General features: G+C 73.8%; 95 protein-coding genes, 1 tRNA gene, 4 pseudogenes and 1 riboswitch (1 of these 101 running past the window's edge). Of the genes and pseudogenes, 60 read left to right on the top strand and 40 right to left on the bottom strand.

Annotated elements, in window-relative coordinates:
- Positions 1-55, top strand: the final stretch of a protein-coding gene (locus ACIQUQ_RS23710) for a WhiB family transcriptional regulator (RefSeq protein ID WP_403979091.1). The gene continues 194 nt to the left of window position 1, outside the view; 55 of the gene's 249 nt are visible here — the last part of the coding sequence; the start codon falls outside the window, past its left edge; its stop codon occupies positions 53-55.
- Positions 56-117: 62 nt separating this feature from the next.
- Here ACIQUQ_RS23710 and ACIQUQ_RS23705 read toward each other — a convergent pair whose 3' ends face one another.
- From ACIQUQ_RS23705 to ACIQUQ_RS23690, 4 genes are all read right to left on the bottom strand, one after another.
- On the bottom strand, positions 118-1,092 hold the full coding sequence (locus tag ACIQUQ_RS23705; RefSeq protein ID WP_403979089.1) for an acyl-ACP desaturase: 975 nt from the start codon (positions 1,090-1,092) through the stop codon (positions 118-120).
- A 116-nt stretch (positions 1,093-1,208) separates the two neighbouring features.
- Positions 1,209-1,985 carry a dimethylargininase gene (ddaH, locus tag ACIQUQ_RS23700; RefSeq protein WP_403979086.1) on the bottom strand — a complete coding sequence of 259 codons (777 nt, stop codon included), beginning with the start codon at positions 1,983-1,985 and terminating at the stop codon, positions 1,209-1,211.
- Between the two features lie 106 nt (positions 1,986-2,091).
- A complete protein-coding gene (locus ACIQUQ_RS23695; RefSeq protein WP_403979083.1) occupies positions 2,092-2,289 on the bottom strand; it encodes a hypothetical protein in 198 nt (65 codons plus the stop codon).
- 78 nt (positions 2,290-2,367) lie between these two features.
- Positions 2,368-3,219: a helix-turn-helix domain-containing protein gene (locus ACIQUQ_RS23690; protein WP_403979080.1), complete on the bottom strand. Its 852-nt coding sequence runs from the start codon at positions 3,217-3,219 to the stop codon at positions 2,368-2,370.
- Positions 3,220-3,494: 275 nt separating this feature from the next.
- Between ACIQUQ_RS23690 and ACIQUQ_RS23685 the strand changes: the two genes are divergently transcribed.
- Positions 3,495-3,896 (top strand): ATP-binding protein, encoded by a 402-nt coding sequence (locus ACIQUQ_RS23685; protein ID WP_403979078.1) that lies wholly within the window; start codon positions 3,495-3,497, stop codon positions 3,894-3,896.
- Between the two features lie 17 nt (positions 3,897-3,913).
- On the opposite strand, the gene ACIQUQ_RS23680 is transcribed toward ACIQUQ_RS23685, so the two are convergent.
- Positions 3,914-4,330 (bottom strand): SsgA family sporulation/cell division regulator, encoded by a 417-nt coding sequence (locus tag ACIQUQ_RS23680; protein WP_403979075.1) that lies wholly within the window; start codon positions 4,328-4,330, stop codon positions 3,914-3,916.
- A 225-nt stretch (positions 4,331-4,555) separates the two neighbouring features.
- Here ACIQUQ_RS23680 and ACIQUQ_RS23675 point away from each other — a divergent pair, with 225 nt between their 5' ends.
- Positions 4,556-5,638: a WD40/YVTN/BNR-like repeat-containing protein gene (locus tag ACIQUQ_RS23675; RefSeq protein ID WP_403979073.1), complete on the top strand. Its 1,083-nt coding sequence runs from the start codon at positions 4,556-4,558 to the stop codon at positions 5,636-5,638.
- A gap of 62 nt (positions 5,639-5,700) precedes the next feature.
- Here ACIQUQ_RS23675 and ACIQUQ_RS23670 read toward each other — a convergent pair whose 3' ends face one another.
- Positions 5,701-6,000: a YciI family protein gene (locus ACIQUQ_RS23670; protein ID WP_403979070.1), complete on the bottom strand. Its 300-nt coding sequence runs from the start codon at positions 5,998-6,000 to the stop codon at positions 5,701-5,703.
- A gap of 25 nt (positions 6,001-6,025) precedes the next feature.
- Here ACIQUQ_RS23670 and ACIQUQ_RS23665 point away from each other — a divergent pair, with 25 nt between their 5' ends.
- Positions 6,026-6,712 (top strand): endonuclease V, encoded by a 687-nt coding sequence (locus ACIQUQ_RS23665; protein ID WP_403979067.1) that lies wholly within the window; start codon positions 6,026-6,028, stop codon positions 6,710-6,712.
- Positions 6,713-6,811: 99 nt separating this feature from the next.
- Entirely contained in the window at positions 6,812-6,958 is a 147-nt protein-coding gene (mmpA, locus tag ACIQUQ_RS23660; protein WP_403657372.1) for a morphogenic membrane protein MmpA, read from the top strand.
- A gap of 70 nt (positions 6,959-7,028) precedes the next feature.
- Here the strand turns inward: mmpA and ACIQUQ_RS23655 are convergent, their stop codons facing one another.
- Positions 7,029-8,228 carry a saccharopine dehydrogenase family protein gene (locus tag ACIQUQ_RS23655; RefSeq protein WP_403979064.1) on the bottom strand — a complete coding sequence of 400 codons (1,200 nt, stop codon included), beginning with the start codon at positions 8,226-8,228 and terminating at the stop codon, positions 7,029-7,031.
- Positions 8,229-8,306: 78 nt separating this feature from the next.
- On the opposite strand from ACIQUQ_RS23655, the gene ACIQUQ_RS23650 reads away from it, so the two are divergent.
- From ACIQUQ_RS23650 to ACIQUQ_RS23625, 6 genes are all read left to right on the top strand, one after another.
- Positions 8,307-8,687, top strand: a complete 381-nt coding sequence (locus ACIQUQ_RS23650) for an MmcQ/YjbR family DNA-binding protein (RefSeq protein ID WP_403979063.1) — start codon at positions 8,307-8,309, stop codon at positions 8,685-8,687.
- Positions 8,688-8,839: 152 nt separating this feature from the next.
- Positions 8,840-10,156 (top strand): CaiB/BaiF CoA transferase family protein, encoded by a 1,317-nt coding sequence (locus tag ACIQUQ_RS23645; RefSeq protein WP_403979061.1) that lies wholly within the window; start codon positions 8,840-8,842, stop codon positions 10,154-10,156.
- 10 nt (positions 10,157-10,166) lie between these two features.
- Positions 10,167-11,192 (top strand): LLM class F420-dependent oxidoreductase, encoded by a 1,026-nt coding sequence (locus ACIQUQ_RS23640; protein ID WP_403979058.1) that lies wholly within the window; start codon positions 10,167-10,169, stop codon positions 11,190-11,192.
- Positions 11,193-11,201: 9 nt separating this feature from the next.
- Entirely contained in the window at positions 11,202-12,344 is a 1,143-nt protein-coding gene (locus ACIQUQ_RS23635) for an acyl-CoA dehydrogenase family protein (protein WP_403979055.1), read from the top strand.
- Positions 12,345-12,462: 118 nt separating this feature from the next.
- Entirely contained in the window at positions 12,463-13,677 is a 1,215-nt protein-coding gene (locus ACIQUQ_RS23630) for an acetyl-CoA C-acetyltransferase (protein WP_403979051.1), read from the top strand.
- 51 nt (positions 13,678-13,728) lie between these two features.
- A complete protein-coding gene (locus ACIQUQ_RS23625) occupies positions 13,729-15,897 on the top strand; it encodes a 3-hydroxyacyl-CoA dehydrogenase NAD-binding domain-containing protein (RefSeq protein ID WP_403979049.1) in 2,169 nt (722 codons plus the stop codon).
- Between the two features lie 21 nt (positions 15,898-15,918).
- On the opposite strand, the gene ACIQUQ_RS23620 is transcribed toward ACIQUQ_RS23625, so the two are convergent.
- Positions 15,919-16,653, bottom strand: coding sequence for a MerR family transcriptional regulator (locus ACIQUQ_RS23620; RefSeq protein WP_403979047.1), 735 nt, complete (start codon positions 16,651-16,653; stop codon positions 15,919-15,921).
- A gap of 84 nt (positions 16,654-16,737) precedes the next feature.
- Here ACIQUQ_RS23620 and ACIQUQ_RS23615 point away from each other — a divergent pair, with 84 nt between their 5' ends.
- Positions 16,738-18,555: an AMP-dependent synthetase/ligase gene (locus ACIQUQ_RS23615; RefSeq protein ID WP_403979045.1), complete on the top strand. Its 1,818-nt coding sequence runs from the start codon at positions 16,738-16,740 to the stop codon at positions 18,553-18,555.
- Positions 18,556-18,656: 101 nt separating this feature from the next.
- On the opposite strand, the gene sph is transcribed toward ACIQUQ_RS23615, so the two are convergent.
- Positions 18,657-19,661, bottom strand: a complete 1,005-nt coding sequence (gene sph, locus ACIQUQ_RS23610; RefSeq protein WP_403979043.1) for a sphingomyelin phosphodiesterase — start codon at positions 19,659-19,661, stop codon at positions 18,657-18,659.
- A 130-nt stretch (positions 19,662-19,791) separates the two neighbouring features.
- On the opposite strand from sph, the gene ACIQUQ_RS23605 reads away from it, so the two are divergent.
- Positions 19,792-20,661: an oxygenase MpaB family protein gene (locus tag ACIQUQ_RS23605; protein ID WP_403979041.1), complete on the top strand. Its 870-nt coding sequence runs from the start codon at positions 19,792-19,794 to the stop codon at positions 20,659-20,661.
- A gap of 39 nt (positions 20,662-20,700) precedes the next feature.
- On the opposite strand, the gene ACIQUQ_RS23600 is transcribed toward ACIQUQ_RS23605, so the two are convergent.
- Together ACIQUQ_RS23600 and ACIQUQ_RS23595 are read right to left on the bottom strand one after the other, a co-directional pair.
- The gene (locus ACIQUQ_RS23600) at positions 20,701-22,509 is read right to left on the bottom strand and encodes a DUF262 domain-containing protein (RefSeq protein ID WP_403979039.1); all 1,809 of its coding nucleotides are present in this window, start codon (positions 22,507-22,509) and stop codon (positions 20,701-20,703) included.
- A gap of 155 nt (positions 22,510-22,664) precedes the next feature.
- Positions 22,665-24,203: a M1 family metallopeptidase gene (locus tag ACIQUQ_RS23595; RefSeq protein ID WP_403979036.1), complete on the bottom strand. Its 1,539-nt coding sequence runs from the start codon at positions 24,201-24,203 to the stop codon at positions 22,665-22,667.
- Positions 24,204-24,455: 252 nt separating this feature from the next.
- Here ACIQUQ_RS23595 and ACIQUQ_RS23590 point away from each other — a divergent pair, with 252 nt between their 5' ends.
- The gene (locus ACIQUQ_RS23590) at positions 24,456-26,093 is read left to right on the top strand and encodes an ABC-F family ATP-binding cassette domain-containing protein (protein WP_403979033.1); all 1,638 of its coding nucleotides are present in this window, start codon (positions 24,456-24,458) and stop codon (positions 26,091-26,093) included.
- 102 nt (positions 26,094-26,195) lie between these two features.
- On the opposite strand, the gene ACIQUQ_RS23585 is transcribed toward ACIQUQ_RS23590, so the two are convergent.
- From ACIQUQ_RS23585 to ACIQUQ_RS23565, 5 genes are all read right to left on the bottom strand, one after another.
- Positions 26,196-26,969, bottom strand: coding sequence for an SDR family NAD(P)-dependent oxidoreductase (locus ACIQUQ_RS23585; RefSeq protein WP_403979031.1), 774 nt, complete (start codon positions 26,967-26,969; stop codon positions 26,196-26,198).
- A complete protein-coding gene (locus tag ACIQUQ_RS23580) occupies positions 26,966-28,135 on the bottom strand; it encodes an MAB_1171c family putative transporter (protein WP_403979028.1) in 1,170 nt (389 codons plus the stop codon). Before ACIQUQ_RS23580 ends, ACIQUQ_RS23585 begins: the two co-directional genes overlap by 4 nt.
- On the bottom strand, positions 28,125-28,655 hold the full coding sequence (locus ACIQUQ_RS23575) for a hypothetical protein (RefSeq protein WP_403979026.1): 531 nt from the start codon (positions 28,653-28,655) through the stop codon (positions 28,125-28,127). Before ACIQUQ_RS23575 ends, ACIQUQ_RS23580 begins: the two co-directional genes overlap by 11 nt.
- A gap of 526 nt (positions 28,656-29,181) precedes the next feature.
- On the bottom strand, positions 29,182-31,647 hold the full coding sequence (locus tag ACIQUQ_RS23570; protein WP_403979023.1) for a Tex family protein: 2,466 nt from the start codon (positions 31,645-31,647) through the stop codon (positions 29,182-29,184).
- A gap of 244 nt (positions 31,648-31,891) precedes the next feature.
- Positions 31,892-32,767, bottom strand: coding sequence for a hypothetical protein (locus ACIQUQ_RS23565; RefSeq protein WP_403979020.1), 876 nt, complete (start codon positions 32,765-32,767; stop codon positions 31,892-31,894).
- An 873-nt stretch (positions 32,768-33,640) separates the two neighbouring features.
- On the opposite strand from ACIQUQ_RS23565, the gene ACIQUQ_RS23560 reads away from it, so the two are divergent.
- The 3 genes from ACIQUQ_RS23560 (at position 33,641) to ACIQUQ_RS23550 (ending at position 36,253) form a co-directional block, all read left to right on the top strand.
- The gene (locus ACIQUQ_RS23560) at positions 33,641-34,180 is read left to right on the top strand and encodes a DinB family protein (RefSeq protein WP_403979017.1); all 540 of its coding nucleotides are present in this window, start codon (positions 33,641-33,643) and stop codon (positions 34,178-34,180) included.
- Positions 34,181-34,566: 386 nt separating this feature from the next.
- The gene (locus tag ACIQUQ_RS23555; RefSeq protein WP_403979014.1) at positions 34,567-35,526 is read left to right on the top strand and encodes a GlxA family transcriptional regulator; all 960 of its coding nucleotides are present in this window, start codon (positions 34,567-34,569) and stop codon (positions 35,524-35,526) included.
- 91 nt (positions 35,527-35,617) lie between these two features.
- The gene (locus ACIQUQ_RS23550; protein ID WP_403979011.1) at positions 35,618-36,253 is read left to right on the top strand and encodes a DJ-1/PfpI family protein; all 636 of its coding nucleotides are present in this window, start codon (positions 35,618-35,620) and stop codon (positions 36,251-36,253) included.
- A 37-nt stretch (positions 36,254-36,290) separates the two neighbouring features.
- Here ACIQUQ_RS23550 and ACIQUQ_RS23545 read toward each other — a convergent pair whose 3' ends face one another.
- Complete coding sequence (locus tag ACIQUQ_RS23545; protein ID WP_403979009.1) at positions 36,291-37,130, bottom strand: enoyl-CoA hydratase/isomerase family protein; 840 nt, start codon at positions 37,128-37,130, stop codon at positions 36,291-36,293.
- Between the two features lie 75 nt (positions 37,131-37,205).
- On the opposite strand from ACIQUQ_RS23545, the gene ACIQUQ_RS23540 reads away from it, so the two are divergent.
- Positions 37,206-37,889, top strand: a complete 684-nt coding sequence (locus ACIQUQ_RS23540) for an HdeD family acid-resistance protein (RefSeq protein WP_403979006.1) — start codon at positions 37,206-37,208, stop codon at positions 37,887-37,889.
- A gap of 130 nt (positions 37,890-38,019) precedes the next feature.
- Positions 38,020-38,469 carry an ATP-binding protein gene (locus tag ACIQUQ_RS23535; RefSeq protein WP_403658013.1) on the top strand — a complete coding sequence of 150 codons (450 nt, stop codon included), beginning with the start codon at positions 38,020-38,022 and terminating at the stop codon, positions 38,467-38,469.
- 134 nt (positions 38,470-38,603) lie between these two features.
- On the opposite strand, the gene idi is transcribed toward ACIQUQ_RS23535, so the two are convergent.
- Entirely contained in the window at positions 38,604-39,200 is a 597-nt protein-coding gene (idi, locus tag ACIQUQ_RS23530; protein WP_403979004.1) for an isopentenyl-diphosphate Delta-isomerase, read from the bottom strand.
- A gap of 237 nt (positions 39,201-39,437) precedes the next feature.
- Complete coding sequence (locus ACIQUQ_RS23525; RefSeq protein ID WP_403979239.1) at positions 39,438-40,646, bottom strand: GNAT family N-acetyltransferase; 1,209 nt, start codon at positions 40,644-40,646, stop codon at positions 39,438-39,440.
- A gap of 522 nt (positions 40,647-41,168) precedes the next feature.
- Between ACIQUQ_RS23525 and ACIQUQ_RS23520 the strand changes: the two genes are divergently transcribed.
- The 16 genes and pseudogenes from ACIQUQ_RS23520 (at position 41,169) to ACIQUQ_RS23445 (ending at position 60,893) form a co-directional block, all read left to right on the top strand.
- Complete coding sequence (locus ACIQUQ_RS23520; protein WP_403979236.1) at positions 41,169-42,938, top strand: DUF5941 domain-containing protein; 1,770 nt, start codon at positions 41,169-41,171, stop codon at positions 42,936-42,938.
- On the top strand, positions 42,935-43,687 hold the full coding sequence (locus ACIQUQ_RS23515; protein WP_403979001.1) for a sugar phosphate nucleotidyltransferase: 753 nt from the start codon (positions 42,935-42,937) through the stop codon (positions 43,685-43,687). Before ACIQUQ_RS23520 ends, ACIQUQ_RS23515 begins: the two co-directional genes overlap by 4 nt.
- Positions 43,675-44,736, top strand: a complete 1,062-nt coding sequence (locus ACIQUQ_RS23510) for an iron-containing alcohol dehydrogenase family protein (protein WP_403978998.1) — start codon at positions 43,675-43,677, stop codon at positions 44,734-44,736. Before ACIQUQ_RS23515 ends, ACIQUQ_RS23510 begins: the two co-directional genes overlap by 13 nt.
- Positions 44,714-45,493 (top strand): CDP-alcohol phosphatidyltransferase family protein, encoded by a 780-nt coding sequence (locus ACIQUQ_RS23505; RefSeq protein ID WP_403978995.1) that lies wholly within the window; start codon positions 44,714-44,716, stop codon positions 45,491-45,493. The genes ACIQUQ_RS23510 and ACIQUQ_RS23505 overlap by 23 nt, the downstream gene beginning before the upstream one ends.
- Positions 45,494-45,528: 35 nt before the next feature.
- On the top strand, positions 45,529-46,377 hold the full coding sequence (locus ACIQUQ_RS23500; RefSeq protein ID WP_403979233.1) for a glycosyltransferase family 2 protein: 849 nt from the start codon (positions 45,529-45,531) through the stop codon (positions 46,375-46,377).
- Between the two features lie 99 nt (positions 46,378-46,476).
- Positions 46,477-47,406, top strand: coding sequence for an ABC transporter permease (locus ACIQUQ_RS23495; protein WP_403657294.1), 930 nt, complete (start codon positions 46,477-46,479; stop codon positions 47,404-47,406).
- Complete coding sequence (locus ACIQUQ_RS23490) at positions 47,399-48,184, top strand: ABC transporter ATP-binding protein (protein WP_403978992.1); 786 nt, start codon at positions 47,399-47,401, stop codon at positions 48,182-48,184. The genes ACIQUQ_RS23495 and ACIQUQ_RS23490 overlap by 8 nt, the downstream gene beginning before the upstream one ends.
- Before the next feature lie 339 nt (positions 48,185-48,523).
- Positions 48,524-49,444 carry a squalene synthase HpnC gene (gene hpnC, locus ACIQUQ_RS23485; RefSeq protein ID WP_403978989.1) on the top strand — a complete coding sequence of 307 codons (921 nt, stop codon included), beginning with the start codon at positions 48,524-48,526 and terminating at the stop codon, positions 49,442-49,444.
- Positions 49,441-50,391: a presqualene diphosphate synthase HpnD gene (hpnD, locus tag ACIQUQ_RS23480; protein ID WP_403978986.1), complete on the top strand. Its 951-nt coding sequence runs from the start codon at positions 49,441-49,443 to the stop codon at positions 50,389-50,391. Before hpnC ends, hpnD begins: the two co-directional genes overlap by 4 nt.
- A gap of 205 nt (positions 50,392-50,596) precedes the next feature.
- Positions 50,597-52,021 carry a hydroxysqualene dehydroxylase HpnE gene (hpnE, locus tag ACIQUQ_RS23475; protein ID WP_403978983.1) on the top strand — a complete coding sequence of 475 codons (1,425 nt, stop codon included), beginning with the start codon at positions 50,597-50,599 and terminating at the stop codon, positions 52,019-52,021.
- Positions 52,022-52,068: 47 nt separating this feature from the next.
- Positions 52,069-53,151 carry a polyprenyl synthetase family protein gene (locus tag ACIQUQ_RS23470; RefSeq protein WP_403978980.1) on the top strand — a complete coding sequence of 361 codons (1,083 nt, stop codon included), beginning with the start codon at positions 52,069-52,071 and terminating at the stop codon, positions 53,149-53,151.
- 112 nt (positions 53,152-53,263) lie between these two features.
- Positions 53,264-55,309, top strand: a pseudogene (shc, locus tag ACIQUQ_RS23465) (squalene--hopene cyclase); the annotation flags it as partial.
- Between the two features lie 425 nt (positions 55,310-55,734).
- On the top strand, positions 55,735-56,493 hold the full coding sequence (locus ACIQUQ_RS23460; protein WP_403978977.1) for a 1-hydroxy-2-methyl-2-butenyl 4-diphosphate reductase: 759 nt from the start codon (positions 55,735-55,737) through the stop codon (positions 56,491-56,493).
- Between the two features lie 5 nt (positions 56,494-56,498).
- Positions 56,499-57,521, top strand: coding sequence for an adenosyl-hopene transferase HpnH (gene hpnH, locus ACIQUQ_RS23455; protein ID WP_403978974.1), 1,023 nt, complete (start codon positions 56,499-56,501; stop codon positions 57,519-57,521).
- A 31-nt stretch (positions 57,522-57,552) separates the two neighbouring features.
- Positions 57,553-59,490: a 1-deoxy-D-xylulose-5-phosphate synthase gene (gene dxs / locus ACIQUQ_RS23450; protein WP_403978971.1), complete on the top strand. Its 1,938-nt coding sequence runs from the start codon at positions 57,553-57,555 to the stop codon at positions 59,488-59,490.
- A complete protein-coding gene (locus ACIQUQ_RS23445) occupies positions 59,487-60,893 on the top strand; it encodes an aspartate aminotransferase family protein (RefSeq protein WP_403978968.1) in 1,407 nt (468 codons plus the stop codon). Before dxs ends, ACIQUQ_RS23445 begins: the two co-directional genes overlap by 4 nt.
- A 52-nt stretch (positions 60,894-60,945) precedes the next feature.
- Here the strand turns inward: ACIQUQ_RS23445 and ACIQUQ_RS23440 are convergent, their stop codons facing one another.
- Positions 60,946-61,752 carry a tyrosine-protein phosphatase gene (locus tag ACIQUQ_RS23440; protein WP_403978965.1) on the bottom strand — a complete coding sequence of 269 codons (807 nt, stop codon included), beginning with the start codon at positions 61,750-61,752 and terminating at the stop codon, positions 60,946-60,948.
- Between the two features lie 312 nt (positions 61,753-62,064).
- A riboswitch (cyclic di-AMP (ydaO/yuaA leader) is annotated at positions 62,065-62,222 on the top strand.
- Positions 62,223-62,226: 4 nt separating this feature from the next.
- On the opposite strand from ACIQUQ_RS23440, the gene ACIQUQ_RS23435 reads away from it, so the two are divergent.
- The 3 genes from ACIQUQ_RS23435 (at position 62,227) to ACIQUQ_RS23425 (ending at position 65,716) form a co-directional block, all read left to right on the top strand.
- Positions 62,227-63,210, top strand: coding sequence for a peptidoglycan DD-metalloendopeptidase family protein (locus ACIQUQ_RS23435; protein ID WP_403978962.1), 984 nt, complete (start codon positions 62,227-62,229; stop codon positions 63,208-63,210).
- A 195-nt stretch (positions 63,211-63,405) separates the two neighbouring features.
- Positions 63,406-64,215 (top strand): SGNH/GDSL hydrolase family protein, encoded by an 810-nt coding sequence (locus ACIQUQ_RS23430; RefSeq protein ID WP_403978960.1) that lies wholly within the window; start codon positions 63,406-63,408, stop codon positions 64,213-64,215.
- A gap of 289 nt (positions 64,216-64,504) precedes the next feature.
- Entirely contained in the window at positions 64,505-65,716 is a 1,212-nt protein-coding gene (locus ACIQUQ_RS23425) for an MBL fold metallo-hydrolase (RefSeq protein WP_403978957.1), read from the top strand.
- 57 nt (positions 65,717-65,773) lie between these two features.
- On the opposite strand, the gene ACIQUQ_RS23420 is transcribed toward ACIQUQ_RS23425, so the two are convergent.
- From ACIQUQ_RS23420 to ACIQUQ_RS23410, 3 genes are all read right to left on the bottom strand, one after another.
- Positions 65,774-66,193 (bottom strand): VOC family protein, encoded by a 420-nt coding sequence (locus ACIQUQ_RS23420; protein ID WP_403657250.1) that lies wholly within the window; start codon positions 66,191-66,193, stop codon positions 65,774-65,776.
- A gap of 126 nt (positions 66,194-66,319) precedes the next feature.
- Positions 66,320-67,558, bottom strand: a complete 1,239-nt coding sequence (locus ACIQUQ_RS23415) for an RNA polymerase sigma factor (protein ID WP_403978955.1) — start codon at positions 67,556-67,558, stop codon at positions 66,320-66,322.
- Positions 67,555-67,989, bottom strand: coding sequence for a YciI family protein (locus ACIQUQ_RS23410; RefSeq protein WP_403978953.1), 435 nt, complete (start codon positions 67,987-67,989; stop codon positions 67,555-67,557). The genes ACIQUQ_RS23415 and ACIQUQ_RS23410 overlap by 4 nt, the downstream gene beginning before the upstream one ends.
- A gap of 394 nt (positions 67,990-68,383) precedes the next feature.
- On the opposite strand from ACIQUQ_RS23410, the gene ACIQUQ_RS23405 reads away from it, so the two are divergent.
- From ACIQUQ_RS23405 to ACIQUQ_RS23395, 3 genes are all read left to right on the top strand, one after another.
- Positions 68,384-70,315: an ABC-F family ATP-binding cassette domain-containing protein gene (locus ACIQUQ_RS23405; RefSeq protein WP_403978951.1), complete on the top strand. Its 1,932-nt coding sequence runs from the start codon at positions 68,384-68,386 to the stop codon at positions 70,313-70,315.
- A gap of 121 nt (positions 70,316-70,436) precedes the next feature.
- Positions 70,437-71,753, top strand: coding sequence for a flavin-containing monooxygenase (locus ACIQUQ_RS23400; RefSeq protein ID WP_403979230.1), 1,317 nt, complete (start codon positions 70,437-70,439; stop codon positions 71,751-71,753).
- 76 nt (positions 71,754-71,829) lie between these two features.
- Entirely contained in the window at positions 71,830-72,396 is a 567-nt protein-coding gene (locus ACIQUQ_RS23395; protein ID WP_403978948.1) for a DUF4291 domain-containing protein, read from the top strand.
- A gap of 19 nt (positions 72,397-72,415) precedes the next feature.
- On the opposite strand, the gene ACIQUQ_RS23390 is transcribed toward ACIQUQ_RS23395, so the two are convergent.
- From ACIQUQ_RS23390 to ACIQUQ_RS23365, 6 genes are all read right to left on the bottom strand, one after another.
- Complete coding sequence (locus tag ACIQUQ_RS23390) at positions 72,416-74,062, bottom strand: YrhB domain-containing protein (protein WP_403978946.1); 1,647 nt, start codon at positions 74,060-74,062, stop codon at positions 72,416-72,418.
- Positions 74,063-74,166: 104 nt separating this feature from the next.
- Complete coding sequence (locus tag ACIQUQ_RS23385) at positions 74,167-75,513, bottom strand: cytochrome P450 (RefSeq protein WP_403978944.1); 1,347 nt, start codon at positions 75,511-75,513, stop codon at positions 74,167-74,169.
- Between the two features lie 7 nt (positions 75,514-75,520).
- Positions 75,521-76,123 carry a GTP-binding protein gene (locus ACIQUQ_RS23380; RefSeq protein WP_399941390.1) on the bottom strand — a complete coding sequence of 201 codons (603 nt, stop codon included), beginning with the start codon at positions 76,121-76,123 and terminating at the stop codon, positions 75,521-75,523.
- On the bottom strand, positions 76,098-76,475 hold the full coding sequence (locus ACIQUQ_RS23375) for a DUF742 domain-containing protein (protein ID WP_399941392.1): 378 nt from the start codon (positions 76,473-76,475) through the stop codon (positions 76,098-76,100). Before ACIQUQ_RS23375 ends, ACIQUQ_RS23380 begins: the two co-directional genes overlap by 26 nt.
- Entirely contained in the window at positions 76,472-76,873 is a 402-nt protein-coding gene (locus ACIQUQ_RS23370; protein WP_399941395.1) for a roadblock/LC7 domain-containing protein, read from the bottom strand. Before ACIQUQ_RS23370 ends, ACIQUQ_RS23375 begins: the two co-directional genes overlap by 4 nt.
- Positions 76,870-78,039: an ATP-binding protein gene (locus tag ACIQUQ_RS23365; protein ID WP_403978941.1), complete on the bottom strand. Its 1,170-nt coding sequence runs from the start codon at positions 78,037-78,039 to the stop codon at positions 76,870-76,872. Before ACIQUQ_RS23365 ends, ACIQUQ_RS23370 begins: the two co-directional genes overlap by 4 nt.
- 488 nt (positions 78,040-78,527) lie before the next feature.
- Between ACIQUQ_RS23365 and ACIQUQ_RS23360 the strand changes: the two genes are divergently transcribed.
- The 5 genes and pseudogenes from ACIQUQ_RS23360 to ACIQUQ_RS23340 form a co-directional block, all read left to right on the top strand.
- Positions 78,528-82,301, top strand: a complete 3,774-nt coding sequence (locus ACIQUQ_RS23360) for an ATP-binding protein (RefSeq protein ID WP_403978938.1) — start codon at positions 78,528-78,530, stop codon at positions 82,299-82,301.
- Between the two features lie 146 nt (positions 82,302-82,447).
- The gene (locus ACIQUQ_RS23355; protein WP_403978935.1) at positions 82,448-82,888 is read left to right on the top strand and encodes a roadblock/LC7 domain-containing protein; all 441 of its coding nucleotides are present in this window, start codon (positions 82,448-82,450) and stop codon (positions 82,886-82,888) included.
- 32 nt (positions 82,889-82,920) lie between these two features.
- Positions 82,921-83,289: a DUF742 domain-containing protein gene (locus tag ACIQUQ_RS23350; protein ID WP_403978932.1), complete on the top strand. Its 369-nt coding sequence runs from the start codon at positions 82,921-82,923 to the stop codon at positions 83,287-83,289.
- Positions 83,267-83,869, top strand: a complete 603-nt coding sequence (locus tag ACIQUQ_RS23345) for a GTP-binding protein (protein WP_403978929.1) — start codon at positions 83,267-83,269, stop codon at positions 83,867-83,869. The genes ACIQUQ_RS23350 and ACIQUQ_RS23345 overlap by 23 nt, the downstream gene beginning before the upstream one ends.
- A pseudogene (locus ACIQUQ_RS23340) lies at positions 83,866-84,399 on the top strand (GAF domain-containing protein); the annotation flags it as partial. The gene ACIQUQ_RS23345 and the pseudogene ACIQUQ_RS23340, both read left to right, overlap by 4 nt.
- Positions 84,400-84,617: 218 nt before the next feature.
- Here the strand turns inward: ACIQUQ_RS23340 and ACIQUQ_RS23335 are convergent.
- The gene (locus ACIQUQ_RS23335; RefSeq protein ID WP_403978927.1) at positions 84,618-85,535 is read right to left on the bottom strand and encodes a transketolase family protein; all 918 of its coding nucleotides are present in this window, start codon (positions 85,533-85,535) and stop codon (positions 84,618-84,620) included.
- Between the two features lie 30 nt (positions 85,536-85,565).
- Entirely contained in the window at positions 85,566-86,267 is a 702-nt protein-coding gene (locus ACIQUQ_RS23330; protein ID WP_403978924.1) for a transketolase, read from the bottom strand.
- Positions 86,268-86,433: 166 nt separating this feature from the next.
- On the opposite strand from ACIQUQ_RS23330, the gene ACIQUQ_RS23325 reads away from it, so the two are divergent.
- A tRNA-Pro gene (locus ACIQUQ_RS23325) sits at positions 86,434-86,510 on the top strand.
- A gap of 166 nt (positions 86,511-86,676) precedes the next feature.
- The gene (locus ACIQUQ_RS23320) at positions 86,677-87,855 is read left to right on the top strand and encodes an NAD(P)/FAD-dependent oxidoreductase (protein WP_403978922.1); all 1,179 of its coding nucleotides are present in this window, start codon (positions 86,677-86,679) and stop codon (positions 87,853-87,855) included.
- Position 87,856: 1 nt separating this feature from the next.
- On the opposite strand, the gene ACIQUQ_RS23315 is transcribed toward ACIQUQ_RS23320, so the two are convergent.
- The 4 genes from ACIQUQ_RS23315 to ACIQUQ_RS23300 form a co-directional block, all read right to left on the bottom strand.
- Positions 87,857-88,636 (bottom strand): MBL fold metallo-hydrolase, encoded by a 780-nt coding sequence (locus ACIQUQ_RS23315; protein WP_403978920.1) that lies wholly within the window; start codon positions 88,634-88,636, stop codon positions 87,857-87,859.
- Between the two features lie 116 nt (positions 88,637-88,752).
- Positions 88,753-89,730: a GlxA family transcriptional regulator gene (locus tag ACIQUQ_RS23310; RefSeq protein ID WP_403978917.1), complete on the bottom strand. Its 978-nt coding sequence runs from the start codon at positions 89,728-89,730 to the stop codon at positions 88,753-88,755.
- Between the two features lie 122 nt (positions 89,731-89,852).
- Positions 89,853-92,399 (bottom strand): discoidin domain-containing protein, encoded by a 2,547-nt coding sequence (locus tag ACIQUQ_RS23305; RefSeq protein ID WP_403978914.1) that lies wholly within the window; start codon positions 92,397-92,399, stop codon positions 89,853-89,855.
- A gap of 132 nt (positions 92,400-92,531) precedes the next feature.
- Positions 92,532-93,470 (bottom strand): collagenase, encoded by a 939-nt coding sequence (locus ACIQUQ_RS23300; RefSeq protein ID WP_403978911.1) that lies wholly within the window; start codon positions 93,468-93,470, stop codon positions 92,532-92,534.
- Between the two features lie 234 nt (positions 93,471-93,704).
- On the opposite strand from ACIQUQ_RS23300, the gene ACIQUQ_RS23295 reads away from it, so the two are divergent.
- Entirely contained in the window at positions 93,705-94,907 is a 1,203-nt protein-coding gene (locus ACIQUQ_RS23295) for an NAD(P)/FAD-dependent oxidoreductase (protein ID WP_403978908.1), read from the top strand.
- A gap of 156 nt (positions 94,908-95,063) precedes the next feature.
- Positions 95,064-96,002 (top strand): sigma-70 family RNA polymerase sigma factor, encoded by a 939-nt coding sequence (locus tag ACIQUQ_RS23290; RefSeq protein WP_403979228.1) that lies wholly within the window; start codon positions 95,064-95,066, stop codon positions 96,000-96,002.
- Positions 96,003-96,141: 139 nt separating this feature from the next.
- On the opposite strand, the gene ACIQUQ_RS23285 is transcribed toward ACIQUQ_RS23290, so the two are convergent.
- The 5 genes from ACIQUQ_RS23285 to ACIQUQ_RS23265 form a co-directional block, all read right to left on the bottom strand.
- Complete coding sequence (locus tag ACIQUQ_RS23285) at positions 96,142-98,328, bottom strand: B12-binding domain-containing radical SAM protein (RefSeq protein WP_403978905.1); 2,187 nt, start codon at positions 98,326-98,328, stop codon at positions 96,142-96,144.
- Complete coding sequence (locus ACIQUQ_RS23280) at positions 98,325-99,716, bottom strand: MFS transporter (RefSeq protein ID WP_403978903.1); 1,392 nt, start codon at positions 99,714-99,716, stop codon at positions 98,325-98,327. Before ACIQUQ_RS23280 ends, ACIQUQ_RS23285 begins: the two co-directional genes overlap by 4 nt.
- 71 nt (positions 99,717-99,787) lie before the next feature.
- Positions 99,788-100,387 carry a flavoprotein gene (locus tag ACIQUQ_RS23275; RefSeq protein ID WP_403978900.1) on the bottom strand — a complete coding sequence of 200 codons (600 nt, stop codon included), beginning with the start codon at positions 100,385-100,387 and terminating at the stop codon, positions 99,788-99,790.
- The gene (locus ACIQUQ_RS23270; protein WP_403978898.1) at positions 100,384-101,748 is read right to left on the bottom strand and encodes a radical SAM protein; all 1,365 of its coding nucleotides are present in this window, start codon (positions 101,746-101,748) and stop codon (positions 100,384-100,386) included. Before ACIQUQ_RS23270 ends, ACIQUQ_RS23275 begins: the two co-directional genes overlap by 4 nt.
- A gap of 103 nt (positions 101,749-101,851) precedes the next feature.
- A complete protein-coding gene (locus ACIQUQ_RS23265; RefSeq protein ID WP_399941445.1) occupies positions 101,852-102,049 on the bottom strand; it encodes an aroma-sacti cluster domain-containing protein in 198 nt (65 codons plus the stop codon).
- A gap of 263 nt (positions 102,050-102,312) precedes the next feature.
- Between ACIQUQ_RS23265 and ACIQUQ_RS23260 the strand changes: the two are divergent.
- From ACIQUQ_RS23260 to ACIQUQ_RS23215, 10 genes and pseudogenes are all read left to right on the top strand, one after another.
- A pseudogene (locus tag ACIQUQ_RS23260) lies at positions 102,313-102,540 on the top strand (response regulator transcription factor); the annotation flags it as partial.
- 6 nt (positions 102,541-102,546) lie between these two features.
- A complete protein-coding gene (locus ACIQUQ_RS23255; RefSeq protein WP_403979226.1) occupies positions 102,547-102,924 on the top strand; it encodes an aroma-sacti cluster domain-containing protein in 378 nt (125 codons plus the stop codon).
- Positions 102,921-102,998 (top strand): annotated as a pseudogene (locus tag ACIQUQ_RS23250) (zinc-ribbon domain-containing protein); the annotation flags it as partial. The gene ACIQUQ_RS23255 and the pseudogene ACIQUQ_RS23250, both read left to right, overlap by 4 nt.
- A gap of 21 nt (positions 102,999-103,019) precedes the next feature.
- Positions 103,020-106,754 carry an AAA family ATPase gene (locus ACIQUQ_RS23245; protein WP_403979223.1) on the top strand — a complete coding sequence of 1,245 codons (3,735 nt, stop codon included), beginning with the start codon at positions 103,020-103,022 and terminating at the stop codon, positions 106,752-106,754.
- Complete coding sequence (locus ACIQUQ_RS23240) at positions 106,751-107,629, top strand: S8 family serine peptidase (RefSeq protein WP_403978895.1); 879 nt, start codon at positions 106,751-106,753, stop codon at positions 107,627-107,629. The genes ACIQUQ_RS23245 and ACIQUQ_RS23240 overlap by 4 nt, the downstream gene beginning before the upstream one ends.
- Positions 107,613-108,167 carry a GAF domain-containing protein gene (locus ACIQUQ_RS23235; protein ID WP_403978893.1) on the top strand — a complete coding sequence of 185 codons (555 nt, stop codon included), beginning with the start codon at positions 107,613-107,615 and terminating at the stop codon, positions 108,165-108,167. The genes ACIQUQ_RS23240 and ACIQUQ_RS23235 overlap by 17 nt, the downstream gene beginning before the upstream one ends.
- The gene (locus ACIQUQ_RS23230; RefSeq protein WP_403978891.1) at positions 108,160-109,323 is read left to right on the top strand and encodes a hypothetical protein; all 1,164 of its coding nucleotides are present in this window, start codon (positions 108,160-108,162) and stop codon (positions 109,321-109,323) included. Before ACIQUQ_RS23235 ends, ACIQUQ_RS23230 begins: the two co-directional genes overlap by 8 nt.
- A gap of 129 nt (positions 109,324-109,452) precedes the next feature.
- Positions 109,453-109,893: an Lrp/AsnC family transcriptional regulator gene (locus ACIQUQ_RS23225; protein WP_403978888.1), complete on the top strand. Its 441-nt coding sequence runs from the start codon at positions 109,453-109,455 to the stop codon at positions 109,891-109,893.
- Between the two features lie 84 nt (positions 109,894-109,977).
- Positions 109,978-112,989 carry an aminotransferase gene (locus ACIQUQ_RS23220; protein ID WP_403978885.1) on the top strand — a complete coding sequence of 1,004 codons (3,012 nt, stop codon included), beginning with the start codon at positions 109,978-109,980 and terminating at the stop codon, positions 112,987-112,989.
- A 200-nt stretch (positions 112,990-113,189) separates the two neighbouring features.
- Positions 113,190-114,377, top strand: a 1,188-nt coding sequence (locus tag ACIQUQ_RS23215) for a C40 family peptidase (RefSeq protein WP_403978882.1), incomplete at its 3' end; no start/stop codon positions are given.

The following is a 114,377-nucleotide window of genomic DNA, read 5'->3' as shown; positions in this document are numbered from 1 at the left end:
CGGGCTCTCCGAGCAGGAGCGCCTCGCCCTCCGCCGCAGCCGCTCCGGGGCCTGAGACCCCGGCCCGGTCCGGACGACGGGCCCGGCGGCCCGGCGGCCCGGCGGCCCGGAAGGTGCCTACGCCTTGCCGCGCGCGGCCATCCGCGCCGCGCGGGCGGCCAGGCGCTCGTCGAACTTCTTGGCCTCGGCGTCCAGGCCGTTCATGAACAGCCCGAGCTCGTCCTGCGCCTGCTGTCCCTCGGGGCCGAGGCCGGCGATCTCCATGACCTTGAGGAAGCGGAGCACCGGCGCCAGGACGTCGTCGTGGTGGATCCGCAGGTTGTAGACGCCGCCGATGGCCATCTGCGCGGCCATGCGCTCGAAGCCGGGCATGCCGTGTCCGGGCATCCGGAAGTTGACGACCACGTCCCGCACCGCCTGCATGGTCAGGTCCGGGGCCAGCTCGAAGGCCGCGGAGAGCAGGTTGCGGTAGAAGATCATGTGCAGGTTCTCGTCCTGCGCGATGCGCGCCAGCATCCGGTCGCAGACCGGGTCGCCGGACTGGTGGCCCGTGTTGCGGTGCGAGATGCGGGTGGCCAGCTCCTGGAAGGACACGTACGCCACGGAGTGCAGCATGGAGTGCCGGTTGTCGGACTCGAAGCCCTCCGACATGTGCTGCATGCGGAACGCCTCGAGCTTGTCCGGGTCCACGGCGCGCGAGGCCAGCAGGTAGTCGCGCATCACGATGCCGTGGCGGCCCTCCTCGGCCGTCCAGCGGTGCACCCAGGTGCCCCAGGCGCCGTTGCGGCCGAAGAGGGTCGCGATCTCGTGGTGGTAGCTGGGGAGGTTGTCCTCGGTCAGCAGGTTGACGACGAGCGCGATCTTGCCGATCTCCGTGACCTTGGACTGCTCCGGGTCCCACGCCTCGCCGTCCTCGAAGAAGGCCGGGAAGTTCCGCCCGTCGCCCCACGGCACGTACTCGTGGGGCATCCAGTCCTTCGTGACCTTCAGGTGGCGGTTGAGCTCCTTCTCGACCACCTCTTCCAGCGCGAACAGCAGCTTGGCGTCCGTCCACGCCGCAGAGCTGCCGAGGTGGGGAGAGGTGATGGTCACGGGTACTCCAGGGGGCAGGCCGAATACTTACGGCTTCGTAGGTTACGAAACCGTAGGTTAAAGCCGCCGTGAGGGGTCGCCAACCCCCACCTATTGAATTGTCCGGTTACGGTGCGTTATGAGTAGAGGTCGCGTAGGCGAACAGAGAGACAAGTCACGCAGCCTTCGAGCTTCTCGAACTCGCTGATGTCCACCTGAACCGGTTCATATCCAAGGTCCGCGAACAGCTCCGCGCTCCTCGGCGCGCTCGCCGCCATGAGCAGTTTCCGGCCACCGAGGAGCACCACGTGGGACCCCGCCTCCTCAGGTACCGGAAGGAACCGGCCGAACGCACTCGGGGTGTCCACCAGCGGCGGGTGGCCGATAACCGTCCCGTCGGGCAGCGCGGTGACCGCGGACTTCAGGTGCAGCACCTTCGAAACCGGTACGGCCACCACGCGCGCGCCGACCGGCTCGAAGGCCGCGCGCAGCTGCCGTACGCCCTCCGCGTTGGTCCGGCCGCCCCGGCCGACGTACACGGTGTCGCCGATCTTCAGTACGTCGCCGCCGTCCAGGGTGCCGGGCTCCCTGATCCGGTTCACCGAGCAGCCCAGGCGCGCGACCGCCTCCTCGACGGCCGCGATCTCCGGCCGACGGGAGTCCGCGCCGGGCCGCGTGACGAGGGCGACGTTGCGGAACATCACCACCGCGTCCTCGACGAACACCGCGTCCGGGCAGTCGTCCGCCGGGTCGACCTCCACCGTCTCCCAGCCGTGGGCGCGCAGGGCGTCGGCGTACGCGCCCCACTGCTCCAGGGCGAGGCCGGCGTCGACCGGCTCCCGCTCGATGTGGGTCACGAGCCCCTCGGTGAGGCGCGGTCCTGGGCGGCGGATGAGTGCTTTGCGGCTGGGCACCGTACGAGGCTCCTGGGTCCGGGAGTGGGCGGGGCGCCCATCATCGCCCGCCCGGCCCGCCGCCGTCAGCCCTCCTGGCCGGTTCGGCGAGCCGCCCCCGGCCGCATCAGGCCAGCAGGTGGTCCGCCGCGCCCGCCTTCACCGCGAAGATCAGCGCGCGGAGTGCCTCGATCGAGTCGGTGACGTACTCGCCGGTCTGGGTCGTGCCGATGTACGCCCGGCCGGACGCGTCCCGTCCGAAGCGGAAGCAGTTGGCGCCCTCACTGCAGAAGGCCTCGTCCCAGGCGATGTCGCTCGTGGTCATGTCGTCTCTCCTCAGGCGTGCGATCGCGGATCGGCTCGGTGCGCGCGGGTGCCGCCCCGTCCGGGGCACCCGCGGCCGTCACAGGTCCCGTGCGAGTGCGTGGATGAAGTCGGCAGAGGCCCGCTCGGGCAGCGCGAGCCCGCGCAGCCGGTCCAGCAGGCCCCGGTAGCGCCGCAGTTTCATGTCCGAGTCCAGGAGCATCGAGCCGTGCGAGGTGTCGAGCTGTACGGTGTCCAGCTGGCCGATCGGGGCGGCGGCGTACGTGAAGGACTGCCCCGCGCCCGGGAAGCCGCCCGCGGTGAAGGGGATGACGCGGACCGTGGTGTGGTCGCTCCCGGACTGCTCCAGGATGTGTTCGAGCTGGGCCCGTGCCACCTTCGGCCCGCCGAACTGCATGCGCAGCGCGGCCTCGTGGATCACGGCCTCGTACCGCGGGGGCCGGTCCCGCTCGAATATCCGGCGGCGGTTCATCCGCAGTTCGAGCCGGGCCCCCAGGTCCGGCTCGGGCAGCGGGGGGTCGGCGGTGTCGAAGACGGCCCTGGCGTGCTCCTCGGTCTGCAGCAGCCCGGGTATGTGGGTGGTCACCGCGGTGTGCAACGCGGCTGCGTGGTGCTCTAGTTCGGCGATGTCGAGCAGTCCCGGGGGCAGCATCCCGCGGTGCCGTTCCCACCATCCCCTGTCGCGCTCCCGGGCCATCGCGGCCAGCAGGTCGACCAGGGTCGTGTCGGGACAGTCGTAGTTGAAGGCGAGCGTGCGGACACGCTCGGCGGTGATGCCGATCCGGCCGGATTCGATGTTGGGGATCCGCGTCCGGTCGACCCCGAGGAGCGCGGCGGCCTGCTGGACCGTCATGCCCGACTGTTCACGGAGTTTGCGCAGCTCACTGCCCAGACGCTGCTGCCGTGCTGTCGGGGTGCTCCTGGGCGGCACGAATTCCCCCTCCTGTGCCGGACCGGGCGTGCGGGGCCCGGACCGGTTCCGAAATGGCATGAGAAAACACCACGTGGTCACACAAGTAGTAGCACTGTGCACCCCGTTGCGCTACGGTCGGTAGTGCAAGTCTCACACGGGGCGACCCCGTGCCCATGCATGACCACGCACCACGCACCACGCACCTCAGAACTGGGAGCAGCACGATGACGGGCACCCTCCGTGGCCTGCGGTCGATCCATGAGCCCGGGCCGTCCGGGTCGGGTACACCGGGTGTGGAGAAGCTGAGTTACTCCATAGGCCTGCCGGGTGGCGCGTACTGCGCGGGCAGCGCGCGGTCGGCCGTGCGGTCCCTGCTCACCCGGCACGGACTGGCCGACCTGTGCGACACGGCGGCGCTGGCCGCGTCCGAACTGGTCGCGGGCGCCTACCGGTTCACCCCGGACCAGGAGCTGGTGCTGAAGATCCGCTGGCAGTTCGGGGCGCTGCGGATCGTGGTGTACGACCAGCACCCCGCCCATGCCTCGCCGGCCGAGAGCGAGGAGTGCCGGCGCCGGCGCAGCCGGGGGATGTGGCTGCTGGCGGCGGTGGTGGAGTCCTGTGGCGGGGACTGGGGGCTCACGCCGGTGATGACACCCATGGGCGGCACCAAGTCCTGGGCCTTACTGCCCCGTTGACCGGGACGGCCGGAGCCCTACGGCACGTCGCGCAGCAGCTCCGCCAGGCTCCGGTCCATGTTCAGGTAGAGGTGTTCGAGGCCCAGGGGCACGACCGCGGCGGCGCGGTCCAGGAACCGGCGCAGCTCGTCCGTGCCGATGAGGACGATGGCGATGCCCTCGGGGGCGTGGAACTCGACGACCGTCCGGTCGGCGTCGTACGGGCGGACGCGCACGTCACCGAGACCGGTGGCCCGCTCGACGCCGGCCTCCAGCAGCTCCCGCGCGAAGGTCCACGAGACCTCGATGCCCTCCAGCGTCGCCGGGGCGGGGAATGCCATCCGGACGGCGAACGGGTCGGAGCGGTCGTAGCAGAGCGTGACGGGCACGGTCTCCACCTTCGGTGCGGTGGCGACCAGGCGGGCCTGTACGGCTTGCTCGATGACGGTGATCAAGGCCTGCTCCCTTGTGGCGGATCAGTGGCGGAACGATGGGTCGGTCCGGCACAGGGGTAGACGCTGGAACCGGCCATTCCGTGCATGCGCGGGGTGCGTGAGCTACGTCACCGAGCACGGCCGCCGGTGCTGTGTGATCGCACGGTGTGATCGAACGGGAGGCGCCCTGGACGGAGATCACCGGGTGCGTTAGCTTCCGGCGCCATGAGACTACTGGGACTTGGCATGTCTGCGGCAGCATTGGCCGCGGCCGTATCCGTCACCGTGTTACCCGCTTCGGAGGCCCCCGCACCGGAAGGGCCCGCGACCGCCGCCGCGCCGGGTACGGGCGCGCGCCCCGGCTGGGCGCTGAAGTCCACCGGCACCGACGCCCGCTTCCGGGGACTGGCCGCGGTCAGCCGTACCACCGCCTGGCTCGCCGGCTCGAAGGGCACCGTGCTGCGCACCGCCGACGGCGGGCGCACCTGGCGCGACGTGTCCCCGCCGGGAGCCGCGGCGGAGGCCCTGGAGTTCCGGGACGTCGAGGCCTTCGACGGCCGGCGCGCGGTGGTGCTGGCCATCGGAGAGGGCGAGGCCTCCCGCGTACTGCGCACCGAGGACGGCGGCGCGACCTGGACGGAGAGCTTCCGCAACACCGACGCGCGGGCCTTCTACGACTGCCTGACCTTCTTCGACCCCCGGCACGGCCTCGCGATGAGCGACCCCGTGGACGGTAAGTTCCGCATCCTCTCCACCGCAGACGGCGGTCGCAGCTGGCGGGTGCTCCCCGACACCGGGATGCCCGCGGCGCTCCCCGGCGAAGCGGGTTTTGCGGCCAGCGGCCAGTGTCTGGTGAGCGCCGGGCCGAAGGACGTGTGGCTGGCCACCGGCGGCGGCGCACAGGCGCGCGTGCTGCACTCCCGCGACCGGGGGCTGAACTGGGAGGTCGCCTCGACGACCATCCCGGCGGGGGAGGGAGCGAAGGGCGTCTTCGCGCTCGCCTTCCGCGACCGCGGGCAGGGCCTCGCGGTGGGCGGCGACTACCGCAAGGACCAGGCCTCGCCGCTGGCCTCGGCGGTCACCGGGGACGGGGGCCGCAGCTGGCGGGCCTCCGCCGTGCCGCCGGCCGCCTACCGGTCGGGGGTCGCCTGGCTGCCGTACACGCGCGCCGCCGCGCTCGCCGTGGGACCGACCGGCACCGACATCACCCACGACGCCGGCCGCACCTGGCAGCCGCTGGACGCCGGCTCCTTCGACACGGTGGACTGCTCGCGGTCCGGGGCCTGCTGGGCGGCGGGCGAGAAGGGCCGCGCCGCCCGCCTGGAGTAGCGGGTCCGGCCGGGCCGCCGCCGTGAGGGGCGACCCGGCCGGCGACCGCCGTGCCGCGGGACCTACGAAGGAAGGGTCTCGCGGACGGCGGCGAGGGACGGGGCGGTCTTCGTGGCGAGGAACTCGGTGATGCGGTACGCGCACACCCCCGCCAGCACGAAGGGGTCCCCGGCCGCTATGCGTTCCGCCTCCTCGCGGGAGACGCCGGTGGCCAGGATCACCCCGCCGTCGCGCGGGACCTTGCGGCCCGAGGCGAGGAACACGCCCTTCGCGTAGTGGGTGTCGAGCCACGCGAGGTGTGCGTCCATCTCCCGTTCGACGGCTTCGAGCGGGGCGGTATAGGTCAACTCCATGACGTACATGGTCGGAAGACTACGCTCGGACCCCATGACGAGCGTGAAGACCCCCGCGGACGAGGCCGAGGCCCGGGCGGTACAGGACGAACTGCGCGCCCGCGTGGTGCTGGACGAGACCGGGCCGGAGCCCGGCACCGGGCTGGTCGCCGGCGTGGACGTGGCCTACGACGACGAGCGGGACCTGGTGGCCGCGGCCGCGGTGGTGCTGGACGCCCGCACACTGGAGGTGGTCGAGGAGGCCACTGCAGTGGGACATGTGACATTTCCCTATGTCCCGGGGCTGCTCGCCTTCCGCGAACTGCCCACGGTCCTGGCCGCGCTCGACGCCCTCTCCGCCACCCCCGGCCTGGTCGTCTGCGACGGCTACGGGCTGGCCCACCCGCGCCGCTTCGGCCTGGCCTGCCACCTCGGCGTGGTCACCGGCCTGCCCACGATGGGCGTCGCGAAGAACCCGTTCACCTTCACCTACGAGGAGCCGGGCGACCGGCGCGGCGACGGCTCGCCCCTGTGCGCGGTCGACGGCACGGAAGTGGGCCGGGCCCTGCGCACCCGCGACGCGGTGAAGCCGGTCTTCGTCTCCGTCGGTCACCGGATCACCCTGGACACGGCCTGCGCCCACGCCCTGGCCCTCAGCCCCCGCTACCGCCTCCCGGAGACCACCCGCCACGCGGACTCCCTCTGCCGCCGGGTACTGGCCGGTCTCGCCCCCACGGCCTGACCGTCCGGCCCGGTCCGTGCGGGCAGCCGGCCCGGCTGAGTAGCCGGCTGAGTACCCGTACGGATGCCGGGCCCCGGCCGGCCGCGCGAGGCTGGGGGCATGACGACACGACACCGTGCACCGAAGCCCGAGGCGCTGCCCGCCGTCGAACGGACCGTGCTGGCCGGGCTGGTCGTGGCCGGACTCGCCGGGGCGGGCTGGCTCGGCTCGATGATCTACACCCTCGTCAGCTGGTCCACCGGCTGACGAGGGTGCCGCCCCGCCGGGGTGACACCTGACCCCGGCGAGGTGGGCGCCGCCTCCCCGTACGGCCGGCTCAGCGCCTCGCGACCACCCGGAAGCGGATGCCCGCCGCCGTGAGCCGGGACGTCAGCGCGTCGCCCATCGCCGCGGCCGTGGTCAACTGACCGGCGCGCGCCGGGAGTTCGTCGTACGCCAGACACAGTGCCGACTCCGCCAGCATCTTCGCGGTCTCCCCGTACCCGGGATCGCCGCCCGACACCTCCGTGAACACCCGGCGCCCGCCTCCCTCGCCCACGAACCGCACCGTGAACCAGCTGCGCGCACGCCGCTCCGCGTCCGGCCCGCGCCCCGGCTCCCAACGCCCCATCAGCCAGCGCCGCGCGGCGGGCACTTGGGCCAGCGCCACGGTCGCGCCCAGTGCCGCCGTACCGCCGAGCGCCACCGGCAGCCACTTGACCGACGCGTAGTGCCGGTACCGGAAGTCCGGCCCGTACCGGTCGAGTACGGCGGCCGACCGCGCCACGATCCGCGGGTCCAGCGTGGGCAGCGGCAGCGCCCAGGTGCCGGTCTCCCGGCTCAGCCGCGGCGCCCCCAGCGGAGCCCGGGCCCGCCGCCCCAGCAGCCGCGGTTCGTGCAGCCGCCGCTCCCGCGCGGCGCGCAGGGTCTCGGGGCCGCGCCCCATCGCCGTCAGCGCGGAGGCCAGGGTGCCGCCCGAGAACAGGGCGTTGGAGCGGACGTACCCGTCCACCGTCAGCGGCACGCCCTCGGGCAGCTGCCGCACGGTGAAGTACGCGCCGAGGTCGTGCGGCACCGAGTCGAAGCCGCAGGCGTGCACGATCCGGGCGCCCGTCTCGCGGGCCCGCGCGTCGTGCTCCACGAACATCCGGTCCACGAACTCCGGCTCGCCCGTGAGGTCGCAGTAGTCGGTGCCGGCCTCCGCACAGGCGGCGACGAGACCCTCGCCGTACCAGACGTACGGGCCGGCGGTCGTGGCCAGCACCCGGGTGGAGGCGGCCAGCTCGCGCAGCGCGGCCGGGTCGCCGGCGTCCGCCACGACGACCGGCAGCTCCGCGCAATCCGGCCGGAGCGCGGCCAGCCGCTCCCGCAGCCGCTCCAGCTTGGCCCGGTCCCGGCCGGCGAGGGCCCAGCGGCAGTCCGCCGGGGCGTGCGCGGCGAGGTACTCGGCGGTGAGGGCGCCCACGAACCCGGTGGCCCCGAAGAGCACCACGTCGTAGGCACGGTTCGCCCGCTCGGGCCCGTCCTGTCTGTTCATCCCCGCTCCTCCCGGCTGGTGTCGGTGGCGAAGGCTAGCGTGAGCCGGAACCGGCCGTGCGATCAGGGAGGTCCGCCGATGCGGAACGCGGTGCGCAAGTGGGAGAAAGTACGGGCATTCGCCCTCTCGCTGCCCGAGGCGGTGGAGGAGTTCCCCTGGGGGCCGGAGGACTGCGTGGTCAAGGTGAACAAGAAGATCTTCGTGTTCCTCGGCAACACCGACGGCCCCTCCGACCCCGGCCTGTCGGTCAAGCTCAAGGACGAGGCGCTGCACGGCCACGCCATGACCGCGCCCGGCGCCGAGCCCACCGGCTACGGCCTGGGCCGGGCCGGCTGGGTGTCCCTCCCGCTGGGGGAGGGATCGCCGGCGCCCGAGGTGCTGTGCGAGTGGGTCGAGGAGAGCTACCGCACGGTCGCCCTCAAGCGCCACATCAAGGAGCTGGACGAGCGGCACGCCTGACCGGCGGCACCGCCCGCCCCGGCTCCTTCCCCGGGCCGCCCCCCTGATTCACTAAGCGCTTGCTCGCCCGGGGCTTGTGCTGAGTGGAACACGTTCCTAGCATCGCTGGTGTTACATCAGTTGTGTCACATACCTGAGTACCTGGGGGCTCGATGGCGGTGGCAGGGCACGAAGCGGAGCACACGACACGGAACGGCCCGCTCGCGGGGGTACGCGTCGTCGAGCTGGCGGGCATCGGCCCCGGCCCGTTCGCCGCCATGCTCCTCGCCGACCTCGGCGCGGACGTGGTGCGCGTGGACCGCCCCGGCGGCGGGGGCCTGGCGATCAATCCCGCGTACGACATCACCAACCGCAACAAGCGCTCCGTGGTGATCGACCTCAAGGCCGAGGACGGCCCCGCCGCCGTGCTCGGCCTCGTCGAGCGCGCCGACGTCCTCATCGAGGGCTACCGCCCCGGCGTCGCCGAACGCCTCGGCGTCGGCCCCGACGCGTGCCACGCCCGCAACCCGCGCCTCGTCTACGGCCGGATGACCGGCTGGGGGCAGGACGGCCCCCTCGCCCAGCGCGCCGGCCACGACATCGCGTACATCGCGGTCACCGGCGCCCTCGGCATGATCGGCAACCCGGACGAGCCGCCCGCCGTCCCCGCCAACCTGGTCGGCGACTACGCCGGTGGCTCCCTCTACCTGGTCGTCGGCCTGCTCGCCGCCCTCCACCACGCCCGGGCCACCGGCACCGGCCAGGTCGTCGACGCCGCCATCGTGGACGGCACCTCCCACCTCACCGCGATGATCCACGGCATGGTCGCGGCCGGCGGCTGGCAGGACCGGCGCGGCGCGAACCTGCTCGACGGCGGCTGCCCCTTCTACGGCACGTACGAGACCGCGGACGGCGGGTACATGGCCGTCGGCGCGCTGGAGCAGCAGTTCTACGACGAGTTCACCGCGCTCCTCGGGATCGCGGACGAGGCCCCCGCCCGCAAGGACCTGGCCCGCTGGGGCGAGCTGCGCGAGGCCGTCGCCGCCCGCTTCCGCACCCGTACCCGGGCGGAGTGGACGCAGGTCTTCCAGGACAGCGACGCCTGCGTCGCCCCCGTGCTCTCCCTGCGCGAGGCCCCGCACCACCCCCACCTCGCCGCCCGCGCGACCTTCACCGAGTTCGGCGGCATCACCCAGCCCGCTCCCGCGCCCCGGTTCTCCGCCACGCCCGGCACCGTGCACAGCGGCCCCGCCATGCCCGGCGCCCACACGGCCGAGGTGGCCCGCGACTGGGACCTCCCGGGCCTGGCCACGGCGGTCGGCGGAGCGACGACGACCGACGGCGCCACGGCGACCGGTGGGTCGACGGCGACCGACGGCGCCACGGCGACCGGTGGCTCGACGGCGACAGGCGGCGCCACGGCGACCGCCGGAAGCAGTGCCCCCGACAGCCTCCCCACCCCCGCCCCGAAGCCCGCCCCCGAAGCCTGAGGACGACACCGTGGAACTGTCCATGCTGCTGGACTACGCCGGCGACCCCCGCCGCGCCGCGGACGAGGCCGCGGCCCTGGAGGCGGCCGGCCTGGACGCGGTCTGGGTCGCCGAGGCGTGGGGCTTCGACTCCCCGACGATCATGGGCTACCTCGCCGCCCGCACCGAGCGGATGAAGATCGGCTCGGCCATCGTCAACGTCTACTCCCGCACCCCCGCCCTCATCGCGCAGACCGCCGCCGGCCTCGACGCCCTCTCCGGCGGCCGGGCCATGCTGGGCCTGGGCGCCTCCGGCCCCCAGGTCGTCGAGGGCTGGCACGGCAAGCCGTACGACCGCCCGCTCGGCCGCACCCGCGAGACCGTCGAGCTGTGCCGCCGCATCTGGCGCCGCGAGACCATCGACCACCACGGCATCACCGACATGCCCCTGCCGCCCGAGAAGGGCGGCCGCCACGGCAAGCCGCTGAAGATCCTCACCCGCCCGGTCCGCCCGGACATCCCCGTCTACGTCGCCTCGCTGGGCCCCGCCAACGTCCGCCTCACCGCCGAGGTCGCCGACGGCTGGCTGCCCACCCTCTTCATCCCCGAGAAGGCCCGCCGGGTGTGGGGGACCGCCCTCGACGAGGGCACCGCCCGGCGCGACCCCGCCCTCGGGCCGCTCCAGACCGTGGCCGGCGGCCTGCTCGCCATCGGCGAGGACGCGGCCCGCGCCCGGGACCTCGCCCGCCCCCAGATCGCGCTCTACGTCGGCGGCATGGGCGCGCCGGGCAAGAACTTCTACAACGACCTCGCCGTGGCCTACGGCTACGAGGAGGAGGCCCGCCGCATCCAGGAGCTGTACCTCTCCGGCCGCAAGCGCGACGCGGCCGCCGCCGTGCCGGACGAGTTCTGCGAGCTGATGACCCTGTGCGGGCCCGAGGGGTACGTACGCGAGCGCATCGAGGCCTTCCGCGAGGCGGGCGTCACCATGCTCAACGTCACGCCCGTGGGCCCCGAACCGGCGCGGCTCATCGAAACCGTCAAGAACTGGCTCTAGGGGGAGCGGATGCAGCGACAGATCTACACCGAGGACCACGAGGCCTTCCGCGAGACGGTCCGCACCTTCCTCACCAAGGAGGTGCTGCCGCACTACGACCAGTGGGAGAAGGACGGCATCGTCTCCCGCGAGGCCTGGCTGGCCGCCGGCCGGCAGGGCCTGCTCGGCCTCGCCGTACCCGAGGAGTACGGGGGCGGCGGCAACCCCGACTTCCGCTACGCCGCCGTCCTGGCCGAGGAGTTCACCCGGGCCGGCGCGGCCGGACTGGCGATCGGCCTGCACAACGACATCATCGGCCCCTACCTGACCTCCCTGGCCACCGAGGAGCAGAAGCGCCGCTGGCTGCCCGGGTTCTGCAGCGGCGAGACGATCACCGCCATCGCGATGACCGAGCCCGGCGCCGGCTCCGACCTCCAGGGCATCAGGACCACCGCGGAGGACCGGGGCGACCACTGGCTGCTCAACGGCTCCAAGACCTTCATCTCCAACGGCATCCTGTCCGACCTGGTGATCGTGGTCGCCCGCACCACCCCCGAGGGCGGCGCGCACGGCCTGTCGCTGCTGGTCGTCGAGCGCGGCACGCCCGGCTTCGAACGCGGCCGCAACCTCGACAAGATCGGCCAGAAGTCCCAGGACACCGCCGAGCTGTTCTTCAACGACGTACGCGTCCCCAAGGACAACCTGCTCGGCGACCTCAACGGCGCCTTCGTGCACCTGATGACCAACCTTCCCCAGGAGCGGATGGCCATCGCCATGGCCGCGATCACCGCGGCCGAGCACCTGGTGGAGATCACCACCGCGTACGTCAAGGAGCGCGAGGCCTTCGGCCGGCCGCTCGCCAAGCTCCAGCACATCCGCTTCGAGATCGCCGAGATGGCCACCGAGTGCGCCGTCACCCGTGCCTTCCTCGACCGCTGCATCACCGAGCACGCCGCCGGCACCCTCGACGCCACCCACGCGTCCATGGCCAAGTGGTGGGCCACCGAACTCCAGAAGCGCGTGGCCGACCGCTGCCTCCAGCTCCACGGAGGCTACGGCTACATGACCGAGTACCGGGTGGCCCGCGCCTTCACCGACAGCCGCATCCAGACCATCTACGGCGGGACGACCGAGATCATGAAGGAGATCATCGGCCGCTCCCTGCTGGGCTGACAGGCCGACCGGCCGCCAGCCCCGCCGCGCCCCTCCACACCCCGTCCGGCGGCCGGACCTCCGTCCCGCCGCCGGACACCTCCCGCACCCCGCAGGACCCTCAGGAAAGGCTTGACCAGTGAGCAGCGAAGCTTACGTGTACGACGCGATCCGCACCCCGCGCGGGCGCGGGAAGGCCAACGGCGCTCTGCACGGCACCAAGCCCATCGACCTGGTCGTGGGCCTCATCGACGCCCTGCGCGAGCGCAACCCCGGACTCGACCCGGGCACCATCGACGACATCGTGCTCGGCGTCGTCGGCCCGGTCGGCGACCAGGGCTCCGACATCGCGCGGATCGCCGCCATCGCGGCCGGCCTGCCCGACACCGTCGCCGGCGTCCAGGAGAACCGCTTCTGCGCCTCCGGCCTGGAGGCCGTCAACATGGCCGCCGCCAAGGTCCGCTCCGGCTGGGAGGACCTGGTCCTCGCGGGCGGCGTCGAGTCGATGTCCCGCGTGCCGATGGCCTCGGACGGCGGCGCCTGGTTCGCCGACCCGATGACCAACTTCAACGTCAACTTCGTCCCCCAGGGCATCGGCGCCGACCTGATCGCCACCCTGGAGGGCTTCAGCCGCCGCGACGTGGACGAGTACGCCGCCCTCTCGCAGGAGCGCGCGGCCGCCGCCTGGAAGGAGGGCCGCTTCGCCAAGTCCGTCGTCCCGGTCCTCGACCGCAACGGCCTGACCGTGCTCGACCACGACGAGTTCATGCGCCCCGGCACCACCGCCGACTCCCTCGCGAAGCTCAAGCCGTCCTTCGCGGACATCGGCGAGCTCGGCGGCTTCGACGCCGTCGCCCTGCAGAAGTACCACTGGGTCGAGAAGATCGACCACGTGCACCACGCCGGCAACTCCTCCGGCATCGTCGACGGCGCCTCCCTCGTCGCCATCGGCTCCCGCGAGGCCGGCGAGCGCAACGGCCTGGCCCCCCGCGCCCGCATCGTCTCCGCCGCCGTCTCCGGCTCCGAGCCGACCATCATGCTCACCGGCCCGGCCCCGGCCACCCGCAAGGCCCTCGCCAAGGCCGGCCTGACCATCGACGACATCGACCTGATCGAGATCAACGAGGCCTTCGCCGGCGTCGTGCTGCGCTTCGTCAAGGACATGGGCACCACCCTGGACAAGGTCAACGTCAACGGCGGCGCCATCGCACTGGGCCACCCGCTGGGCGCCACCGGCGCGATGATCCTCGGCACCCTCGTCGACGAGCTGGAGCGCCAGGACAAGCGCTACGGCCTCGCGACCCTCTGCGTCGGCGGCGGCATGGGCATCGCCACCATCGTCGAACGCCTCTGAACCCGTCCTGTATCCCGCCCACGGCACGCCACCCACACGGAAGTTGAGAACATGAGCGAGTCCACCACGATCCGCTGGGAACAGGACGAGACCGGCGTCGTCACCCTGGTCCTCGACGACCCGAACCAGTCCGCCAACACGATGAACCAGGCCTTCAAGGACTCCATCGCGGCCGTCGCCGACCGCGCCGAGGCCGAGAAGGACTCCATCCGCGGCATCATCTACACCTCCGCGAAGAAGACCTTCTTCGCCGGCGGCGACCTCAAGGACATGATCCGGCTGCGCCCCGAGCACGCGCAGCTCGCCTTCGACACCGGCACCGAGATCAAGGCCTCCCTGCGCCGCATCGAGACCCTCGGCGTGCCCGTCGTCGCCGCGGTCAACGGCACCGCCCTCGGCGGCGGTTACGAGATCTGCCTGGCCTCCCACCACCGGGTGGCCCTGGACGCCCCCGGCTCCAAGATCGGCCTCCCCGAGGTCACCCTCGGCCTCCTCCCGGCCGGCGGCGGCGTCACCCGTACCGTGCGCCTCATGGGCATCGCCGACGCCCTCCTCAAGGTGCTGCTCCAGGGCACCCAGTACAACCCGCAGCGCGCGCTGGAGAACGGCCTGGTCCACGAACTGGCCGCCACCCCCGAGGAGATGCTGGCCAAGGCCCGCGCCTTCATCGACGCCAACCCCGAGTCGAAGCAGCCCTGGGACGTCCCCGGCTACCGGATCCCCGGCGGCACGCCGTCCAACCCGCGGTTCGCCGCGAACCTCCCGGCCTTCCCGGCCAGCCTCAAGAAGCAGCTCAACGGCGCCCCGTACCCGGCCCCGCGCAACATCCTGGCCTGCGCCGTCGAGGGCTCCCAGGTGGACTTCGAGACCGCGCTGACCATCGAGGCCCGCTACTTCACCGAGCTGGTCACCGGCCAGACGGCGAAGAACATGATCCAGGCCTTCTTCTTCGACCTCCAGGCCGTGAACTCCGGCCAGTCCCGCCCCAAGGGCGTCGAGCCCCGCAAGGTCACCAAGGTCGCCGTCCTCGGCGCCGGCATGATGGGCGCGGGCATCGCGTACTCCTGCGCCCGGGCCGGCATCGACGTCGTCCTCAAGGACGTCACCGCCGAGGCCGCCGCCAAGGGCAAGGCGTACTCCGAGAAGCTCCTCGACAAGGCCCTCTCGCGCGGCCGCACCACCGAGGCCAAGCGCGCCGAGCTGCTGGCCCGCATCACCCCGACCGCCGACCCGGCCGACCTCGCGGGCTGCGACGCCGTCATCGAGGCCGTCTTCGAGGACACCACGCTCAAGCACAAGGTGTTCCAGGAGATCCAGGACGTCGTCGCCCCCGACGCGCTGCTCTGCTCCAACACCTCGACGCTGCCCATCACCTCCCTCGCCGAGGGCGTCTCCCGCCCGGCCGACTTCATCGGCCTGCACTTCTTCTCGCCCGTCGACAAGATGCCGCTCGTCGAGATCATCAAGGGCGGGGCGACCGGCGACGAGGCGCTGGCCCGCGCCTTCGACCTGGTCCGCCAGATCAACAAGACCCCGATCGTGGTGAACGACTCGCGCGGCTTCTTCACCTCCCGCGTGATCGGCCAGTTCATCAACGAGGGCGTCGCCATGCTCGGCGAGGGCGTCGAGCCGGCCTCCATCGAGCAGGCCGCCGGCCAGGCCGGCTACCCGGCCAAGGTGCTCTCCCTGATGGACGAGCTGACCCTCACCCTCCCGCGCAAGATCCGCAACGAGACCCGCAAGGCCTTCGAGGCCGAGGGCCGCGCCTGGACCGCGCACCCCGCCGACCAGGTCATCGACCGCATGGTGGACGAGTTCGAGCGCCCCGGCCGCAGCGGCGGCGCGGGCTTCTACGAGTACGCCGACGGCAAGCGCACCCGGCTGTGGCCGGGCCTGCGGGAGCACTTCACCAAGGCCGGGTACGAGATCCCGTTCGAGGACATGAAGGAGCGGATGCTCTTCTCCGAGGCGCTGGACACCGTCCGCTGCATCGAGGAGGGCGTGCTGACCTCGGTGGCGGACGCCAACATCGGCTCCATCATGGGCATCGGCTTCCCGGCCTGGACCGGCGGCGCGATCCAGTACATCAACGGCTACGAGGGCGGCCTGCCCGGCTTCGTGGCGCGCGCCCGCGAGCTGGCCGAGCGGTACGGCGACCGGTTCACCCCGCCCGCCCTGCTGGTGGAGAAGGCCGAGCGCGGCGAGACGTTCGCCGACTAGCGGCCGAACGGGCGGCGTTCGTCAGGAGTCCTCCGGCTCCGGGACGAACGCCGCCCGCAGCTCCTCCTTGAGCGACCGCTGGAACGCGGTCACCAGCGCCTGCACCACCATCGGCTGCATGTGTGCCGACAGCGACTTCATCGCCTCCACCCGGTCCGGGTCGTCCTCGCCCTCCGTGAAGGGCCCCCACACCTCGTCCCGGAACAGCCGGGTCAGCTCGTGCGCCGCCGACCGGGTGTGCTCCAGCAGCACCTGCCGGGCGGCCAGGATCGTCCCGTGCGAGATCGGCACGTCGAGCAGCGCCACCCCGAGCCGCAGCAGCCCCAGGTCCACGCGGTAGCCCTCGCCCGCGGCCGACAGCACGTTCATCGCCGCCAGCCGCCGCACGTCGGCGTCCGCCAGCGACCGCCCCGCCCGCCGCTCCAGCTCCTCCCGCGAGATCTGCTCCGCCGAGTCCGGCGCCCAGGTGGCCACCAGGGCCCGGTGGATCGCCAGGTCGTGCGCGCTCAGGTCGTCCGGCAGCGCGTCCAGGTACCGCTCGATCGCCGACAGGGTCATGCCCTGCAGCTGCAGCTCCTCGATCAGCGCCAGCCGGTACAGGTGCTCGGGCCCGTAGTGGCCCACCCGACGGGGTCCGATCACGGGAGGGGGCAAAAGACCGCGCGTGCTGTAGAAACGTACGGTGCGGACGGTGACGCCCGCCCGGGCCGCCAGCTCGTCGACGGTGAGCGTGGACTCCGGGGCCTGGGTGTTCATCGTCTCCGCCTCGCTCTCTGCTCCACAGCTTGGGTTCAACAGTATTGCTGTCGCACCAACGATGTGAAACGGCCAGGAGCTGCCATGACCACGAATCTGCGACTGCCCGCCGACCCGCACGCGCTGACCATCCCCGCCCTGCTCGCCCGCAACGCCGAGGAACTCGGCGACCTCCCCGCCCTCTCCTGGCGGGACGGCCCCGGCTGGACGACCCTCAGCTGGGCCGACGTACGCCGCAAGGTGGCGGTGCTCGCCTCCGGCTACGCCGCGCTCGGCGTCGCCCGCGGCGAACACGTCCTGATCATGATGGGCAACCGGCCCGAGCACTGGCTCACCGACCTGGCCCTCGTCCACCTCGGGGCTGTGCCCGTCACCGTGTACGGCACCTCGGCCCCCGAACAGGTCGCGCACATCGCCCGCCACAGCCGGGCCCGCCTCGCCCTGGTCGAGGGCGCCCGCGAACTCGGCCGCTGGGAACCCCTCCTGGCCGACCCGGACACCCCCCTGGAGCGGCTGGTCGTCGCCGAGCCGGCCGAGGCCGCCGGCCACACCACGTACGGCGCCGTGCACGCCGCGGGCGCCCGCACCCACCGCGCCGACGCCTTCGAGAAGGGCTGGCGGGACATCCTCCCCGAGGACCCGCTCACCGTCGTCTACACCTCGGGCACCACCGGCGACCCCAAGGGCGTCCGCCTCACCCACCGCAACATCGCCCTCCAGTCCGTCCGCCTGGACCGGATGACCGAACTCCCCGAGCACGCCGAGCACATCTGCTACCTCCCCTTCGCCCACATCGCCGAGCGGATCCTCGGCATCTACCTGCCGCTGCTCCGCGCCGCCCACGTACGGCTCTGCGCCGACCCCACCGCCGTCGCCGCGGCCGTCCGGGAACTCCACCCCGTGCAGTTCTTCGGCGTCCCCCGGGTCTGGGAGAAGCTCGCCGCCTCCGTGCGCGCCGCCCTCGCCCAGCTGCCCGAGGACCGGCGGGCCGTCATCGAGGCCGCCACCGAGCTGGGCCGCGCCCACGCCGGGCACCGCGAGCGCGGCGAGGAGGTGCCGGCCGAGCTGGCCGCAGCGTACGAGAAGGCCCGTACGGAGATCCTCGTCCCGCTGCTCTCCCTGGCCGGCATGGACCGCCTGGTCTGGACGGCCAGCGCCACCGCGCCCATGCCGCTGGACGTGGTGCGCTTCTGGGCCGGCTTCGGCATCACGATCATGGACGCGTGGGGGCTCACCGAGACCTCCGGCGTCTGCACGGTCAACCGGGTGGACGACTTCCGGCTCGGCTCGGTGGGCCGCCCCATCGAGGGCCTGGAACTGCGGATCGCGGAGGACGGGGAGATCCTCACCCGCGCCGAGACCGTCTTCGGCGGCTACCTCCGGCCGGACGGCTTGCTGGAGAGCGCCTGCGACGCCGACGGCTGGTTCCCCACCGGGGACGTCGGCCGCATCGACGGGGACGGGTTCCTCTGGATCACCGACCGCAAGAAGGAACTCATCATCACCTCCAACGGCAAGAACGTCTCGCCCGCGCTGGTGGAGAACACCCTCAAGGAACACCCGCTGATCGGCCAGGCGTACGCCCACGGCGACGGCCGCTCCTACCTCGTCGCGCTGCTCGTCCTCGACCCCGACCTCGCCCCGGCCTGGGCCGCCGCCCGCGGAATCGAGGCCGCAGGTCCCGAGGAACTGGCCGCGCACCCCGCCGTACGCGAGGAGGTCGACCGCGCCGTCCGGGCCGCCAACGCCCGGCTCAACCGCACCGAGCAGATCAAGCGCCACCGCCTCCTCACCCGCGAATGGGGCCCCGACACCGGAGAGCTCACCCCCTCGCTGAAACTCCGCCGGCGCGTGGTGCGCGAGAAGTACGCGCAGGCCATCGACGGCCTGTACGAGGACTGACCGCACCCGGCACACGGCACTGCGCCCCGACGGGGGGATCCCGCCGGGGCGCAGTCGGCCGGTCCGCCCGGCGGCCGCCGGCCGGCCGCCGGGCGGACCGGCTAGCCGGCGGTCACCGGGTAGTGGTCCGAGAGGTTGTCGTACGTGTAGCTGGTGCCCCAGCTGCTCACGGTCCAGGGCGCGCTCTGCTCCTTGACCACGTTGTTGTTCCAGCCCGCCGGACGCACGTGGCCCGCACGGTGCAGGACGTAGTCCAGGTCCTCCCTCGGGTCGGACGGGTAGCGGTAGTTGGCGATCGAGTTCTCCGCCGTGTCGAACGAGTACGGGTGACCGGTGCGCGAGTCCGCGCCCACCAGGCCCGCGTCGGCGAGCATCGTCGCGTACTCCGGCGTGCGCGAGTCCACGTTGAAGTCGCCCGCCACGATGACCTGTTCGCCGGCCGGGATGGCCTTGGCGTCCAGGAAGGCGTCGATGTTGCGGAACTGCCGGCTGCGCATCTGCGCCGCCTCGCCCGCGCCGCAGCCCGGGTCGGTGGACTGCGCGTGGGTGCCCACCACGTGCACCTTGGTGCCGTTGACGTTCAGCACCGCGTACACGAAGCCCTTGTTGGACCACCAGTCGGCGCCGCAGGCGTCCTTGTAGACGTACTGCTCCTTGCGGACGATCGGCCACTTGCTCAGGATCGTCACGCCGCCGTCCTCGGGCGTGGTCGCGGAGTACGCGCCGCTCGTGGCGTCCCAGCCGGTCTTCGAACGGCCCATCACCGGCGTCTGGTACGGGTACTGCGCGGCGGCGTTGGACTTGAGCGCGTCCGACGAGGAGTTGTCGAAGGCCTCCTGGAGGACGACGACGTCCTTGCCCTGGAAGAAGGACGTCTTCGGTATCTCGGCGGCGCGGTGGTCCTGGCCCCAGTTCGGGTACAGGTTCTTGCTCATCAGGAACACGTTGTACGACAGCACGGACAGCCGGGGCACCGTGGTCGTGCCGCCCTCGGCGGCAGTGGCGGCCGAGGCGGCGGGGGTCGCGGTGGCCGTGAGGGCCGCGGCGGCCAGGACGGCGACGGCCGCGCCTGCGGCCCGGCTGCGGCGGATGCGAGAGAGCGCCATGGAGTCTCCTGATTCCCGGTGAACCGGTGGGGGAAAGATCGGCTCCGCCATCAAAGCAGCCGGAGTTACCCTCAGGTAACACCCATGCACCGGGAATCTTGACGGCCCGCGACGAGCGGATACTGGAGGCATGAGCCGGACCCCAGCACCCCAGCCGCCCCCGCCCGGCGGCATCCTCTGGACCGTCGCGGGCGACATCAGGGCCCTGCTCCTGCTGCCCGCCGCGTTCACCATGCAGGTGGCCCACCCGGTGGTCGCCGCGGGCGTCGACACGTACTCCGTCTTCCGCACCGACCCGTGGGGACGCGGCGAACGCTCCCTGCGCTCCGTCCAGCTGTGGGTGTACGGCGGCGAGGCCGCGGCCGAGGAGGGACGCCGGGTGCGCCGCCTGCACCGCGACATCAGCGGCACCGACGAGGACGGCCGCAGCTACCACGCCCTGGACCCCGCGTACTACACCTGGATCCACGCCACCGGCTTCCCCGTCTACCGCTACGGCCTCGCCTACGTCTTCCGCCCGCTGACCGGGGCGGAGGAGCGGCAGCTGTACGCGGAGTGGCTGATGGTCGGCCGGGTCCTCGGCATCCACGACCGGGACATGCCCGCCACCGTCGAGGAGTTCTGGCCCTACTACCGCACGATGCTGGCTGAGGAGATCCGCTCCACCGCCGTGGCCCGCGAACTCGTCGCCACCGACGTCGACCTGCCGGCCCCCACGGGCGGACCGCTGCCCGTCCGCCTCGCGGTCCGCGCCGCCTGGCCCGTACTCAGCCGGGCCTTCCTCCGCTTCCGCGCCTTCGTCACCGTCGGCCTGATGCCGCCCGACGCCCGCGCGGCCATCGGCCTCGACTGGACCCCGGCCCAGGAACGCCGCCTGCGCCTGCTCGGCCGCACGGTCCGCACCCTCGTCCCCCTCCTCCCGGAACGCCTCCGCTACCTCCCCATCGCGAGAGAGGCCCGCAGGACCCACCGCGCAACGCGCCGCGCCGCCCCCCGCTGAAGCGGACGGCGGCGCGGAACCGGACGTGTGCGGTGCGTGCTAGCCGATGAACCTCTGGAAGACGCGTATGTAGTCCTCAGGGTTCACGATCAGGGTCTCCGAGCCGGACCGCTCGGGCAGCTGTTTCTGGAAGAAGCACGGCTTCACCCCCGAGGTCACCTGGAGCAGGGCCACGACCAGGCCGCGGTAGTTGACGAGCTTCGAGTCGGCGGTGACCCGGCGCGCCAGATCGGGGTCCAGGTCGCTGTCCTTGATCTGCTGGCAGATCCACATCCAGTAGTCGTTGAGCGACTTCGACCGCAGCTTGGCCTCCCGCTCGATGCCGATGACCTGGAAGTTCCGGCACAGCTCGGGGGCGACTGCGTCGAGGGACTCCACGCGCCGTGCGTCGGCTTCGGTGTCCGCGATGCCGATCGCCACGTAGCCGGTGACGTTCGGACCGATGTTGGCGATGGCGGTGATCGTCCGGCAGATCTTCGCGAAGGACTGGGGATCGAACGCACGGGCCTCGTCGAGGCGCAGGAAGCCCTGCTTGCAGTCGAACGCCTGCTGCTCGACCAGGGCGTTCCCGAGGAGCTTCTCCAGCTGACTGGCCCAGCCGTACCGGCCCAGGTCCTGGCCCTTCGTCTCCGCCTTCTCGAACGCGTCCCGGAGGACGCCCTTGACGGCGTCGATCGTCTTGCGCTTCGAATCCCGCTGCCAGTCGCCGCCGCCGGACGGGACGGCCATGATGTTTGCCCCGATGCCGAGCAGGCGGCGCCAGGCGAGGTCGGCGTCCTGGAGCCGCATCCCGTCCTTGAAGATCAGCTCGTAGACGGCGAGGAAGACGCCGTGGAAGTAGCGCGGGGAACGCCCGCTGGTCCCGGCACTGACGAGGTTGGAGAACTTCTTGTCCCCTCGGGCGAGGATCGACCGGATGGTGTCGTAGACGTAGGTGAAGTGCTCCTCGATGGTGTCGGCGCCGTAGGACTCGATCGCGGAATTCAGCTGCCGGGAGGCCTTCGTGCCCTGGTCCTCGGAGGCGAGGTCGGTGTAGCTGTAGTACTCGTCTCGCAGGCGGGTGCCGGAGTTGGGGATCGGATCCGTCAGGCAGTCGATCAGGATGTCGAGGACGAGCTGCTCGTCGATGGACTCCCGGACGTCCTCCCGCCAGAGCACCCCCTCACGAACCCAGAAGATGTCGTCCACGAGGACTCCGTACTCGAGCCCCCGGTTCGTGATGCTCAGCTTCGGCATCGCCCGGAGGGGGACCACTTCGCTGGGCGACGTGTCCCCGCGGACCCCTGCGGAGATCACGCGGACGAGGTCGGCCAGAGGGGACAGCGTTCCCGCCTGCCGGAGGCTCTGACGGGAGAGCCTGCGGCCGCCGGAGTTGATCCGTCGGAACACCTCGTCCACGCTCGCGGGCGTGACCGGTCGGTACACCGACAATGCGACGTTGTAGTTCGCGAGGTGGACCGAGAGCTCACGGCTCATCACCGGGTGCTTCTGCTTCAGCTCGCCCTTGTCCACCCGGAGCTTCGTGTCCGCGAGCGCGTCCAGGTTGAAGTACTCGCCGCCGAACGGGAACTCGTTCTCGATGAAGGAGAAGACCGCGTTCATGCGTTGCATCCCGTCGATGAGCTCGAAGGAGACATCGCCGGGAGTGCCTATCTCGGCCACGAGGATGAGCGGGATGGGGAGGTCCTTGAGGAGCGAATCGATGAGCCGCTGCTTCTCTTCGACGCTCCAGACCAGCTTGCGCTGGTACCGGCGGTTGACCCGGAAGCGGTCGGCTATGTAGAAGGCGTAGAGCCGCTGGACGCTCTCGCTTCTGACAGTCAGTTCCCCGGCGGATGAGCTCGTCATGATCATGAAGGTACTGCAGCCGCGGACCACAGTTACGGGAATTTCGACCTTTGGGCCGGATCTGCTCGCATGGGCCGGCGGTGCTCCGCAGGGGCGGCACTCCGCCGCCCGGGAAGGCGGTCGGAGCACCGCCGGTCAAACCCTCCGTGCCGGTGTCAGTGGTCGTGGACCGTGTTCGTGGCGGCGATCTTCTTCCAGGACTTCGGGGCGGTGCGGTTCGGCGGGGTCAGGCGGTCGGCGGACGCGGTGTCCTTCGGGCCCTTGGCGTTCTTCGGGGCGCTGCCCAGGGCCTTGGCGGCCGTGCCGAAGGACGGCTTGCCCGGCGTGTACAGCCAGGTGTCGAAGAGCGCCGCGAGCGGCTTGCCCGACACCTTCTCCGCGTACTTCACGAAGTCGCCGACCTTGGCGTTGCCGTACGCGAACTCGGCCGGCCAGCCCTTCAGGATGGCGAAGAAGGTCTTGTCGCCCACCTGGTTGCGCAGCGCCTGGAGCGCGATCGCGCCCCGGTCGTACACGGCGCCGTGGAACTGGTTGTCCGGGCCCGGGTCACCCGGCTTGACCTGCCAGAACGGGTCCTCCGCGGGCCGTGAGTCGTACGCCCACTGCGCCAGCTCCTGCGCCGTGCCCTCGCCCTCCTTCTCCGACCACAGCCACTGGCTGTAGCGGGCGAAGCCCTCGTTGACCCAGATGTCCTTCCAGTTGTCCACGGAGACGGAGTCGCCGTACCACTGGTGCGCCAGCTCGTGGACGACCACCGAGACGTTCGCGCCGTTCGCGAACTGCCGCGGGCTGTAGAACGGGCGGGTCTGGGTCTCCAGGGCGTAGCCGCTGGTCACGTTCGGCACGTAGCCGCCGAGCGCGTTGAAGGGGTACGGGCCGAACACCTCGGACAGCCAGTCGGCGACCTCACCGGTCCGCTCGATGCTCGCGCGCGCCGCGCCCGCGTTGTCGCCCAGGTCCTTGCTGTACGCGTTGAGGACCGGCAGGCCGTTGGCCGTGGTGTCCTGCGTGATGTCGAACCTGCCGATCGCCAGGGTGGCCAGGTACGTCGCCTGCGGCTTGTTCGAGCGCCAGTTGTAGCGCGTCCAGCCCAGGCGCGAGCTCTGCGACTGGAGCACGCCGTTGCTGATCGCCTGCGTGCCGTCCGGGACGCTGACGGACACGTCGAAGGTGGCCTTGTCCAGCGGGTGGTCGTTCGAGGGGAACCACCAGATCGCCGAGTCGGGCTCCTGCGCGGCCACGCCGCCGTCCGGCGTGCGGTGCCAGGCCGTCCAGCCGTCGACCTTCAGCTCCGAGGGCTTGCCCGCGTACTTCACGACCACGGTGACGGACTTGCCCTTCGGCAGCGGGGCGGCCGGCGTGACCTCAAGCTCCTGCGTGCCCGACGTGGCGAACTTCGCCTTGGTGCCGTTCACGCGGACCTCGCTGACCTTGAGGCCGAAGTCGAGGTTGAAGCGGGACAGGTCCTGCTTGGTGGTGGCGAGGATGGTCGCGGTGCCCTCGAGGAGGTCGGTGACCGGCTGGTACTTCAGCCTCAAGTCGTAATGGGAGACGTCGTAGCCGCCGTTGCCGCTGGCCGGGTAGTAGGTGTCGCCGATGCCCGACGCGCCCGGGACGAAGCTCGCGGCCGACGCCGGGATCGCCAGCAGGACCGAGGCGGCGAGCACGCCGGGGACGATGACTTTGCGGTGCACGGATGCTCCAAAGGGGTGGTAGGGGCCGTGGGTTGCCCGTCGTGATCTTGCCGACCGGCCGTTCGAACGTATTCATCCCCGACGCCACAAGTCATGTCCACGCCCCCATCTGTCACACGATCGCCATTCGGCCGTCACGCTCGCCGAGGAACGCCCCGCCCCCGCCCGCCCCGACGTGATCAAGGCCCTGACCTGCCCGCTCGCAAAATCGAGAAAGTCCTGAAAGCACCGGGCGATAGAATCGGCCCCCTCATGACTGCAACCCTCGTCGCCAAAGACCTCGCCGCCGGGCACGGTGAGCGCTCCCTGTTCTCCGGGCTCGACCTCGTCGTCGCCCCCGGGGACGTCATCGGCCTCGTCGGCGTGAACGGCGCGGGCAAGTCCACCCTGCTCCGCCTCCTCGCCGGGCTCGACACCCCCGAGGACGGACAGCTCAGCCTCTCGCCGCCCACCGCCACCGTCGGCCACCTGCCCCAGGAGCCCGAACGCCGCCCCGGCGAGTCCGTACGCGCCTTCCTGGCCCGCCGCACCGGCGTCGCCGCCGCCCAGACCGCCCTCGACGCGGCCACCGAGGCCCTCGTCGAAGGCGCGCCGGGCGCCGACGACGCGTACGCCGAAGCCCTCGACCGGTGGCTGGGCCTCGGCGGCGCCGACCTCGACGAGCGCGCCGAGGAGGTGGCCGGCTCCCTCGGCCTCGCCATCAGCCTCGACCTGCCCATGACCGCCCTCTCCGGCGGCCAGGCCGCCCGCGCAGGCCTCGCCTCCCTCCTCCTCTCCCGCTACGACGTCTTCCTCCTCGACGAGCCAACCAACGACCTCGACCTCGACGGCCTGGAGCGGCTGGAGGCCTTCGTCACCGGGCTGCGCGCCGGCACGGTCGTGATCAGCCACGACCGCGAGTTCCTCGCCCGCACCGTCACCAAGGTGCTGGAGCTGGACCTCGCCCAGCAGCAGGTCAACCTCTACGGCGGCGGCTACGAGGCGTACCTGGAGGAGCGGGCCACCGCCCGCCGCCACGCCCGCGAGGAGTACGAGGAGTACGCCGACAAGCGCTCCGCCCTCGAAGGCCGCGCCCAGATGCAGCGCAACTGGATGGACAAGGGCGTCCGCAACGCCCGCCGCAAGGCCACCGACAACGACAAGATCGGCCGCAAGCACCGCGCCGAGTCCACCGAGAAGCAGGCCGCCAAGGCCCGCCAGACCCAGCGCGCCATCGAGCGCCTGGAGGTCGTGGACGAGCCCCGCAAGGAGTGGGAGCTGCGGATGGAGATCGCCGCCGCCCCGCGCTCCGGCTCCGTCGTCGCCGTCCTCCGCGAGGCCGAGGTGCGCCGCGGCGACTTCACCTTCGGACCGGTGAGCCTCCAGCTCGACTGGGCCGACCGCGTCGCGATCACCGGAGCCAACGGCGCCGGCAAGTCGACCCTCCTCGGCGCGCTCCTCGGCCGCCTGCCGCTCGACTCCGGCACGGCCACCCTCGGCTCCGGCGTGCTCGTCGGCGAGGTCGACCAGGCCCGCGGGCTCTTCCTCGGCGACGACTCGCTCCTGGACGCCTTCTGCGCGGCGGTGCCCGACATGGAGCCGGCCGACGTACGGACGCTGCTCGCCAAGTTCGGCCTGAAGGCGGTGCACGTCCTGCGCCCCGCCGCCACCCTGTCGCCCGGCGAGCGCACCCGCGCCGCCCTCGCCCTGCTCCAGGGGCGCGGCGTGAACCTGCTGGTGCTGGACGAGCCGACGAACCACCTCGACCTGCCGGCCATCGAGCAGCTGGAGTCCGCGCTGGAGGCGTACGAGGGCACGCTCCTGCTGGTCACCCACGACCGCCGGATGCTGGACGCCGTCCAGACCACCCGCCGCCTGGAGGTCGCGGACGGCAAGGTGACCGAGCTCTAGACCCGACCGGGCTCCAGCCCTCTCCCGGTTCCGGCCCCCCCGCGGGGCCCCCTCCCGCCCGGGCCGTCACAGGCCCGGGCGGAACAGAGAGGCGTCCGCCCCTCAGACCCCCGCCGGGGGCCTCCGCGTACGGGCCATCCGCCGCGCCACCAGGTTCCGCGGCAGATGCCGCACCGCCTGGGCGTACACCCGGTACCGCCAGCCCGTGATGCTCAGCGGCCGCCGCAGGGCCAGGTCGCGCAGCGCCCGGGCCACCACCGCGTCGGCCTCCAGCCACACCGCGTCCCGCAGCGCGCTCACGTCCATCCCGGCGCGCTCCTGGAACTCGGTCCGGGTGAAGCCCGGCACCACCGCCAGCACCCGCACCCCGTACGGCTCCAGGTCCACCCGCAGCGATTCGCTGAAGGCCGTCACCCAGGCCTTGGCCGCGCCGTACGTCCCCGTCGGCAGCAGCCCCGCCACCGAGGCCACGTTCAGCACCGCACCCCGGCCCCGCTCCCGCAGGCCCGGCACCACCGCGTGGGTCAGCCGCAGCGGCACCCGGACCAGCAGGTCCAGCATCCGTTCCTCGTCCTCGACCGGGCTGTACGGGAACGGCGCCGGCAGTCCGAAGCCCGCGTTGTTGACCAGCACGTCCACCGGCCGCCCGGCCTCCGCCAGCCGCACCTCGACGGCCTCCCGGGCCACCGGGTCCAGCAGGTCCGCCGGCAGCACCTCCACGGACACCCCGAAGGTGCCCCGCAGTTCCCCGGCCACGCTCTCGAGGCGCGCCTTGTCCCGGGCGACCAGCACCAGGTCACAGCCCTTGGCGGCGAAGCCGCGCGCGAAGGCCGCGCCGAGGCCGGCGCTGGCCCCGGTGATCAGAACGGTGGTCACGACACTTCCACTTCCGGTGCGAAGGACAGGGTGGCCGGGCCGGCGTAGGCATCGGCCACGTCGACGAGGAAACGTTTCTCGCTCTCGAGGTCGCTGCCGTCGATCGCCGCCGCGGTGAACGTGGACGCGCCAGGCTGCAGCCCCTCGGCCTTCGCCCGCCGCGCCTCCTTCATCACACAGGCCAGCACGGCCGCCTCGCAGCGCGGGTGCGGGACGCCGGCCGCGGCGACGTGCTCGCGGGCCAGCTCCGGGACGCCCGGAGCCACGTACTCGTTCAGCATCAGGATCGCGTCCCGCGTCTCGATCACCTTGCGGTAGACCAGCAGGTCGCGGGCGACCGGCGGCCACACCAGCTCCAGCAGCCGGGACGCGCGCGGCTTGTGCAGCGCCACGTGCGGCACCGCCTCCACCAGGTCCCGCCACAGCGGCCACAGCTGCCAGGCCGTGGACACGTCACCCGCGGTGCGGCGCAGCACGTACAGCGTCGGCACGAAGATGGCCGCGGCCCGCAGCAGGCCGTGCACGTTCATCAGCAGCGGCAGCGCCGGCAGCGCCCAGGTGGACCCCAGCGTGGCCTTCAGCAGGTAGACGAACCAGAACAGCCCCGCCAGCGCCGTGCCCAGCCCGAACAGCCGCAGCCCCGCCGCCAGCCCGGGGCTGTCGGTGCGCCGCCCGTACCGCCAGCACACGAACACGCAGACCGTGTTGGCCAGCAGGTGCGCGAACATCAGCGTCAGCCAGTACGCGAGCGAGGGAACCGGGTCCCCGCCGGGCGGCATGCCGTGCACCGTGTGCGGCGGGGCCAGCAGGTCCAGGGCCACCATCGCGCCCAGCAGCACCACCGTCATCACGCACGAGGCGAGCTGGAGGTTGCGCCCCCGGGTGGTCGTGGCCACGAAGTACAGCACCGCGCCCGCCGACAGGACACCCGTCAGGTTCCGCGTGAGGCCCACCGCGTGGGCGTAGTCCGGGTACTGGGCGGCCGCTTCGAGCACGGCCGGCAGGTTCAGCGTCATCGCGGCCGCCGCCGTGGCCACCGCCAGCCACAGGCCGCGCTGCAGCGGGTCGCGCACGGCCGAGGGGGCGCGCAGCAGCACGGCCGCCCACAGCACCACCACGCTGGGTACGGCGAGCCAGTCGCCGATCGCGGTCAGCTCATCCGCCATGGGACAGCCTCACCGCGACGGGGGAGAGCCGCATGCCGCTCTGGGGTGCCCGTACCCCCATCGCCGACTCCAGCTTCTCCAGCGTCCCCTGGGGCGCGGCGGCCGGGGCGAGGCCGGACTGGATGCGGATCATGCTCGCGAGCATCTCCGCCTCCTGCTCCTGCCGGGTCGTGTAGTTGGTCCGGCCCAGGATCACCGGCGCGTCGTCGGCGACGTCCTCGCCCTCCAGCGAGTTGTGGCCGAACAGGATGTGGCCCAGCTCGTGGAGCACGATGTGCTCCTGGTGCAGGCGCGAGGTCTGGGCCTCGTAGAAGACGTAGTCCACGGTGGCCGTTCCGACCCAGAGGCCACACACCCCTGACTCGGCCGCCTCCTTGGGCAGCGGGTGCAGCTTGATGGGACGGCCGCGGCTGTCCGCCACGCGGGCGCACAGGCCGTCGAGGGAGAACGGATGCGAGAGGTCGAGCTGACCGAGAATCGCCTCACATCGTTTGCGCAGTTTGAGTTGCCCGTATGGCATGTGTTCCCTCTTCGGACCCTTCCTCGGGCAGCGTCGATAGGCATGTGGGGAGAGTGTCATGACGTCCTGAGCCTTCAAGGCGGCCTCTGGGAGTGTGGTCCTCAGGGGAGTACGGGGTGCCGTCCCCCGACCATTGCGGACGGTCTCACCGTCATCCCTACAGATCTTGCTGCCCAGTTGGCAAGGCCGAGGCGGGGCCGACGGTCCCGATCCAGCCACCTGTTCCCGTGGGGGACGGATGTGCGGGTGCGAGGCGTTGCCCGGGAGGCAAAACGACGGGCCGGGGCACGGAACCCGCAGGTCCCGCGCCCCGGCCCGGTCAGGGGGCTGGTCGTCAGCCCGTATGCCGTCACGCGTCAGCCCGTACGCCGGCACGCGTCAGCCCGTACGCCGTCACGCGTCAGCCCGTACGCCGGCACGGAGGGCCCGGGCGCGCGCGGGCGGGGCCGGAGCCCGCCGTCGTACGCGCCCGGAGCCCCGCCTCCGTACGCGCCCGGAGCCCGCCCACGTGCCCGGCCCGGCCGGCTCAGCGCCGGCCGCGGCCCTCCTGGTCGCCCGTGAGGCCCGCGCGGCGGAGGGCGTCGGCCATCGCACTGTTCGCCGGCGCGGGAGCGGAGTCCCGGCGCGCACCGCCACGGCCGCCGGCCCCGCCGCCACCTCGCTGCTGCGGCGGACGGCCGCCCTGGCCGCCGCGGTCACCGCCGCGCCCGCCCCGGTCGCCACCCCGGTCACCGCCGCGGTCGCCGCCGCGCGCACCCCGGTCGCCCCGCTCGCCGCGGCCCGGGGCGCCGCCGGACTGGTCCGCGCCCACCTCGTCGTCCAGCCGGAGCGTCAGCGAGATGCGCTTGCGCGGGATGTCCACGTCCATGACCTTCACCCGCACGATGTCGCCCGGCTTCACCACGTCCAGCGGGTCCTTTACGAACGTCTTCGACATCGCCGAGACGTGCACCAGGCCGTCCTGGTGGACGCCGATGTCCACGAACGCGCCGAAGGCCGCCACGTTCGTCACCACGCCCTCCAGCACCATCCCCGCCGCCAGGTCGCCGATCTTCTCCACGCCCTCCTTGAAGGTGGCCGTCTTGAAGGCCGGACGCGGGTCGCGCCCCGGCTTCTCCAGCTCGCGCAGGATGTCCGTGACCGTCGGCAGACCGAAGGCCTCCGTCACGAACTCGTCCGGCCGCAGCGACCGCAGCACCGAGGTGTTCCCGATCAGCGCGGCCACTTCGCCGCCCGCCTTCTTCCCCATCGCCCGCACCACCGGGTACGCCTCCGGGTGCACGCTGGAGGCGTCCAGCGGGTCCTCGCCGTCGCGGATCCGCAGGAAGCCCGCGCACTGCTCGTACGCCTTCGGGCCCAGGCGCGCCACGTCCTTCAGGGACCTCCGGCTGCGGAACGGCCCGTTCGCGTCGCGGTGGGCCACGATGTTCTCCGCCAGGCCGCCGCTGATGCCCGACACCCGGGCGAGCAGAGGGGCGGAGGCGGTGTTCACGTCCACGCCCACGCCGTTCACACAGTCCTCGACCACCGCGTCGAGGGAGCGCGACAGCTTCACCTCGGACAGGTCGTGCTGGTACTGGCCGACACCGATCGACTTCGGGTCGATCTTGACCAGCTCGGCCAGGGGGTCCTGCAGGCGGCGGGCGATGGACACTGCGCCGCGCAGCGAGACGTCCAGACCGGGCAGCTCCTGCGAGGCGAACGCGGAGGCCGAGTACACCGACGCGCCCGCCTCCGAGACCATCACCTTCGTGAGCTTCAGCTCCGGGTGCCGGGTGATCAGGTCGGCGGCCAGCTTGTCGGTCTCCCGCGAGGCGGTGCCGTTGCCGATCGCGACCAGCTCGACCGCGTGCTCCTTCGCCAGCCGCGCCAGCTTCGCGAGGGACTCGTCCCACTTGTTGGCCGGGACGTGCGGGTAGACGGTGTCCGTCGCCACGACCTTGCCGGTGGCGTCGACCACGGCCACCTTCACGCCGGTGCGGTAGCCCGGGTCCAGGCCGAGCGTGGCGCGCGTGCCGGCCGGGGCGGCCAGCAGCAGGTCGCGCAGGTTCGCCGCGAACACCCGCACCGCCTCGTCCTCCGCCGCCTGCCGCAGCCGCAGCCGCAGGTCGATGCCCAGGTGCACCAGGATCTTGGTGCGCCAGGCCCACCGCACCGTGTCCGCCAGCCACTTGTCGCCGGGACGGCCCCGGTCCGCGATCCCGAAGCGGTGCGCGACCAGGCCCTCGTACGAGGAGGGGCCCGGGGTCTCGGACGGCTCCTCCGGCTCCAGCGTGAGGTCGAGGACCTCCTCCTTCTCGCCGCGCAGCATGGCGAGCACCCGGTGCGAGGGCAACGCCGTGAACGGCTCGGCGAAGTCGAAGTAGTCGGCGAACTTCGCGCCCGCCTCCTCCTTGCCGTCCCGCACCTTCGCCGAGAGCCGTCCGCGCGTCCACATCCGCTCGCGCAGCTCGCCGATCAGGTCGGCGTCCTCGCCGAAGCGCTCGGTGAGGATCGCCCGCGCCCCTTCCAGGGCGGCGGCCGGGTCGGCCACGCCCTTGTCCGCGTCCACGAACGCGGCCGCGGCGGCGGCCGGTTCCACCGACGGGTCGGCGAGCAGGCCCTCGGCCAGCGGCTCCAGGCCGGCCTCGCGCGCGATCTGCGCCTTGGTGCGCCGCTTGGGCTTGAAGGGCAGGTAGATGTCCTCCAGGCGGGCCTTGGTGTCGGCCGCCAGGATGCGGGCCTCCAGCTCGGCGTCGAGCTTGCCCTGCTCCCGCACCGAGTCGAGGATCGCCCTGCGCCGGTCCTCCAACTCCCGCAGGTACCGCAGCCGCTCCTCCAGCGTGCGCAGCTGGGCGTCGTCGAGCATCTCGGTCGCTTCCTTGCGGTAGCGAGCGATGAACGGCACCGTCGAGCCGCCGTCGAGCAGCTCGACGGCGGCCTTCACCTGCCGCTCCCGTACGCCGAGCTCCTCGGCGATCCGGCCTTCGATGGACTGGGTGGCTGCCGTCACGTTCCGTTACCGCCTTCTCGCTGAACTTGAGGTCAGCATTGTGGCAGGTGCGGTGCAGGGGAGGGGTAAGGCGGGCGGGGGGGCGAGGTCAGTCGTTGGCGGGGAGGCCGGGGGTGGGGTCGGCCTTGCCGGGGGGAGCCCGGTGGATGGGTCAGCCCTTGCCGGGGAGGCCGGTGGATGGGTCGGCCCGTGCTGGGGAGGCCGGTGGGTGAGGTCAGTCTCGGCGGGGAGGCCGGCGGGTGGGTCAGCCCTTGCCGAGGAGCCCGGCGGGGAACGCCCCGGCCGTCACCAGCCTGAGGACGAAGCCCTGGCCCAGCTCCGTGAGACGGGCCACGCCCTCGGCGCCGAGGTGCGCGTACGGGGCGAGGTCGAGCTCATCGGTACGGTCCTCCAGCTCCGCGCGCAGCCGGACGCCCGCCTCGGTCAACTCCCCTTCGGGGCCGAGCAGCCCGCGCCCGCGCAACCGCGCGGCGGCCGCGTCCAGGTCGTCCTGGCTCCAGCCGCGCGTGCTGAGCAGCCAGCGCGTCGACATGCCCTTGCCGGTCGCGGAGTGGCTGACCAGGGCCTCCACCGGGTCCAGACCCGCGGCGAGCAGGGCCGCGAGGTGCCCGTCGCCCCGGTGCTCGCGCAGCAGGGTCGCGGCGTGCCAGTACGCGAGGTGCGGCTCCTCGGGGACCGGGAGGTCGGCGTGCGCCGCGTACAGGGTGCGGGCGTGCCGGGTGCAGCCCTCGGCGGCGCGCAGCGCCAGCCCGGCGGCCTCGGCCAGCTCCGCCGAGGCGAGCACCTCGTCGCCGAGCAGCCGCCGCAACGAGGCGTCGGCGACCCGCAGCCGGGTGGCCAGCACCTCCTCGGGGGAGGCAACTGTCCAGGCGGCGGGCAGGTGCCGGCTGATCATGCCGTGGCTGAAGTTGTAGAAGGCCGCGGCCACGGCGCCCGCTCCCACGGCCCCCATCGCCGCGGCCCGGCCCACGAGGTAGGCCGCGTTGTGGTCCTCGAACCCGAGCGCCGCGAATTGCTCGGCGTAGTCGGGCGAGAAGTAGTGCGCCGAGTGGAACGGGTTGACGGCGGAGTGATGACACCGCCGCGCGTCGCGCGCGGTGAGGGTGGTGGGTGTGGTCATGGAGGCAGGTTACCGACTGGTTGGTATGTGGGGAAGGGGGTATGGGGTGGGTGTCGGGCGGTGGGGGGTGCGGGGCGGTGGTGGGTATGGGTGTGGGCCGGGTGCATCCCACACGCGCACGCGGCACGTTGCTGGCCGGGGGCACCCCACGCACGTGCGCGGCATGGTGTGGGCCGGGGGCGTCACACACGCGCACGCGGCACCTTGTGGGCCGGGGGCATCCGCAGTGGGCCGGTGTTGTGGGTGGGTCCTGGAGCCACCCGCCACTTGAGGGTGTTTCCGGGGCGGGGCGGGCCGTCAAGGGCGCTCCGCGTCGCCTTCGGCGATTCCACTTCGTTCCACCCTTGACCGCCCACCCCGCCCCGGGCGTACGACGAGTGGCGGGAGGCTCCAGGAGGGACGGTCAGGGGGCAAAGCCGACGGCCGGCCAGTAGCGATGGGGCGTGCCCGGTGGCTCCGCCACCCGGGCACCGGCCGGGAGCCCCGGTGTCGGCACCCGGTGCCCGGAGCCGGGGTGGGCCCCCGCCCCATGGGGCGGACGCGTCAGCGTCCGTAGGCCCTCCGCCCGTCTCAGCGACTTCCGGGCCGCCGGTGCCCCTTCATAAGCCGCCCACGATCGCTACGCGCTCCTGCCTCAGGGCGGCGGACGGCCGTCTGGGGCCGGACATAGGCCGCCGGCCGCCGAGACGTGCTTCTCACGTCTCGGCGGCCGGCGGGCCGTCGGCGGTGAGGGCTGCCGCCCGTGACCGGCACGCGCTGCTCTGGTCTTGGCGGCTGCGGATATCGGGGGGAAATGTGCGGTGATGGGATGGCAGAGTCGGGGATCGGCTCTCCGCGGAGTCGATTTGTGTGAACTGAGGGAAGGTGATGGGCGTGGCAGGTGGTTGGCAGGCATTGGCTCTGGGTCTCTTCCGGCGAGTTCGGATTGATCTGGCGCAGTCAGTCGAGGGCTTGGGGGAACGTGAACTCAACTGGCGGCCGTCGTCCGACAGCAACAGCACTGCGTGGCTCGTCTGGCACGTCGCGCGAGGTCAAGACCGCAACCTCTCCGAGGTCATCGGCCGGCCCCAACTCTGGTTGTCGGGTGGGTGGGCTGACCGGTTCGGCCGGCCTGCGGACCCGTCCGACACGGGATTCGGTCACTCGACGGACGAGATGAACGCCTTCCTCAGCCCCGGTGGCCCTCTCCTGCTCTCCTATCTCGATTCCGTGCACGAACTGGCAGAGAACTACTTGTCGTCGGCCCCCGCGGAAGATCTCCACCGCATTGCGCCCAGTCCCACACTCGGCACCGCCGACACCGTCGAGCTCCGCCTTCAGGGCCAGATCGCCGACTCCTTCGCCCACCTGGGCCAGATCGGCACCCTCCGCGGCCTGATGCCCGAGTTCCACGAGATGACCGACAGCCGCTGAGATCTCAGAAGCGCGTAGCGATCGCTGGCGACATCTGCCCGCCCAAGACGGCTGTCTGTCGCCGTGAGGCAGGAGCGCGTAGCGATCGTTGGCGGCTTATGAAGGGGCGCAGGCGGCCCGGAGGCCGCTATGCCGGCTGGTGGGCCTACGGACGCTGACGCGTCCGCCCCGTGGGGCGGGGCTGCACCCCGGCCCCAGATGCGTCCAGTTCGCTGAGGTCGGCCCAGGGGATACTGCCCTGCCTACCCCCGCCCACCTCCCCGCTCCGGCCCGGGAGGTACCCCCGTACTCCCGCCCGCTTCACCCCACGCCCCCCGGGAACCCATGGCAGGAAAGGTGGGAAGCCCGTCGTTGCGGCCATCTCGCTCCCACCCCACGATGAAGACATGGCGAAGCGAACCGTGCTGGTCGTGCTCTTCGACGGCGTACAGAGTCTTGATGTCACCGGGCCCGTGGAGGTGTTCGCCGGCGCCTCCGTCGGGCGCCCCGGTGACGGGTACGAGATCCGTACCGCCTCCCTCGGCGGAGCACCCGTGCGCACCTCCAGCGGCCTCACCCTGGTGCCCGACCTCGACCTCGCCGACGCGCCCCGCCCGCACACGCTCCTCGTGCCCGGCGGTCCCGGCACGCGGAACATCGACCCGCGCCTGGCCGACTGGCTGCGCGAACGGGGCCCGGGCACCCCGCGCCTGATGTCGGTGTGCAGCGGCGCCCTGCTGCTGGCGGCGGCCGGGCTCCTCGACGGGCGCCGCGCCACCTCTCACTGGACGGTCTGCGACCAGCTGGCCCGCGAGCACCCCGCGGTCGAGGTGGACCCGGACCCGATCTTCGTGCGCGACGGCAACGTCGCCACCTCGGCCGGGGTCACGGCGGGCATCGACCTGGCCCTCGCCCTGGTCGAGGAGGACCACGGGCGGGACCTCGCGCTGACCATCGCCCGCCACCTGGTCGTCTTCCTCCGCCGCCCCGGCAACCAGGCGCAGTTCAGCGCCCAGCTCGCCGCGCAGACCGCGCAGCGGGAACCCCTGCGCGACGTGCAGCGGTGGATCGGCGAGCACCCGGGCTCCGACCTGTCCGTCGAGGCGCTCGCCGCCCGTGCACAGCTCTCACCGCGCCACTTCGCCCGCGCCTTCCAGGCCGAGACGGGGGTGACGCCCGGCCGGTACGTGGAACGGATCCGGATCGAGCACGCCCGGCGGCTGCTGGAGGACAGCACAGAAGGGATCGCGCAGATCTCGCGCACCTGCGGCTACGGCACCCCCGAGGCGCTGCGCCGCGCCTTCGTGAAGACCCTGGGCCAGTCGCCGGCCGAGTACCGCCGCCGCTTCAGCCCCACGCCGCACTAGAGACGAGACGCGCCAGCCCCACCCACCCACCCACCCACCAACCCGCCAACCCGCCAACCCACCCGCCAGAACTCCACCAGGAGGCCCCACCGTGCAGATCGCGATCGTGCTCTTCGACCGCTTCACCGCCCTCGACGCCGTCGGCCCCTACGAGATCCTCAGCCGCCTCCCGGGCTCCGAGACGGTGTTCGTCGCCGAGCAGTCCGGCCCGGTGCGCAACGACAACAGCTCCCTCGCCCTGGTCGCCGACCGCACCCTCGCCGAGGTGCCGAACCCCGACATCGTCATCGTGCCCGGCGGACCGGGCCAGACGCCGCAGATGGGGAACACGGTGCTGCTGGACTGGCTGCGTGCGGCCGATGCCACCAGCACCTGGACCACTTCCGTCTGCACCGGGTCGCTGCTGCTGGCCGCGGCCGGCCTGCTGAAGGGGCGGCGCGCAGCCTCGCACTGGCTGGCCCTGGAGACGCTCCGCGGCTACGGCGCCGAGCCGACCGGCGAACGCGTGGTCATCGACGGCAAGTACGTGACCGCCGCCGGTGTCTCCTCCGGCATCGACATGGGCCTGACGCTGCTCGGCCGGATGGCCGGCGACCGCACCGCCCAGGCCGTCCAGCTGCTCACGGAGTACGACCCCCAGCCCCCGTACGACGCGGGTTCGCCGGACAAGGCGCCCGCCGACCTGGTCGAGGAGTGGCGCGCCAAGTCCCGCTTCATCCTCCAGTAGTACAGCCCCTCAGCAGCACAGACCGTCCGGACGGGGGTCAGACGGTCCAGGTGAAGCGCGGCGCCCTGCGCTCCAGGAAGGCGGCGACACCCTCCGCGGTGTCGTCGCTTTCGCGTGCCTGCTCCGCCCAGTGCGCGTCGCGGTCGGTGCGGCCGTTGGCGAACTCCTTGGCCGCAGCCTGCGTCAGCTGTGAGCGGGACGCGAGGGTACGGGTGAACTCGCCCACCCGCTTGGCCAGTTCGCCGCCCGGCAGCACCTCGTCCACCAGCCCCGTCCGCAGTGCACGCGCCGTGTCGATCAACTCGCCGGAGAACAGCAGGTACTTGGCGGTGGACGGACCGGCCAGGGCGGCGAGCCGGCGCGTTGAGCCGGACGGGTAGACGATGCCGAGCTTCGCCGGGGTGATCCCGAAGGCGGCGCCCTCCTCGGCGAACCTGAGGTCGCAGGCCACCGCCAGCTGGCACCCGCCGCCGACGCAGTAGCCGCGGATCGCGGCGATCGTCGGCTTGGGAAACGCGGCCAGGGCCTCTTCGGCCGCGAGCGCGAGCCGCTGCGGGGCGTCGTCGTCGCGCAGGCCCGAGATGTCCGCCCCGGCGCAGAAGGTCTCACCGGCGCCGGTCAGCACCAGGGCACGTACCGCCGGGTCGGCGGCCAGCTCGTCGAGGAGTCCGGGCAGCCGGGCCCACATCGCCGCGGTCATGGCGTTCCGCTTCGCGGGGTGCGCGATGACGACGGTGGCCACGCCGTCGGCCACCGAGTGCCTGACCTCGGCCACCGAGTGCCCGAGCTCGGCCTCCGGGCGGGGCGGCGGCGTGTCCCGGTGCTCGTCCTGACGCTCGTCCCGGTGCTCGTCCTGACGCTCTTCCTGGCGGTCCATGCGCCGGATGCTATCCCGGCCGGCCGCTCCTATGATCAAGGGAGTCCGGCGGGGGGTCTGGGAGGAGACGCGCCGATGGCCCCTGACCGAGCCGACCGCCCCGCGAACGGCAACCGCGGCGACGAAGGCGACACCACCCCGGCCCCCGACGACGCCCGCCGGCAGGGCCGGCGCCTGCGCCGGAGCTTCGGGCTGCTCGCCGCGCTCGGGGCGGTCCTGGTCGTGGCCGGTCTGGTCGGCCTCGTGTACACCGGGGTCGCGTCGCTGACCTCGATGTTCCTGTTCGGCTGGCTGCTGCTGATCGGCGGCGTGGTCGGGCTGGTCCAGGCGTTCCAGTCGCGCAAGAGCAACTTCTTCTGGCTGGCCGTGGTGGTGGCCGCGGTGAACCTGGCCGCCGGCTTCGTGATCCTGCGCCGCCCCGAGGCGACCGCCGAGGCCCTCACCATGTTCGCCGCCCTGCTGTTCCTCGTCGGCGGGGTGTTCCGTCTGGTGGGCGCCCTGGTGGTGCGCGGGCCGCAGTTCGGTCTGGCGCTCGTGCAGGGCGCCTTCGGGATCCTGCTCGGTTTCCTCGTACTCAGCCGCTGGCCGGACGACAGCCTGTACGTGATCGGTACGTTCTTCTCGATCGCCCTGCTCTTCGACGGGCTGAGCCTGCTCGCCGTGAGCCTGGGCGCACGCAAGGCGCTGAGCCTCGCGGAGGGCCCCGGCGCGGTGGCCGGGAAGGGCGGCGCGGAAGATCAGGAGCGGTCGAACAACTGACGCTGTCATAAGCCAGCGGTCAAAAGGTGTCCGAATGGCGCTGACTTCTGGTCAGGCTCCCGGCCCGGTCCCTCTCCTTCCCCACCCTTGAACTGTGGAGACGATCGAGCGTGAAGACGGGGGCCGGGACATGGACGCACCACCCCCGACCGTGCCCCCCACATTTGAGGGAGTCTGGCGGTTCACCGCACCCGCCACTGAAGAATCCGTTCCGCAGGCCCGCCGCGCCGTACGTGACCTGCTCGCCCGCCAGGCCGTCGCGGCCTCGGAGGACCTGGTCTACTCGCTGCTGCTGATCGTGTCCGAACTGGTCACGAACTCGGTGCGGCACGCGGCCCTGCTCTCGCCCGAGGTGGCCGTCGAGGTGGCCATCGGCGCGGCCTGGGTACGGGTGGCCGTCGAGGACAACCACCCGTACCGGCCCAAGGCCCTGGAGGCGGATTTCGGCCAGACCGGCGGCCGGGGCCTGCTGCTCGTCCGGGAGATCACCGCCCTCTCCGGCGGCACCTGCGACGTCGAGCACACGGCCGGGGGCGGCAAGGTCATCTGGGCGGCCCTGCCGCTCACCGCGATGCTCTGAGGGCGATCTGAGGGCACGGCGTGCTGAGGGCACGGTGTGCCGAGGCACACGTCCGCCGGGCCGAGCCCACCGCGCCCCGGCCGGACCTCACCGGCCAGACCGTCCGCAGCCACCAGGTCCCGGCGGTCCGTGCCTCACCAGCCTGCCGCGTCCCCCGTCAGCTCGCGGATCGCGGGACGCGCCGCGTCGAGCACGGTCATGAACCACGCGGAGAACGGGTCCTCCGCGTGCCGCTTGGCCAGCTCGTCCGCGGTGACGAACGCGGTGTCGGCGATCTCCTCCGGGTCCGGCCGCACCGCCGCCTGCGCGAGTCCCACGAACAGGTGGTTGTACTCCTGCTCCACCAGACCCGAGGCCGGGTCGGGGTGGTTGTAGCGGACCGTACCGGCCTCCGCGAGCAGCGAGGGCGACAGCCCCAGCTCCTCGTACGTGCGGCGGGCCGCCGCGGCGAACGGTGATTCACCCGGGTAGGGGTGGCCACAGCAGGTGTTCGACCAGACGCCGGGGGAGTGGTACTTCCCGAGGGCCCGCTGCTGGAGCAGCAGCCGCCCCTTCTCGTCGAAGAGGAACACGGAGAAGGCCCGGTGCAGCCGGCCGGGCGCCTGGTGCGCGGAGAGCTTCTCCGCGGTGCCGATGGTGTTGCCCGACTCGTCGACCAGTTCGAGCATGATCGGCTCGGGGGCGGTGCCGTTGGACGCGCTGCTCGCGGCGGTGGCTGAGGTGATCGGCATAACCATCCTTCGCTTCGGTCTTCGGCCTTCAGTCTGCCGTACCCGAGCGTCTTGTCCGCACTTCGGTGATCCGCGCATGTCTGCCCCCCCGCCGCGTGCTATGCGACGGGGGGCAGACCTCCGGACCGGCTCCGGCCGGGGCCCCCGGAACCGCAGCCCGGACCTCAGCCCTCAGCCCGGAACCGCAGCCCGGACCTCAGCCCTCAGCCCGGACCTGAGCCCCGACCGGCACCAGCCTCAGACCCCGAACGGCGCCGGATACGCCAGCGTCCCCGCCGGTACGGCCGCGGAGCCGTCCAGCACGAGCGCCATCAGGTACTCGTCCGGTACGTCGAACGGCGCCCGGATGCCGTACCGCGAGGCCCGGACGAACCCGAACCGCGGGTAGTAGCCGGGATGCCCGAGCACCAGCACCAGCGGCTCGCCGGCAGCCCGTGCCGCGTCGAGCAGTGCCGTCACCACCGCGCTCCCGGCGCCCTGCCGCTGCGCGCCCGGCAGGCTCGCCACCGGGGCCAGCGCGATGGCCGGGACCCCGTCGACGTGGCAGCGGGTCAGCAGCGCGTGCGCGGCCACCGACCCGTCGGGCGCCTCGGCGACGTACGACAGCCCGGGCAGCCAGGCGTCGTCCTCCCGCAGCGCGTCGACCAGGTCGGCCTCCATCGGCGTCTCGAAGGCGGCCGCGTGCACGGCGTGTACGGCGGCCCGGTCGTCCGCCCGCTCGGGGCGCACCCGCCACCGCGTGCCCCACGGCCGCAGCACGTACCCGGTGTAGCCGTAGTCGCCGCCGTGCTCGCGCCGCATGGCGATCTCCTCGCGGGTGGCGGCGAGGGCCGCCGCCATCCCGGGCGCGGAGGGGTCGGCCTCGTCGGCGCGGGCCGCGAGCGGTCCGTAGTACTCGTCCCAGTCGGACTCGGGCTGCGGGACGACGCCCACCACGTGGTAGCCGGCCGCGGCCGCGGCCGCCCGGTTCCGGTCCTCGGTGCGCAGCGGGCAGTGCGGGTCCCAGAAGGCGCGGGCCGCCGCGGACGGCTCGTCGACGGTCCACTCGCACTCGGTCAGCACGAGCGTGCCGCCGGGCGCGAGCAGCCGGCGCCACGTGGCCAGCGCGGTGTCGAAGCCGACGATGTACGCGGAGCTCTCCGCCCAGACGAGGTCGAAGGAACCATCCGGAAAGGGGACGTCCGCCATGTCCGCCTTGACGGTGTGGATCCGTCCGTCGAGCCCGCGGGCGCGTGCCGCGGCCCGCAGCTCGTCGAGGAACGGCTCGTGCAGGTCGACGGCGGTCACCTCGGCGCCGGCCTCGGCGGCGAGGAGCAGTGCGGAGCGGCCGGGGCCGCAGCCCAGGTCCAGGATCCGCGGCCGCTCGGGCAGCGGTCCGGCCAGGGAGAGCAGCCGGCGGGTGGTGGCGTCGGAGCCGGGACCCTGCCGGGGCAGCCCGTGGTGCAGCTCGAAGAACGCCTCCCAGAAGGCGGGGGAGGAGGCGGAGGCGGTGGAAGAGGAAGAAGAAGAGGAGGAGGAAGAGGACGCGGAAGCGTCGTGGGTGTGGTCGGTCAACGTGAACCCTAAGAGAGGGGGCTCCGGCCGACGGCCCTCCGCGCAGGTCGCCGCGAGGCGACGTACCGCAGTCGGATCAGGCCTGGCCGGACACCCGGGAGATGGGGATGAACCGGTCGGCACCACGCGTGGTGGCGCACATCACGACGGTCATCAACCCACCTCCTTCATCACGTTCACGGTTCCGGCGCGACGCACCCGGTGTGCGGGGGCGTCCGTGTACCGAGCCTAACATCCCCGGCGTTTGTCCCCGGGACGGCGTATCGACCATGATGATCACGAGGGCCGCCGAGCCGGAGATCGTCGGATTGTCGGGGCGTAAACGGGCGGTGAACGTCCGCTTCCTCTCATCCGATAGCCTCTGCCGACGTGCAGCCCGCCCCCTGGGGCGCCCGTCCCAAGGAGTGAGTCCGTCTGTCGACCGCCATCCTCACCGGCCCGCCGGTACCCGGATCGCCGCTCGAAGGCGATCTGCGTGCCCTCGGCTTCGACGTACGGATCGCCGCCGGCCCCGGTGACACCGGAGCCCTGCTGGCCGCAGTCCCCGCGGGGGAGCGCGTCGCGGTGGTGGACAGCCGCTTCACCGGCCACCGGCACGCGCTGCGCCTCGCCCTGACCGACCCCCGCTTCGCCGCGGCCGCGGTCCCGGGCGCCCTCGGCGTCCAGCCCGCCGCCCGCCCCGGCCTCGACCGGGCGCTGGCCCGGGCCACCGCGCCCGCGCACAGCCTGCCGGACGAGCTGGCCGAGGTCATCGAGGCCGGCGGCACCGCGGTGCAGCGCCCCGAGCTGGGCACCCTCGTCGCCGCCGTGCCCGAGTCCCGCGCCGAGCGGGAGGTCGCGGACGCCGCGGTCGCCGCCGTGGACGACGAGGCGGTGCGGCTGCGCACCGCGGTGAAGTCCCGCGACGGCTTCTTCACCACCTTCTTCATCAGCCCGTACTCGCGCTACGTCGCCCGCTGGTGCGCGCGCCGCGGGCTGACCCCGAACCAGGTCACCACCGCCTCGCTGCTCACCGCGCTGATCGCGGCCGGCTGCGCCGCCACCGGCGAGCGCTGGGGCTACGTCACCGCGGGCGTGCTGCTGCTGGTCTCGTTCGTGCTCGACTGCACCGACGGCCAGCTGGCCCGCTACTCGCTCCAGTACTCGACGCTGGGCGCCTGGCTCGACGCCACCTTCGACCGGGCCAAGGAGTACTCCTTCTACGCGGGCCTGGCGCTCGGCGCGGCCCGCAACGGCGACGACGTGTGGGCCCTCGCGCTCGGCGCGATGATCCTGATGACCTGCCGGCACGTGGTCGACTTCGCCTTCAACGAGGCCAACCACGACGCGACGGCGAACACCAGCCCCACCGCGGCGCTCTCCGACCGGCTCGACAGCGTCGGCTGGACGGTCTGGGCCCGGCGGATGATCATCCTGCCGATCGGCGAGCGCTGGGCGATGATCGCGGTCCTGACCGCGTTCACCACCCCCCGCATCACCTTCTACGCCCTGCTGGTCGGCTGCGCCTTCGGCGCCCTCTACACCACCGCCGGCCGTGTCCTGCGCTCGCTCACCCGCAAGGCGAAGCGGACCGAGCGCGCCGCGCGGGCCCTGTACGACCTGACCGACTCCGGCCCGCTGGCCGAGCTGGCCGCCCGCGCGGTGCGGCTCCCCGGCCCCGCCGTCGCCCCCGCGCTGCTCGCCGCCCTGCTGATCATCGGTGCCGCCCTGTGGCTGCCCTTCGGCAGCGGCACGCTCGTCCCGTTCGCGGCCGGCTACGTCCTGCTCGCCGGGCTCGCGGTCGCCCGCCCGCTCGCCGGCCCCCTGGACTGGCTGGTCCCGCCCCTGTTCCGGGCCGCCGAGTACGGCACCGTCCTGGTCCTGGCCGCCAAGGCCGAGGTGAACGGTGCCCTTCCCGCGGCTTTCGGGCTGGTGGCGGCGGTCGCCTACCATCACTACGACACGGTGTACCGCATCCGCGGTGGCACCGGCGCGCCCCCGCACTGGCTGGTGCGGACGACCGGCGGCCACGAGGGCCGGGTCCTGGTGACCGTGGTCCTCGCCGCAGTCCTCGCGCACACGGACTTCCCCGTCGCGCTCACGGCCCTGGCCGTGTTCGTGGCACTCGTGGTGCTCGTGGAGAGCATCCGCTTCTGGGTCTCTTCCGGAGCACCCGCCGTACATGACGAAGGAGAACCAGCATGATCGGCCTTGTACTCGCCGCCGGTGCCGGACGCCGTCTGCGTCCCTACACCGACACCCTCCCCAAGGCCCTCGTGCCCGTCGGCCCCGAAGGCCAGGAGGAGAGCCTCACGGTCCTCGACCTGACCCTGGGCAACTTCGCCGAGGTCGGGCTGACCGACGTCGCCATCGTCGTCGGCTACCGCAAGGAGGCCGTGTACGAGCGCAAGGCCGCGCTGGAGGCCAAGTACGGCCTGAACATCACGCTGATCGACAACGACAAGGCCGAGGAGTGGAACAACGCCTACTCCCTGTGGTGCGCGCGTGAGGTCCTCAAGCAGGGCGTGATCCTCGCCAACGGCGACACCGTCCACCCGGTCTCCGTCGAGCAGACCCTGCTCGCCGCCCGCGGCAACGGCCAGAAGATCATCCTCGCCCTCGACACGGTCAAGAGCCTGGCCGACGAGGAGATGAAGGTCATCACCGCCGACGGCAAGGGCGTCCAGAAGATCACCAAGCTGATGGACCCGGCCACCGCGACCGGCGAGTACATCGGCGTCACCCTGATCGAGCCGGAGGCCGCCGAGGCCCTCGCCGACGCGCTGAAGGCCACCTTCGAGCGCGACCCCGACCTGTACTACGAGGACGGCTACCAGCACCTCGTCAACAACGGCTTCACGATCGACGTGGCCCCGATCGGCGACGTCCAGTGGGTCGAGATCGACAACCACGACGACCTCGCCAAGGGCCGGAAGATCGCATGCCAGTACTGACGCGGCTGATCCCGTCGCCGGTCGTCGTCGACATCTCCCGCGGCGCCATGGACGACCTGGCCGGCCTCCTGGCCGACCAGCGGATCTCGGCATCGGGGAAGCTGGCGATCGCGATCAGCGGCGGGTCCGGCCAGGCGCTGCGCGCCAAGCTGGAGCCCGTACTCCCGCACGCCGACTGGTACCCGGTCGTCGACGGCACGATCGACTCCGCGGTCAAGCTCGCCGACGACATAAAGGGCCGCCGGTACGACGCCGTGGTCGGCCTGGGCGGCGGCAAGATCATCGACGTGGCGAAGTACGCCGCGGCGCGGGTCGGCCTGCCGATGGTGGCCGTGGCCACCAACCTCTCCCACGACGGCATCTGCTCGCCCGTGTCCATCCTGGACAACGACAACGGGCGCGGTTCCTACGGCGTGCCCACCCCGATCGCGATGGTCATCGACCTCGACGTGATCCGGGACGCGCCGTCCCGGTTCATCCGGGCCGGCATCGGCGACGCGATCTCCAACATCTCCGCCATCGCGGACTGGGAGCTGTCGCACGAGATCACCGGCGAGGCGGTGGACGGCCTGGCGGCCGCCATGGCCCGTACCGCCGGCGAGTCCGTGCTGCGCCACCCGGGCGGCTGCGGGGACGACGAGTTCCTCACCGTGCTCTCCGAGGCGCTGGTGCTGTCCGGCATCGCCATGTCGATCAGCGGCGACAGCCGCCCCTCCTCCGGGGCCTGCCACGAGATCAGCCACGCCTTCGACCTGCTCTACCCGGGGCGCTCCGCGCTCCACGGCGAGCAGGTGGGCCTGGGCGCGGCCTTCGCGATGCACCTCAGGGGCTCCCGCGAGCAGGCCGGCCTCTTCACCGAGGTGCTGCGCAACCACGGGCTGCCCGTGCTGCCCGAGGAGATCGGGTTCAGCGTGGACGAGTTCGTCGCGGCCGTCGAGTACGCCCCCCAGACCCGTCCGGGACGCTTCACGATCCTGGAGCACCTCAACCTGTCCGTCGCCGAGATCAGGGACGCCTACTCCGACTATGCCAAGACCATCGGTAGCTGAACTCCGCCCGGTCGTGCACCCCCCGGGTGTGAAGGACCGGCGCAGCGGTGAGCACTGGGGCGGCCGCCTGTACATGCGCGAGGTCTCCCTGCGCATCACCCGTGTCCTGGTGGGCACGAAGGTCACCCCGAACCAGCTGACCTACCTGATGACGCTCGCGGGCGTCCTCGCCCTGCCCGCCCTGCTGGTGCCGGGCATCTGGGGCGCGGTGCTCGGCGTGGTCGCGGTCCAGCTGTACCTGCTGCTCGACTGCGTCGACGGCGAGGTGGCCCGCTGGAAGAAGCAGTACAGCCTGTCCGGGGTGTACCTCGACCGGGTCGGCGCGTACCTCTGCGACGCGGCGGTCCTGGTGGGCTTCGGCCTGCGTGCCGCGGACCTGTGGGGCGGGGGCCGGATCGACTGGCTCTGGGCCTTCCTCGGCACCCTCGCGGCGCTCGGCGCCATCCTCATCAAGGCCGAGACGGACCTGGTCGGGGTCGCCCGTCACCAGGCGGGCATGGAGCCCGTCAAGGAGGCGGCGGCGGAGCCGCGTTCCTCCGGTGTGGCGCTGGCCCGCCGGGCCGCGGCGGCGCTGAAGTTCCACCGGCTGATCCTCGGCATCGAGGCGTCGCTGCTGATCCTGGTGCTGGCCGTGCTGGACCAGATGCGGGGCGACCTGTTCTACACCCGGCTCGGCGTCGCCGTACTGGCCGGCATCGCGCTCCTCCAGACGGTGCTGCACCTGGTGTCCGTCCTGGCCTCCAGCAGGCTCCGGTGAGCGCCGGCCTGCGCGTCGGCGCGGTGGTCATCACCATGGGTAACCGCCCCGACGAGCTCAAGGCGCTGCTCGACTCGGTCGCCCGCCAGGAGGGCGACCCGGTCGAGGTGGTCGTGGTGGGCCAGGGCGTGAAGGCCTCCGAGCTGGTGCCCGCGGGCGTGCGCGCCGTGGACCTGCCGGAGAACCTCGGCATCCCCGGCGGCCGGAACGTGGGCATCGAGGCCTTCGGCCCGGGCGGCGGCGACGTCGACCTGCTGCTGTTCCTCGACGACGACGGGCTGCTGCCCCGCACCGACACCGCCGAGCTGTGCCGGCAGGCCTTCGCGGAGGACCCGGAGCTGGGCATCGTCAGCTTCCGGATCGCCGACCCCGAAACGGGCGTCACCCAGCGCCGCCACGTGCCGCGGCTGCGCGCCTCGGACCCGATGCGCTCCTCGCGGGTGACCACCTTCCTGGGCGGCGCCAACGCGGTCCGCACGAAGGTGTTCCAGGAGGTCGGGCCGCTGCCCGGCGAGTTCTTCTACGCGCACGAGGAGACGGACCTGGCCTGGCGGGCCCTCGACGCCGGCTGGCTGATCGACTACCGCGCCGACATGGTCCTGTTCCACCCGACGACCGCGCCCTCCCGGCACGCGGTGTACCACCGGATGGTGGCCCGCAACCGGGTCTGGCTGGCCCGCCGGAACCTGCCCGCGCCGCTGGTCCCCGTGTACGTGGGCGTCTGGCTGCTCCTGACGCTGCTGCGCAGGCCCTCGGCCGCGGCCCTCAAGGCCTGGTTCGGCGGCTTCCGCGAGGGATGGTCGACGCCGTGCGGCCCGCGCCGTCCCATGAAGTGGCGGACCGTGTGGCGGCTGACCCGGCTGGGCCGACCTCCCGTCATCTGACAAGCTCGGTTCTGGGAGCATGGGCGTACTCCCGGGACCAGGCGTCCGACCGCCACACGCCCGACCGGCCGCGCATCTTGAAGACGAAAGTTTCAACTTGTGAGTGACACAACCCATGACGGCGCCCTCGCCACGAGCAAGCCGCCGTCTCCCGACGCCGGGCTGAGCGCCGCGGAACTCGCGGCGAAGTACGGCCTGTCGGTGAGCGGTGCCCGACCGGGGCTCGTCGAGTACGTCCGGCAGCTGTGGGGCCGGCGCCACTTCATCGTCGCGTTCTCGCGGGCGAAGCTGATGGCGCAGTACAGCCAGGCCAAGCTCGGCCAGATCTGGCAGGTCGCGACCCCGCTGCTCAACGCGCTGGTCTACTACCTGATCTTCGGGCTCATCCTGAACGCGGGCAAGGACATGCCCAAGGACGTGTACATCCCGTTCCTGGTGATGGGCATCTTCGTCTTCACGTTCACCCAGAGCTCGGTGATGGCCGGCGTCCGGGCGATCTCGGGCAACCTCGGCCTGGTGCGGGCGCTGCACTTCCCGCGCGCCTCGCTGCCGATCTCCTTCTCGCTGCAGCAGCTCCAGCAGCTGCTGTACTCGATGATCGTGGTCTTCGCGGTCGCCGTGGCCTTCGGGAACTACCCGCAGCTGTCGTGGCTGCTGGTGATCCCCGCGCTGTTCCTGCAGTTCGTGTTCAACACCGGGCTCGCGATGGTCATGGCGCGGGCGGGCGCGAAGACCCCGGACCTGGCGCAGCTGATGCCGTTCGTCATGCGCACCTGGATGTACGCGTCCGGCGTGATGTTCTCCATCAGCGTGTACCTGAAGGACAAGCCGGCCTGGATCGCCGACGTCCTGCAGTGGAACCCCGCGGCCATCTACATGGACCTGATCCGCTTCGCCCTGATCGACGGGTACGACTCCAGCTACCTGCCCCCGCACGTGTGGGCCTTCGCGGTCGGCTGGGCCGTGCTGATCGGCCTCGGCGGCTTCGTGTACTTCTGGAAGGCTGAGGAGCGTTACGGCCGTGGCTGAGAACAACCGGGCGGCCGTCCCCACGGTCATCGCGGACAACGTCCACATCGTCTACCGCGTCAACGCGGGTGGCGGCGGCAAGGGCAGCGCCACGGCGGCGATGAGCAAGATACTCCGCCGCAAGAGGACCGGCGACGCCCCGGGCGTGCGCAAGGTGCACGCCGTGCGCGGCGTCTCCTTCACCGCGTACAAGGGCGAGGCCATCGGCCTCATCGGCACCAACGGCTCCGGCAAGTCGACGCTGCTGCGCGCCATCGCCGGCCTGCTGCCGTGCGAGTCGGGCAAGGTCTACACCGACGGCCAGCCCTCGCTGCTGGGCGTGAACGCGGCGCTGATGAACGACCTGACCGGCGAGCGGAACGTGATGCTCGGCGGCCTCGCGATGGGCATGTCGCGCGAGGAGATCAAGGAGCGCTACCAGGGGATCGTCGACTTCTCGGGCATCAACGAGAAGGGCGACTTCATCACCCTGCCGATGCGCACCTACTCCTCCGGCATGGCGGCGCGCCTGCGGTTCTCGATCGCCGCGGCGAAGAACCACGACGTGCTGATGATCGACGAGGCGCTGGCCACCGGTGACCGCCGCTTCCAGATCCGCTCCGAGGAGCGGATCCGCGAACTGCGCAAGGAGGCGGGCACCGTCTTCCTCGTCAGCCACAGCAACAAGTCGATCAGGGACACCTGCGACCGCGTGCTCTGGCTGGAGAAGGGCGAGCTGCTGATGGACGGCCCCACGGACGAGGTCGTCAAGGCGTACGAGAAGGAGACCGGCCGCTAGGGCCGTGTCCCGACGACACCGCCCCCACCGGTCACTCCGGCACCACCACCGGCCCCCGCCGCGGCCCGCGGCGGGGGCCGCCGTGCGACATTCGGTCACCGGACGGACACCCGGCAGGGCCGAAAAGCGTTGTACAACGTAAGCTGTACCGGTGCTGATTCGTGGCAAGTGGGGCGGTTTCCCCGCATGTAAGCGGTGGCCCTCGCCGGGCGGACCGGCGGCGTGTCCGAAATAGGATGTTTTGGGTCGGCAGTGTAGAACGGGAGATGTGACGGCAATGGCTACGGGAATTCTCCGGCCCCCAGGCGCGCGAGCCGTCCCCGCCCCGGGCGGCGGGCGGTGACCGCGGGGCCCGGCATCCGGCCCCCGTCCGACACGGCAGACACCCGCGCCACCCTCGGCAAGGCCGCGGAGGAGAACTTCCCCGTCGCCCCGTTCTTCCTCCCCGCCGCCTGGCGCGAGGGACTCATGGCCGTGTACGGGTACGCCCGCCTCGTCGACGACATCGGCGACGGCGACCTCGCCCCCGGCGGCCGCGACGCCGGGCTGCTCGGCGTCGCCCCGGACCGCGCCGACGACCGCCTCGCCGTGCTCGACGCCTTCGAGGCGGACCTGCGGCGCGTCTTCGACGGCACCCCCCGGCACCCGCTCCTCCGGGCCCTCCAGCCCGTGGTGGACCGCCACCGGCTCACCCCCGAGCCGTTCCTCGGGCTGATCGAGGCCAACCGGCAGGACCAGCGGGTGACCCGCTACGCCACGTACGAGGAGCTCGCCGCCTACTGCGAGCTGTCCGCCAACCCCGTGGGCCGGCTCGTGCTGTCCCTCACCGGCACCAGCACCCCCGAGCGGATCCGCCGCTCCGACGAGATCTGCACCGCGCTCCAGATCGTCGAGCACCTCCAGGACGTCGCCGAGGACCTCGGCCGCGACCGGATCTACCTCCCCGCCGAGGACATGGAACGCTTCCGCGTCGGCGAGGCCGACCTCGCCCGCCCCACCGCCGGCGCCTCCGTGCGCTCGCTCGTCGCCTTCGAGGCCGAGCGCGCCCGCCGGCTGCTGAATGAAGGCACCCCGCTCGTGGGTAGCGTCCACGGCAGGCTCCGGCTGCTGCTCGCCGGGTTCGTCGCCGGGGGGCGCGCCGCGCTGTGCGCCGTGGCCGACGCGGGGTTCGATGTGCTGTCCAGTTCGCCCAAGCCCGCCAAGCTCCGCCTGGTGCGCGAGGTGGGCGCCGTCCTGCGCACTGCGCCGAGAGAGGGGTGAGCCCGACCGTGGAGGGAACCTCGCACGCGTCCGGAGCGGTACTCGCCGCGTACAGCTACTGCGAGGCCGTGACCGGTACCCAGGCGCGCAACTTCGCCTACGGCATCCGGCTGCTGCCCACCGAGAAGCGTCAGGCCATGTCGGCCCTGTACGCCTTCTCCCGGCGGGTCGACGACATCGGCGACGGCACGCTCGCGCCCGCGGCGAAGCTCGCGCGCCTGGAGGACACCCGGGCGCTGCTCGGCCGGATCCGCGACGGCGCGGTCGACGAGGACGACACCGACCCGGTCGCCGTCGCCCTCGCCCACGCCGCCCGCCGCTTCCCCATCCCGCTGGGCGGCCTCGACGAGCTGATCGACGGCGTGCTCATGGACGTCCGCGGCGAGACGTACGAGACATGGGACGACCTCAAGGTCTACTGCCGGTGCGTCGCCGGGGCCATCGGCCGCCTCTCCCTGGGCGTGTTCGGCACCCAGCCCGGCGCACCCGACGCCGAGCGCGCCGCCGAGTACGCCGACACCCTCGGCCTCGCGCTCCAACTCACCAACATCCTCCGGGACGTTCGCGAGGACGCCGGCAACGGCCGCACCTACCTGCCCGCCGAGGACCTCGCCAAGTTCGGCTGCGCGGAGGGCTTCGGCCCGGGCCGCGCCCCCGCCGGCTCCGACTTCCCCGGCCTGGTCCACCACGAAGTGCGGCGCGCCCGCGCCCTGTTCGCCGAGGGCTACCGGCTGCTGCCCCTGCTCGACCGGCGCAGCGGCGCCTGCGTGGCGGCCATGGCCGGCATCTACCGCCGCCTCCTCGACCGCATCGAGCGCGACCCGGCCGCCGTCCTGCGCGGCCGCGTCTCGCTGCCGGGCCGCGAGAAGGCCTACGTCGCCGTGCGCGGCCTCTCCGGCCTCGACGCGCGGACCATCTCACGCCGGCGCACGAAGGGGCGGGCCTGACCGTGACGTACCCCACCGTGCAGTCCCCGCCCCGCGGCGCCGCCCACGGGCCCGTCGCCCCGGCCCGCGCACACGTGCGGGCGGGCCGTGCGGCCGCCCGGGCAACCGGCCGCCCCGCCGCGGCGTCTTCGCGTACGTCCGGCGCGGCCGCGGCCCTGCCGGGCACCGGCCGGACCGTACCGCCGGCGGCGGGAGGGGAGGACGCGTGAGCGACAACCGTGCCGTCGTCGTCGGCGGCGGCCTCGCCGGGGTCACCGCAGCGCTCGAACTCGCCGACGCGGGGCTGGAGGTCACCCTCCTCGAAGGCCGCCCGCGCCTCGGCGGCCTCGCCTTCTCCTTCAAGCGCGGGGAGCTGACCGTCGACAACGGCCAGCACGTCTACCTGCGCTGCTGCACCGCCTACCGGTGGTTCCTCGACCGGGTCGGCGGCGCCCACCTCGCCCCGCTCCAGGACCGGCTCGACGTGCCCGTCCTCGACGTCGCCCACCCCAAGGGACCCCGGCTCGGCCGGCTGCGCCGCACCGCCCTGCCCGTCCCCCTGCACCTCGGCCGCTCCCTGGCCGCCTACCCGCACCTCAGCCTGCGCGAGCGCGCCGCCGTCGGCCGTGCCGCCCTCGCCCTGCGCTCCCTCGACCCGGACGACCCGGCCCTGGACGGCGTGGACTTCGCCACCTGGCTCGGCCGCCACGGGCAGTCCGCGCGCAGCGTCGAGGCCCTGTGGGACCTCATCGGCATCGCCACCCTCAACGCCACCGCCGACCGGTCCTCCCTCGGGCTGGCCGCGATGGTCTTCAAGACCGCGCTGCTCACCGAACCGGGCGCCGCCGACATCGGCTGGGCCCACGTCCCGCTCGGCGAGCTCCACGACACCCTGGCCCGCAAGGCCCTCGACACCGCCGGGGTCACCACCGAACTGCGCTCCCGCGTCGGCAGCATCTCCCGTACCGACGACGGGAACTGGCGGATCGTCACCGAATCGGGCGCCCTGGCGGCCGGCACCGTCGTGCTCGCCGTACCGCAGCGCGAGGCCCACGCACTGCTGCCGCACGGGGCCCTCGACGACGCGGACACCCTGCTCGACATCGGCACCGCCCCGATCCTCAACGTGCACGTCGTGTACGACCGCAAGGTGCTCAGGCAGCCCTTCTTCGCGGCCCTGGGCACCCCCGTCCAGTGGGTGTTCGACCGCACCGACGCCTCCGGGCTCACCGACGGCGGCCAGTACCTCGCCCTGTCCCAGTCCGCCGCCCAGGACGACATCGACGAACCCGTCTCCGTCCTGCGCCGCAAGTACCTCCCCGAACTGGAACGCCTGCTGCCCGCAGCACGCGGCGCGAAGGTACGGGACTTCTTCGTCACCCGTGAGCGCACGGCGACCTTCGCCCCCACCCCCGGCGTCGGACGGCTGCGTCCCGGCCCCCGCACCAAGGCCCCCGGCATCCACCTGGCCGGCGCGTGGACCGCCACCGGGTGGCCCGCGACGATGGAGGGCGCCGTGCGCAGCGGCGTCGGCGCGGCGCACACCGCTCTCACCGAGCTGGGCCGCCACCATGAACTTCCCCCTGGCTGCGCCGGGGGGACCCCCACTTCCGGCAGCGCCGGAGGCAACTCCGGCAGGAGCGCGGCATGACGATCAGCACGACGAGCACGTCACGTACAGGAACAAGAGGAGAGCCAGTGAACCCGGGGAACCCGGCTGTCGAGAACGCCCGCGCAGGGAACGCGGAGCGGACGGACGTGATCGCGCTGCTGGAGCGCGGACGCGAGCTGTCCACGCCCGTACTGCGCGCGGCCGTCGACCGGCTCGCACCGCCCATGGACACCGTCGCGGCCTACCACTTCGGGTGGATCGACGCCGAGGGCCGCCCGTCGGCCGGCGACGGCGGCAAGGCGGTGCGCCCCGCGCTCGCGCTCATCTCCGCGGAGGCCGCGGGCGCCGCGGCCGAGGTCGGCATCCCCGGCGCCGTGGCCGTGGAGCTCGTCCACAACTTCTCGCTGCTGCACGACGACCTGATGGACGGCGACGAGCAGCGCCGCCACCGCGACACCGTCTGGAAGGTGCACGGCCCGGCCCAGGCCATCCTCGTCGGCGACGCCCTCTTCGCGCTGGCCAACGAGATCCTGCTGGAGCTCGGCACGGTCGAGGCCGGCCGCGCCACCCGCCGCCTGACCACCGCCACCCGCAAGCTCATCGACGGCCAGGCCCAGGACATCTCCTACGAGCACCGCGAGCGCGTCAGCGTCGCCGAGTGCCTGGAGATGGAGGGCAACAAGACCGGCGCCCTGCTGGCCTGCGCGGTCTCGATCGGCGCGGTGCTCGGCGGCGCGGACGACCGCACCGCCGACAAGCTGGAGGAGTACGGCTACCACCTCGGCCTCGCCTTCCAGGCCGTGGACGACCTGCTCGGCATCTGGGGCGACCCGGAGTCCACCGGCAAGCAGACCTGGAGCGACCTGCGCCAGCGCAAGAAGTCCCTGCCCGTGGTCGCGGCCCTCGCCGCCGGCGGCCCGGCCTCCGAGCGGCTCGGCGAGCTGCTCGCCGCCGACGCCAAGAGCAGCGACCTCGACAGCTTCTCCGAGGAGGAGTTCGCCGCCCGGGCCGCCCTCATCGAGGAGGCCGGCGGCCGCCGCTGGACCGAGGAGGAGGCCCGGCGCCAGCACGCCGTCGCCGTCGCCGCCCTCGACGAGGTGCAGATGGAGCAGAAGGTCCGCGATCAGCTCGTGGCGCTGGCGGACTTCGTCGTCGTGCGCAAGAGATGATCACCTCCGGGAGATGAATCGCGAGTCGCCGGCCGGCGCCACCTGCTCTTGACCCGGCGCCGGCCGACGTCGGACCCCAGCACAGCAGAGGACACTGCACGAAGGGGAAGCCATGACAGCGACGACCGACGGAGGCGCCGGCCCGGCGGGGCCGGGCGCCGATGCGGCCGGCAGGAGCGAAGCGGCACGGGTCGGCGCGCCCGCCCCGGCGGCGGGCTACGGACCCGGTCCGGACGGGTCCGCGGGCGGGCCGGCGGACCGGGCCGCCCCGGCGGTGGTGCGCGAGGCCGTCGAGCGGGCCACCGGGCACCTGCTCGCCCGGCAGGACCCGGCCGGCTGGTGGAAGGGCGACCTGGAGACCAACGTCACCATGGACGCCGAGGACCTGCTGCTGCGCCAGTTCCTCGGCATCAGGGACGAGCCCACCACCCGGGCCGCCGCGCTCTTCATCCGGGGCGAGCAGCGCCCGGACGGCACCTGGGCCACCTTCCACGGCGGCCCGTCCGAGCTGTCCGCCACCGTCGAGGCGTACGTCGCCCTCCGGCTGGCCGGGGACGCCCCCGACGCGCCGCACATGGCCCGCGCCTCGGCCTGGATCCGGGCCAACGGCGGCCTCGCCCGGGCCCGCGTGTTCACCAGGATCTGGCTCGCCCTGTTCGGCTGGTGGCGCTGGGAGGACCTGCCCGAGCTGCCCCCCGAGCTGATCTACCTGCCCCCCTGGTTCCCGCTCAACATCTACGACTTCGGCTGCTGGGCCCGGCAGACGATCGTGCCGCTCACCGTGGTCTCCGCCAAGCGGCCGGTGCGCCCCGCCCCCTTCACGCTCGACGAGCTGCACGCCGACGCCCGGAACCCCAACCCGCCGCGGCCCCTCGACCCGGCCACCACCTGGGACGGCTTCTTCCAGCGGATGGACAAGGCCCTCCACGTCTACCACCGGCTGGCGCCCCGCAGACTGCGCCGGGCGGCCATGAACACCGCCGCCCGCTGGATCATCGAACGCCAGGAGAACGACGGCTGCTGGGGCGGCATCCAGCCCCCCGCCGTCTACTCCGTCATCGCCCTCCACCTCCTCGGCTACGACCTGGAGCACCCGGTCATGAAGGCCGGGCTGGAGTCCCTGGACCGGTTCGCCGTCTGGCGCGAGGACGGCGCCCGCATGATCGAGGCCTGCCAGTCGCCCGTCTGGGACACCTGCCTCGCCGCCATCGCCCTCGCCGACGCCGGCCTGCCCCCGGACCACCCGGCGCTGGTCAAGGCCGCCGACTGGATGCTGGACGAGGAGATCGAGCGGCCCGGCGACTGGACCGTACGCCGTCCCGGTCTCGCCCCCGGCGGCTGGGCCTTCGAGTTCCACAACGACAACTACCCCGACATCGACGACACCGCCGAGGTGGTCCTGGCGCTGCGCCGGATCCGGCACCCGCAGCCCGCCCGCGTCGAGGGTGCCATCCGCCGGGGCGTCAGCTGGAACCTCGGCATGCAGTCGAAGAACGGCGGCTGGGGCGCCTTCGACGCCGACAACACCAGCCCCTTCCCCAACCGGCTGCCCTTCTGCGACTTCGGCGAGGTCGTCGACCCGCCCTCGGCCGACGTCACCGCCCACGTGGTGGAGATGCTGGCCGTCGAGGGCCGGGGCCAGCACCCGCGCACCCGGCGCGGGGTCGAGTGGCTGCTCGCGGAGCAGGAGCCGGACGGCTCCTGGTTCGGCCGCTGGGGCACCAACTACGTGTACGGGACCGGCTCCGTGGTCCCCGCGCTCGTGGCCGCCGGGATCGCCCCCGGACACCCCGCGGTGCGCCGGGCGGTCGGCTGGCTGGAATCAGTACAGAACGAGGACGGCGGCTGGGGCGAGGACCAGCGCTCGTACCACGACAAGAGCTGGGCCGGCCGCGGCGAGTCCACCGCCTCCCAGACCGCCTGGGCGCTGCTCGCCCTGCTGGCGGCGGGGGAGCGCGACGGCAAGGCCGTCGAGCGCGGCGTCGCCTTCCTGACCGGCACGCAGCGGCCCGACGGCTCCTGGGACGAGCCGCACTTCACCGGCACCGGCTTCCCCTGGGACTTCTCCATCAACTACCACCTGTACCGGCAGGTCTTCCCGCTCACCGCGCTCGGCCGCTACCTGTACGGAGAACCGTTCGCCCCCGGCGGTCCGGGTGCCGCGGGCCGCACCGCGGTCCGGGACGCGGCCGAGCCGGCCCGCGGAACCGCCTCCGGCGGGGCGAAGCCGGCAGGGGCGGCCCCTGGTCCGGCGGGGCCGAGCGGGGCGGCCCCCGGCCCGGTGGCGCCCGGTACGGCGGCGCCGAGTCCGGTGGCAGCGCCGAGCGCGGCGGCCTCCGGCCCGGCGGTGCCTGGTGCGGCGACCCCGAGCCCCGCGGCGCCGGGCGCGGTGGCGCCGAGTGCGGCGGCGCCGAGTGCGGCGGCGCCAGATCCGGTGGCGCCCAGTGCGGCGCCCTCCAGCACCCCTGCGCCTGACGTGGCGGACCCGGTCGACTCGGGCCCTGCGGGGCGCGGGCAGGTGGCCCCCGGGTCGGGTGACTCCGTGCCGCCCCGGGCGGCGCCGGTCGCGGACGGCGGGGTGTGATGGCCGGCGGTGGGAGGTCCGACCCGGGACAGGCGGAGGGCCCCGATCCCGTGCCCCCGCTGCTCGTTGCCTGTGCGCTCGGCATCGAGCGCCTCGCGCTGCGCCGCGGCGCGCGACGTGGGGCGGACGGTCCGCTCACCGTCCTGCGGACCGGCATGGGGCCGCTGGCGGCCGAGCGGGCCGTGGCCCGGGCGCTCGGCGCGCCCGGCATGGCGGGGGCGGCCGTGGTGGCCACCGGGTTCTGTGCCGGGCTGCTGCCCGGTATGCACCCCGGCGACCTGGTGGTCGCGGAACGCACCCGCGACCCCCGGGGCGAGGTCGTCTGCGACGGCACCGCCGCGCTCGCCGAGGCCCTGGCCAGGGCCGTGCCCGGCCGCACCGTCCACACCGGCGTGCTGACCGGCTCCGACCACGTCGTCCGCGGCCCCGAACGCGCCGCACTGCAGGCCTCCGGAGCCATCGCGGTGGACATGGAGTCGGCCGCCACGCTGTGGACGGCGGTCCACACAACGACCGGCCCCGGCGCGCCCGCCGGCCACCCGGCCCACCCGGGTCCGTACACCGCCGGACGGCACCCGGCTCCGTACACCCCCGGACGGCGCCCGGTTGCGGCCGTCCGGGTGATCGTGGACGCTCCGGAGCATGAGCTCGTCCGAATCGGCACGGTACGCGGTGGAATATCGGCCTTCCGTGTCCTTCGTGCCGTCCTTCCCGTTTTCCATGACTGGCACCGTTCTTCGCTGCTCCCCAGGAGGTGAGCCAGATGGCCATGCCGCTGCGACAGTCCATCAGGGTCGGGACCTATCTCTTCGAACAGAAGCTCCGCAAGCGTGAGAAGTTCCCGCTCATCGTCGAGCTGGAGCCGCTCTACGCCTGCAACCTGAAATGCGAGGGCTGCGGCAAGATCCAGCACCCGGCGGGCGTGCTCAAGCAGCGGATGCCGGTCGCGCAGGCGGTCGGCGCCGTGCTGGAGTCGGGCGCGCCGATGGTGTCCATCGCGGGCGGCGAGCCGCTGATGCACCCGCAGATCCACGAGATCGTCCGGCAGCTGGTGGCCAAGCGGAAGTACGTCTTCCTGTGCACCAACGCGCTGCTGCTGCGCAAGAAGATCGAGGACTTCCGCCCCTCGCCGTACTTCGCCTTCGCCGTGCACATCGACGGCCTCCGCGAGCGGCACGACGAGTCCGTCGCCAAGGAAGGCGTCTTCGACGAGGCCGTGGCGGCCATCAAGGAGGCCAAGCGCCGGGGCTTCCGCGTCACCACCAACTCGACCTTCTTCAACACGGACACCCCCCAGACCGTCATCGAGGTGCTCAACTTCCTCAACGACGACCTCCAGGTCGACGAGATGATGATCTCGCCCGCCTACGCCTACGAGAAGGCGCCCGACCAGGAGCACTTCCTCGGCGTCGAACAGACCCGCGAGCTGTTCAGGAAGGCCTTCGCGGGCGGCAACCGGCGCCGCTGGCGGCTCAACCACTCGCCGCTCTTCCTCGACTTCCTGGAGGGCAAGGCGGACTTCCCCTGCACGGCCTGGGCCATCCCCAACTACTCCCTCTTCGGCTGGCAGCGGCCCTGCTACCTGATGAGCGACGGCTACGTGCCCACGTACCGCGAGCTCATCGAGGACACCGACTGGGACAAGTACGGCCGCGGCAAGGACCCCCGGTGCGCCAACTGCATGGCGCACTGCGGCTACGAGCCGACCGCCGTCCTCGCCACCATGGGCTCCCTCAAGGAGTCCCTGCGCGCCGCCCGCGAGACGGTCTCGGGCAACCGCGACTGAGGAGCGGCACACGATCACCAGGGGGACCAGCATGCCGATTCTCGAAGGGATCCGGGGACCGCACGATCTGAAAGCGGTTCCCGGCGAACTCCTGGCCGAACTCGCCCGTGAAATCCGGGAATTCCTGATCCATGCCGTCGCGAGGACCGGCGGCCACCTCGGACCCAATCTCGGCGTGGTCGAACTGACCATGGCCCTGCACCGCGTGTTCGATTCGCCGGTGGACCGCATTCTCTGGGACACCGGCCACCAGAGTTACGTGCACAAACTGCTCACCGGCCGTCAGGACTTCTCGAAACTCCGCGGAAAGGGCGGACTCTCCGGATATCCGTCGCGCGAGGAATCCGAACACGACGTCATCGAGAACTCGCACGCCTCCACCGTCCTCGGCTGGGCCGACGGCCTCGCCAAGGCCCGGCAGCTGCGCGGCGGCCCCGGCCACGTCGTCGCCGTCACCGGCGACGGCGCCCTCACCGGGGGCATGGCCTGGGAGGCGCTCAACAACATCGCGGCCGCCGACCGCCCGCTCGTCATCGTCGTCAACGACAACGAGCGCAGCTACGGCCCCACCATCGGCGGCCTCGCCGGCCACCTGGCCGCCCTGCGCACCGCCGACGGCTACGAGCGCCTCCTGGCCCGGGGCCGGGACCTCCTGGAGCGCACGCCCGTCGTGGGCAGGCCCCTCTACGGGAGCCTGCACGGCGCGAAGAAGGGCTTCAAGGACGCCTTCGCGCCCCAGGGCCTGTTCGAGGACCTGGGCCTGAAGTACATCGGCCCGGTCGACGGGCACGACACCGAGGCGCTGGAGGCCGCGCTGCACCGGGCCAAACGATTCCGCGGCCCGGTCCTCGTGCACTGCATCACCCAGAAGGGCCGCGGCTGCCCGCCCGCCCTCGCCGACGAGGCCGACCGCTTCCACACCGTCGGCGTCATCGACCCCGGGACCGGGCTGCCGCTGGAGACCCCGGCACCCTCCTGGACCTCCGTCTTCGGCGAGGAGCTGGCCCGGATCGGCGCCGAACGGCCCGACGTGGTCGCCGTCACCGCGGCGATGCTCCACCCGGTCGGCTTCACCGAGTTCGCCGCCCGCTTCCCCGACCGCGTCTGGGACGTCGGCATCGCCGAGCAGCACGCGGCCACCTCGGCCGCCGGCCTCGCCGCCGGCGGACTCCACCCGGTCGTCGCCGTCTACGCCACCTTCCTCAACCGGGCCTTCGACCAGGTCCTGATGGACGTGGCCCTGCACCAGTGCGGCGTCACCTTCGTCCTGGACCGGGCCGGCGTCACCGGCACCGACGGCCCCTCCCACAACGGCATGTGGGACCTGTCGGTCCTCCAGGTCGTCCCCGGCCTGCGCATCGCCGCCCCGCGCGACGCCGACCAGCTCCGTGCCCAGCTGCGCGAGGCCCTCGACGTCTCCGACGCGCCGACCGTGCTGCGCTTCCCCAAGGAGACCGTCGGCCCCCCGGTGCCCGCGGCCGGCCGCGTCGGCGGCATGGACCTGCTGCTGCGCGCGGCACCGGGCCGGGAGGACGTGCTGATCGTCTCCGCGGGCGTGATGGCCCCGGTCTGCCTCGGCGCCGCCGAGCTGCTCGCCGCCCGGGGCGTCTCCTGCACCGTGGTGGACCCGCGCTGGGTCAAGCCGCTCGACGAGGCCCTCGTACCGCTGGCCGCCCGGCACCGGCTGGTCGCCGTGGTCGAGGACAACAGCCGCACCGGGGGCGTGGGCTGGGCCGTAGCCCAGCAGCTGCGGGACGCGGGGACCGACGTACCGCTGCGGTCCTTCGGGATCCCCGAGCGGTTCCTCGCGCACGCCAAGCGCGCCGAGGTGCTCGCCGACGTCGGGCTGACCCCGGTCGAGATCGCCGGGGGCATCGCCCGCGCCCTGGGGGGCCAGGAACAGCGCGACGGGACCGCGGCGGCACTCCGCGGCCAGGCCAGCGCGCCCGAGGAGGAGAACACCGCATGACAGAGGACCCCACGGCCGCGGGGAAGGGCTTCGACCTCGGCCGGCTGCTCGCCGAACGCGGCGGGGAGCGGTACGAACTGCACGCCCGCCACCTCAACCACCAGCTGCCCCGCATGCTGCACACCATCGGCTTCGACAAGGTCTACGAGCGGGCCGAGGGCGCCCACTTCTGGGACTCCGAGGGCCGCGACCACCTGGACATGCTGGCCGGCTTCGGCGTGATGGGCCTGGGCCGGCACCACCCGGTGGTCCGCAAGGCGCTGCACGACGTGCTCGACGCCTCGCTCGCCGACCTGACCCGCTTCGACTGCCAGCCGCTGCCCGGGCTGCTGGCCGAGCGGCTGCTCTCGTACAGCCCCCACCTGGACCGGGTGTTCTTCGGCAACAGCGGCACCGAGGCCGTGGAGACCGCGCTGAAGTTCGCCCGCTACGCCACCGGCCGGCCCAGGGTGCTGTACTGCGCCCACGCCTTCCACGGCCTGACCACCGGCTCCCTCTCGGTCAACGGCGAGAACGCCTTCCGCGACGGGTTCGCCCCGCTGCTGCCCGACACCGCGGTGCCGCTCGGAGATCTCGGCGCCCTGGAGCGGGAGCTGCGCCACGGGGACGTGGCCGCCCTGATCGTCGAGCCGGTCCAGGGCAAGGGGGTGTACCCGGCGCCGCCCGGCTACCTGCGGGCCGCGCAGGAGCTGCTGCACCGGCACCGGGCGCTGCTGATCGCCGACGAGGTGCAGACCGGCCTCGGCAGGACCGGGGACTTCTACGCGTACCAGCACGAGGCGGGCGTGGAGCCCGACCTGGTGTGCGTGGCGAAGGCGCTCTCGGGCGGGTACGTGCCGGTGGGCGCCACCCTCGGCAAGGACTGGATCTTCAAGAAGGTCTACTCGTCCATGGACCGGGTGCTGGTGCACTCGGCCAGCTTCGGGTCCAACGCGCAGGCGATGGCGGCCGGGCTCGCGGTCCTCGCCGTGATGGACGACGAGGGGCTGGTGGCGCACGCGCGGGCGATGGGAGACCTGCTGCGCGGCCGTCTCGCGGCCATGGTCGACGAGTACGAGCTGCTGCACGAGGTCCGCGGCCGGGGGCTGATGATCGGCATCGAGTTCGGCCGGCCCTCGTCGCTGGGGCTGCGCAGCCGCTGGACGATGCTCCAGGCGGCCCGCAAGGGGCTCTTCGCGCAGATGGTGGTCGTCCCGCTGCTGCAGAAGCACCGGATCCTGACGCAGGTCTCCGGCGACCACCTGGAAGTGATCAAGCTCATTCCGCCGCTGGTGATCGACGAGGCGGACGTGGAACGGTTCGTCGCCGCGTTCCGGGACGTGATGGACGAGGCCCACGGCGGCGGCTCGCTGATGTGGGACTTCGGGCGCACGCTGGTGAAGCAGGCGGTCGCGGGGCGCTGAGCGGCGGCGGCGGTACGGACCCGCGTGCGGGTCCGTACCGTCTGGCGGTGCGTCAGTCCAGCAGGCGCTCGCGCAGCCGGTCCAGGGTGTCCGGGCCCAGGGCCAGGCCCTCTGCCAGGTAGCCGTCGACCCCGCCCCAGACCTCGTCGATGGTGGCGAAGGCCGCCTCCAGGTACTCGGCCCGCGCGTCGAAGAGCGGGCTGAGCAGCGCCATCACCTCGGGGGAGCGGGCCTCGGGGGCATCGCTGCCGCGGCGGACGCGGTACCGGCGGTGCGGGGCGTTCGACTCCAGGTAGTCCGTGACGATCGCCCCGCGCTCCACGCCGAGCGCGAGCAGGGTGACCGCGATGGAGAGGCCGGCCCGGTCCTTGCCGGCCGCGCAGTGCATGAGCGCGGGGACGCTGTCCTCGGCGAGGGCGTGCACCACCCTGCTGTGCTCGGCCGTCCGCTCCTTGATCATCTTGCGGTACGAGGCGGACATGCGCGCCGCGGCACGGCCGTCACCCAGGACCTCCTCCAGCTGGGTCAGGTCGCCGTCGCGGACCATCTTCCAGAACTCCTTGCCGTCGGCCGGGTCGGAGAGCGGGATGTTGACGTTGCGCACGCCCGGCAGGTCGACGTCGGGACCTTCGAGCGCCTTGTCGGCGGCGTTGCGGAAGTCGAAGACGGTGTGGAGTCCGAGCGATGCGAGGTAGTGCGCATCGGTATCGGTGGCATGTGCCAGATGTCCGCTTCGGAACAGACGCCCCGTTCGCACCCTCCGTCCATCTGTGGTCGGAAGTCCGCCCACATCGCGGAAGTTGCGCACGCCGGTCAGCTCCGGCTCGGTCGACGGCGCCTGGGGTATCTGCTGGGTCACGTGGGGGCTCCTGGCGGCTCGGGGGACATGTCCGAATTGCACTACTTGGCGTCAAGTTACCGCAATGAGGCGGCAGATGTGCGACCTCCTCGTGAGGCAGATCATACGGTGACCGTGAGTGGCTGCGGTGGAATCCCGAATTCCGCTGTAGTGCTGGCTGTTACACGTCCGCAATGGACGGAGTGTGACGGGAATTCCGTCGATCATTCATCCGGGTGATTCCCAAGGGGAATTCACGGCTTGTTCCGTCTGCGGGCGCTGGATTACCGTCGCCGTCGATCCGGGTGGAACGCCGAATCCTGCCGCCCCCGGAAACCGCACCCGACCACTCGTGCGGCAGGAGCGGGGGAACCAGGTAAGCCGCCGGACGCGATCTTCTCGCGGCCGGCTCGGGGTGAAGCCGCACCCGTGCGGCCGGGCATCTCCAGCCCGAACCCGACAGCTCACCTCGCAGGCGCCGGAGAGGAATGCGCCATGCCCGGAAAGGGTAAGCACCGCCGTCCCAAGTCCAGCCCGATAACCCGCGGTTTCGTCGCCGCCGGTACCGGAGGCGCCGCCCTCGCGCTGCCGCTGATGGGGGCCTCCGGCGCCCACGCCGCCGGGCCGGCCGCCGCCCCGCAGGCGCTGCCCGCGCAGGCCCCCCAGGCCGCCCACGCCGCCCCGGCCGCCGTCCCGGCCGCGGTCCCGCAGGCCGCCCCCGTCACGTACACCGTGGTGGCCGGCGACCACCTCTCCAAGATCGCGTCCGAGCACCACCTGAGCGGCGGCTGGCAGAAGCTGTACGCCGACAACCGCGCGGCCGTCGGCGGCAACCCCTCCCTGATCCACCCCGGCCTGGAGCTGACCCTCGGCGCCGCGGCCGCGCCGAAGGCGGCCGAGGCCCCGGCGAAGCCCGCGGCCGCGCCCAAGCCGGCGAAGAAGGCCCCGGAGAAGACCCAGAAGAAGGCCGTCCGGAAGGCCGAGCCCAAGGCCGTCGCCGAAGACACCGGCGCCGACCGGTCCGCGGCCACCGCCAGCCGTTCCACCCAGCGTTCCACCACCGCGGTGAGCGGCGCCGGGTTCGTCGCCCCGGTCAGCGGCGGCATCAGCACCTCCTACCGGGCCGGCGGCGGCATGTGGGCCAGCGGCTACCACACGGGCGTCGACTTCTCGGTCGGCTCCGGCACCACCGTCCGCGCGGTCGGCGCGGGCACCGTGGTCTCCGCCGGCTGGGGCGGCGCGTACGGCAACGAGGTGATCATCCGGCACGAGGACGGCCGCTACTCCCAGTACGCCCACCTGTCCTCGCTCAACGTCTCCGCGGGCCAGTCGGTCGGCGCCGGCGACAGCATCGGCCTCTCCGGCTCCACGGGCAACTCCACCGGCCCGCACCTGCACTTCGAGATCCGCACGGGCCCGAGCTACGGCGACGACATCGACCCGCTGGCCTACCTGCGGGACAAGGGCGTCAGCGTCTGAGCCGCGTCCGCCGGCGCGCCCGACGCGTCCGACGCGTCCGACGCGTCCACTGAGGCAGCCGTGCGACCGGGTCCCGAGGGGGGTCCCGGTCGTACGGCTGTTTTCGGCCAAACTGACCGGGTGGTCCAGATCACCCCGCGTCAACCCCTTCCTACGGTCGCGTAGGTCACATCCTTCGGTGAAGGATGTGCTCCCGTGGCAGGAGAATCGACACCTTCAACAGCAACAGCACCCGTATCCACCCTCCCCATCGGCTCGTACGCCGCGATCGGGGACAGCTTCACCGAGGGCGTCGGAGACCCCGGTCCCGACGGCGCCTTCCTCGGCTGGGCCGACCGGCTGGCGGTGCTGCTCGCCGACCGCCGTGACGAGCACGACTTCCGGTACGCCAACCTCGCCGTACGCGGCCGGCTGCTGGACCAGATCGTGGCCGAGCAGGTCCCCCGGGCCAAGGAGCTCGCGCCCGACCTGGTCACCTTCTGTGCGGGCGGCAACGACATCATCCGCCCCGGCAGCGACCCCGACGCCGTCGCCGAGCGGTTCGAGGCGGCCGTCGCCGACCTCACCGGCGCCGTGCCCACCGTCATGATCACCACGGGCTTCGACACCCGCGGCGTACCGGTCCTGCGTCACCTGCGCGGCAAGGTCGCCACGTACACCGCGCACGTCCGCTCGATCGCCGACCGGTACGGCTGCCCCGTCCTCGACCTCTGGTCGCTGAAGTCCGTACAGGACCGGCGGGCCTGGGACGACGACCGGCTCCACCTGTCCCCGGAGGGCCACACCCGGGTCGCGCTGCGCGCCGCGCAGGTCCTCGGCCTGGAGGTGCCCGCCGACCCGGACCAGCCCTGGCCGCCGATGGAGCCCCGCGGCTCCGCCGAGGTCACCCGCGACAACATCCAGTGGGCGCGCGAGCACCTCGTACCGTGGATCGGCCGGCGGCTGCGCGGCGAGTCCTCCGGCGACCACGTCGAGCCGAAGCGGCCCGACCTGCTGCCGCTGTAGAGGTGGAGCGGTCGGCACGGCACCGCTCCGGGTGGGCGCGCCCGTACGGGAGAGGGGCGCGCCCGGCCCGGTGACGGCTCCCGCGGGAAGCCCGCCGGGAGGAGCGCGGGACGCGGCCGGGGGAGCGACGGGGGCAGGCGGGGGAGCGACGGGGGCAGGCGGGGGAAGCGCGGGAGGCAGGCGGGGGAGCGGAGGCGTCCGTTTCGCGTGGCGCGGCCGGAATCCTTCGGCGCGCGCGCACGTTGGGAAGGGCAGAGCACACCCACGTCCCATCGTCACAGGAGGCGCCTTGACCGGCTCCCGTCCCCTGCGCGCAGGGCTGCGCGCGCTGCGGCCCGAGGCCTTCGGCGCGGACCCGTCCGGAGAGCGGATGGAGCGGATCCTCCGCTCGCCGCACTTCGCCGACGGCGTCTTCCAGAACCCGGTGGGCACCCGGGAGCGGCCGAGCGGCTCGGCGCTCGCCTTCGCCAAGATCTATTTCCGCAAGGAGGAGCGGGTCCGGCGCACGCCCAGCGCGCCGATCCCGGTGCACCCCACCACCCTGGCCGACATCGCCCGGCCGCCGGCCACCGGTCTGCGGCTGACCTGGATGGGCCACTCCAGCGTGCTCGCGGAGATCGACGGGCACCGGGTGCTCTTCGACCCGGTCTGGGGCGACCGCTGCTCCCCGTTCCCCTTCGCGGGGCCCAAGCGGCTGCACGCGGTGCCGGTGCCGCTGGCCGCCCTCGGCCCGGTGGACGTGGTCGTGATCTCCCACGACCACTACGACCACCTCGACCTGCCGACGATCAAGGCGCTGGCCGCCACCGACACCGTCTTCGCCGTCCCGCTGGGCGTCGGGGCCCACCTGGAGCGCTGGGGCGTGCCGGCCGACCGGCTGCGCGAGCTGGACTGGCACGAGAGCACCAAGGTCGGCGGCCTGACGCTCACCGCGACCCCGGCCCGGCACTTCTGCGGCCGGGGCCTGCGCAACACCCAGCACACGCTGTGGGCCTCCTGGGTGGTGGCCGGCGACGAGCACCGGATCTACCACAGCGGCGACACCGGCTACTTCCCCGGCTTCGCCGAGATCGGCGCCGCCCACGGCCCCTTCGACGCCACGATGATCCAGATCGGTGCCTACAGCGACTTCTGGCCGGACATCCACATGACCCCCGAGGAGGGCATGCGGGCCCACCTGGACCTCCAGGGCGGCCGGCCGCACGGCGTGCTGCTGCCGATCCACTGGGGCACCTTCAACCTGGCCCCGCACGCGTGGTCGGAACCGGGCGAGTGGACGGCGGACGAGGGCGAGGGCGCGGGCCAGCCGGTCGCGGCCCCACGCCCGGGCGAACCCTTCGAACCCGCCGGCAGGCTCCCGGTGGAGCGCTGGTGGTCCCCGGTGGCCCACGAGGCACCGCGCACCTGGACGCGCCGTGAGCCGGCCGCCGGACCGGACCAGCCGGCCGGCCCGGCCCACGAGGAGCTCAGGGAAGACCTGGACCTCGCGGGCGACCGGTAGCGGCGTACGCGAGCGGGCCGCCCGGCAGGCCCGGGCGGCCCGCTCGCGTGTTTCGGGTCAGGGCTGTTGTCCGCCGGCGATGTTGACCATCCACGTGATGCCGAAGCGGTCGGTGCACATGCCGAAGACGTCTCCCCACATCTGCTTCTCCAGGGGGACGGACACGGTGCCGGCGGCGGACAGCTTGTCCCAGTAGCCGCGGAGTTCGTCCGCGTCGTCGCCGCTCAGGCTCACGGCGATGTTGTTGCCGGCGTTCAGCGGCATGCCGGGCGGGTTGTCGGCGCCCATCAGGGTGAAGCCGCCGGGCGTCTCCAGCATGCCGTGCATGATCTTGTCCTCGTATCCCGGGGGCGCCTCGCCCCCGAAGCCGCCGTAGGTGTGGACGGCCAGCTCGCCGCCGAAGACCTCCTTGTAGAACTCCATGGCGGACTTCGCGTCGCCGTCGAAGCTGATGTACGGGTTGAGGCGAGAAGGCACGGTCGCTCCCGATGTGACGGATGGTCGGTTCCGGAAGGTTATGTGCCGGTCGGGTGTGGGCGCGGGACCGCGGCGGTGTGGTCGGTTCCGCGTCGCGCGGCCCCTGGGCGGGCGCGGCGGTGCCGGTCACGGGTCGAGGCGGGCGGCCCGGGTCTGGAGGTAGCGGCGCTCCGGGAGGCTGAGGGTGGCGCGGGCGGCCGCGCGATAGGCCCCGGCGGCGCCCTTCGGGTCGCCGGCGCGTTCGAGGAGGTGGCCGCGGACGGCCGCCAGGCGGTGGGAGCGGGCGAGGCGGGGTTCCAGGGCGGCCAGCGCGGCCAGCCCCGCCTCCGGGCCCTCGACCATCGCCAGGGCGACCGCCCGGCCGAGCTCCGCCATCGGGTCGGGGCCGGGCGACCGGGCCACCAGGACGTCGTACAGGGCGAGGATCTGGGGCCAGTCCGTCCCCGCCGCGTCCGGGGCCTCGTCGTGCAGCGCGGCGATCGCCGCCTGGAGCTGGTACGGGCCGGGCGGGCCCTCCGTCAGCGCCTCCTCGACCAGGGCGGTCCCCTCGGCGATCGCCGCCCTGTCCCACCGGGTGCGGTCCTGCTCGTCGAGCGGCACCAGCTCGCCGTGCGGCCCGGTGCGGGCCGCGCTGCGCGCCTCGGTGAGCAGCATCAGGGCGAGCAGGCCCGTCACCGCGCCCTCGCGGGGCAGCAGCCTGCGGACGGTGCGGGTCAGGCGGATGGCCTCCCGGGCCAGGTCGGCGCGGTGGAGGGCGGGCCCCGAGGTGGCGGTGTACCCCTCGTTGAAGATCAGGTAGAGCACCTGGAGGACCGATGCCAGGCGGGCGTCGCGGTCCTCCGGTCCGGGCGGGCGGAAGGTCCGGTCGGCCCCGGCCTCCCTCAGCCGCGCCTTGGCCCGGCTGATCCGCTGGGCCATCGTCGCCTCGGGGACGAGGTGGGCGCGGGCGATCTCCGCCGTCGTCAGCCCGCCCACGGCCCGCAGCGTCAGCGCGACCCGCCCGGCCGGCGGCAGCCCCGGGTCGCAGCACAGGAAGAGCAGGGTGAGCGCGTCGTCGTCGGCCGGCGCCGCCCGGACCTCGCGGGGTTCGAGCCGCACCGCCCGCTCCTCGCGCCGGGCCCGCGCCGCCTCCGCCCGCAGTGCGTCCGTGAGGCGGCGGGACGCCACCCGGATCAGCCAGCCGCGCGGATTGGCCGGCACCCCGTCCCGGGGCCACTGGCCGGCCGCGGCGAGCAGCGCCTCCTGTACGGCGTCCTCGGCGGCGTCGAAGTGCCCGTACCGGCGCACGAGTGCGCCGAGGACCTGCGGCGCGTGCAGCCGCAGCAGGTCCTCGACGTCCCGCGGGCCGGGCCCGGGTCCGGTCAACCGGTCTCGCCTCCGCCCAGGTCGCCGCCACCGGCCTCGTCGATCTCCCGGATCACGACCGGGAAGACGGGGGCGCCGGACGGCACCGGGCAGCGCGCCACCCGCGCCGCGATCTCCGTCACCCTCCCCAGGCTCTCGCAGTCGAGCACCCAGTACCCGGCGAGCACCTCCTTCGTCTCCCCGTACGGTCCGTCGGTCACGACCGGCCGGCCCTCCGTGTCCGCGGTCACGTGCCGGGTCCTCGCGGGCTCCGTGAGGCCCTGTGCGTCGACCAGCTCCCCGGACTCCGCCAGGTCGTCGTTGATCGCGTTCATGTGGGCGAACATCGCCTTCAGCTCGGACTCGCTCCAGGCCGGGCTGTGCGCCGAGGCCCGGCCGTTCATGGCGTCGTAGTCGGCCTGCGCGCCCTGCACCATCACCAGGTACTTCATGACGTTCCTCCGTGTCGTCCGTCTGTTCCGTCTGTTCCGTCCGTTCCGCCTGCTCCGGCGGTCCGCTCCGTCGTCCCGTCGCGTGCCGCGGGGCCGGTGCACAGGAGACGTCGGAGCCGGTCCGCGATCCTCGACACCGCGCCGGACCTCACCGGTACGGGCGTACGGAAGCCGGGCGAAAAGGGCATGCCCCGGTCTCGGAGGCTCGGCTACGGTGGGCGCATGGGCAGCTTCCACTTCTTCCTCTGATTCCCGGGACCCGGGACGCCTGACCGTCCGGCCGCGCCCCCCGAGGCGCGTGCGCGGGCTCCCCGGCGCTCCCACACGACGTCCCGTGCCCATCGCCGCCGCGCCCCTCCACCCGGGCCGGCCGCACCCACGTCAGGGAAGAACCATGCGCGAACGCGCCGCCCGCCGGCCCGCCCCGGCACCCGTCCCCTCCGCCGTCGAGGCTCCCGCCCCCGCTCCCGCCCCGGCCCGCGGTCCCGCCCCGGCCTCCGCGCCCGCCGGCACGCCCGCCGAACGGTCCCAGCTCGCCGTCCGCGGGCTGTCCAAGGACTTCGGACCCCGCCGCGTCCTCGACCGGGTCTCCTTCACCGTCCGCCCCGGCGAGCGCGTCGCCGTCGTCGGCGAGAACGGGTCGGGCAAGTCCACGCTGATCCGGCTCCTCGCCGGCCTCGACACCCCCGACGAGGGGGAGATCACCGTCCGGGCCGCCGGCGGGGTCGCCCACCTCGCCCAGACCTCCGCCCTGCCGCCCACGGCCACCGTCCAGGACGCCGTCGACGCGGCCCTCGCCGGACTGCGGGCCCTGGAACGCACCCTGCGCCGCGCCGAGGAGGCCCTCGCCGGCGCCGGCCCCGCCGAACTCGCCCGCTACGGCGAGCTGCTGGAGGACTTCGCGCGGCGCGGCGGGTACGAGGCGGACGCGCGGATCGCCGCCGCCCTCGGCGGCCTCGGGGTCGGCGGCATCGGCCGGGACCGCCCCCTGGGCACCCTGTCCGGCGGGGAACGCTCCCGGCTGGACCTCGCCGGCGCGCTCTGCTCGGGTGCCGGCCTGCTGCTCCTGGACGAGCCCACGAACCACCTCGACGGCGACGCCGTGCACTGGCTGCGGCGGCGTCTGAGCGCCCACCGCGGCACCGTCCTGGTCGTCACCCACGACCGGGCCTTCCTGCGGGAGTACGCCACCGCCGTCCTGGAGGTCGACGCGGACACCCGCACCGTGCGGCGGTACGGCGACGGCTGGGAAGGCTACCGGGCCGCCCGGGAGGCCGAACGGCGCCGGCTGGCGCAGGAGCACCGCGAGTGGCGGGAGGAGACGGCCCGGGCCGAGGCGCTCGTCGACGCGTCCGGCACCCGGCTCGCGCGGACCGGCAAGAACCCCCGGCAGGGCTTCGGCAAGCACCGCAGGTCCTCGGAGGCCAAGCTGTCCGGCCGGGTACGGGCCGCCCGCGCCCGCCTGGACGACCTGCGGGCGCACCCGGTTCCGCCGCCCCCGGTGCCGCTCCGGTTCACCGCCGAGCTGCGCACGGTGCCCGCGGGGGCTCCGGCCCGGCCGGGTACGGGGGCGGTGCGGGGAACGGACCCGGTGCAGGACGCGGGCCGCGTACCGGAGGGCCCGGTGCCGGACGCGGGCAAGGTGCCGGACGGCCCGGTGCAGGGTGCGGGCAAGGTGCCGGACGGCCCGGTGCAGGGTGCGGCCCGGCCGCCCGGCGTGCCGGGTGCCGACATGCCCGTACCGCCCGTGGTCGAGGCCGAGGGCGTGGTGGTCGGGGACCTGCTGCGCGTGCCGGCGCTGCGCGTGCCGCCCGGCGGCCGCCTGCTGGTGTCCGGCGCCAACGGGGCCGGCAAGACGACGCTGCTGCGGCTCCTGGCCGGCGTACGGCGGGCGGACGCCGGGCGGGTCACGGTCAGGGCGCGGGTCGGCTACCTCCCGCAGGAGCCGGCGCCGCCGCCCGCGGACCCCGGCGCCACGCTGCTCTCCGGGTACGCGGCCGGGCGCCCCGGTCCGGCGGCGGAGCACGCGGCGGAGCTCCTGGCCATGGGCCTGTTCCGGGCCGAGGACCTGCTGCTCCCGGCCCGGGGCCTGTCGGCGGGCCAGCGGCGCCGGATCGAGCTGGCCCGCCTGGTGTCCCGGCCGGCCGGGCTGCTCGTGCTGGACGAGCCGACGAACCACATCGCCCCGGCGCTGACCGACGAGTTCCAGGAGGCGCTGGCCCGCTACCCGGGCGCGGTCGTCCTCGTGACCCACGACCCGGTGCTGCGGGACGCCTTCCCCGGGGACCGCCTCCACCTGGTCGCGGGCCGCCCCGCGGCCCTCTGAGGCGGGGTGGGAAACGCGCCACGGTGGCGGAACAGACGCCTCCACAAGCCCTGTTGCGGACTCCTGTGCGATGGCATGATCACGAGCTGGAGACCGGAAGGGAGCACCCGTGGGAGAGACCCTGGGCGTGTGCGTGATCGGTGCGGGCCTGTCGGGACTGGCGGCCGCGCACGCGCTGGCGGCTGACGGGGCGGCGTTCGTGTGCCTGGAGAAGGCGCCGGACGCCGGCGGCATCTGGCGCCGCCCCGGAGCCGGGGAGACCGGTCCCGGGTACGCGTCGCTGCACCTCAACACCGCCCGGCAGCTGACCGGTTACACCGACTTCCCGATGCCGGACACCCTCCCGCAGTACCCCCGGCACAGCGATGTCGCCGCCTACCTGCGGTCGTTCGCCGAGTGGGCCGGGCTCCTGGACCGCATCGAGTTCGGCACCGAGGTGCTCTCCGTACGCCAGGCGCCGGACGCGACCTGGACGGTGGTCAGCCGGGACGCGTCCGGGGCGCAGACCTCCCGGCGCTTCCGGCACGTGGTCGTCGCCTCGGGGCACAACGACGTGCCGACGCTGCCGAAGCCCGCGCCGCCGGGCGCCGACTCCTTCGCCGGAACGATCCTGCACGCCCTGGACTACCACGACGGCGCGGACTACCGCGGGCAGCGCGTCGTCGTGGTGGGCCTCGGTGCCTCGGCCGTGGACATCGCCGCCGACCTGTCCCGGCACGCCGCGCGGACCGCCCTCTCGGTGCGCCGCGGGCTGCACATCGTCCCCAAGCAGCTGTACGGCAGGTCCGTCGACCAGATGGCCGAGGAGCCCTGGTTCACCGCGATGTCGCTGTCCGAGCAGATCGCCTTCGTCGAGCGGGCCCTGCTCTGCGCCCGGGGCAGGCTCTCGGACTACGGGCTGCCCGAGCCGGACCACCCGATCTTCTCCTCGCCCGTCACCATCTCCGACGAACTGCTCAGCCGGATCCGGCACGGGGCGGTGACCCCCCGGCCGGGCATCGACCACCTCGACGGTCAGCGGGTCGTCTTCACCGACGGCAGCTCGGAGGAGGCCGACGCGATCGTCTACTGCACGGGCTACCGGATGGACTTCCCGTTCCTGGACGCGGGCTGCCCGATCGGGCCGTCCGGGGCGGTCGAGCTGTACCGGCGGGTCGTCGCCCCCGACCGTCCGGGCCTGTACTTCATCGGCCTGGTCCGCCCGGTGGGCGCGATCACCCGCCTCGTCGAGGCCCAGTCGCGCTGGGTCGCCCGCCTGGTCTCGGGCACGGCGGAACTGCCCCCGGCCGCGGCGATGCGGGAGGAGATCACCGCGTACCTGACCGCCATCGCCGCCCGCTACGGCACGGCGGAGGGCGGCACGTCGATCCAGGTCGACGTGGGCCCGTACCTGCGGGAGATGGGGTCCCTGCTCGACGGGGCCGCGCAGCGGAAGTGAGCAGCGCGCGTGAACCGCCCCCGGGGAGGCGAAATCGGCTCGCCCCGCCGGCCGGCCAGGTGGCAGGGTGCGGCGCATGACGCCCCAGTACCAGATCCGTGCCGACTACGACGCCCACACGATCGTGGTCTACCAGGCGTACCCGCCTGCCATCGCCGAGGCGGCACTGCGGGCGGGCCGCTTCGTCGAACCGTTCTCGTTCCACCGGATGACCTGGATCAAGCCCTCGTTCACGTGGCTGATGCACCGCAGCAACTGGGCCCGCAAACCGGGTCAGGAACGTGTTCTCGCCGTGCGGATCACCCGGGAGGGCTGGGAGGAGGCCCTGTCCCGGGCCGTGCTGACGACCGCCGACCCGGCGGCCGTCGCCCGGGCTGCCGTGCACGTCCAGTGGGACCCGGAACGCTCGGCGCGCGGGGCGGCACTGAACCACTACAGCATCCAGGTCGGCGTCGGCCGCCACCTGATCCGCACCTTCACCGACGACTGGACCGTCGGTCTCACCGACCTCACCCCCCAGGTCCGCAAGGCCTCGGCACTGATGCAGACCGGGCACGCCGCCAAGGCCCAACGGCTGTTCCCCGCGGAGCGCACCTACCCCCTGCCCCGGACCCTGCAAGGTGTCGTTTCCCCGGGCGGATGACAGGGAGCCCGCCCGGCGCTCAGAAGTCCGGGTCGACGCCGCGGCTGCGCACGGCGTCGACCCGGCTGACGGGCCGGGCCGGAGTACGGGCCGGCAGCCCGCGGATGCGGACGCGGTAGTCGTCCTCCCACGCCCCGGTGACCTCGGAGACGGCACCGATGGAGTGGAGGCCGCCGTCGGCGCGGTCGACCAGGTAGGGGCCGTGCCCCACCAGCATCGACCTGCGGGCGCCGGTCCGCACGTACTCCTCGGACTGGACGTAGACCTTCCAGACCAGCTCGTGCTCGTCCACCCGCAACACCACCAGCCTGCGCGGGAGGCGCCCGCCGCCGGCCGCGGGCCGCGCCCGGTGGCCGCGCGCCAGCTCTTCCTCCACGATGCGTACGGCGTCAGCCCGTTCGATCACGCTCCCGGCCACCCCGACGGGCCTACTGCGCCGCGGCGTGCAGGGGCGGGGACGGGGGGGGCGGACCGCGTAGGCCTCCGAGGAGACGTAGGCCGTGATCCTCGGCGGGCAGCCGCGCTGGTGGGCCAGGGCCAGGTAGGCGATGAGGCCGGTGCCGTCGGTCAGAGGACGGGCGGTGAGGGCGGAGAGGGCGCGGGCGAGGGGGGCCGGGTCCATGCCGTACCGGCCGAGCAGGGCCTCGGCGCGGGCGAGGGCCTCGGCGTCGTCCCGTACGTGGTCGCGCACCGGAATGTGCAGGGTGAACCCGCTGGGCAGGCCGGCGCCCGCCTCGGTGAAGGAGTGGCAGGAGAGGCCGGGACGCCGGTCGAGCGGCAGGCTCCAGCCCTGCCCCCCGGCCTCCGCCGCACCCGCGGAGACGCCGAAGAACTCCTCGATTTCACCGGTGCCCGGGCCCGGGGCCATCCGGCACAGGCCACCCGCGTCGGCCGCCGACAGCCCCAGGTGCCTGAGGTAGACCTTTACCCGGGGCGCGGCCCAGTCGCCCAGGTCCAGGGCGAGGAACGGGTACCCGTCGGCCTCCGGCAGTGCGGCGTACGCCCGGTCGTGGCCCAGCCGCCGCAGCGCCTCCCGCACCGTCTCGGCGGAACGTTCCTGCCCGGACGCCGCGGGGTTCAGGTACACCTTCACCCGGGGCACGCCGCCCGGCACCAGCTCCAGCGCGCACCAGAGCGCGAACGGCCCCTGCGGACCGGCAGGGAAGAAGAGGTCGGCCAGGTCGTCCAGCCGGTCCGTGGAGAAGTTCCAACGCCGGGCCATCTCCCGGACGGCCCGCAGCCCGGCCCGCCCGTTCTCCGCCGGGCTGCCCACACCGCAGCCCGGCTCCAGGAGCACCCGCAGCGCCGGCGTGCCGCCCCGCGTGAACGACAGGGAGAACTCGACCGGCGTGTGGTCGTCGGAGAGGTACGTACGGTTCGGCGGCGGCAGGTCCAGCGGCCGCTCCGCCGCCGGACCCAGCGCCGACACCAGCGTGTGCGCGTACGCCTCCGCGTCGTCCGCACCCAGCCCCGCGACCTCGCACAGCCGCAGCAGCTGGTCCGCCGTGAACCCACCGAGCGTCCCGGCCCCCGGCAGCGCCCCGCCGGCGGCCCCCGTCAGGGAACCGGGGCCACAGGACGACACCCGCCGGCGGGGGCGGGTGTCGGGGCGCTGACCGCCACGGTGGGTCGGTATCCAGACGACGTCGGTGGATCTGTGGTCCACGGGAACTCCTCAGCCTCGGTGGCATCACGGACAACAACGCGGTGATCATTACCCCGTGTTCGAACCGTCATGCCGCCATCCGGAGGCTGCGGTTCACCCCTGCCTCACTTCACCAGCCACTTGAGGAACTGGCTCCAGCGGCCGGTGCGTTCGCCCCTCGCGGCCGCACCCTGCTCCTCCTGTGCCGCAGTCCCTTCGGACCCGGTGCCCGCGGTGCGCGGGGAGGCCGAGACGGGGGTGAAACGGGCCGGCAGGGCGGCCAGGGCACGGTTGAACGGGCCCGGACGCCAGACCAGGCTGTCCTCGGGGACGGCCAGCTGGACGTCAGGCAGCCGGTTGAACAGGTGCTCGACGGCCGTGACGGTGATGTGCCGCGCCGGGTCCTTCGACGGACAGCCGTGGGGACCGGCGCTCCACGCCAGGTGGGACCGGTTGCTCCCGGCCTGGCGCGAAGCGGCCAGCGCCGGACCGGTGTTGGCCGCGGCGAAGCTGACCAGCATCAGGTCGCCCGCGCGCACGTGCTGCCCCGCGAACTCCATGTCGGCGGCCGGGTAGTGCGGTGCGTAGTTGGCCATGGGCGGGTTGTCCCACAGCGTGTCGTCGAGGGCCTCGCCGATCAGGCCGCCCCCGTCCGCGTACCGGTCGTCGGTCAGCAGCCGGTGCAGGGTGTTGCCGATGAGGTTGCGCAGGGGCTCCGCGCCCGCGCCCAGCAGCAGCGCGAGCTGGTGCACCATCTCCTCGTCCGTCAGCCGGGCCTGGTGCTGCATCAGCCACGAGGTCACGTCCTCGCCGGGCCGGGCGCGCTTCAGCGCGACCAGCTCGTGCACGGCCTGGAACAGCACCTCGGTCGCCTTCTCGGCGTTGACCCCGTCGAACATCCCGGAGATGCCGAACAGCACGCGGTCGCCCACGTCCGCGGGGCAGCCGAAGAGCTGGTTGAACACGAACAGCGGCAGCTGCCGCGCGTAGTCGCCGAGCAGGTCGGCCGAGCCGCGCGCACCGAACTGCGAGATCAGGTAGTCCGAGATCTGCTCGGTGCTCCTGCTCAGCCGGTTCATGTCGACCCGCGCCATGCTGTCGGTGATCGCCTGACGGAGCCGCAGGTGCTCGGCGCCGTCGCTGAACATGCAGTTGGGCCGGTACGCCAGGAGCGGCGCGACCGGGCTGTCCGGCGGGACGAGGCCCTCGTTGAAGGCCCGCCAGCGGCGCGCGTCCTTGCGGAACGAGCCGTTGTCCTGGAGCAGGTGGAGCGCGGTCGGGTAGTCGGTCACCAGGGTGGCCTCGACGCCCGGGGCCAGCTCCACGGGCGCGGTCGGCCCGTAGTGGCGCAGGTAGTCGTAGTACGCCTGCGGGTCCGCCGCGAACTCCGGTCCGTACAGCGGAACCCGGCCGCCCGGAGTGTGGGCGGGGCAGCCGGGCGGCGGGACCGGAGTGGGGGTCTGAGCGTCCATGGGGGGATCAATGCTCCTGTTGGGCACGGTCGAGCAGGTAGCGGACGAGGGTGGTCAGTGCGGCGGCGGACGACCGCTCGTCGCGCGCGTCACAGGTGACGACGGGGGTGTCGTCGAGCAGGTCCAGCGCCTCGCGCAGCGCCGCCTCGTCCCGGACCGGCGTACCGTCGAAGTGGTTGACGGCCACGGCGTAGTCCAGTCCGTACTGCTCGATCAGGTCGACGACCGCGAACGAGTCCGCGAGGCGCTCGGGGTCGACGAGGACCAGCGCACCGAGGGCACCGCGCGCGAGGTCCTCCCACATCTGGACGAACCGCACCTGGCCGGGGGTCCCGAACAGGTACAGCACGATGCGGTCGCTGATGGTCAGGCGCCCGAAGTCCATGGCCACCGTGGTGGTGGTCTTGCTCCGGACCCCCTTGAGGTCGTCGATGTGCTCCGCGGCGCGGGTCATCGTCTCCTCGGTGGACAGCGGCTCGATCTCGGAGATCGCGCCGATGAACGTGGTCTTGCCCACGGCGAAGTGCCCGACGACGAGGATCTTCACCGGGATCTGCGTCGCACCGCCGCGGACGTAGACCTGTTCAGCCAAACTTGGCGCGGAGCCCATTGAGCACCTCCTGGAGGATCTCCTTGTCGGCGAGGGCGGCACGCTCCACCGGGGGACGGGTGACGAGGTAGCCGCCCTCGGCCAGCGAGGCGAGGACGATCTTCACCACACCCAGCGGCAGCCGCGTGTGCCCCGCGATCTCGGCCACCGACAGGTAGCCGGCGGAGCAGATGTCCAGCAGCCGCTGCTCCTCGGGGGACAGCCGGGTCGGCCGCTGCCCGCCCTCGGGCGCCGCCGTCACCAGCGTGATCAGGGACAGCTGCTCCTCGTCGGGCAGGCCGCGTCCCTTGGTGATGACGTACGGACGCACTAAATCCGCGGCCTCGGGACCCCACTCCTCGCGGCCCGTCATGAGTACGTGCCGAGGTTCTCGCGCGGCGGCGTGGTCAGCGCCTTGCCGAGCTGGCCGACGAGCTGCTGCATGCGGAAGGTGATGTCCGCCATGTCGACGTCCTGCGTGGCGGAGACGCCCAGGTAGGCGCCCTCCCCGGCGGAGATCAGGAAGACCCAGCCGCCGTCGAACTCGACCAGCGTCTGCCGCCACTGCGCCCGCGGGTCCTCACAGAAGAACCCGAGCGAGCGGCTCAGGGACTGCACGCCGCTCATCGCCGCGGCGACCCGGTCGGCGTTGTCCTTGTCGTAGTCCTTCGTACGGGCCATCAGCAGCCCGTCCGCGGAGATCAGGACCGCATGCAGCGCCCCGGGTATCTCCAGGGCGCTGTCGAGCATCCATGACAGATCGTCGTTCACGAAACCTCATGTCCTTCGCTGCTTGGGCCGTGGGTGGTGCTGGTCGGGTCCAGGGCGTCCGGGTCCGTGGCCCGGCCGGACCTCGTCCCCCGCTGGAAGGCGCTCATGATCGCGGCGGTCTCCGCACCGCTGCGGCCGGGGGCAGACGCGGCGGGCGTGCTGCTCGGCACGATGGACATGGGCCGCTTGCGGCGGCGCTTCGGCAGTCCGTCGGCGGTCGCGGAGACCGCGGGGGCGGGCTCAGGGCCGCTCTGCGGCGGCAGGGAGCCGGCGGCCACGGCGGGCGCGGGCGCCTTCTGCTCCGGCATGCCGGTTAGCAGTTCGTGCGGCAGCAGGAGTACGGCGCGCACACCGCCGTACGGGGAGGAGGAGTCCACCGACACCTCGAAGCCGAACCGCTCGCACAGCACGCCGATCACGGCGAAGCCGAACTGCGGCGGGTTGCCGAGCCCGGAGACGCCCGAGACGCGGTTGCTGGTCAGCAGCTTCTCGGCGCGGGCCCGCTCCTCGTCGTTCATGCCGACGCCGGCGTCGTCGACGACGATGCAGACGCCCTTGGGAACGGTGCGGGTGTTGATCTCGACGACCGTGTCCGGGCTGGAGTAGCTCGTGGCGTTGTCCAGCAGCTCGGCCAGCGCCAGCGCCACCGGTTCCACGGCCCGGCTGGTGATGCCGAAGTCGACCCGGGAGAGGATCTCCACGCGCCGGAAGTGCCGGATCCTGCCCTGGGCGCTGCGGACCACGTCGTACACGGACGCGATGTCGCGGTGCCGGCCCAGCCAGCCGTCGCACAGGACGGCGATGGACTGCGCGCGGCGGCCGAACTGGGAGTTGGCGTGGTCGATCTCCAGCAGGTCCTGGAGCATCGCCGACTCCCCGTACTTGCTCTGCAGCCGCGAGATGATCAACTGCTGCTCGGCGGCGAGGCCCTGGAGCGTCCGCATCGCGGACTTGAGGACGGTCTTGGTCCCCTCCTCGGCCTCGTCCTGCGCGGCCGCGACGGACTGCGTGTAACGGTTCTCCAGGGCGGAGTAGTGGGTCCTGAGCCCGTCGATCTCGTGCCGCAGGCCCCGCGCGGACCTGCGCTGGCGGACGATGACGGCGATGGCGGCGAGAACGAGGACCAACAGAGCCCAGAGCACAGGGTTCTGCACGTATTCCGTCATAAGACTCTCTTCAGGCGACCGGCGGCCAGTGGCTGATTCCCGCCTCTGCGGGTGGGCCGGCGACCGCCCGCACGGGGATGCCGCCCGGGCCGCCCCTGAGTCGGCGTGTCGCCTTGCGCTCAGCCGCCTGCCCTGTTTTGCGCGGTGATCGTATCACCGAGCGCTTACGTGACAATCCGTCAATAGGTAGGAAGGCGTAAATGATTCGGTCGATCCGGACCCCGTTCCGGGCCCGGAAAGTGGCCCACTTCACGTCGGGTGCGGGGGCGCCGCCGGTGTCGGCCGGACGCCGGGCGGGGGCCGGGTGGTGCGCACCCCGGCGCATTCGGGCTCGCGTACGAGCGCTCCTTCGCCAGCGGGAAGCACCCCGGTGAAGTTCCCCAACTGGGCGCCCGCGGGCGGAGCGTGCGGTCTAGCGTGGATCCCCGGTGATCAACGCCGGGTCCCCGCGACCCGGTCCCCACGTACCGAACGCACCGAGGACGACGATGTCCGGACTCCGCGACAGCGCGGCCCGCCCCGATCGCGCGGCACGACCCGACCACGCGGCGCGGCCCGACCGCGGCCCGGGACGGGCCGACCGCCGGGACGGCGGCCGCCGGCCCCGCACCCCCGCCCGTCACACCACCTCGCCGAGGACCGCGTCTCCCGGAGCCCCCCGGCGGATCACGCCGCTGCTCGTCCGGGCGGCCGTGCTGCCCACCCTGGCCGCCGGTTCGAGCGGCGCCGCCGCGGTGCTCTTCACCCTCCGGCTGGGCGCCCGGCCGGACGGCCGTCTCTGGCTTGTTCTGAGCGGTTGCGGGCTCCTCTTCGCGGCCGCGCTCACCGCCGCCGTGCTCGGAGCCCACCGCGCCGCGCGCGCCGTGCGCGACCGCTGCGAGGCCCTGCGCCGGTCCAGCGCGCGCGGGCAGCAGGAGCTGCGGACCGTACTGGACCGGCTGGAGCGGGGCGAGACCGTGCCGGAACGCCGGGCGGGCGGGGCCCCGCCCGGGGAACCGGGCCGGACCGGCGAGCCGGGCCGGACCCGCGAGCCGGGCCGGGGGGTCGAGCGGGGCCGGGTGGCCGAGCGGGGCCGGGCGGCCGAGCCGGCGGGGCCGGACGAGTTCGCCGCGCTCTCCGGGGAGTTGCGGGAGGCCCGGGAGCAGGCGCACGCCGCGCTGGTGCGGGCGGCCGGCCTGGCCGGGCGCTCGGACAGCGACCAGAAGGTCGAGGTGTTCGTGAACCTCGCCCGCCGCCTGCAGTCGCTGGTCCACCGGGAGATCCAGCTGCTGGACGGCCTGGAGGACACGGTCGAGGACCCGGACCTGCTGAAGGAGCTGTTCCACGTCGACCACCTGGCCACCCGGATCCGCCGCCACGCCGAGAACCTCGCGGTGCTGGGCGGCGCGGCCTCCCGGCGCCAGTGGACCCGGCCGATCGACGTCAGCGAGGTGCTGCGGTCCTCGGTGGCGGAGGTGGAGCAGTACACGCGGGTGAAGGTGGTGCCCCCGGCGGCCGGCAGCGTACGCGGGCACGCCGTCGCGGACGTGGTGCACCTGCTGGCCGAACTCGTCGAGAACGCCACGGTGTTCTCGCCGCCGGACACGGACGTCGTGCTGCGCGCGGAGCGGGTCACGGCCGGCATCGCGATCGAGGTGGAGGACCGGGGCCTGGGCATGCCGGCTGAGGAGCAGCACCGGATGAACGCGCTGCTGGACGACCCGGACCAGGTCAGCGTCCGGCACCTGCTGGCCGACGGCAGGATCGGTCTGTTCGTCGTCTCGGCGCTGGCCCGGCGGCACGGCATCGCCGTCGAGCTGAAGTCCAACATCTACGGGGGAGTCCTGGCGGTGCTCGTGCTCCCGCGGGACCTGCTGGGCGCCGACGCGGCCGACGCGACGCGCCCCACCGTGACGGGCACGGGTACGGGCCTGGGCACGGGCCTGCCCCTGCCGCCGCTGGAACCGGCCCGTGGGGCGGGCGCTGCCGGGGTGGGGCCGGTTGCCTCCGGCGTCGGGGCTGCGGGGGCTGCCGGGGGCGGTGCGGAGTTCCGGGCCGGCCGGGAGGCGGCTGTGGCGCGGGGCGGAGGTTCCGCGGTCTTAGGGGACGCGGGGACTGCTCGTGCCGGGGGTTCGCGTCAGGTGAGCGGTGCCGGCGCGGGCCGGGAGGACGCGGCCGCGGACACGGCTCGGCGTACGGACACGGCTTCGCGTACGGACCCGGCCTCGGCCACGGACACGGCTCCGCGTACGGCTTCCGGCGGGGACGCGGTGGGGCGCACCGCGCTGCCCCGCCGGGTCCGCGCCTCGGCAGTGGAACAGGCGGCCATCCCGCAGCAGGCGCGGAGCGTGCCCCGCCCGGCGGCGGGCGGAGACGCGGCGGCCGGCCCGCGGCGCGGGGACCGGCGAGGGGCGAGCGCAGCCGTCCCCGCACCGGGGGCCGTGGCTCCCGTACCCGGTGCCGCGGCTCCGGACCCGGTCGCCGGGCCGGGCGGGAGCGGCGCGCCCTCGGGGAACGTGTGGGAGGGCCACGAGCGGGAGTCCCGGACGACCGGGGCCGCCAGTGGCTCCGCCGGTCCCGGCCGCGAGACCGGGGAGCCAACGGGTGGCACGGCCCCGGTGCGCAGTCCGGAGCCGGAGGCGCACCCTCTTAGGCCCGGCACCGGCACCGGCACCGGCGCGGCCCCGGCGCCGGGCGCCGGCTGGCACGGGCCGGATGCCGGCTGGCACGGGCCGGATGCCGCGACCGCGAGCCCGGCCGCAGGCCTGGCCCCGACTGCGGGTGTGGCTCCGGCCGCGGAGGCGGATCCGGATGCCGCGAGCGCGAGCCCGGCTGCGGTTCCGGGCTCGGCTCCGGCCTCGGGTCCGACCCCGGCCGCGGGGGCTGAGCCGAGTGCGCTGCGCCGTACGGGGGCTTCGGGCCGCGCGCGGCACCGGGCCGTCCCAGCAACGCCCTCCGGCCGGCCGGAGGGCGGGGGAGCGGCAGGTGCCGGTGCCTGTCCGTCGGGCCCGGGCGACGCTGGTGCCGAGCAGCAGCCGGGAGACGGCTCGGGCACCGGAGAGGGTGCCGAGCGGGCGTACGAGGACCGAGCCGACGCCGGTGGTCAGCGCGGGTCGCACTACCGGGACGGGCTGGGAGCCGGTAGCGGGCGCGGGTCGCGCCACGAAGTCGGGCCGGGGGCCGCTGACCGTCAGCCGTACGGGGACCTGCCGGGTGCCGGTCCGGGGCGTGAGCCACACCGCGCAGACGGGCCCGGTGCCGGTGCCGCCCCCGGGTACTTCCCGCAGCCGGGGGCGGGCGTGGATGCCACCGCTTCGGGGACTTCCCGTCAGGCGGACGCCGCCTTCGCGCCCGGCGCACCCTGGGGCGCCGCCCCCGAGGCCTGGCCCCCCGCGTCGCGGGCTCCCGGCGAGTCCTGGGCTCCTGGCTCCCCGGACCTCGTCGGCGCCGGTCCCCGGCCGACCGCGCCTGCGGAGCCCCTGGGGAGCGAGACGTGGCCACCGGCCTCCGCGCAGCCCGCCGACGCCGATCCCGTATCCCCGAAGCCCGACGGCACCGGGCCGGCGTCCCCTGCCCCCGCCCCAGACGGTGCCCAGCCGCTCGTGCGCCGCGCAGGCTCGGTGTCTCCGGAGCCCGGCGCGGCTCAGCCGTCCGTGTGGCCGGCCAGTCCGGTGTCTCCGGAGCCTGCCCCGGCTGGTGCCCAGTCGCTCGTGTGCCCCGCGGGCTCGGTGTCTCCGGAGCCGGAGCCGGAGCCTGGCCTGGGTCAGCCGTCCGTTTGGTGGGCAGGTCCGGTGTCCGCGGAGCCTGCCCCGGCCGGGGCCCAGCCGCCCGTGCACCCTGTGGGCTCCGTGTCCGCGGAGCCGGCACCGGCCGCGGCTCAGTCGTCCGTGCGGTCGGCAGGTCCGGTGGCTGCGGAGCCGGCACCCGCTGGGGCCCGGCTGCCCGGACGCCACGCAGGCCCCGCGTTGACCGAGCCCGTCCCGGCCGCGCCCCAGCCGCCCGTACGACCCGCAGGCCCCGTGTCGACGGAGTCGGCACCGGGCGTGGTCCCGCGTCCCGCGCACGAGCCCGCCGGTGTCGCGGCCCGGCCTGCGCTGCCGCGGCGGCGGGCGCAGGAACACCTCGCCCCGCAGCTGCGCGACGCGCCCGGGCCGGTCGTACGGGCCGGGGGCGGCGGCGAGCAGCCCGTCCACGATCCCCAGCTCATGGCCGCGTTCCGGCGCGGCTTCGGGCTCGCTCAGGCTGCGTCCGAAGAGGACCCGGACCCGGCCCCGGACTCCTGACCGGCCCATGACGCGCCGGGCACCCGTGGATCCCGGGGCGCCCCGTGAGCGCAGAGAAGCGCAGAGCACCGCACAGAACTGCAGAGCACCACAGAGAACCGCCGAGAACGCCGAGAACGCCGAGACCCGCAAGGAGCACACCCCCCATGCCCAGCGACGTGAAGACCCCCCAGCTGTCCGAACTCGACTGGCTGCTCGGCGGACTCGTGCAGCGCGTCCCCTACACCCGCAGCGCCGTCCTGCTCACCGCCGACGGGCTGGTCACCTGCGTCCACGGCCTCGACGCCGACAGCGCCGACCACATGGCCGCGCTCGCCTCCGGCCTCTACTCCCTCGGCCGCAGCGCCGGCGCCCGGTTCGGCGACGGCGCCGAGGTCCGGCAGGTGGTCGTCGAGCTCGACTCCGCCCTGGTCTTCGTCTCCGCCGCCGGCTCCGGCACCTGCCTGGCCGTGCTCGCCGACCGGGAGGCCGACGCCGGCGTCCTCGGCTACGAGATGGCGATGCTGGTCAAGAGCGTGCGGCCGTACCTCGCCGCCCCGCCCCGGCAGCCCGCCGGGACCCCCGAGCGCGCCCGCCCCGAGCAGTGAGGGCCCCCGCCACGCACCCCCTCCCGCACGACATGCCCTGGCTCGACGACTCGGCGGGCCGGGTGATGCGCCCGTACACGGCGAGCGGAGGCCGGACCCGGCCCAGCACCCCGCTGGACCTGCTGTCCCTGCTGACTGCGACCGGGGTCCGCCCCGCCGACCGGCTCGGCGCGGACCACGCCCTGGCGCTCCGGCTCTGCGCCGCGCCCGCCGGGCCGGTGTCCGTGGCGGAGGTCGCGGCGCAGCTGCGGCTGCCCGCCGTGGTGACCAAGGTCCTGCTGTCCGACCTGCTGGAGTGCGGGGCCGTCACGGCACGGTCCCCGCGTTTCCCGGGCGGCGGCGCGGCCGACGACCAGAACCTGCTGCTGGCGGTGCTCGATGGCCTGCGACGACGACTCTGAGACGCTGCCCGCCACCCTGAAGATCCTCGTCGCGGGGGGCTTCGGCGCGGGCAAGACCACCTTCGTGGGCGCGGTCAGCGAGATCGAGCCGCTCAGCACGGAGGAACTCCTCAGCGGTTTCGGGGAGTCCACCGATCCGCTCACCGGCGTGGAGGGCAAGACGGCCACCACCGTCGCGCTCGACTTCGGCCGGATCACCCTCGACACCGGCCACGTGCTGTACCTCTTCGGCACGCCCGGCCAGGCACGCTTCTGGTTCCTGTGGGAGGAGCTGTGCGCGGGCGCGCTCGGCGCGGTCGTGCTGGCCGACACCCGCAGGCTGGACGACTGCTTCCCGGCGGTCGACTTCTTCGAGCGCCGGGGCATCGCGTTCGTCGTGGCCGTCAACGAGTTCGACGGCGGCCACCGCTACACCGCGGAGGAGGTACGGGACGCAGTCGGCCTGGCCCCGGACGTCCCGGTCGTACGGTGCGACGCGCGCCGCGCGGACTCCGGCATCCGCATCCTCGCGGCCCTGGTCGGGCACCTGCTCGCCGCGACGCACGACACCCGCACCACGATGGAGGGGGAACCGCCATGACGTACTACGAGTCCACGGGCCACCTGCTGCTCACGCCGGTGGACCGGGAGGCGCCGGCCCGGGTGGCCCGGCTGCGCGAACTCGGCCTGGGGGAGCGGGCGGACCCCGAGCTCGACGCCTTCGCGCGGCAGGTCGCGGAGACCACCGGGACCCCGTACGCGGCGGTCAACTTCATCGACGAGGAACGCCAGTTCTTCGCCGGCCTGCACCACCGGGCCGACGCCCCGGCCGGCGCGTACACCGGCCGGGTGCTGGCCCGCGACCACGGCTACTGCCCGCACGTGGTGGTGCGCCGCCGGGCCCTCGTCCTGGAGGACGTACGGGACTTCGCGCGCTTCGCGCCGAACGCGGTGGTCGAGGAGGACGGCGTACGCTCCTACCTCGGCGCGCCCTTGACGGACCGTCAGGGATTTGTGCTGGGCACGGTGTGCGCGGTGGACCTGGTGCCGCGGCGGTGGGGCCGGGAGGGCCTGGAGACCATCAAGGGCCTGGCGGCGGAGCTGGTGAAGGTCCTGCACGCCCGCGAGGACGCGGCGGGCCTGGCGCCGCAGCCGGAGCCGGGTCCCGGGCGGGGGCCGGAGCCGAGGCGAGGACCGGAGCCGGGGCGGGATCAAGGCGTCGGTCCCGTCCTGGGCCGCGATCCGGGCCGCGATCCGGGCCTCGGCCCGGGCCGCGATCCGGGCCTCGGCCCGGGCCCCGCTTCCGGCCGGGGCCGGGGTCCGGGCGCGGGCCCGGACCGGGACCCGGCCTAGCGGGAGCCGGCGGCGGGGGCGAGGAAGGCGGCGATCCGCTCGCGCAGCCCCCGGGCGTCGAGACCGTGCGCCGCCGTGTGCTCCTCCGCCGTCCCGTACTTCCGCAGCTCGGCGCGGCCCACGCCCAGCCCCAGCACCCGGTGGGGCAGGTCGGCCAGCGCGTCGTTGGCCGCGGCCGTCGACGTACCGGCCAGGTAGGGCTCGACCAGAACCACGTCCGCCCGGTCCTGGCGGCCCACGGCCGCGCGCAGGGCCGAGCCGTCGAAGGGCCGCACGGTGGTCGCGTACAGCACGGTCACGTCCAGGCCGGCCACCGCCGCCAGGACGTCGTCCAGCACCGGTCCGACCGCCACGACCACCCCGGCGGAGCCCTCGCGGACGGTCAGGAAGCGGGCGCCGTCGACGGGCCGGGCGGCCGCGTTTGACAGGTTCGACAGCCGGACGTACACCTTGTCGTCCCCGGCGGCCGCCGCGTGCCGCAGCAGCGCCTCCGCCTCGTCCGGGTGCCCGGGGACGTGGACGGTCCAGCCGTCCAGGGTGTCCATCAGCTGCACGTCGCCCGGCGCCATGTGGGTCACGCCGCCCGCGGCCCAGTCGTACGAGGCGTTCGCGCTGACCAGGATCCCGCCCACGCCCTGGTGCCCGAAGTCGAGCTTGACCTGCTCGAAGGGCCGCTCCACCAGGAAGCTCGCGAAGGTGTGCATGATCGGCCGCAGCCCCGTCAGGGCCATCCCGGCCCCCGCCCCGACCAGCAGCTGCTCGCGGATGCCGACGTTCACCACGCGGTCCGGGTGCTGCCGCTGGGCGGGCCGGAAGCCGTCCATGGTGATCTCGGCCAGGACCAGGGCGAGCCGCGGGTCCTCGTCCAGGAGGCGGGAGGTGGTGGAGACGAACCGCTCGCGCATGGTGTCCATGGGATGTCTTCCTCGTTCCGGATCGGTGGGTCAGTTCTTGGGCTCGACGCGGGCGACCACCGCGTGCGGGCGGCCCGGGCGGGCCAGGGCGTAGGCGGCCTCCAGGGCCGCGTGGTCGCGGCCGTCGACCGTGACGGCCGACCAGCCCGCCGCCTCGAAGCGGGAGGCGATGCCGCCGGACCAGCCGTGGGTGGCGGACTGGTTGTCGATCACCAGGGTGTGCAGCCGCTCCAGGCCGGCGGCTCCCGCGTAGGCGAGGGCCTCGTGGTTGCTGCCCTCGTCCAGCTCCGCGTCGCCGATCAGCACCCACACGGCCGGGTCGGTCAGGCCCTGGGCGCGCAGCCCCAGCGCCGTCCCCACGGCCAGCGGCAGCCCGTGGCCCAGGGAGCCGCTGCCGATCTCGGCGCCGGGCACCAGCAGCCGGTCCGGGTGGTGGCCGAGCGGGGAGTCGTACGAGCCGAAGCCGTCCAGCCACTCCACCGGGAAGAAGCCCTTGGCGGCGAGGATCGCGTAGTACGCCATCGGCCCGTGCCCCTTGGAGAGCAGGAACCGGTCGCGGCCCGGGTCCCCGGCCGTCTCCGGCGACACCCGCAGCACCCGGTCGTACAGCACCCACAGGGCGTCGAGGGTGGAGGTGGCGGCCGGCCCGTGCTTCTCGGCCCCGGTCATCCGCGCCATCAGGGCGGGGAGGTCCTCGTAACGGAATGCGATGTCCGCTGTCGTCTGCGTCATGACACACACCCTGCAACCTCAAGTTCGCTTGAGGTCAAACCCCGTCCGGAGGCCCCACCCGCCCCGCCCGTCCCGCGCCGCGGAAAGGTGCGCGCGACCACCCCGGGAAGTGCGGTATTGTTCTCGTGCGCGTTCGGCCAGGGGAAACCTGCAGGTCAGCGAGCATCGGGACGTGGCGCAGCTTGGTAGCGCACTTGACTGGGGGTCAAGGGGTCGCAGGTTCAAATCCTGTCGTCCCGACCATGCGGAAACGCAGGTCGGAGGCCGTTCTCTCATCCGTGGGAGGGCGGCCTTTCGTGTACCCGGAGTGTGATGCGGGTCACGCCGGAGCCCTGTCACGCTTGGCCGCGGTTGGCTGTCCCATGGGCGTCACCGGCACCGAGGCCGGTGCCCGACCTGGGAGTTCGCCATGACCAAGCGCCACCGCGTCGTCGTCCTCGGCGCCGGCTACACGGGCATGTTCACCGCGATCCGGCTGGCCCGGCGCACCCGCCGTGCCGGTGTGGAGATCACCCTCGTGAACCCCTCGGGGCGGTTCGTCGAGCGGCTCCGGATGCACCAGATCGCCGCGGGCCGGGAGCTGGCCGTCCGCCCGATCCCCGAGCTGCTCGCCGGCACCGGCGTCACGTTCCTCCAGGGCGCCGCCACCGCGATCGACCCCGAGGCCCGGCGCATCACCGTCGACGGCTCGGCGTTCCTCGCGTACGACACGCTCGTCTACGCACTGGGCAGCTCCACCGACACCGGCAACGTCCCCGGGGCCGACGCCCACGCGTTCACCCTCAACGGGCCCGAGGCCGCAGGCCGGTTCGCCGCACGGACCGCCGAGGTCGCCGCGGCCGGCGGCACGGTCACCGTATGCGGCGGTGGTCTCACCGGCATCGAGGCGGCGACGGAGCTCGCCGAGGCCCACCCGGGGCTGAACGTCACCCTGATCAGCACGGCGGAGCCCGGTTCCATGATGGGCGAGAAGGCCCGCGCGTACCTCCACCGGGCGCTCGGCCGCCTCGGCATCACCCTGGAGACCGGCGTCCGGGTCGCCAAGGTGCTGCCCGGGGCCGTCGAACTCGCCGACGGGCGGACCCTCCGGTCCGACGCCTGCCTGTGGACCACCGGCGTCAGGGTGCCGCCGCTCGCCGCCGACTCGGGGATCGCCACCGACGACCGCGGCCTGGTCCTGACCGACGCCACGCTGCGGTCGGTGTCGCACCCGCAGGTCCACGCGGTCGGCGACGCCGCCGCCGTCCGGATGGACTTCGGACTGCTCCACGGCTCCTGCCAGAGCGGGCTGCCCACCGCCCAGTACACCGCCGACACCATCGCGCGACTGGTGCGCGGCAAGACCGTGAAGCCGTTCCGCTTCGGCTACTTCCACCAGCCGGTGAGCCTCGGCCGCAAGGACGCGGTCGTCCAGTTCACCAAGGCCGACTTCACCCCGGCCGGCCTGCGTCTCACCGGCCGCACCGCCGCCCGGTACAAGGAACTGGTCAGCGGCAGCCCGCTGATGACGTACCGCTACAGCAGGCACGTGAACGTCACCACCCTCGTCTCCAGGGGCGGCCGCGCCGTCCCGGAGCCCACGGTGTGAATCATCCGGAGGAGGCCGCCTCGTCCGCGGTACGGGTACGGGTACGGGTACGGAGGCGGCCGGCCGCTTCGAGCCGGGACAGGCGCCGCTGCTCCCGCGAGGCCCAGCGCCGCACGCGGTCGGGGTCGAGGGGGGTGCCGTGGCCGACGTGGAGCCGGGTGGGGTTCAGGGCCAGCATCCTCCGCAGGCTGGCGAGGTTGAGCAGCGGGTCGTCGTGGAAGGGCGGGTTGGCCGGGCGGCCGCGGACCAGGCCGAAGAAGGAGTTGGCGACCAGGTCGCCCGCGACGAGGTCCCCCTGGGCGGTCAGGACGGAGACGGATCCGGCGGTGTGCCCGGGGGTGGGCATGATGCGTGCCGTGATCCCGAAGTCCTCCAGGTCGGTCTCACCGGTGACGAGGACGTCGGGTTCGAACGGTTCCACCTGCATGTGCAGCTTCTCGTTCCCGGCCATGAGGCGGCCCATCGGTCCGGTGGGGAGGTACGGTTCCCGGACCCGGCCGGTGCGGAAGGGGCCGAGGTCCGCGACGTGACCCGCCACCGGTGCCCCGGTGAGGCGGTGCAGTTCGGCGGCCGAGCCGAAGTGGTCGATGTGGCCGTGCGTGACGACGATCAGCGACACGTCGGCGGGGTCGACGCCGTGGGCGGCGACCTGTTCGACGATCCTCCGGCCGCTGCCGGGCGTGCCCGCGTCGACGATGACGGGCCGGCGGCCCAGCAGCAGGTGGGCGTTGATGTTGTGCCGGCCCATCACGGGGATCGGGACGACCTTGGTTCGGGACACTCTTCTCTCCTCGGGCATGACCGTCTTCCGCCGCGCGGTGGTTCGCGGGCGGTGGGGCGGGAACGGTGGGGCGGGACCGTGGGGCAGGGGCGGTCGGGTCGGGTGCGGAGCCGGGCCTACCGGAAGCGGCGCCGGTATTCGGCGGGGGTGGTTCCGAGGCGGCGGCGGAAGGAGCGGTGCAGGCTCTCCACGGAGCCGAGGCCGCTGAGGGCGGCGATCTCGGGCAGGCCGTGACTGCTGTCCTGGAGCAGCCGCCGCGCGGCCTCCAGCCGGACGGACTCGACGTACGCGGCGGGGGTGGTGCCGGTGCGCCGCTGGAACAGCCGCGAGAAGTGGCGCACGCTGAGGTGCAGCCGCGCGGCCAGGACGTCGGCGGACAGGTCCTCGGCGAGGTGTTCGCCGATCCACGTGCGCAGGTCGTCGATCCGGTCGCCGGGGTCGGCCGGGAGCGCCAGCGGGACACTGAACTGGCTCTGGCCGCCCGCGCGTTTGACGTACATGACCATCGTGCGGGCGGTGTCCAGGGCGAGTTCGGGGCCGTGGTCCTCGGTGACCATGGCCAGCGCCATGTCCATCCCGGAGGCGATGCCGGCGCAGGTCCACAGGCGGCCCTGCCGGATGAAGATCGGGTCCGGGTCGACGGTGACCCGCGGGTGGTCGGCGGCCAGCCGCGCGGCGGTGCGCCAGTGGGTCGTCGCCGACAGCCCGTCCAGCAGGCCGGCCGCGGCGAGCAGGTGCGTGCCCGAGCAGACGGAGGCCAGCCGGTGGGTGCCGGGTGCCGCTTCCCGCAGCCAGTCGATGATCCCGTCGTCGAGCACCGGCTCCACTCCGCGGTCGTGCACGCGGACGGCGCCCGACACGAGCAGGGTGTCCACGTCGCCGTGCACCTCGTCCAGCCTCAGGTCGGCCATCAGCCGGATTCCGCCGGCGGTGGCCACCGGTTCGCCCCCGGGGGTCGCGATGCGGACGGTGTACCCGGGCCGGCCGCTTCCGGCGACCCGGGTGGCGACCGAGAACACCTCGGCCGGGCCGGTGACGTTGAGCGGTTCGACGCCGGGGAAGGCGGCGACGACGACCCTGTGCGGTGGGAGCATGACCCGATCATGTCGCCCCGCCGGCAGGGCCGCAATGACCATGTTCTGTCACATTCGGACACGCACGACGGGCGAGCCGGAAGCCCGGGGCAGGCGCCGTCCGGCACCTGCCCCGGCTCGCGTCAGGAGACGGTCAGGAACCTGGCGAGGCTCGGTACGCCCTGGGCGTCGAGGGCGAAGAGCATCCAGTTGCCCGGCAGGACCACGCCGGGGTCGGAGGGCAGGGACACCGTGTACGTGCCGGTGCCCGTGGCGGTGGAGGCGAGGGGGACCCGCCGCTGGTCGTTGTCGGTGGAGTGGGTCGCGGCCGCGGCCCGCATGAGGACGAAGGACGCCACCGGGCCCGTGGTGGTCACCGAGAGCTGGGCGCCCGGGGCGGCCCGGGGCGGCACGCCTCCGGTGACGGCCGGACGCGGCTTCGGCGATCCGTCCGCGTTGAGCAGGTAGGGCGGGGTGAAGACGGCCCCGTCGGCGTGGTTGGTCGCACAGTCGCCGCACAGCCCGCCGCCGCCGGAGAAGATCCGGCCGTCCGGCAGCAGGTTGGCCACGCTGTGGTAGTTCCGCGGGATCGCCATGCTGGCGAGGGGGGTGAAGCGTCCGGTCGCCGGGTCCCACAGTTCGGGGGTGAGGACGGACGTCGCGTCGCTGAAGGGCACCGGGTACGACTGCCCGCCGAACACGGCCACCTTGCCGTCGGGCAGGACGACGCTGTTGGCGAAGGCGCGGGCGAAGCCCATGTCACCGGTGCGGGCGGCCTGGACCTGGCTGCCCGAGACGCCCACCGTGTACGCGCGCCGGGTGGCCGGGGTCTTCTCGTAGGCGGGCGAACCGCCCAGGGTGAGCAGCTTGCCGATGTCGTAGGCGACGGCGTTGCCGGTCATGGCGTCCTGGCTGTCGGCCCGGGTGCCGGCGGACGTGATGCTGCCGGTGCCGGACGTCGAGATCCAGTTCATCTGCCGGCTCGGGCCCAGCTGGAGCACCCTGCCGCCCGAAGTGGCGTGCAGCCACATGTGGTTGTCGGCGCGGTAGGCGCCGGCCGGGTCGGCCGTCAGCGCCGGGGTGGCGGGCACGCCGGTGAGCGTGCGCCAGGTGCGGGTGGCCGGGTTCCAGACCTCGCCGCCCTTGTCGCCCGGGCCGCCGCTCCAGGAGCCGCCGAGGACGAACGCCTCGCCGGTGGAGAGCAGTGTCATCGCCTGGTAGCCGCGGGCGATGGTCATGTCGGTGGTGGCGGACCACTGGTCGGTCGCCGGGTCGTAGATGCTGGCCTTCTCCGCGTTGCTGCCCCCGGTGACCAGGACGCGGCCGTCGGCCAGCATGGCTATGCCGGGGCAGAACATGTCGTGGCCGGTGTTGTCGACGCGGCGCTGCGTCACCTTCCCGGTCTTCAGGTCCAGGATGGCCGTCTGGGTGTAGCCGTTGCTGCCGCCGAAGCGGTCGACGGCGTACGCGGACCAGGCCAGCAGCTTGTCGCCCGGCAGGACGGCGGTCGCCACCGGCACGAGCGGGAAGCCGGTGACGCGGCCCCAGGAGCCGTGGACGGCCGGGGCGGCCGGCCCGCTCAGGCGTATCTCGGCGGCCGAGCTCCAGGGGCCGCGGCCGCCGGCCTCGCTCAGCGCCGTGAGGCGGACGTACCGGGTGCTCTGCGGCCGGGTGAACGTGGCGGTCTTGACGGTGTCGTCGTCCCGCCACGTGCCCGACGCGACCGGGGCGCCGAACGTCGTGCCGTCCGTGCCGAGGCTGACGGAGTAGCGGCCGATGCGGCCGTTGGGTCCGTTGGAGCGGGGCTGGTAGACGAGTGCGGAGACGGTGGTCGTGCTCTTCAGGTCGAGGGTGATCGTGTGCGGCAGGGGCGCGGCGGTGCCGGACCACCGGCTGTGCCAGATCGTGCCGTCGTCGCCGTCGAGGACGTTGGCCGCCCGGCCGTTCTCGGCCGCCGTCTCCTCGTCCCCCGCGGTCGCCGTCCAGCCCGTACGGGGCAGGTCGACGGTGGCGGCCGGCGTGCCGGGGTCGCCGAGCAGGTTGATCTCGGCGGCGGAGGTCCACGGGCCGCGGCCGCCGGCCTCGGTGAGGGCCGTCAGCCGTACGAACCTGGCCCCCTGCGGGGCGAACCCGAGGGTCTTGGTGCCGGCGTCGTCGGCGAGCGTTCCGGTGGCGACGGGTGCGCCGAAGGTGGTGCCGTCGGTGCTGAGGCTGATGCCGTACTCGCCGATGCGGCCGTTGGGTCCGTCGGTGCGGGGCTGGTAGACGAGTGCGGAGACGGTGGTCGTGCTCTTCAGGTCGAGGGTGATCGTGTGCGGCAGGGGTGTGGGGGTGCCGGTCCACTTGCTGTGCCAGATGGTGGCCGCGTTGCCGTCGAGCACGTTGGCCGCGCGGCCGTTCTCGCCGACGGTCTCCTCGTCGCTCGCCGCGGCCGTCCAGCCGGTGCGGTCGAGGACCGGTGCCGTGGGCTCCATCGCGTTCGCCGGCGCCACGCCGTGGTGGGGCGACCGGTCGGCCGGCCGCTGGTCGGCGGGTACGGGGCGGGGCGCCGGTGCCCGCGCGGCCGCGGCCGGGCCCGCCACCCCGAGCCAGGGGACCAGGCCGACGAGTACGGAGCCGAGGCCGAGGACGACGAGCAGGTACGAGCGGCGTAACCGGTGCTGACGGGCGGAGAAGGGCCGGGACCGCAATCTGACCTCCTGGGACGAAGGGACTTTTCTCCAGAACGTAGGTCAGGGTCCGGACAACTCACCTGCAGAGCAGGTGAGTTGTCCGGTAATTGCGTACGGCGGACCGGTTGGTGCGGGGTTGGGCCGCTCGGCTCAGGCGGTCGTCGCCACGGACGTCAGCCAGGCGTTCCAGTCGCTCTCGTAGTCGAGCGAGGTGAGGAAGGCGCGGGCGGCGGTCCAGTTGCCGGTGCGGTAGTGGGCGAGCACGGTGGCGACGTCGGCCGGGTGCCGCTCGACCATGTAACGGGCGGCGAGGTAGCCCCAGTTGTAGGTGCGGTTGACGTCGCTGTTGGCGTACGTGGTGTCGAACAGCGTGCGCAGGGAGTACGTGTGCTTGCCGGCCTCTGCCAGGGCGTTGGCGTAGGCGACGCCGCGGTAGGAGTAGGAGACGTACTCGGCGATCCCCTCGCCCCACCAGACGGTCGGCGTGGTCTGGCTCGCGCCGAAGTCGCCGTACAGGTCGAAGCGGCCGTCGAGGTAGTGGGTGTACTCGTGGTTGAGGTTCCATATCTGCCAGCCGGGGCTGACGTCGGTGCGCTCGTAGCAGATGAACCGCGGCTGGTTGCCCGTCCTGGACGGGTCCCCCTCCAGGTACATGCCGCCGTTGTTGGTGTCGATGCCGTAGATCCGGCCCGCGTAGGCCTTGTAGTCGGCGCTGGAGTTGAAGACGTCGACCTCCAGGGTGGTGTTGAGGTCGCCGGCGACCGGCCCCGGGTCCTTGACCACGTTGTGGAAGTAGGCGTCCTGGTCGGCGAGGCTCGCGCAGGTCGCCGTCAGCTGGGCGGCGGTCATCTCCTGGGCGCGGATCCGCAGCGTGGGGCTGCACGTGTGGACGATCGGCAGGATGCGGGACTCCAGCTTGCCGCCGGTGGTCCCGGTCGGGCCGGGGGCGCCCTTCGCGGTGCCGTGGGCCGGGCGCTGCGCCGGGTCGGCGAACACGTGGTCCGGCTTGGGGTCGGCCGGGGCGGCCTGGGCGGTGTGGGTGGGGGAGGCCGCGAACGCGGCTGCGAGCAGGGCTGTGGCGACGGCCATGGCGCGCAAGAGGTCACCTCTGGGGATGGAGGAGAGTGCCCGTCGACTGACGGGTGCGCTGTAAAATTGCACATGTCACATGGCTTTTCAATGGTTCTGACGAGTGCACGTCCAGTCGGCCGCCGCCCCGGCCCCCCGGGCCGTTCTGTGACGCACGCCACACGCCGTTCCTGTCAGGAATCGGAGGGCTGCTCCGCTCAAGTGGCGAGAGCCAGCCCACCGAAGGAGCGTCACATGAAGCACCGCATCGTCGTCCTCGGCGCCGGCTACGCCGGGAACCACGTGGCCGGGACCCTGGCCCGCCGGCTTTCCCCGGCGGACGCCGAGATCACCGTCGTCAACGCCGAGCCGGACTTCGTCCAGCGACTGCGGCTGCACCAGCTCGCCGCCGGCCAGGAGATCGAGGCACCACCGCTCACGGACGTGTTCGCGGGCACGGGCATCCGGCTGCACCTGGCCCGGGTCACGGCGGTCCACCCCGAACGCCACGTCGTCGCCGTGACCGGCGCCGACGGCCCGGCCGAACTCCGCTACGACACACTCCTCTACGCCCTCGGCAGCCACGCCGCCGACCACGGCGTCCCCGGCGTGGCCGAGCACGCCTTCGACGTCGCCGGCCGCCCCTCCGCCCTGCGCCTGCGCACGCGCCTGGACGCCCTGGAGGCACGGGCCGGCGGCGGGCAGGTGCTGGTCGTCGGCGACGGGCTCACCGGCATCGAGACCGCCACCGAGATCGCCGAGTCCCGGCCCGGCCTCCGGGTGACGCTGGTCGCCCGCGGCGAACTGGCCGCCCCGCTCTCCGCCGGAGCCCGCAGCCACCTCCGCCGGGCCTGCGAACGGCTCGGCGTCACCGTCCTGGAGGGCACCACGGTCGAGAGCGTCGAGGCGACCCGGGCGCACTGCGCCGACGGCACGGCCCTGGCCTCGGACGCCACCGTGTGGACGGCCGGCTTCGCGGTCGCCCCGGTCGCCGCCGCCGCGGGGCTCGCCGTCACCGGGGACGGCCGGGTCGTCGTCGACCGCACCATGCGGTCCGTCTCGCACCCCGACGTGTACGCCGCCGGCGACTGCGCCCACGCCGTCGGCGACAACGGCCGCCCGCTGCCGATGTCCTGCGCCTCCGCCGGCTACACCGGCGCCCAGGCCGCGGCCGCCATCGTCGGACGCCTGACCGGGGGCACGGTCCCGGACCGGAAGCTGGAGTACGTGGGCAACCACATCAGCCTCGGGCGGCGCGACGGGATCCTGCAGATGGTCGACGGCGACGGGCGCGCGAAGCCGGGGTACACGGGCGGCAGGAAGGCCGCGCGGATCAAGTCCGGGATCGTCGCGATGTCCCTGTGGGCCAATGCCCACCCCACCTTCGGTCTCCCCGGGCGCAGGCGCCGGCTGGCCGCCGCGCCGGCCCGCCCGCGCCCGGCGGACGCCCCCGCGTGACCACCGCCGGCGGGCCCGTGGCAGCCCACCCCCGGCTCCCGGTCCCGCCACACCGCACCGAAGCCCGCCGCCCGAGGAGGAACCATGGGCACCGCGCCCACCCGAACTCCGCCGACCGGCAGCCCCGTTAGGGTGGCCGTCGTGGACAGCGCCCCCATGGACCGATCCGACACCGCCCGGTTCGAGGCCGGCCGGGACCGGCTGGCCGCGCTCGCGTACCGGCTGCTCGGCTCCGCCACCGACGCCGAGGACGCCGTACAGGACGCGTTCCTGCACTGGCAGGCCGCCGACCGGCGGCGGATCGAGGTGCCGGAGGCGTGGCTGACGAAGGTCGTCACCAACCTGTGCCTCGACCGGCTGCGCTCGGCACGCGTGCGCCGCGAACGCACCGCGGGCGCCTGGCTGCCCGAACCGCTCCTCGACGGCGACCCGATGCTCGGCCCGGCCGACACCTTCGAGCAGCGCGAATCGGTCTCCCTGGCGGTGCTGACCCTGATGGAGAGCCTGTCGCCCGTCGAGCGGGGCGTGTACGTCCTGCGCGAGGCCTTCTCCTACAGCCACGCCAAGGCCGCGGAGATCCTCGGCATCACCGAGTCCGCCAGCCAGCAGCACCTGCACCGGGCCCGGACCCGGATCGCCGCCGGGCGCACGCGCGGAGCGGGGGCCGACCGGGCGGCCGCCCGCAGGATCGTGGAGGAGTTCCTCGCCGCGGCCTCCTCGGGCCGCACCGACCGGCTGGTGGCGCTGCTCACCGACGACGCGACCGCCGTCTCCGACGGTGCGGGCCTGAGCCGGAAGCTGCTCCGGTTCGACACCGCGCAGGGCGTCGCCGCCGTGGCACGGGCGGGCTTCAAGCCCACCCCGGCGAAGCGGCGGCTGGCCGGCGGCACCCCCGCCGTCCACTACGCGCTGGTCAACGGCGCACCCGCGGCCCTCTTCGTGGTCGGCGACCGGGTCGTCGGGGCCGTCACGTTCGACCTCGCCGACGGCCGGATCGCGACCGTCCGCGGCATCGCGGCCCCCGCCCGGCTGGTCCGCCTCACCGAGGCCTGGCAGCAGCACGTCCCGGACACCCCGCTGATCCCCGAGTGGTGACCCGGCCGGGGCCCCGGCCGACCCGGCCGTGGCCCCCCGGATGCCCGGCCCGCCGTGATGCCGGGCCCGGGCCCGGAGCGAGGCCCGGCCCGGCGCGACACCGGGCACGGGCGCCGGCCGGCGGCGGTCCCGTCCCCGGTCAGGTGCGGGCCTGCGTCGACAGCATCAGGCGGAGGGCGCGGGTCAGGGGAGTGTCCTCGGTGAAGTCCACGCCCGCCGGCACCTCGACCAGCTCGCCGTGCGCCAGGACCAGCACGCCGCAGGAGCCCGGGCGGGCGGCGCCGGGGCCGGCCAGCCAGTCGCCGTACGCTCCGGACGTCGTGTCCAGGTGCTCCCGGCTCCGGCGTCCCACCTCCGCCATCAGGTCGCCGACCCCCGTCAGCGCCTCCACCGAGGCGAACGGCACGGTCAGCACCGGCTCCCCGACCAGCCGGACCCGGGGTTCCTCCTCCCGGCGCCGCCCCTCCGCCGGCGGTTCCGGCAGCAGGCCCCGGCCGTACCGGGCGTAGTAGAGCAGGCTGTGGGCCGAGTCGATGCCCCCGACGAACGGCCGGTCGAAAGTCGCCTTGCGGGTGCTCGCGACGTACTCGCGCGGGATCCGCGGGTCCTCCGGCTCGGGCCAGTGCACCTCCCCGGACGCCCGGTCCCGCCACGGCACGTACCGGCGGATGTCGTCGGAGGCCGACGGCGGCAGCAGGTCGATGCCGAAGCGGCCGGGGTCCTTCGCGACGATGGAGCCGGGCGTCAGGGAGAAGACCCCGATGCCCGCCGTCGTCCAGAGCTTGTCGTGGTGCTGGAGGAACTCGTACGTCGCCAGCGCCTCCGCCTCCGTCTCGGTGGGGAAACCGGTGAACCCCATCATCTGCGCCGCGATGCCGTTGCGGGCCAGCTCCGCCAGCACGTCCGGCACCAGGTCGATCCGCACCCCCTTGTCGATGAGGTCGAGCACCCGCTGCGTGCCCGACTCGTAGCCGAAGGAGACCGCGACGCAGCCGGAGGCGGCGAGCAGTTCGCCGACCGCGCGCTCGGGGAAGGTGCGCTCCAGCCGCAGTTCCGCCGCCCACCGCAGGCCGAGGGAGGAGTCGGCGAGGGCCGCGGCGAGGGTGCGCAGGTAGCGGGGGGACATCGCGTCGACGGCGAAGTACAGCGTCCTGCCGTACCGCCTGGCCTCGCGCAGGTCCGCCAGCACCGCCGGGACGGGCCGCTCCCGCGAGGGGGAGGTGGGCCGGTCGGTGTTCAGGCCGTAGTCGCAGAAGGTGCACTTGTTCCAGTAGCAGCCGCGGGTGGGGCTGTAGAGGACCACCGGCTCAGGCGACCAGTACCGCTCCCAGTCCCACACGTCGTACGCGGGACCGGCGAGCCCCGCCACGCTGCCGTACGCGATCTCCGGGTCCGGCCGGGTCCGCGTCATCACCCCGCCCACGCCGTCGAAGCCGGTGCCGCCCCGGACCGCACCGTCCGCCAGCGCGTCCAGGATGCCGACGAGCGCCGACTCGCCCTCGCCGGGCACGATCAGGTCGGCGTCCCGGAAGACCCGCCACGGCGCCCCGGCGTCCGGCGCGTACTTGACCACGTCGCCGACCTCGGTACCGCCGAAGACGATCACCGTGTCCGGCAGCACCGTGCGGATCAGCCGGGCCATCCGCAGGGCGACGGGCAGCTGGCTGGTGTAGTTCACCGACAGGCCGACCAGCGCCCAGGGCCTTTCGCGCAGCCGCGGCACGAACACGTCGGCGAAGTAGCCCTCGAAGGGGCGGGCGACGGCCGCCGCCACCGCCGGGTCGGCCAGGTCCGCCGTACTGCACAGGTTGACGGTGGACTTGGCGCGCATCGAGAACCTGTCGGGTGCCCCCGGCGGCATCTCCAGCGCCAGCAGCTCCCACCACCGGCTCATCACCGCAACCGCCTGGGCGTAGGTCGGCGGGTGGTAGAAGAGTTCGGGGTCCCGGAAGACGCCGATCGCGTCCCGGGCCGCTGTGTCGGTCAGGCCCTCCGCGGCCAGCGTCTGCCGGTAGCGGATCTCGTCGTCCCGGCGCGGCGCGGCCGACCGGGCCCCGATCTCGGCGCGGGTCCGGCGGGCGGCCGCGAGCGCCGCGCCGAAGCGGGCCGGGTCGGCCAGGTACTCGAAGGCGTCGAGGTTGGCGTCCACGCACCCGTACGCCCCGTGCCCGGCCTCGCGCGCGGCGCCCACCAGGTACGGGATGGAGTGGTACGGGGTGGTGGGATCGGTGACGGGAGGGTTCACCAGCAGGTACGGGACCTCGGCGGCCGCCCGCTCCCGTCCCCGCGCGGCCCCCGGCACGCCCAACGGAACGAACACGCTCATCGCTGCGACTCCTGACTGCTCTCGTGCCGTGGACGGGGGGAGCTGCCGGCCGGCACCACGGCCGGGGCCGTGCCGCCCGCCGGTGCCCGGGCCGTGTACTCGGTGCCCGAGCGGTGCGTGCGGAACGCCTTCTGCGTGAGCGCGCACAGGACGGCCAGCGCGATGGCCGCGCCCGCCACCGGGAAGAACGGCGCCGCCCCGAGGTGCCGGACGCCGAAGCCGGCCACGGCGACGGAGATGGGGAACGTGCCCATCACGGCCAGCATCACCAGGCTCATCACCCGGCCGATCAGCGCCGGCGGGGTCCACACCTGGAGCATCGTGACGACGACGATGTTCTGCCAGCCACTGGCCACCGCGTACACGCACACGCACACCGCGGCGCCGGCCAGGCCGCCCGCGTACGGGACGGCCGCCAGGGCCACGCCCATCACCACGGCCAGCACGGCGAACAGGTAGGCGGGCGACTCCACCGGCCGGCTGCGGGCCGCCACCACGGAGCCGGCCAGCCCGCCCAGGCTCAGGCAGGTGAGGAGCACGCCGTAGCCGGTGGCGCCCATGCCCTGGTGGGCCAGTTCCGGCAGGGCGACCTCGATGGTGCCGTTGAAGGCCAGGTTGCAGACCAGGGCGACGACCAGGATGACGTGCAACAGCCTTCCGTGGCGCAGCAGTTCGCCGAACGACGGCCCCCGGGTCGCGCTCCCGCCGGGCGTGCCGTCCTGGCCGGCGGCCTCCCCGTCGGCCGCCTCCGATGCCTCCGACGGCTCGGCAGCCGCGTCCGCGCGGGTACGGATCCGGGCCAGCACCACCGCCGACACCGCGAAGGACGTGGCGTCGACCGCGAGGGCCGGGCCGGCGCCGAAGGCGGCGACCAGGGCGCCGCCGGCCGTCGGTCCGAGGAGGCCGCCGACCTGGTTGACCATGGTGGACAGGGCGTTGCCCCGGCCGAGGTCCTCCTTGGCCAGCAGGGCGGGCAGCAGGGTGTACGAGGCGGGGATGAAGATGCCCGAACTCGCGCCCAGCACCACCGCGATGGGCGCCAGCTGGGCGAGCGTGGGCGTCCCGGTGGCCGCCACCACCGCCAGGATGCCGACGGCCACGGCCCGCACCACGTCGGCCGCCAGCATCACCGGCCGGCCGCCGAACCGGTCGGCGATCACACCGCCCAGCGGGATGGTGACGACGCGGGGGATGCCGTAGCAGGCCAGGACCGTGCCCAGCAGCACCGGGCCGCCGTCGCCGGACAGGATCAGCCACGGCAGGGCGACGGCGTAGCAGTAGTCGCCCACCGTGGACGAGAGCTGTCCGGCCAGCAGCAGCCGGAAGCCGCGCGCCGCCATCGGCCCGCTCGCGAGTGCCGTTCGGAACCTCTGCCCGGCTGCCGCCACGTCTCCTCCTTCTCCGTCTGGTGCTGGGGAATCCGCCCGGTCCGGGCAGCGGGCGCGGTCGCGCCGGACCGTCACACCCGGGGCGGGACGACCGGCAGGCGCAGGAACTCGCCGACCACCGCCGCCACCGTGGCGGGCGGCGGCAGGCCGAGGTTCTTGCGCACGTCCCGGGTCGAGATCTGCCAGGCCTCCGCCGGTACCGGGTCCACCACGGCGTGGCCGTCCGCCCGCAGCCGGTCCACGTTGCGGCGCACGGGAGGCCGCTCCCACATCCGGCTGTTCATGCTCGGGAAGAACAGCACCGGGTCCGGGTGGGCCAGCAGGGCCGAACTGAGCAGTCCGGAGGCGAGTCCGTACGCCGCCTGGCCGAGCATGTTGGCCGTGGCCGGTAGCACGACGAACCGCTCTGCCCAGTCCGCCAGGGCGACATGACCGACCGTCAGTTCGTCCTCGCCGTCGCAGTACACCTCCCCGGCGAGCAGCCGCAGGGTGGCGGGCGGCACGATCGCGGCCGCGGACCGCGTCATGACCGTCCGGATCTCCACGGCCGGGCCGAGGCCGGTGCGCAGCGCCATCAGGTACTGCGGCAGCGCCAGTACGTTCCCCGAGCCGCAGACCCCGAGGAGGAGCCGGCGGGACGGGGCGTCCCCGCCGGCGGCCCCGGCCGTCACCGGACCCCGGCGGGCTCACCGGCCGCGGGGCTCAGGCCGCACTGCGCCGCGACCAGGTCCAGCCGCTCCTGGAAGTTGAACTTGTAGCCGGGGCACGGGGGATGGCCCTCCTGCCAGGCCTTGGGGCAGGACCCGCCGCAGGTCGGCATGAAGACGCAGTCCCGGCACCAGGTCGTGCCCCGGCCGATCTCGTCGTTCCAGTCGTCGAAGGGTCCCCGCGGCCGCACGGGTTCGGGGCCCGCGCGGTCGATGTGCGTCAGGGCGAGGGTCCGCTCGGCGTCGGGCACGAGCGGGTACTCGCTGCACGAGAAGATGTTGCCCGTGCTGCTGATGATCTCCGCGGAGACGGTCGTCGCGGGGCACACCACCTTCTTCGCGGTGCTCGGCAGCAGCCGCGAGGCCAGCCCGTGCCGCAGCAGCAGCCGGAACCAGTCCACCTCGCGGGCGGCGAAGGCCTGCTTGGACACCTCGATCGCCGACACGTCGTTGCCCCACGAGTGCACGGGAACGATCGAGAACGAGACATTCGGACGGGCGAAACCGAGTTCCGCCATCAGCTCGATATAGCGCGGAACGGAGTCCTGGTTGTGCGCGTCCACATTCGTGCGGAACGTGAAATGGGCGGACTGTAATTCAGGAGTGTCGACGACGGAACGAACGGTGCGCACGATTTTCCAGAAAGAACCGCGCCCGCTCTTCAGCGGCCGGTGCGCGTCGTGTATTTCCGGCGGCCCGTCGACCGTGATCTCGAAATGGTCGACGCCGCACGACCGGATCAGCGTGTCCGCCTTCGCCGGCGTGAGCAGCGAGCCGTTCGTGACGATCACGGACGAGTACGCCGCGCCCCGCTCGGCCGCGGCCGCCACGAACCGGGGCGCCAGGTCGCGGATCACCGCGTACCCCATCATCGGCTCGGCCCCGAACCAGTCGATGCGGACGCTGCGCGTCTCCGGCGCGTTCACGGCGCGCAGCACCCGGTCGCGGACCCGGCTGCGGTGGGTGTGCGTCAGGCCGCCGCGGGTGTGCTCCTGTCCGCAGTAGGCGCAGCCCATGTTGCAGTAGGAGGTCGGCAGCAGGGCGAGGTGGACCGCCGAGCGGTCCGCGGAGGCCCGCCGGTTGCGGTCCAGTACGGCGGACAGCTCGTCCTCCCCGTCCGGTACGAGCACCTCGGCTGCGCGCAGCGCGGACGCCCAGGCGGGCGTGAGCGCGGCGGGGTTCCCGGCCTCCAGGGCGCGGGCCGTGGCGAGGTCGACGGCCATGGCGCCGGCGGTGCGGGTGCTGTACGCCAGGCGGACGCGGACGCCCGAGGCGTCGGCGTACGTACGCTCGCTCAGCACCAGGTATCTGCTGACCCGTTCCATCCCAACCTTCCCGCTGTGTGTCCGGGCAGACGGCGGCCGGCGCGCTGCCGCGTCCGGTCCGGCGGCCGGGGCCGCCGGACCGGACGCGAACGCCGGGCCCGGATCAGCAGACGACGTTCGTGTTGGAGTCGGCCCGCTGGCCCTCGACGGCGGCCGACACGGCGCTCAGCCGCGCCTGGATCGAGCCCAGGACGGCGACCTCGTCGGGGCTCAGGGCGGCGAAGACCTCACGCTCGGACTCGGACAGCAGGTCGACCGGGGTACCGGCGCGGCGCAGCGCTTCCAGGGGCTCGTGGGACATGCGTCACTCCTTCGAAGAGGGGATCACCGGTTGGTGCACCCCAGAAGGCTGCTCCGGCACCCGCCGGGTTCCTATCCCTCAATCGACTATGGATCCGGGGCCGGGCCGGGCGTCCGGGGGTGCGATCGGCCGGTCCTGATCGCTCCGCGCGGGGGGAGGGTGGAAACCGGCCACGCGAAAGGTGTCAAAAGGGGCAGAGTGGGGCTGCCGGTGACCGAAAACTTTCCTCGCGATTTCTTGGATATCGCCTTCTTGTCCGGAACATGACCCACGGCTACTCTGGCTGCGTGGGTGACGAATTCCGCATGCAGGTCCACGCTTCGAACGCCGCATTAGCGGCAAGGGATTTGACCGGACGCGAGATACGGATCGCCTCTCTCGTGGCGGCCGGATCGTCCAACCGGCACATCGCCAAAGATCTCTGCATCAGCCCGCACACCGTGGCTGCGCATTTGTGCAACATGCTCCGGAGGACGGGTGCGTCGAACCGCACGGAAATGATTGCGCGACTGTACGCCCAGGGCGTTCTCGTCCAGGGGACCTGGCCGCCGCTGCCGGCGGAGGAACGGGAGCCGCAGCCGGCCCCCGGGTCCCTCGGCGTCCTCACCGGGGCGGCAGCCGCGGACCGCTCGATCGGACCGGTCGGCGTCACGTTCGACTGGCCGCACTACGGGAACGAGGTGCCGGTAGCCATGACCTTCGATGCCCTGAACGCGCTGCGCGAGGCCGGACATCCGGTGGACCTGCTGGCCGTGGAACAGCGGTCGGTGCTCTCCGAGCTCAGCGAGGCGGAGGTCCAGGTCCTCAACAAGGTCAAGGGGCGCCTGGAGGCCGTGGCCGCGGACGTGGAGGGTCAGGACCTCAAGCTCCTGTGAACGGCGGGACACGGTGCGGCAGTTGCCGCACCCCGGTGCCGCCAGGGGCCCGGTTCTGCCCGGAGTGCGGTACGCCGCTCGGCGGGGCGGCGCCGGTGGCCGACAGCCGCAGAATCGTCACTGCGGTCTTCATCGACCTGGTCGGCTCCACCGTGCTCGCCGAGACGCTCGACCCCGAGGCCCTGCGGCGCACCATGGACCGCTACTACACGGCGTGCACCACGGCCGTCACCGAACGCGGGGGCGTGGTCGAGAAGTTCATCGGCGACGCCGTGATGGCCGTGTTCGGGGCGTTCGTCAGCCACGAGGACGACGCCCTGCACGCGGTCCAGGCGGCGTACGCGGTACGCGAGGCCGTGGCCGGCCTGGCCGGCGGCGCGGCGCGGCTGGACATCCACTGCGGGATCGCCTCCGGCGAGGCCGTGGTGGCCGGGGCGCTCGGCGGCGCCGCCCGCGTGGTGGGCGACGTCGTGCACACCGCCGCCCGGCTCCAGTCCCATGCGCAGGCGCACGAGATACTCATCGGCGACGAGACCGCCCGGCTGGTGGGCAACGGGGTCCGCCTGGAGTCCGTCGCGCCGCTCAGCCTGAAGGGCAAGCGGGACCCCGTAACCGCGTGGCGGGTGCTGGGGCTGCTCGACGGCACGAGCCAGCAGGACCTGGTGCCGCTGGTCGGCCGCGACGCCGAACTCGGGGTGCTGCGGGCGGATTTCCGCGCCGTGCGGCGCGAGCGGCACAGCCGCCTCGTCAACGTCACCGGCCCCGCGGGCATCGGCAAGTCCCGCCTGGTCCGGGAGTTCCTGACGGCGGGCCCCGGCCCGCTCGCGGCCGGCCCCGGCCCCCCTGCCGACCCCCGTGCCGACCCGGATCCCGGCCCGCGTCCCGCGGACGCCGTGGAGACCGTGGTGCTGCGGGGCACCTGCCAGCCGTACGGCGCCGGGCTCGCGTACCGGCCGCTGGCCGAGGCGGTCCGGTCCCTGCCCGGAGGCTGGGAGCAGGCCGCCGCCGCACTGGCCGCCCTCCGGCCGAGCGCCGACCGCGCCGTCGCCGCCCTCGCCGTCGCCCTGGGCGTCCGCACCGAGAACGGCCTTCCGGTGAGCGTCGACGAGATCGGCTGGGCCTTCCGGCGCCTGCTGGAGGCCCTGGGCCGGCGCGCCCCGACGGTCCTGGTGCTGGAGGACTGCCAGTGGGCGGGGCCCACCCTCCTCGACACGATCGCCGAACTGGCCGACGGCGTGCGGGACACCGAGCTGCTGATCGTCTGCGCCACCCGCGGGGAGCCGGGCCCGGCCGGGTCCGGGGCGGATGCGGCCCGGGGGGCCTCCCCCGCGGAGCCGGCCCGGTCGGTCGGCGCCGTGGCCGCGGGCCCGGCGGGCTCCGGCACGGGCGTGGACCTGAACGGATCCCCAGCCGGCGCCGGCCCGGCGGGCGGGGTGGTGGGCGATGGCCCGGCGGCTTCTCGTACGGGCGTGGATCCTGACGGACCGCGCGCTGGCGAGGGCCCGGCGGGGTCCCGTAGGGACGCGGTCCCGGACGGTTCGCGCGCGGGCGTGGGCATGGAGGGCAGCGTGGCGGGCGAGGGCCCGGCGGGGTCCCGTACGGACGCGGTCCCGGATGGATCGCGCGGGGGCGTGGGCTTGGAGGGCAGGGGGGCGGGCGAGGACCAGGCGGGGTCCCGTACGGGCGAGGACCCGAGCGGAACCCTCACCGGCGCGGGCCCGGCGGCCTCCAGCACGGAGGTGGGCCCGGCGGGCTCCCGCACGGGCGCCGGCCCGGACGGATCCCGCACCGGCGCGGACCCGGCGGCCTCCCGCAGGGGCGCGTACCGGGTGGGCGCCCACGCCGACGCGGACCCGGCAGCGGGCCGCGCGGGCGTGGAGACGACGGGCTCCGGCCCCGCCCCGTCGCCGGCCGGCACCCCGGACCGGCCCCCCTCCCCGGTGCCGCCCGCCGCAGGCCCCCGCACGCTGCGGCTCGAACCCCTGCGCCGGGCCGACACCGAACGGCTCGTCGGCCTCCTCGCGGACCGGACCGAGGTCGCCGCCCAGGACGGGGCCTGTACGGACGAGGCCCTGGCCCGGGTCGTCCGCGAGTGCGACGGCAACCCGCTCTTCGCCGAACTCCTCCTGGAGAACCTGGCCGGCCACCGCCCCGTCGCCCGGGGCGTCCCCACCACGATCCGGGTGCTGCTGACCGCCTGGCTGGACCGGCTGCCGGCCACCGACCGCGCCGTACTGGAACGCGCGGCCGGCGTGGGCGGGGCGTTCACCGCCGAGGACGTACGCGCCCTCGCCGCCGACGCGCCCGCGCTGACCGGCGAGGCCGTGGACGACGCCCTCGCCCGCCTCCTCACCTCCCGCGTCGTCCACCCCTACGGGCCGCCCGGCGCCTACCGGTTCACCCGCATGCTCGCCCGCGACACGCTGTACGAGATGACCTCCAAGGCCCGGCGCGCCGCCTGGCACACCGTCCTCGCGGACCGGCTGGAGGCCCCGCCGCCCGGCGCGCCCGCCCCCGGCCCGGACGCGGAGGGCGACCTCGCCCACCACCTGGAGTCCGCCTGCCGGCTGCTCTCCGAGGCGGACCCGGGCGACCCCCGGCTGCCCGCCCTGACCGGCCGGGCGGCGCGCGCCCTGGTGGCCACCGGCTACCGGGCCCTGCACCGCCGCGACCTGCCCGCCGCCGTCTCGCTCATGGAGCGCGGCCGCGCGCTGACGCCGGACGGGGACCCCCAGCACCGGATCCTCGCCGTCCGCATCACCGACGCGTACGCCTCGCTGGCCCGGTGGGACAGCGCCCGCGAAGCCGTCGCAGAGGCCGAGCGCAGGAGCGTACGGGACGTCCCGACCCGGGACACCTGTGCCGTGCTGCGGCAGCTCGTCGCCCTCCGCTCGGGCGGCCCGGCCGACGCGCACCCCCCGGGCCCGGCCCCGGCGCCGGACGACGACCTGAGCTGGTGCCGGCTCCACCAGCTGTCCTCCCTGCGCAGCTTCGCCGAGGGCCGGATCGGCGCCGCGGAATCCGCCATGCGCGACGCGCTCGCGCGGGCCCGCGGGCTGGGCGACGCGTACGAGGAGAACCGCATCCTCGTGTCGATCTGCGAGCTGACCCAGTGGTCGCCCACCCCCCTCACCCGGGCCGTCGCCCTCTGCGAGGAGCTGGCCCGGCGGTTCGACGGCGACCGCGGCCTGCTCGTGCCCATCCTGCTGACCCGGGCCCGGCACCTCGCCCTGTCGGGCCGGGTGGAGCGGGCCCGCGCGGACGTGGCCCTGGCCCGCCGGCACTCCGCCGACCTGGGACTCACCCTCGGCGGCATCGCGGCCGACCAGACCGCCGGACTGGTCGAGTCGCTGGCCGGTGCGCACCCGGAGGCCGCGGGCCACTACGACGCCGCGGCGGCCGGGCTCGGCGCCCTGGGCCAGACCACCACGGCGGGCACGCTGCGCCTGTACGCGGCCCGGGAGCGGTTCCGCGCCGGCGAGGGCGCCGATGCCGCCGTCCTCGCGGAGCCGGACGGCGGCCGGCCGCCGGAGACCCGCGCCCAGGCGGTCCGCCTCGCGCTGCTGGCCCGCGTCCGGGCCGCGGCCGGGGACGCCGGCGGGGCGGTCGGGGCCGTGGACCGGGCGCTGGCCACCCTGGACCGCACCGACGACCCCTGCCTGACCGGCGACGTGTGGTTCGAGGCCGCCCGGGCCCTGGACGACGCCGGGCACCCCGTACGCGCACGGGCGGCGGCCGCCCGGGCGCTGGCCGTACTGACCGAGAAGGAGGCCGTCCTGCCCGCCGGGACGGTGCGCGCCTGGCTGGCCGAGCGAGAGGAGCACCGATGACCGACCCGCCGTGGAGACGGACGGCGAAGGCCTACACCCCCGGGGTGCCGGCCTGGGGCGCGATGACCAGGGCGGGCACGCTGGAGGAGTTCGCGGCCGTGCCGATGGACGCGGTGTCGCCGGACTGGGCCTGGGGCGGCGCGGACGGCTCCGGCGTCCGGGTCTGCGTCGTCGACAGCGGCATCGAGGGCGGCCACCCGCTGGTCGGCGCGGTGGACCACGCGGTGACCGCCGTCGAGGACGCGGACGGCGGGGTGGACATGGCGGAATGCGACCCCACGGACCACGCCGGGCACGGCACGGCCTGCGCCGGGGTGATCCGCTCGCTGGCCCCCGGCGTCTCCCTCACCTCCGTCCAGGTGCTCACCGACGGGAAGACGGGCAGCGGCCCGGCCCTGATCGCCGGACTGTCCTGGGCCATCGACCAGAACTTCGACGTGATCAACCTGAGCCTGGCGACGACCCGGCCCGCCCTCACGGCGCAGCTGCACGAACTGGTCGACCGCGCCTACTTCCGCCGCTGCACGCTCGTCGTCTCCGCGCACAACCGGCCCGTGCCCAGCTACCCGTGGTCGTTCTCCTCCGTGATCTCCGTCGCGAGCCACGACGAGGACGACCCGATGACCTACTACTACAACCCCTCGCCGCCCGTGGAGTTCCACGCCCGCGGGCTGCGCGTCCCCGTGGCCTGGCCCGGCGGCGGCACCATCCGGTCGACCGGCAACAGCTTCGCCGCTCCGCACATCTCGGGGCTGTGCGCGCTGATCCTCGGCAAGCACCCCTGGCTCACCCCGTTCCAGCTCAAGACGGTCCTGTTCCTCTGCGCCGGGAACATGGCCGGTCGACTTGGAGGTGCGCATGACACTGCCCGCTGACGCCGAGACGCCCACGGAGCGCCGCCTGCTCCAGTCCATCGTCGAGGTCGCGCGCCACGCCTTCGGCGCGGCCGCCTCCTCCATCTTCCTCGTCGATCCCGAGGCCGGTGACCTGGTCTTCGAGGCCGTGGCGGGCGAGGGCGACGACCACCTCATCGGCTCGCGCTTCCCCGCGGGCACCGGCATCGCCGGGTGGGTGGCCGCCTCGGGGCAGTCGATGCTCGTCGACGACCTCCGCGACTCCAAGCACTTCTCCGGCGAGGCGGCCGAGTCCACCGGCTACGTGCCCAACAGCATCATGGCCGCGCCCCTGTTCAGCGACGACGCGTGCATCGGGGTACTGGAGGTGCTCGACCGCGGGGCCGGCGGGGCGCGCGAGATGGCCGACGTGGAGCTGCTCGACCTGCTCGCGGACCAGGCCGCCATCGGCCTGGAGCTGCTGACCAGGCTGCGCGCCACCGGGCCCAGCCAGCGCTCCGACAAGGCGCTGCGGCTGCTGGAGATGGCGGAGTCGCTGCTGGCGAGATCCCATGGCTGAGCACTGCGTCCTGCTGCTCAGCAGACGCGGCGACCGCGAGGCCGGCGAGGTGACCGCCCTGCTGCGCAGGATCGGCGTACCGGTCCACCGCCTCGACGCGGACGGCCTGGCCGGCGTCGGGGCGGTGGTCGGACCCGACGGGGAGCTGACGCTCGGCGGCCGGCGCCTGGCCCCCACCGTCACCTGGCTGCGGCACTTCTCCCTGCGGTCGGCGCCGGCCGGCGGTCCGGGTTCCGCGGGCGGGGTGCCGGGCGGCCGCTCGGGGGCCGGTCCGGGCGGGGCGAAGGGCGGTGGTCCGGGCGGGATGGGCGGTGGTCCGGGCGGCGGTCCGGGCGGGGCGCAGGGCGCCGGTCCGGGCGGGGCGCCGGTCCCCGGTCCCGGCGGTGGCGCGGCCGCCGGGCGGATGGCCTACCGCGACGCGTGGACCGCGCTCGCCCGGCAGATCGCCCTCGCCTCCCCGGCCGCCATCGGCGCCACCGACCCCGGCCAGCTGACCCAGCGGGCCCGGGCCCGCGCCCTCGGCCTGCGCACCCCGCGGAGCCTGGTCACCACCGACCCGTCGGCCGCCGCCGCCCTGCTCCCGGCCCCGCGGTACGTACTGAAGGTCCTCGACCGGCACGTCGTGGAGCCCGAGCCCGGCCGGCTCGCCTGGTACCTGCCCCGGGTGCTGGACCGCGGGTCCCTCGCCGCCGGCCTGCCCGGGCTGCCGCCCGGCACGCCCCTCGTGCTCCAGGAGTACGTCGCGCACGACACCGAGCTGCGGGTGTACCTCGCCGGGCAGGAGCTGCACGCCTTCGAGGTCGCCAAGGACGACCCGCGGGACATCTGGGACCGCCCCGACGCCGTCGGCGTGCGGCACGTACCGGCCCCGCCCGCCGTGGCCGCGGCCGCCCGCGCGCTGGCCGACTCCTGGGGCCTGGTCTACGGCGCCTTCGACTTCCTCTCCGACCGCGGCGAACCGGTGTTCCTGGAGGTGAACGCACACGGCGACTGGCACTGGTTCGAACGCAAGGCCGGCGTGGACGCCGTCACCCGGGCCGCCGTGCGCGCCGTACGGGACCTGCACCGGAACGCGCTGGGCCGCGCCCGGCCCCGGCCCGTCGACCTGCTCTCCTTCCTCGGTGCGGGAGCCCCCGCCGGCCCGCCCCCGGCCTGACCTGCCAGAGCCCCCGGGTGCGGATTCGGCGTACCCCACGCTCGAATCGAGCGTCGAAGCCTCCTCTTGCCACCGAATCGATCGCGTGTTTCGATGGTCCGGCAGTCCTGCACCAGAGGAGGTGGCACCGTGGACGACACCGACCGCGCGATCCTGCGGGAACTCCAGACCGACGGGCGGATCCCGTACGCCGAGCTGGGCCCCAAGGTGGGCCTCTCGCCCTCCGCGGCCCGGCAGCGGCTCCAGCGGCTGATCGACACCAAGGTCGTGCAGGTCGTCGGCGTCACCGACCCCATGGCCAGGGGACGGCAGGCCATGGCGCTGCTCGGGGTCCGCGTCGACGGCGACCCCCGCGCCGTCGCGGACGAGCTGGCGCGGCACGACGAGATCGTCTACACCGTGCTGACCGCCGGGACCTACGACCTCTTCGCCGAGCTCGTGTGCCGCCGCCCGCAGGACGTACTGGACTTCGTCAACGACGTCGTACGCCCCGTCGAGGGCGTCGCGCAGGTGGACAGCTTCCCGTACTTCGGGATCCACACCCACCGCTTCCTCTGGGACGTTGACTGACGGCACCCGTCACGCCGGCCGCCCCCGGCCCCCGTCACCCGCTCCGAGCCCGTGTCCCGCCCCGCGACAGTCCAGGAATCCGGCATGACGCACGCCCCGTCCACCTCCCCGGACGCCCCGTCCACCCCCACCGTCGACTTCTTCGCCCACGAGGCCCTGCCCGCACCCCGGGTGACGGCCGGTCAGGCGCAGCGCGCCGCCGCGGACCGCTTCGGCGTGAACGCCCGTGCCGAGCCCCTGGGCAGCCAGCAGGACGCCAACTTCCTGCTCCGCCACGCCGACGGCACCCCCCTCGCCGTCCTCAAGGCCGCCAACGCCGCCTTCGGAGCCGCCGAACTCGACGCCCAGGACACCGCCGCCGACCTGATCGCCGCCACCCGCGCCGACCTGCGGGTCGCCACCGTCCTGCGCGACGGCCACGGACACCGGCGGACCACCACCCTCGACACCCCCGACGGCCCGGTCACCGCCCGGCTGCTCCGCCACCTGCCCGGCGGCACCCTCTCGGGCCGCCGCCACCTCTCCCCGCCCACCGTCGCGGCCATGGGCCGGGTCGCCGGCCGGGTCGGCACCGCCCTGCGCGCCTTCCGGCACCCGGGCCTGGACCGCGTCCTCCAGTGGGACCCGCAGCACGCCGACCGGGTCGTCGCCCTGCTCGCACCCCACGTCCCGGACCCGCAGCAGCGCCGGGCCGTCGAGGAGGCCACCCGGGAGGCCTGGGCCGACGTACAGGAGCTGGCCGGCCGGCTCCCGCGGCAGGCCGTCCACCTCGACCTCACGGACGACAACCTCGTCCGCGCCCCCGGGCACCCCGTACCCCTCCCGGACGGCATCATCGACTTCGGCGACCTCACCACCAGCTGGGCCGTCGCCGAACTGGCCGTCACCCTCTCCTCGCTGCTCCACCACGACGGCATGGAGCCCCACCACGTCCTGCCCGCCGTCCGCGCCTTCCACGAGGTCCGCCCGCTGTCCGCCGAGGAGGCCGCCGCCCTGTGGCCCCTCGTCGTCCTGCGCGCCGCCGTCCTCGTCGTGAGCGGCCGGCAGCAGGCCGCCGTCGACCCCGGCAACGCCTACGCGCTGGCCGCCCTCGACCGTGAGTGGCGCATCTTCGAGCAGGCCACCGCCCTGCCGTCGGCCGTGATGACGGGACTGGTCAAGGCCGCCCTCGGTCTGGCGGACACCCCGCCCCCCGCCCCGGCCGGCCCCCTCGTCGAGCACCCCGGCGCACCGGGCACCGTCCTGCTCGACCTCTCCCCGGAGGCCGACGGCATGGACCACGGCACCTGGCAGGAGGAGGGCGCCGAGGACCGGCTCGCCGCCGCCCTGCTCGCCGCCGGCGCCCCCGCCGTGGCCACCGCGTACGGACGGCCCCGGCTCAGCCGCACCCCGGTGCTCGCCGCGGTGTCGCCCGCCACCGTGCCGACCGGCACCGACCTCTGGCTCGCCGGCCCTGCCGTACTCCGGGCCCCCTGCGGCGCCGAGACGCTCCGCGCCGTGCCCGGCCGCCTCGAACTCGCCTGCGGGGACCACGTGCTGAGGCTCGTGCTGCCCGGCACGGTCCGGCCCGCGCCCGCCCCGGGATCGCAGGTGCGCGCCGGGGACCTCCTCGCGGACCTCCCCGCCGGTGCGCGGCTCCACCTGAGCCTGACCCGGACCGGCGCCCCCGAGGCCCCGGCCCTGGTCCGGCCCGAGTACGCGGCCGGCTGGCTCGCCCTCACCGCCGACCCGGCACCCCTCCTGGGCCTGACCGGCCCCGACGCGGACGGCGGCCCGGACCCGCTCGCCGCGGGCGCGGACGGCGGCCGGGACCTGCTCGCCCGGCGCGGCGCGGCCTTCGCCGAGGTCCAGGAGCACTACTACGACGCGCCGCCGCGCATCGAACGCGGCTGGCGGCACCACCTGCTGTCCACCGACGGCCGCGCCTACCTCGACATGGTCAACAACGTCACCCCGCTCGGCCACGCCCACCCCGGCGTCGAACGGGCCGTCACCCGCCAGCTCCGCCGGCTCAACACCAACTCCCGCTTCCACTACGCCTCCGTGGTGGAGTTCTCGGAACGGCTCGCCGGGCTGCTGCCCGACCCCCTCGACACCGTGTTCCTCGTCAACTCCGGTTCCGAGGCCGTGGACCTCGCCCTGCGGCTGGCCACCGGAGCCGCCGGCCGGCCCGACGTCGTCGCGCTGCGCGAGGCCTACCACGGGTGGACCTACGCCTCCGACGCCGTCTCCACCTCCCTCCAGGACAACCCCAACGCCCTGGACAGCCGCCCCGACTGGGTGCACACCGTGGACTCGCCCAACCCGTACCGCGGCCGCCACCGCGGCGCCGCCTCGGCCGCGTACGCCCCCGAGGCGGTCCGCGTCGTCGACGGACTGGCCGCCGCGGGCCGGGCGCCCGCCGCCTTCCTCAGCGAGACCTACTACGGCAACGCGGGCGGCGTCGCCCTCCCCGACGGCTACCTCGCCCAGGTGTACGCCGCCGTGCGCCGGCACGGCGGACTGGCCGTCGCCGACGAGATCCAGGTCGGCTACGGGCGCCTGGGCCACTGGTTCTGGGGCTTCGAGCAGCAGGGCGTCGTGCCGGACGTGGTGTGCGTGGCCAAGGCCATGGGCAACGGCCACCCCCTCGGCGCCGTGATCACCTCGAAGGCCGTCGCCGCCCGCTACCGCGACCAGGGCTACTTCTTCTCCTCCACCGGCGGCAGCCCCGTCTCCAGCGTCGCCGGACTCACCGTCCTCGACGCCCTGCGCGACGAGGACCTCCAGGGCAACGCGGTACGGACCGGGGCCCGTCTAAAGGACGGGATGCGCGCCCTCGCGGGCCGTCACCCCGCCATCGGCGCCGTCCACGGCTCCGGCCTCTACCTCGGGCTGGAACTCGTCCGCGACCGCGACACCCTGGAGCCCGCCACCGAGGAGACCGCCGAGCTGTGCGACCGCATGCTCGAACTCGGCGTCGTCGTCCAGCCCACCGGCGACCACCTCAACATCCTCAAGATCAAGCCGCCGTTGTGCATCGACGCGCCCGCGGCGGACTTCTTCCTGGACACCCTCGACCGCGCCCTCGCCGAACTCGGGCACCGGGGGCACTGAGGCCGGGGACCGACCCCGGGGGCCGGCGCCGGGGACCGGCTCCGGGCGTACCCCCGGCACGTGGGGAACACGGACAACTCACCTTCGGGGAATAGGGGTTGGCACTCTTGCGCGGGGTGCGGGGCCGCTGCCAGGGTCTGCGGCAGCGGTCGACCCCCCACCCGTGCCCGCCGTTCGCGGCGTACCCCACCGGAGCATCCGTGTCCCCGAGAACTACGCGCGTCAACCCGCTGCCCGCCTGGGTTTCCGTACTCCTGCGGATGGCCGCGCTCGCGGCCGCCGTGGCCTCGCTCGTGCTCTTCGCGCCCGGCGCCCCGCCCGCCCAGGCCGCCCCCGCCTGCGGCGTGCTCAGCGGCGGCGCCGCCCCCGAGGCGGTCCGCGCCGTCAACTCCACCTGCGCCCAGATCGGCACCCCGTACTCCTGGGGCGGCGGCCACGGCGCCCAGCCCGGCCCCTCGTACGGCATCTGCGACCCGGCCAACGGCGCCCCCAACGACTGCAACGTCAAGGGCCTCGACTGCTCCGGCCTGGTCCGGTACGCCTACTACCTCGCGGTCGGCACCGACGTCATCAACGGCACCACCCGCACCCAGTGGCCCACCTCCCGTGCCGTGGCCCGCTACTACCGCGCCGACGGCACCGCGCCCCTGCTCCCCGGTGACCTGGTGTTCTTCGGCGGATCGCCGTCCACCATCCACCACGTCGCGGTCTACCTCGGCCAGGGCTGGATCGCCGAAGCCCCGTACTCCGGCGGGTACGTCCGCGTGGCCGCGCTGTCCGCGCACTCCGACTACTACGGCGCGATCCGCCTCTACGGCCAGGGCGGCGGCACCCCCAACCCGCCCCAGACGCCCGGCACCTACTGGGTGGACACCTTCGCCAACGCCCCCGTCTACGGCTCCCCGACCAGCACGACCGGCACGGGCACGCTGTACCAGGGGACGAACTACGTGTTCTGCAAGGCGTGGGGCCGTGAGGTGTCGAGCGGTGGTTCGTACAACCACTGGTGGCTGAAGACGGATCCGGACGTGGGTCCGGCGGGCCAGTGGGTGTCGGCGTACTACCTCTCGCGGTGGGGGAACGACGTGGCCAAGGACAACAACGGCACCGTGATCCCGGACTGTGCCGGCGGCACCCCGCCACCGGGCGGCGGCACCACCAGGTTCTGGGTGGACACGTTCGCCAACGCCTCCGTCTACGGCTCCCCGACCAGCACGACCGGCACGGGCACGCTGTACCAGGGGACGAACTACGTGTTCTGCAAGGCGTGGGGCCGTGAGGTGGCCAGTGGCGGTTCGTACAACCACTGGTGGCTGAAGACGGATCCGGACGTGGGTCCGGCGGGCCAGTGGGTGTCGGCGTACTACCTCTCGCGGTGGGGGAACGAC

Origin of the sequence: Streptomyces sp. NPDC101118, assembly GCF_044759445.1 — a bacterium.
Lineage (GTDB): Bacteria > Actinomycetota > Actinomycetes > Streptomycetales > Streptomycetaceae > Streptomyces.
The sequence above is the reverse complement of the archived record's forward strand: the minus strand, read 5'-3'. Positions and strand labels throughout refer to the sequence as shown.

Bases quoted from the DNA above. Each gene is read 5' to 3' on its own strand.
- ACIQUQ_RS23695 (WP_403979083.1), bottom strand. From the start codon at position 2,289: ATGACCACGAGCGACATCGCCTGGGACGAGGCCTTCTGCAGTGAGGGC.
- ACIQUQ_RS23675 (WP_403979073.1), top strand. From the start codon at position 4,556: ATGTCTGCGGCAGCATTGGCCGCGGCCGTATCCGTCACCGTGTTACCC.
- ACIQUQ_RS23670 (WP_403979070.1), bottom strand. From the start codon at position 6,000: ATGTACGTCATGGAGTTGACCTATACCGCCCCGCTCGAAGCCGTCGAA.
- ACIQUQ_RS23665 (WP_403979067.1), top strand. From the start codon at position 6,026: ATGACGAGCGTGAAGACCCCCGCGGACGAGGCCGAGGCCCGGGCGGTA.
- mmpA (WP_403657372.1), top strand. From the start codon at position 6,812: ATGACGACACGACACCGTGCACCGAAGCCCGAGGCGCTGCCCGCCGTC.
- ACIQUQ_RS23655 (WP_403979064.1), bottom strand. From the start codon at position 8,228: ATGAACAGACAGGACGGGCCCGAGCGGGCGAACCGTGCCTACGACGTG.
- ACIQUQ_RS23650 (WP_403979063.1), top strand. From the start codon at position 8,307: ATGCGGAACGCGGTGCGCAAGTGGGAGAAAGTACGGGCATTCGCCCTC.
- ACIQUQ_RS23645 (WP_403979061.1), top strand. From the start codon at position 8,840: ATGGCGGTGGCAGGGCACGAAGCGGAGCACACGACACGGAACGGCCCG.
- ACIQUQ_RS23635 (WP_403979055.1), top strand. From the start codon at position 11,202: ATGCAGCGACAGATCTACACCGAGGACCACGAGGCCTTCCGCGAGACG.
- ACIQUQ_RS23625 (WP_403979049.1), top strand. From the start codon at position 13,729: ATGAGCGAGTCCACCACGATCCGCTGGGAACAGGACGAGACCGGCGTC.
- ACIQUQ_RS23620 (WP_403979047.1), bottom strand. From the start codon at position 16,653: ATGAACACCCAGGCCCCGGAGTCCACGCTCACCGTCGACGAGCTGGCG.
- ACIQUQ_RS23615 (WP_403979045.1), top strand. From the start codon at position 16,738: ATGACCACGAATCTGCGACTGCCCGCCGACCCGCACGCGCTGACCATC.
- sph (WP_403979043.1), bottom strand. From the start codon at position 19,661: ATGGCGCTCTCTCGCATCCGCCGCAGCCGGGCCGCAGGCGCGGCCGTC.
- ACIQUQ_RS23605 (WP_403979041.1), top strand. From the start codon at position 19,792: ATGAGCCGGACCCCAGCACCCCAGCCGCCCCCGCCCGGCGGCATCCTC.
- ACIQUQ_RS23600 (WP_403979039.1), bottom strand. From the start codon at position 22,509: ATGACGAGCTCATCCGCCGGGGAACTGACTGTCAGAAGCGAGAGCGTC.
- ACIQUQ_RS23590 (WP_403979033.1), top strand. From the start codon at position 24,456: ATGACTGCAACCCTCGTCGCCAAAGACCTCGCCGCCGGGCACGGTGAG.
- ACIQUQ_RS23580 (WP_403979028.1), bottom strand. From the start codon at position 28,135: ATGGCGGATGAGCTGACCGCGATCGGCGACTGGCTCGCCGTACCCAGC.
- ACIQUQ_RS23575 (WP_403979026.1), bottom strand. From the start codon at position 28,655: ATGCCATACGGGCAACTCAAACTGCGCAAACGATGTGAGGCGATTCTC.
- ACIQUQ_RS23565 (WP_403979020.1), bottom strand. From the start codon at position 32,767: ATGACCACACCCACCACCCTCACCGCGCGCGACGCGCGGCGGTGTCAT.
- ACIQUQ_RS23555 (WP_403979014.1), top strand. From the start codon at position 34,567: ATGGCGAAGCGAACCGTGCTGGTCGTGCTCTTCGACGGCGTACAGAGT.
- ACIQUQ_RS23545 (WP_403979009.1), bottom strand. From the start codon at position 37,130: ATGGACCGCCAGGAAGAGCGTCAGGACGAGCACCGGGACGAGCGTCAG.
- ACIQUQ_RS23540 (WP_403979006.1), top strand. From the start codon at position 37,206: ATGGCCCCTGACCGAGCCGACCGCCCCGCGAACGGCAACCGCGGCGAC.
- ACIQUQ_RS23535 (WP_403658013.1), top strand. From the start codon at position 38,020: ATGGACGCACCACCCCCGACCGTGCCCCCCACATTTGAGGGAGTCTGG.
- idi (WP_403979004.1), bottom strand. From the start codon at position 39,200: ATGCCGATCACCTCAGCCACCGCCGCGAGCAGCGCGTCCAACGGCACC.
- ACIQUQ_RS23515 (WP_403979001.1), top strand. From the start codon at position 42,935: ATGATCGGCCTTGTACTCGCCGCCGGTGCCGGACGCCGTCTGCGTCCC.
- ACIQUQ_RS23510 (WP_403978998.1), top strand. From the start codon at position 43,675: ATGCCAGTACTGACGCGGCTGATCCCGTCGCCGGTCGTCGTCGACATC.
- ACIQUQ_RS23505 (WP_403978995.1), top strand. From the start codon at position 44,714: ATGCCAAGACCATCGGTAGCTGAACTCCGCCCGGTCGTGCACCCCCCG.
- ACIQUQ_RS23500 (WP_403979233.1), top strand. From the start codon at position 45,529: ATGGGTAACCGCCCCGACGAGCTCAAGGCGCTGCTCGACTCGGTCGCC.
- ACIQUQ_RS23460 (WP_403978977.1), top strand. From the start codon at position 55,735: ATGGCCGGCGGTGGGAGGTCCGACCCGGGACAGGCGGAGGGCCCCGAT.
- hpnH (WP_403978974.1), top strand. From the start codon at position 56,499: ATGGCCATGCCGCTGCGACAGTCCATCAGGGTCGGGACCTATCTCTTC.
- dxs (WP_403978971.1), top strand. From the start codon at position 57,553: ATGCCGATTCTCGAAGGGATCCGGGGACCGCACGATCTGAAAGCGGTT.
- ACIQUQ_RS23445 (WP_403978968.1), top strand. From the start codon at position 59,487: ATGACAGAGGACCCCACGGCCGCGGGGAAGGGCTTCGACCTCGGCCGG.
- ACIQUQ_RS23435 (WP_403978962.1), top strand. From the start codon at position 62,227: ATGCCCGGAAAGGGTAAGCACCGCCGTCCCAAGTCCAGCCCGATAACC.
- ACIQUQ_RS23410 (WP_403978953.1), bottom strand. From the start codon at position 67,989: ATGAAGTACCTGGTGATGGTGCAGGGCGCGCAGGCCGACTACGACGCC.
- ACIQUQ_RS23405 (WP_403978951.1), top strand. From the start codon at position 68,384: ATGCGCGAACGCGCCGCCCGCCGGCCCGCCCCGGCACCCGTCCCCTCC.
- ACIQUQ_RS23395 (WP_403978948.1), top strand. From the start codon at position 71,830: ATGACGCCCCAGTACCAGATCCGTGCCGACTACGACGCCCACACGATC.
- ACIQUQ_RS23385 (WP_403978944.1), bottom strand. From the start codon at position 75,513: ATGGACGCTCAGACCCCCACTCCGGTCCCGCCGCCCGGCTGCCCCGCC.
- ACIQUQ_RS23380 (WP_399941390.1), bottom strand. From the start codon at position 76,123: ATGGGCTCCGCGCCAAGTTTGGCTGAACAGGTCTACGTCCGCGGCGGT.
- ACIQUQ_RS23375 (WP_399941392.1), bottom strand. From the start codon at position 76,475: ATGACGGGCCGCGAGGAGTGGGGTCCCGAGGCCGCGGATTTAGTGCGT.
- ACIQUQ_RS23365 (WP_403978941.1), bottom strand. From the start codon at position 78,039: ATGACGGAATACGTGCAGAACCCTGTGCTCTGGGCTCTGTTGGTCCTC.
- ACIQUQ_RS23360 (WP_403978938.1), top strand. From the start codon at position 78,528: ATGTCCGGACTCCGCGACAGCGCGGCCCGCCCCGATCGCGCGGCACGA.
- ACIQUQ_RS23355 (WP_403978935.1), top strand. From the start codon at position 82,448: ATGCCCAGCGACGTGAAGACCCCCCAGCTGTCCGAACTCGACTGGCTG.
- ACIQUQ_RS23350 (WP_403978932.1), top strand. From the start codon at position 82,921: ATGCCCTGGCTCGACGACTCGGCGGGCCGGGTGATGCGCCCGTACACG.
- ACIQUQ_RS23345 (WP_403978929.1), top strand. From the start codon at position 83,267: ATGGCCTGCGACGACGACTCTGAGACGCTGCCCGCCACCCTGAAGATC.
- ACIQUQ_RS23335 (WP_403978927.1), bottom strand. From the start codon at position 85,535: ATGGACACCATGCGCGAGCGGTTCGTCTCCACCACCTCCCGCCTCCTG.
- ACIQUQ_RS23330 (WP_403978924.1), bottom strand. From the start codon at position 86,267: ATGACGCAGACGACAGCGGACATCGCATTCCGTTACGAGGACCTCCCC.
- ACIQUQ_RS23320 (WP_403978922.1), top strand. From the start codon at position 86,677: ATGACCAAGCGCCACCGCGTCGTCGTCCTCGGCGCCGGCTACACGGGC.
- ACIQUQ_RS23310 (WP_403978917.1), bottom strand. From the start codon at position 89,730: ATGCTCCCACCGCACAGGGTCGTCGTCGCCGCCTTCCCCGGCGTCGAA.
- ACIQUQ_RS23300 (WP_403978911.1), bottom strand. From the start codon at position 93,470: ATGGCCGTCGCCACAGCCCTGCTCGCAGCCGCGTTCGCGGCCTCCCCC.
- ACIQUQ_RS23295 (WP_403978908.1), top strand. From the start codon at position 93,705: ATGAAGCACCGCATCGTCGTCCTCGGCGCCGGCTACGCCGGGAACCAC.
- ACIQUQ_RS23290 (WP_403979228.1), top strand. From the start codon at position 95,064: ATGGACCGATCCGACACCGCCCGGTTCGAGGCCGGCCGGGACCGGCTG.
- ACIQUQ_RS23285 (WP_403978905.1), bottom strand. From the start codon at position 98,328: ATGAGCGTGTTCGTTCCGTTGGGCGTGCCGGGGGCCGCGCGGGGACGG.
- ACIQUQ_RS23270 (WP_403978898.1), bottom strand. From the start codon at position 101,748: ATGGAACGGGTCAGCAGATACCTGGTGCTGAGCGAGCGTACGTACGCC.
- ACIQUQ_RS23265 (WP_399941445.1), bottom strand. From the start codon at position 102,049: ATGTCCCACGAGCCCCTGGAAGCGCTGCGCCGCGCCGGTACCCCGGTC.
- ACIQUQ_RS23255 (WP_403979226.1), top strand. From the start codon at position 102,547: ATGATTGCGCGACTGTACGCCCAGGGCGTTCTCGTCCAGGGGACCTGG.
- ACIQUQ_RS23240 (WP_403978895.1), top strand. From the start codon at position 106,751: ATGACCGACCCGCCGTGGAGACGGACGGCGAAGGCCTACACCCCCGGG.
- ACIQUQ_RS23235 (WP_403978893.1), top strand. From the start codon at position 107,613: ATGACACTGCCCGCTGACGCCGAGACGCCCACGGAGCGCCGCCTGCTC.
- ACIQUQ_RS23230 (WP_403978891.1), top strand. From the start codon at position 108,160: ATGGCTGAGCACTGCGTCCTGCTGCTCAGCAGACGCGGCGACCGCGAG.
- ACIQUQ_RS23220 (WP_403978885.1), top strand. From the start codon at position 109,978: ATGACGCACGCCCCGTCCACCTCCCCGGACGCCCCGTCCACCCCCACC.